General features: G+C 63.4%; 79 protein-coding genes and 4 tRNA genes. 48 read left to right on the plus strand and 35 right to left on the minus strand.

What is annotated here, in order from left to right; genetic code table 11:
• A partial coding sequence (locus tag E4L98_RS07540; protein ID WP_135200952.1) for a TIGR03862 family flavoprotein occupies positions 1-835 on the plus strand: 835 nt, incomplete at its 5' end.
• Here E4L98_RS07540 and E4L98_RS07545 read toward each other — a convergent pair.
• The 5 genes from E4L98_RS07545 to hpnD all read right to left on the minus strand — a co-directional run bounded on the left by E4L98_RS07545 (position 836) and on the right by hpnD (position 4987).
• Complete coding sequence (locus tag E4L98_RS07545; RefSeq protein ID WP_135200953.1) at positions 836-1642, minus strand: head GIN domain-containing protein; 807 nt, start codon at positions 1640-1642, stop codon at positions 836-838. It abuts the gene before it with no gap.
• Positions 1643-1656: 14 nt separating this feature from the next.
• Positions 1657-2451 (minus strand): DUF1700 domain-containing protein, encoded by a 795-nt coding sequence (locus E4L98_RS07550; RefSeq protein WP_135200954.1) that lies wholly within the window; start codon positions 2449-2451, stop codon positions 1657-1659.
• Positions 2452-2474: 23 nt separating this feature from the next.
• A complete protein-coding gene (locus tag E4L98_RS29960; protein WP_167761295.1) occupies positions 2475-2630 on the minus strand; it encodes a hypothetical protein in 156 nt (51 codons plus the stop codon).
• A 112-nt stretch (positions 2631-2742) separates the two neighbouring features.
• Positions 2743-4161, minus strand: coding sequence for a hydroxysqualene dehydroxylase HpnE (hpnE, locus tag E4L98_RS07555; RefSeq protein ID WP_135200955.1), 1419 nt, complete (start codon positions 4159-4161; stop codon positions 2743-2745).
• Positions 4154-4987 (minus strand): presqualene diphosphate synthase HpnD, encoded by an 834-nt coding sequence (gene hpnD, locus E4L98_RS07560; protein ID WP_135200956.1) that lies wholly within the window; start codon positions 4985-4987, stop codon positions 4154-4156. The genes hpnE and hpnD overlap by 8 nt, the downstream gene beginning before the upstream one ends.
• A gap of 147 nt (positions 4988-5134) precedes the next feature.
• On the opposite strand from hpnD, the gene E4L98_RS07565 reads away from it, so the two are divergent.
• Positions 5135-5545: a hypothetical protein gene (locus E4L98_RS07565; protein ID WP_135200957.1), complete on the plus strand. Its 411-nt coding sequence runs from the start codon at positions 5135-5137 to the stop codon at positions 5543-5545.
• On the opposite strand, the gene hpnC is transcribed toward E4L98_RS07565, so the two are convergent.
• Positions 5526-6374, minus strand: coding sequence for a squalene synthase HpnC (gene hpnC, locus E4L98_RS07570; RefSeq protein WP_135200958.1), 849 nt, complete (start codon positions 6372-6374; stop codon positions 5526-5528). The genes E4L98_RS07565 and hpnC overlap by 20 nt on opposite strands.
• 133 nt (positions 6375-6507) lie before the next feature.
• Here hpnC and E4L98_RS07575 point away from each other — a divergent pair, with 133 nt between their 5' ends.
• The 12 genes from E4L98_RS07575 (at position 6508) to E4L98_RS07630 (ending at position 20149) form a co-directional block, all read left to right on the plus strand.
• Positions 6508-7617 carry an efflux RND transporter periplasmic adaptor subunit gene (locus tag E4L98_RS07575; protein ID WP_135200959.1) on the plus strand — a complete coding sequence of 370 codons (1110 nt, stop codon included), beginning with the start codon at positions 6508-6510 and terminating at the stop codon, positions 7615-7617.
• On the plus strand, positions 7614-10700 hold the full coding sequence (locus E4L98_RS07580) for an efflux RND transporter permease subunit (protein ID WP_135200960.1): 3087 nt from the start codon (positions 7614-7616) through the stop codon (positions 10698-10700). Before E4L98_RS07575 ends, E4L98_RS07580 begins: the two co-directional genes overlap by 4 nt.
• A gap of 172 nt (positions 10701-10872) precedes the next feature.
• Positions 10873-10959, plus strand: a tRNA-Leu gene (locus tag E4L98_RS07585).
• 32 nt (positions 10960-10991) lie between these two features.
• Positions 10992-12332 carry a trigger factor gene (tig, locus tag E4L98_RS07590; RefSeq protein ID WP_135200961.1) on the plus strand — a complete coding sequence of 447 codons (1341 nt, stop codon included), beginning with the start codon at positions 10992-10994 and terminating at the stop codon, positions 12330-12332.
• A 75-nt stretch (positions 12333-12407) separates the two neighbouring features.
• Positions 12408-13025, plus strand: a complete 618-nt coding sequence (gene clpP, locus E4L98_RS07595; RefSeq protein WP_371857202.1) for an ATP-dependent Clp endopeptidase proteolytic subunit ClpP — start codon at positions 12408-12410, stop codon at positions 13023-13025.
• Between the two features lie 145 nt (positions 13026-13170).
• Positions 13171-14439, plus strand: coding sequence for an ATP-dependent Clp protease ATP-binding subunit ClpX (gene clpX, locus E4L98_RS07600; protein WP_135200963.1), 1269 nt, complete (start codon positions 13171-13173; stop codon positions 14437-14439).
• Positions 14440-14713: 274 nt separating this feature from the next.
• Complete coding sequence (gene lon / locus E4L98_RS07605) at positions 14714-17125, plus strand: endopeptidase La (RefSeq protein ID WP_135200964.1); 2412 nt, start codon at positions 14714-14716, stop codon at positions 17123-17125.
• A gap of 181 nt (positions 17126-17306) precedes the next feature.
• Positions 17307-17579 (plus strand): non-specific DNA-binding protein Hbs, encoded by a 273-nt coding sequence (gene hbs / locus E4L98_RS07610; RefSeq protein ID WP_135200965.1) that lies wholly within the window; start codon positions 17307-17309, stop codon positions 17577-17579.
• Between the two features lie 53 nt (positions 17580-17632).
• Positions 17633-17708, plus strand: a tRNA-Val gene (locus E4L98_RS07615).
• Positions 17709-17770: 62 nt separating this feature from the next.
• Positions 17771-17847 (plus strand) — tRNA-Asp (locus tag E4L98_RS07620).
• Between the two features lie 30 nt (positions 17848-17877).
• A tRNA-Asp gene (locus tag E4L98_RS07625) sits at positions 17878-17954 on the plus strand.
• Between the two features lie 287 nt (positions 17955-18241).
• Complete coding sequence (locus E4L98_RS07630) at positions 18242-20149, plus strand: SurA N-terminal domain-containing protein (protein ID WP_135200966.1); 1908 nt, start codon at positions 18242-18244, stop codon at positions 20147-20149.
• Positions 20150-20199: 50 nt separating this feature from the next.
• Here the strand turns inward: E4L98_RS07630 and mnmH are convergent, their stop codons facing one another.
• Positions 20200-21261 (minus strand): tRNA 2-selenouridine(34) synthase MnmH, encoded by a 1062-nt coding sequence (gene mnmH, locus E4L98_RS07635; RefSeq protein WP_135200967.1) that lies wholly within the window; start codon positions 21259-21261, stop codon positions 20200-20202.
• Positions 21258-21908, minus strand: a complete 651-nt coding sequence (locus tag E4L98_RS07640; RefSeq protein WP_135200968.1) for an arylesterase — start codon at positions 21906-21908, stop codon at positions 21258-21260. The genes mnmH and E4L98_RS07640 overlap by 4 nt, the downstream gene beginning before the upstream one ends.
• A 73-nt stretch (positions 21909-21981) precedes the next feature.
• Here E4L98_RS07640 and E4L98_RS07645 point away from each other — a divergent pair, with 73 nt between their 5' ends.
• Complete coding sequence (locus E4L98_RS07645) at positions 21982-22659, plus strand: ABC transporter ATP-binding protein (RefSeq protein WP_205746682.1); 678 nt, start codon at positions 21982-21984, stop codon at positions 22657-22659.
• Positions 22660-22750: 91 nt separating this feature from the next.
• Here the strand turns inward: E4L98_RS07645 and E4L98_RS07650 are convergent, their stop codons facing one another.
• Entirely contained in the window at positions 22751-24256 is a 1506-nt protein-coding gene (locus E4L98_RS07650; RefSeq protein WP_135200969.1) for an NAD(P)H-hydrate dehydratase, read from the minus strand.
• 95 nt (positions 24257-24351) lie between these two features.
• Here E4L98_RS07650 and E4L98_RS07655 point away from each other — a divergent pair, with 95 nt between their 5' ends.
• The 4 genes from E4L98_RS07655 to E4L98_RS07665 all read left to right on the plus strand — a co-directional run bounded on the left by E4L98_RS07655 (position 24352) and on the right by E4L98_RS07665 (position 31486).
• On the plus strand, positions 24352-27960 hold the full coding sequence (locus E4L98_RS07655) for a hydantoinase B/oxoprolinase family protein (RefSeq protein WP_135200970.1): 3609 nt from the start codon (positions 24352-24354) through the stop codon (positions 27958-27960).
• A 99-nt stretch (positions 27961-28059) separates the two neighbouring features.
• On the plus strand, positions 28060-28200 hold the full coding sequence (locus tag E4L98_RS29965) for a hypothetical protein (RefSeq protein ID WP_167761296.1): 141 nt from the start codon (positions 28060-28062) through the stop codon (positions 28198-28200).
• A gap of 2 nt (positions 28201-28202) precedes the next feature.
• Positions 28203-29207 (plus strand): TraB/GumN family protein, encoded by a 1005-nt coding sequence (locus tag E4L98_RS07660; protein ID WP_135200971.1) that lies wholly within the window; start codon positions 28203-28205, stop codon positions 29205-29207.
• An 80-nt stretch (positions 29208-29287) separates the two neighbouring features.
• A complete protein-coding gene (locus tag E4L98_RS07665; protein ID WP_135200972.1) occupies positions 29288-31486 on the plus strand; it encodes an OsmC domain/YcaO domain-containing protein in 2199 nt (732 codons plus the stop codon).
• Positions 31487-31492: 6 nt separating this feature from the next.
• Here the strand turns inward: E4L98_RS07665 and E4L98_RS07670 are convergent, their stop codons facing one another.
• Positions 31493-33133 (minus strand): response regulator, encoded by a 1641-nt coding sequence (locus E4L98_RS07670; protein WP_135200973.1) that lies wholly within the window; start codon positions 33131-33133, stop codon positions 31493-31495.
• Positions 33134-33398: 265 nt separating this feature from the next.
• Here E4L98_RS07670 and purL point away from each other — a divergent pair, with 265 nt between their 5' ends.
• Entirely contained in the window at positions 33399-37460 is a 4062-nt protein-coding gene (purL, locus tag E4L98_RS07675) for a phosphoribosylformylglycinamidine synthase (protein ID WP_135200974.1), read from the plus strand.
• Positions 37461-37552: 92 nt separating this feature from the next.
• Here purL and E4L98_RS07680 read toward each other — a convergent pair whose 3' ends face one another.
• The 7 genes from E4L98_RS07680 to E4L98_RS07710 form a co-directional block, all read right to left on the minus strand.
• The gene (locus tag E4L98_RS07680) at positions 37553-38212 is read right to left on the minus strand and encodes a DNA alkylation repair protein (RefSeq protein WP_135200975.1); all 660 of its coding nucleotides are present in this window, start codon (positions 38210-38212) and stop codon (positions 37553-37555) included.
• A gap of 94 nt (positions 38213-38306) precedes the next feature.
• Positions 38307-39083 carry a peptidylprolyl isomerase gene (locus E4L98_RS07685; protein WP_135200976.1) on the minus strand — a complete coding sequence of 259 codons (777 nt, stop codon included), beginning with the start codon at positions 39081-39083 and terminating at the stop codon, positions 38307-38309.
• 93 nt (positions 39084-39176) lie between these two features.
• The gene (locus tag E4L98_RS07690; RefSeq protein WP_135200977.1) at positions 39177-39953 is read right to left on the minus strand and encodes a peptidylprolyl isomerase; all 777 of its coding nucleotides are present in this window, start codon (positions 39951-39953) and stop codon (positions 39177-39179) included.
• A gap of 121 nt (positions 39954-40074) precedes the next feature.
• Positions 40075-40356: a BolA family protein gene (locus E4L98_RS07695; protein WP_135200978.1), complete on the minus strand. Its 282-nt coding sequence runs from the start codon at positions 40354-40356 to the stop codon at positions 40075-40077.
• Positions 40353-40982 (minus strand): septation protein A, encoded by a 630-nt coding sequence (locus tag E4L98_RS07700; protein WP_135200979.1) that lies wholly within the window; start codon positions 40980-40982, stop codon positions 40353-40355. The genes E4L98_RS07695 and E4L98_RS07700 overlap by 4 nt, the downstream gene beginning before the upstream one ends.
• A 6-nt stretch (positions 40983-40988) precedes the next feature.
• A complete protein-coding gene (msrB, locus tag E4L98_RS07705) occupies positions 40989-41390 on the minus strand; it encodes a peptide-methionine (R)-S-oxide reductase MsrB (RefSeq protein WP_135200980.1) in 402 nt (133 codons plus the stop codon).
• Between the two features lie 14 nt (positions 41391-41404).
• A complete protein-coding gene (locus E4L98_RS07710) occupies positions 41405-42928 on the minus strand; it encodes a protein adenylyltransferase SelO (protein ID WP_135200981.1) in 1524 nt (507 codons plus the stop codon).
• A 72-nt stretch (positions 42929-43000) separates the two neighbouring features.
• On the opposite strand from E4L98_RS07710, the gene E4L98_RS07715 reads away from it, so the two are divergent.
• Positions 43001-44647: a 3-(methylthio)propionyl-CoA ligase gene (locus tag E4L98_RS07715; protein WP_135200982.1), complete on the plus strand. Its 1647-nt coding sequence runs from the start codon at positions 43001-43003 to the stop codon at positions 44645-44647.
• A gap of 245 nt (positions 44648-44892) precedes the next feature.
• On the plus strand, positions 44893-46503 hold the full coding sequence (locus E4L98_RS07720; protein ID WP_135200983.1) for a methyl-accepting chemotaxis protein: 1611 nt from the start codon (positions 44893-44895) through the stop codon (positions 46501-46503).
• Positions 46504-46542: 39 nt separating this feature from the next.
• On the opposite strand, the gene E4L98_RS07725 is transcribed toward E4L98_RS07720, so the two are convergent.
• The 7 genes from E4L98_RS07725 to E4L98_RS07755 all read right to left on the minus strand — a co-directional run bounded on the left by E4L98_RS07725 (position 46543) and on the right by E4L98_RS07755 (position 53916).
• A complete protein-coding gene (locus E4L98_RS07725; protein ID WP_229257305.1) occupies positions 46543-47961 on the minus strand; it encodes an MDR family MFS transporter in 1419 nt (472 codons plus the stop codon).
• Complete coding sequence (locus E4L98_RS07730) at positions 47954-48406, minus strand: MarR family winged helix-turn-helix transcriptional regulator (protein ID WP_135200985.1); 453 nt, start codon at positions 48404-48406, stop codon at positions 47954-47956. Before E4L98_RS07730 ends, E4L98_RS07725 begins: the two co-directional genes overlap by 8 nt.
• Before the next feature lie 150 nt (positions 48407-48556).
• Positions 48557-49252: a DUF4197 domain-containing protein gene (locus E4L98_RS07735; RefSeq protein WP_135200986.1), complete on the minus strand. Its 696-nt coding sequence runs from the start codon at positions 49250-49252 to the stop codon at positions 48557-48559.
• Positions 49253-49313: 61 nt separating this feature from the next.
• Positions 49314-50849, minus strand: coding sequence for a chemotaxis protein CheW (locus tag E4L98_RS07740; RefSeq protein WP_135200987.1), 1536 nt, complete (start codon positions 50847-50849; stop codon positions 49314-49316).
• Complete coding sequence (locus E4L98_RS07745; RefSeq protein WP_135200988.1) at positions 50842-51390, minus strand: chemotaxis protein CheD; 549 nt, start codon at positions 51388-51390, stop codon at positions 50842-50844. The genes E4L98_RS07740 and E4L98_RS07745 overlap by 8 nt, the downstream gene beginning before the upstream one ends.
• 10 nt (positions 51391-51400) lie before the next feature.
• The gene (locus E4L98_RS07750; RefSeq protein ID WP_135201023.1) at positions 51401-52216 is read right to left on the minus strand and encodes a CheR family methyltransferase; all 816 of its coding nucleotides are present in this window, start codon (positions 52214-52216) and stop codon (positions 51401-51403) included.
• A 2-nt stretch (positions 52217-52218) separates the two neighbouring features.
• On the minus strand, positions 52219-53916 hold the full coding sequence (locus E4L98_RS07755; RefSeq protein WP_135200989.1) for a methyl-accepting chemotaxis protein: 1698 nt from the start codon (positions 53914-53916) through the stop codon (positions 52219-52221).
• Positions 53917-54226: 310 nt separating this feature from the next.
• Here E4L98_RS07755 and E4L98_RS07760 point away from each other — a divergent pair, with 310 nt between their 5' ends.
• The 3 genes from E4L98_RS07760 (at position 54227) to E4L98_RS07770 (ending at position 58118) form a co-directional block, all read left to right on the plus strand.
• On the plus strand, positions 54227-56311 hold the full coding sequence (locus E4L98_RS07760) for a 3-hydroxyacyl-CoA dehydrogenase NAD-binding domain-containing protein (RefSeq protein ID WP_135200990.1): 2085 nt from the start codon (positions 54227-54229) through the stop codon (positions 56309-56311).
• A 166-nt stretch (positions 56312-56477) separates the two neighbouring features.
• Positions 56478-57128 carry a PEP-CTERM sorting domain-containing protein gene (locus E4L98_RS07765; RefSeq protein ID WP_135200991.1) on the plus strand — a complete coding sequence of 217 codons (651 nt, stop codon included), beginning with the start codon at positions 56478-56480 and terminating at the stop codon, positions 57126-57128.
• Between the two features lie 117 nt (positions 57129-57245).
• Positions 57246-58118, plus strand: a complete 873-nt coding sequence (locus E4L98_RS07770) for a transposase (protein ID WP_135200992.1) — start codon at positions 57246-57248, stop codon at positions 58116-58118.
• Between the two features lie 42 nt (positions 58119-58160).
• Here the strand turns inward: E4L98_RS07770 and E4L98_RS07775 are convergent, their stop codons facing one another.
• Positions 58161-59855: an MFS transporter gene (locus E4L98_RS07775; protein ID WP_135200993.1), complete on the minus strand. Its 1695-nt coding sequence runs from the start codon at positions 59853-59855 to the stop codon at positions 58161-58163.
• A gap of 199 nt (positions 59856-60054) precedes the next feature.
• On the opposite strand from E4L98_RS07775, the gene E4L98_RS07780 reads away from it, so the two are divergent.
• Genes E4L98_RS07780 through E4L98_RS07810 form a run of 7 tightly spaced genes read left to right on the plus strand, consistent with a single transcriptional unit; the run spans position 60055 to position 66577 of the window.
• On the plus strand, positions 60055-61233 hold the full coding sequence (locus E4L98_RS07780) for an acetyl-CoA C-acyltransferase (RefSeq protein ID WP_135200994.1): 1179 nt from the start codon (positions 60055-60057) through the stop codon (positions 61231-61233).
• A 3-nt stretch (positions 61234-61236) separates the two neighbouring features.
• Positions 61237-63078 (plus strand): acyl-CoA dehydrogenase, encoded by a 1842-nt coding sequence (locus E4L98_RS07785; protein ID WP_135200995.1) that lies wholly within the window; start codon positions 61237-61239, stop codon positions 63076-63078.
• A gap of 18 nt (positions 63079-63096) precedes the next feature.
• Positions 63097-63399, plus strand: a complete 303-nt coding sequence (locus tag E4L98_RS07790; RefSeq protein ID WP_135200996.1) for a Dabb family protein — start codon at positions 63097-63099, stop codon at positions 63397-63399.
• A gap of 11 nt (positions 63400-63410) precedes the next feature.
• Positions 63411-64190 carry an SDR family oxidoreductase gene (locus E4L98_RS07795; protein WP_135200997.1) on the plus strand — a complete coding sequence of 260 codons (780 nt, stop codon included), beginning with the start codon at positions 63411-63413 and terminating at the stop codon, positions 64188-64190.
• Positions 64191-64192: 2 nt separating this feature from the next.
• Positions 64193-65191, plus strand: coding sequence for an NADP-dependent oxidoreductase (locus tag E4L98_RS07800; RefSeq protein WP_135201024.1), 999 nt, complete (start codon positions 64193-64195; stop codon positions 65189-65191).
• The gene (locus E4L98_RS07805) at positions 65191-66111 is read left to right on the plus strand and encodes an SDR family oxidoreductase (protein WP_135200998.1); all 921 of its coding nucleotides are present in this window, start codon (positions 65191-65193) and stop codon (positions 66109-66111) included. The genes E4L98_RS07800 and E4L98_RS07805 overlap by 1 nt, the downstream gene beginning before the upstream one ends.
• A gap of 37 nt (positions 66112-66148) precedes the next feature.
• Positions 66149-66577, plus strand: a complete 429-nt coding sequence (locus tag E4L98_RS07810; protein ID WP_135200999.1) for a GNAT family N-acetyltransferase — start codon at positions 66149-66151, stop codon at positions 66575-66577.
• A gap of 4 nt (positions 66578-66581) precedes the next feature.
• On the opposite strand, the gene E4L98_RS07815 is transcribed toward E4L98_RS07810, so the two are convergent.
• Positions 66582-66929: a flagellar protein FlaG gene (locus E4L98_RS07815; RefSeq protein WP_135201000.1), complete on the minus strand. Its 348-nt coding sequence runs from the start codon at positions 66927-66929 to the stop codon at positions 66582-66584.
• 93 nt (positions 66930-67022) lie between these two features.
• Between E4L98_RS07815 and E4L98_RS07820 the strand changes: the two genes are divergently transcribed.
• Positions 67023-68474 carry a pyridoxal phosphate-dependent decarboxylase family protein gene (locus E4L98_RS07820; protein ID WP_229257306.1) on the plus strand — a complete coding sequence of 484 codons (1452 nt, stop codon included), beginning with the start codon at positions 67023-67025 and terminating at the stop codon, positions 68472-68474.
• Entirely contained in the window at positions 68464-69693 is a 1230-nt protein-coding gene (locus tag E4L98_RS07825) for an ATP-grasp domain-containing protein (protein ID WP_135201001.1), read from the plus strand. The genes E4L98_RS07820 and E4L98_RS07825 overlap by 11 nt, the downstream gene beginning before the upstream one ends.
• Here E4L98_RS07825 and E4L98_RS07830 read toward each other — a convergent pair.
• From E4L98_RS07830 to ygfZ, 3 genes are read right to left on the minus strand one after another with little or no spacing between them, the layout of a single operon-like run.
• Positions 69683-70414: an NRDE family protein gene (locus E4L98_RS07830; protein WP_135201002.1), complete on the minus strand. Its 732-nt coding sequence runs from the start codon at positions 70412-70414 to the stop codon at positions 69683-69685. The two genes, E4L98_RS07825 and E4L98_RS07830, sit on opposite strands and share 11 nt — an antisense overlap.
• The gene (locus E4L98_RS07835) at positions 70405-70692 is read right to left on the minus strand and encodes a DUF4936 family protein (protein ID WP_135201003.1); all 288 of its coding nucleotides are present in this window, start codon (positions 70690-70692) and stop codon (positions 70405-70407) included. The genes E4L98_RS07830 and E4L98_RS07835 overlap by 10 nt, the downstream gene beginning before the upstream one ends.
• A gap of 1 nt (position 70693) precedes the next feature.
• Positions 70694-71698 (minus strand): CAF17-like 4Fe-4S cluster assembly/insertion protein YgfZ, encoded by a 1005-nt coding sequence (ygfZ, locus tag E4L98_RS07840; protein WP_135201004.1) that lies wholly within the window; start codon positions 71696-71698, stop codon positions 70694-70696.
• A gap of 135 nt (positions 71699-71833) precedes the next feature.
• On the opposite strand from ygfZ, the gene mltG reads away from it, so the two are divergent.
• The 4 genes from mltG to E4L98_RS07860 are packed head-to-tail and all read left to right on the plus strand — an operon-like array spanning position 71834 to position 74877.
• A complete protein-coding gene (mltG, locus tag E4L98_RS07845; RefSeq protein ID WP_205746680.1) occupies positions 71834-72823 on the plus strand; it encodes an endolytic transglycosylase MltG in 990 nt (329 codons plus the stop codon).
• A 21-nt stretch (positions 72824-72844) separates the two neighbouring features.
• Positions 72845-73459, plus strand: a complete 615-nt coding sequence (gene tmk / locus E4L98_RS07850; protein ID WP_135201005.1) for a dTMP kinase — start codon at positions 72845-72847, stop codon at positions 73457-73459.
• Positions 73449-74483, plus strand: coding sequence for a DNA polymerase III subunit delta' (locus tag E4L98_RS07855; protein WP_135201006.1), 1035 nt, complete (start codon positions 73449-73451; stop codon positions 74481-74483). Before tmk ends, E4L98_RS07855 begins: the two co-directional genes overlap by 11 nt.
• Before the next feature lie 10 nt (positions 74484-74493).
• Positions 74494-74877 carry a PilZ domain-containing protein gene (locus tag E4L98_RS07860; protein WP_205746681.1) on the plus strand — a complete coding sequence of 128 codons (384 nt, stop codon included), beginning with the start codon at positions 74494-74496 and terminating at the stop codon, positions 74875-74877.
• Between the two features lie 9 nt (positions 74878-74886).
• On the opposite strand, the gene E4L98_RS07865 is transcribed toward E4L98_RS07860, so the two are convergent.
• Positions 74887-75417: a DNA-binding protein gene (locus E4L98_RS07865; RefSeq protein WP_135201007.1), complete on the minus strand. Its 531-nt coding sequence runs from the start codon at positions 75415-75417 to the stop codon at positions 74887-74889.
• A 112-nt stretch (positions 75418-75529) separates the two neighbouring features.
• On the opposite strand from E4L98_RS07865, the gene E4L98_RS07870 reads away from it, so the two are divergent.
• Both E4L98_RS07870 and E4L98_RS07875 read left to right on the plus strand, forming a co-directional pair.
• On the plus strand, positions 75530-76309 hold the full coding sequence (locus E4L98_RS07870) for a TatD family hydrolase (protein WP_135201008.1): 780 nt from the start codon (positions 75530-75532) through the stop codon (positions 76307-76309).
• Entirely contained in the window at positions 76306-76965 is a 660-nt protein-coding gene (locus E4L98_RS07875; RefSeq protein ID WP_135201009.1) for an ankyrin repeat domain-containing protein, read from the plus strand. Before E4L98_RS07870 ends, E4L98_RS07875 begins: the two co-directional genes overlap by 4 nt.
• Positions 76966-76982: 17 nt before the next feature.
• Here the strand turns inward: E4L98_RS07875 and E4L98_RS07880 are convergent, their stop codons facing one another.
• Positions 76983-77786 (minus strand): alpha/beta fold hydrolase, encoded by an 804-nt coding sequence (locus E4L98_RS07880; protein ID WP_135201010.1) that lies wholly within the window; start codon positions 77784-77786, stop codon positions 76983-76985.
• 164 nt (positions 77787-77950) lie between these two features.
• Here E4L98_RS07880 and E4L98_RS07885 point away from each other — a divergent pair, with 164 nt between their 5' ends.
• Positions 77951-78865 carry a class I SAM-dependent methyltransferase gene (locus E4L98_RS07885; RefSeq protein WP_135201011.1) on the plus strand — a complete coding sequence of 305 codons (915 nt, stop codon included), beginning with the start codon at positions 77951-77953 and terminating at the stop codon, positions 78863-78865.
• Between the two features lie 213 nt (positions 78866-79078).
• Positions 79079-79276: a hypothetical protein gene (locus tag E4L98_RS07890; protein ID WP_135201012.1), complete on the plus strand. Its 198-nt coding sequence runs from the start codon at positions 79079-79081 to the stop codon at positions 79274-79276.
• Here the strand turns inward: E4L98_RS07890 and E4L98_RS07895 are convergent.
• Positions 79273-80409, minus strand: coding sequence for a phospholipase A (locus tag E4L98_RS07895; RefSeq protein WP_229257307.1), 1137 nt, complete (start codon positions 80407-80409; stop codon positions 79273-79275). The genes E4L98_RS07890 and E4L98_RS07895 overlap by 4 nt on opposite strands.
• Before the next feature lie 156 nt (positions 80410-80565).
• Here E4L98_RS07895 and fusA point away from each other — a divergent pair, with 156 nt between their 5' ends.
• Positions 80566-82671 (plus strand): elongation factor G, encoded by a 2106-nt coding sequence (gene fusA / locus E4L98_RS07900; protein ID WP_135201013.1) that lies wholly within the window; start codon positions 80566-80568, stop codon positions 82669-82671.
• Between the two features lie 24 nt (positions 82672-82695).
• Here the strand turns inward: fusA and E4L98_RS07905 are convergent, their stop codons facing one another.
• Entirely contained in the window at positions 82696-83184 is a 489-nt protein-coding gene (locus E4L98_RS07905; protein ID WP_135201014.1) for a hypothetical protein, read from the minus strand.
• Positions 83185-83240: 56 nt separating this feature from the next.
• Here E4L98_RS07905 and E4L98_RS07910 point away from each other — a divergent pair, with 56 nt between their 5' ends.
• Positions 83241-84479, plus strand: a complete 1239-nt coding sequence (locus E4L98_RS07910; protein ID WP_135201015.1) for a hypothetical protein — start codon at positions 83241-83243, stop codon at positions 84477-84479.
• Here E4L98_RS07910 and E4L98_RS07915 read toward each other — a convergent pair.
• Positions 84469-85530, minus strand: a complete 1062-nt coding sequence (locus E4L98_RS07915; protein WP_135201016.1) for an acyltransferase family protein — start codon at positions 85528-85530, stop codon at positions 84469-84471. The genes E4L98_RS07910 and E4L98_RS07915 overlap by 11 nt on opposite strands.
• A 193-nt stretch (positions 85531-85723) precedes the next feature.
• Between E4L98_RS07915 and E4L98_RS07920 the strand changes: the two genes are divergently transcribed.
• From E4L98_RS07920 to E4L98_RS07930, 3 genes are read left to right on the plus strand one after another with little or no spacing between them, the layout of a single operon-like run.
• Positions 85724-87382: a methyl-accepting chemotaxis protein gene (locus E4L98_RS07920; protein ID WP_135201017.1), complete on the plus strand. Its 1659-nt coding sequence runs from the start codon at positions 85724-85726 to the stop codon at positions 87380-87382.
• Between the two features lies 1 nt (position 87383).
• A complete protein-coding gene (locus E4L98_RS07925) occupies positions 87384-89174 on the plus strand; it encodes a sensor domain-containing phosphodiesterase (RefSeq protein ID WP_135201018.1) in 1791 nt (596 codons plus the stop codon).
• Between the two features lie 28 nt (positions 89175-89202).
• Entirely contained in the window at positions 89203-90579 is a 1377-nt protein-coding gene (locus E4L98_RS07930) for a DUF2799 domain-containing protein (RefSeq protein ID WP_135201019.1), read from the plus strand.
• Here E4L98_RS07930 and E4L98_RS07935 read toward each other — a convergent pair.
• Positions 90576-92750, minus strand: a complete 2175-nt coding sequence (locus tag E4L98_RS07935) for a TonB-dependent receptor (RefSeq protein WP_135201020.1) — start codon at positions 92748-92750, stop codon at positions 90576-90578. The genes E4L98_RS07930 and E4L98_RS07935 overlap by 4 nt on opposite strands.
• Before the next feature lie 111 nt (positions 92751-92861).
• Between E4L98_RS07935 and E4L98_RS07940 the strand changes: the two genes are divergently transcribed.
• The coding region (locus tag E4L98_RS07940; RefSeq protein ID WP_135201021.1) for a PepSY-associated TM helix domain-containing protein at positions 92862-94069 on the plus strand (1208 nt) is incomplete at its 3' end.

Raw genomic sequence — 94069 nt, forward strand, 5'->3', positions numbered from 1 at the left:
GGCCGGTGCGGATGCCGGCGGCGGTTCCCCGTCTGTGCCCGGCGGCGACGCCGTTGAAGTGGCGGTGCGCGCGGACGCGGTGATCCTGGCGCTGGGCGGCGGGAGTTGGGCGCGCCTGGGTTCGGACGGCGCGTGGATGCCGCTGCTGGCCGCGCGCGGTGTGGAGTTGGCGCCATTGGCGCCGTCCAATTGCGGCTTCGACGTCGCCTGGAGCGGACATTTCAGCAGTCGCCACGCCGGCGAACCGCTGATGACGGTGGCCGTGATCGCGCGCGATGCCGATGGCCGGGAGATGCGCAGGCAAGGCCAGTTTGTGGTCACCCAGGGTGGCGTCGAGGGCAGCCTGATTTACGCCTTGTCCGCCGCGCTGCGCGACCAGATCGCGGCCGAAGGCCATGCCACCATCTGGCTCGACCTGATGCCCGACTGGAGCGAACAGCGTGTGCTGGACGAGGTCTCGCGCCCGCGCGGCGCACGTTCCATGTCCAGCCATCTGCAGGGGCGCCTCGGTATCAAGGGTGTGAAAGCGGGGCTGCTGCGCGAGTGCCTGAGCAGGGACCAGTTTGCCGATGAGACGCAGCTGGCGGCCGGCATCAAGCGTCTGCCGGTGCGTCTGCTGCGTCCACGCCCCATCGATGAAGTGATCAGCACCGCCGGTGGTGTGCGCTGGGACGCGCTGCAAGGCAGCATGCTGAAAGCGCTGCCGGGCGTATTCGTGGCGGGAGAAATGGTCGACTGGGAGGCGCCGACCGGCGGCTATCTGCTGACGGCCTGCTTCGCCAGCGGCATCGCCGCCGCGCGCGACGCGCTGGCCTGGCGCGCGGGCCGCGCCTGATTATTCCCAGCTGACCTCACCGGAACCGGTGCGGCTGACGTTGCGCTGGTCCGGGTTGCCCAGCACGCGGATATCGCCGCTGCCGCGCAGGGTCAGATCGGCCGACTGCTTGGCGAAGACATGGCTGGTGCCCGATCCCTTCAGATTCACGGTCACCTTGTCCGCCGCCAGGTGGCGCGCATCGAGGTCGCCGGAACCGGTCAGTTCAGCTTCCAGCGTTTTGCAGCTGCCGGACGCCGACAACTGGCCCGAGCCCACCATCTCCAGTTCCACGTGCTCAGAGCTGCCCGCGTTCAGGGTCAGGTTGCCGCTGCCGTGGGCGCCGGCGCTCAGTTTGCGATAGCGGCCGCTGAAATTCACATTGCCCGAGCCGTGCAGCTGCAGTTCCAGGCGTTCGCCATTAAAGCCGCCGACCTTGGTGTCGCCACTGCTGCTGATCATCAGTTCTTCCAGCGACGGCAGCACCAGCTCCACCTGCAGGCGGTGGCGCGGATTGAGGATCATGCCCTTGGTGCCGATGTGCAGATCGCGGCCGTCCTGGATGGTTTCGATATTGGCCAGCGAGCGCTGTTCGCCGCGCACCTTGAGCGAGGCGGTTGGCCCTTGCATCAGGATCAGGTCGATCGGCCCGCTCAATTCCACCGACGTCGCCATGGCGTCCACCTTGCGCGTTTCGCTGCCCAGCGAGCGGCCGGCCACGCTGGTCGGGCTGCTGCTGCCGTAGGCCTTCAGCATGCTGTAGGTGACGCCGATCAGCGCGAACGCCAGCACCAGCAGTCCCACCCCGATTTTCATCAATGCCCGCATCTATCCACTCCGTTCTAGCGTCCGCGCAACAGCGAGACATTCATTGCCACATAGCGTTTCAGGCCGATCAGCGTGTAGCGCGTCGCCACGATGCTGATCAGGCACAGGCCGATGCCGCCCAGGATCAGCCCCATGCCGATCAGCGACTGCGTGGTGCGCGCGCCGTTGTCGAAATCGGTGGTGATATGCAGGTCGCCGGTGGCCACGGCCTCGGCGCGGTTCAGCAGACGGCCGCTGCGGCTCAGCTCCGGGGCGTCCGTCGCCGGTCCCGGCTGATCATCCTTGTTGACCTGGACGCCCATGCTGTTGATCGAAACGCGCCAGCCTTCGGCGTCCTCGTCGTCGGCCTCGGTGCCGAAGTGGGCGTTGGCGAATTCCATGGCGTGATGCAGCGGGCCTTCCAGCGCCAGTTCGTTCTGGCCCGACAGGCCGCTGGCGGTCAGCGCCACGCCGCCGATGTAAAAGGCGAAGGCCGAAATGTAGACCGCGCCCAGCAGGCAGGCGTACACCATGGCCGGGATCACCATGAACAGGTTGAAGATGGCCAGACCGATGAACGACACCAGCACGCGCGCCAGGTTGACCGGCGTCTTTTTCTGCTCGAAGGCGTTGAGGTGAGCGGTGGCGCGCAACGTCATGGCGATCTTGCGCGGCTCGTCCAGCTCCTGATACACCTCGGCCTCGCTCTTGCCGGCCACCAGGCCGTCGACGAAGCGCTGCTCATAGTAGGCCAGCGTCCTGGCCACCGTTTCCGGCGGCAGACCCTGCATGGCCTGCTTGAGCGCGTCGAGGTATTGCTGCTTGGTCATGATCTTCAGTCCCCAATCTTTCTTCAGTGAAACGACGTCGGCAGGGGGAGGCCGCTCGCCGTGGTGTTGGCCATCGCCATCACGCTGTCCGCCTGCAGCGCGGGATGCACGATCGCTGCGGTCGCGGCCGCCACGAAGGCCAGCAGCACGAGCGTTTTCAGGGTGAGGGAGTGTTTCATTTCCATTCCAATATGTCCTTTTTCCGATGTTGCAACTGTACGCAAGCGGACGCCGGGACGCTATCGGTGTGTGACAGGCTGCAAAAAACGCGGAACAGGCGACTGAAAAGGGCTACTGGACGGTGCTCCTCTTCAACAGGCTGGCAGCGGTCACGCCACTGCGCACCGCCGATTCCAGCGTGGCGGGGTAGTCGCCGGCCGTGTAGTCGCCGGCCAGGACCAGACCGGGCAGGCCGGTGTCGTTGCCCGGACGGACCAGGTCCGGGACGCAGGCATAGGTGGCGCGTTTCTCGGTGATGACCTTGAACCAGCGCGGCCGGCCGAAATCGGGATTCTGGAACACCACCGCCAATTGCACCGCCACCGCCTCGGCCAGCAATTCCTGCGGCTGGGCGGCCACCGGGCCGGAGGCGCTGATCACCACCGCCAGCAGGCCCGCCTGGCGGTCGTCCAGCTGGCCGCGGTCGAACACGAACTGGCCGTACTGATGGTTGTCCGGATCGTCGACCAGGGCGTAAAACGGCAGCGCCAGGCGCATGGCCGCGTCGTATTGCAGGTAGACGGTGGTGATGGCTTCCGGCGCGAACGCGGTCAGGCCGGCGCACACGGCGGCGGTGTCGCGGTCCGGGATGTCGTGCAGCAGCGTGGCGGCCTGGCTGGAACCAGTGGCGACGACCACGCCGCCGAAATACGTGCTCCAGGTGCCGCCCACCGCGCTGCCGCTGATATCGAGCTGCCATACGCGGCCTTCGATGTTGCGGATGGCCTGGACCTTGGCGCCGCTGCGCACCGCGCCGCCACGGGATTCGACATACGCCGCCGCGGCCTGCGGGAGCAGCGCGCTGAGATCGGTGCGCGGCAGCAGCATGTCCGATGCGCGGCGGCGCGCGCCCAGGCTGTCGCGCAGCACGTTGAGGAAGATGCGGGCCGAGGCGCGCTCCGGCGGCGTATTCAATGCGGCCAGGCACAGCGGACGCCACATCAGCTTGATCAGACGCGGGGTCTGGTCGAAGCGCGCCAGCAGTTCGCTGACGCTGCAATCGTGCTGCAGCTGCCAGCCCATCCAGCGCGCCGTGGTGGAAAAGCGTGCCAGACTCAGCTTGTCTTCGGGCAGCAATCCCTGAGCGCGGATCAGCGCCACCGCGAGATGCAGCGGGGCCGGCAACGGCAGTTCCGGGGCGCGAAAATCCATGCCGCCGGTGTTGGGCGGGTAGCGCATCTGCAGCGGCAGCGTGAGCAGGGCCTGGTCCGGATCGATGCCGGTCAGCCGCAGCAGACGCAAAGTTTCGCTGTAAGCGCCGAGCATGATGTGCTGGCCGTTATCGAGATGCTTGCTGCGGTCGGTTTCGACGCGCCGGGCGCGGCCGCCCAGCGTGCGCGCGGCTTCCAGCAGCGTGACCTTGTAACCGGCACGCGCCAGTTCGACCGCCGCCGCGCAACCGGCCCAGCCGGCGCCGATCACGGCAATGTTGCGCGCCGCCTGGCCGGCGTCGCCCTGGCCGCGCTTGTCGGCGGGCGCCCGCTCAGCCACGGACGTAGGTCTTCCACGCCAGCCACAGCTTGCGGATGGGTGTCAGCGAGATGCGGTGCTGCAGCACGTGGTAGCCGTCGGCCTCCACTTCGGTCAGCAGGGTACGGTAGATGGCCGACATCATGAGGCCGGGACGCTGGGCGCGCCGGTCTTCCCTGGGCAGCAGCGCGAATGCTTCGTCGTACACGGTTTGCGCGCGGGCGATCTGGAACGCCATCAGCTTTTCGAACTTGTCGGTGTGCTTGGCGTTGAGGATCTCGGCGGCGGTGACGTTGAACTGCTGCAGCTCGTTGATCGGCAGGTAGATGCGGCCCTTGCGCGCATCTTCGCCGACGTCGCGGATGATGTTGGTCAGCTGGAACGCCAACCCCAGCTTTTCGGCGAACTGCAGGGTCTGCGGATTGGTCACGCCAAAGATGCTGGCCGACAGGATGCCGACCACGCTGGCCACGTGCCAGCAGTATTTGTTGAGCGCGGCGTAATCGAGGTAACGGGTCTGGTTAAGGTCCATTTCCATGCCGTCGATAATGGCCTGCAGGTGTTCTTCCTTGAGGTCGTAGACCTGCAGGTGCGGCGCCAGCGCCTGGGTGACGGGATGGGTCTGCCCGCCGGCGTACATGGCCGAAATCTCCTTGCGCCACCAGGCCAGCTTGATGCGGGCGATGGATTCGTCGGTGCACTCGTCGACGGTGTCATCGACCTCGCGGCAGAAGGCGTACAGGGCGGTGATGGCGCGACGACGTTCCGGCGGCAGGAACAAAAAGCTGTAGTAAAAACTGGAGCCGCTCTGGGCGGTCTTTTGCTGGCAGTAGTCGTCGGGAGACATGAATAAAAAGCAAGGGACTATTCGAAGTCGCTATTCTAGCGGATCGCGCAATAATGTCGGTTCATTATTTGGGTAACCCGTTCGATGTGATGCCAGCCGGGAAGTTTTTAGATACAATATGTTACCTTCAACGGAGTCGCCCCACGTATGTACCCGCAGATCGTCACCGCCTTGTTATTCGTCCCCGTGCTGTGCGGATGTGAGGGCTCGTCGGCGGAAGATGCGGCGCCGATGCGCTCCGCAACCTATTACACCCAGCACTTGCAGGAAGCCCAGCAGGTGGCCAGCCGCTGCCGCGCGATGGACGAGCAGAAACTGCACCAGCTTAACTCCGCCGATTACCAGGAATGGCAGTTTTCCAACGAAGGCATCAATTGCCAGACGGCGATCTCGGTGACCGAGGCGGCGTCGGTGCGCGAACTGGTGCTCAAGCAGAGCAAGCCGGTGCAGGCCGCGCCCAAGGTGGTACCGCCGCCATCGTCCTCGGTGCCGGCGCCGGCCATGCGCACGCGCAATGAGCCGCGTTACAACCCGGCGCTTACGCTCGCCCCGGTTTAAGCAAGCCCCTCATCCGTTTTTTCATGCGCACGGCCGCCCACAGGATGGCCCACCAGTCGCGCCTGGCCAGCTTGGGCCGGTGCAGAAACACATCGTATTCCACTTTTTCGATCGCATCGAGGATGCGCAGGCCGCCTTGCACCACCAGGCGCAACTCGAAGCCGATGCGGCCGGGCAGGCGCAGCGCCAGCGGTGCGCCGCTCAGCATCAGGTCGCGGGCGCGGTCCACCTCGAAGCGCATCAGCGAACGCCAGCGCGCGCGGGCGCTCGGGTGCTCCAGCGCCGCCGGTGATATCGCGTAACGGTTCAAGTCTTCGAGCGGAATGTAAATGCGCTCCTTGTGCAGATCGATCGCCACGTCCTGCAGGAAATTGATGATCTGTAGTGCGCTGCAGATGGCGTCCGAGTCGCGCACATTGTCTTCATCGGCGGCGCCGTACAGGTGCAGCATCATGTAGCCGACCGGGTTGGCCGAGCGGGCACAGTAATCGAGCAGCGCTTCGTAGCTGGCATAGCGGCTGACCGTCACATCCTGCTTGAAGGCGGACAGCAGATCGTACAGCGGCCGCAGCGGCATTTCATATTCCCGCACCACCTGCGCCAGACGCTCGAACATGGGGGCGTGATCGGTCGCGCCCTGGCCGATGCGGTCCAGCGCCGCTTCATAAGCGGTCAGCGCCGTCAGGCGTTGTTCCGGCGTGGCGTCGCCTTCATCGGCCAGATCGTCGGCGCTGCGGGCGAATGCATAGATCGCTTCCACCGCGGGACGTAAGCGTTTTGGTAATAAAATCGATGCGACAGGGAAGTTTTCGTAGTGGTCTACCGGCATAAATTGCTGCGTCAAAATTTAAATGACGCCAAAGTCATTTTTCGTCTTATAATTAATTAACGGAAAGTCATTAATTTCCAACCTGTAATGGTAGTGCCATCCTGACTACAGGGCAAGACTAAAGGATAAGACCGTGGCTGCCTCTCCAAAAATCTCCGTGATTGCGAGCTTGCTGCTTGCCGCCGCACTGGCCGGCTGTTCCAGACCGGCCGAAAAGACCGAAGACATCCGGCCTGTGCGGGTCATCAAACTGGTCGGCAGCGATGTCGATGTCAATGCCGAGTTCTCCGGCGAGGTGCGGGCGCGGGTCGAGTCGCGCCTGGGCTTTCGCGTCGGCGGCAAGATCATCAGCCGCAAGGTGGATGTCGGCACGCTGGTTAGGAAGGGGCAGGTTCTGATGCAGCTGGATCCGCAGGATTTGCAGCTGTCGCAGGCCCAGGCGCTGGCCAATCTGCGCGCAGCCGAGACCAACCGCGACCTGGCCAAGGCCGAGCTGGCGCGCTATCAGGAGCTGCGCTCCAAAAGCTTCGTCAGCCAGACGGTGCTCGATTCCAAGGAATCGACCTATAAGGCGGCGCAGGCCACTGTCGATGCCCAGCAGGCGATGTACCGCGGCCAGTCCAATCAGGCCGCCTATTCCGCGCTGTTGTCCGACACTGACGGGGTGGTGACCTCGGTCGATGCGGAAATTGGCCAGGTGGTGTCGCCGGGCACGCCGGTGGTGCGCGTGGCCAAGTCCGGCGAGAAGGAGATCGTGATCGGCATCCCGGAAGACAAGGTGGATACCTTGCGCCAGGTGCCCGACGTGCAGGTGCGCTTGTGGGCCGATCCCGATCACAGCGTGGCCGGCAGGATCCGCGAGATTTCGCCGGTGGCCGATCCGTCCACCCGCACCTATACGTTCAAGGTGGCGATTCCCGATTCGCTGGCGGAGGCCAAGCTGGGCATGACGGCGGTGGTGCAGTTCGCGTCGCGCACGGCGACGCCGCAGATCAAGGTGCCGCTGACGGCGCTGTTCTATGAGAAATCCGCCAGCTCGGTGTGGGTGGTGGAGAACGGCGTGGTGCGGCTGGTGCCGGTCACTATCGGCGGCGTGGCCGGCAACGACATCATCCTGGCCGGTGGCGTCCAGGCCGGGCAGACGGTGGTGACGGCCGGCGTCAATCTGCTGAAGCCCGGACAGAAGGTGACCATCCTCGGCGACGACCTGGGCATGGCGCCGGCAGCCGGGGCGCAAAAATGAAGGAGGGATTCAACCTCTCGCGCTGGGCGCTCGAACACATCCCGCTGACCCGCTACCTGATCGCGGTGCTGCTGCTGGGCGGCATACTCAGCTACGTCAACCTCGGTCAGGACGAAGATCCGCCGTTCACCTTCCGCATCATGGTGGTGAGCGCGCGCTGGCCCGGCGCCACCGCGTTGCAGATGGCCGAGCAGGTCACCGACAAGATCGAGAAAAAGCTGCAGGAAACCCCGGGTATCGACGAGATTTCGAGCTATTCCAAGCCGGGCGAGACGGTGATCATGCTCAAGTTGCGCGAATCGGTGCCGCCCAAAAGCGTGGCCGATTCCTGGTATCAGGTGCGCAAAAAGGTCGGCGACATCCGCGGCACGCTGCCGGCCGGCGTGTTGGGGCCGGCCTTCAACGACGAGTTCGGCGATACCTACGGCTCCATCTTTGCGCTGTCGGGCGATGGCTTCACTTACGCCGAGATGAAGGATTATGCCGATTTCGTGCGCCAGCAATTGTTGTCGGTACCGGCGGTGTCCAAGGTCGAGCTGCTCGGCGTGCAGGACGAAAAGATCAACATCGAGTTCTCGCACCAGAAGTTCGCCCAGCTCGGGATTCCGATCGAGACCATCGTCAACCAGATCGCCACCCAGAACAATGTGGAATCGACCGGCGTGCTGGTGACGCCGACCGACAATCTGCAAGTGCGCGTGACCGGCGCGCTGAAGACCGTGAAGGATCTGGAAGAACTGGAACTGCGCGCCAACGGCACCACCTTCCGCCTCGGCGACTTCGCCACCATCAAGCGCGGCTACGAAGATCCGCCGGTCACCAAGATGCGCTTCAACGGCAGGGAAGTCATCGGCCTGGGCGTGTCGATGGAAAAGGGCGGCAACATCATCGAGTTGGGCAAGCACATGGAAAAGACCGTGGCCCGGCTCAAGGCCAAGCTGCCGGTGGGGATAGAACTGCATCGGGTGGCCAATCAGCCGGAGGAGGTGACGGCATCGGTCGGTGAATTCGTGCATACGCTGATCGAGGCGGTTCTGATCGTATTGGCGGTCAGCTTCGTTTCGCTGGGGCTGCATGGCAAGCCGCTGCGGCTGGATGTGCGCCCGGGGCTGGTGGTGGCGCTCAGCATCCCGCTGGTGCTGTCGGTGACCTTCCTGTTCATGCGCATGCTGGACGTGGACCTGCACAAGATTTCGCTGGGTGCGCTGATCATCGCGCTGGGCCTGCTGGTGGATGACGCCATCATCGCGGTGGAAATGATGGTGCGCAAGATGGAGGAGGGCATGTCGCGCTTCGACGCCGCCACCTTCGCCTACACCTCGACCGCGATGCCGATGCTGACCGGCACGCTGATCACGGTGACCGGCTTCCTGCCGATCGGCATGGCCAAGTCGGCGGCGGGGGAATACACCTTCTCGCTGTTCTCGGTGAACGCGCTGGCGCTGGTGATTTCGTGGGTGGTGGCGGTGACGTTCACGCCCTATCTCGGTTATGTGCTGCTGAAAGTGCAGCCGCATGCCGCCGGCCACAGTGAGCATGAACTGTTCGACACGCCCGGTTTCCGCAAGTTCCGCGCGCTGGTCGACTGGTGCGTCGAGTTCCGCAAGACCACCATCGTCGCCACGCTGTTGATCTTCGCGGCCGGGGTGTACGGGTTCAACTTTATCGAAAAGCAGTTTTTCCCGGATTCCAGCCGGCCCGAATTGATGGTGGAGCTATGGTCGCCGGAAGGCACGACGTATGCCGCCAACGAGGCGCAGGTGAAGAAATTCGAAGCCTTCATCAGCAAACAGCCGGGCGTGCTGAGCGTGACCAGCTATGTCGGCACCGGCTCGCCGCGTTTCTACCTGCCGCTGGATCAGATTTTCCCGCAGACCAACGTGTCGCAGGTGGTCGTGCTGCCCAGGGACCTGAAGGCGCGTGGCGAGTTGCGGCAGAAGATCGTGGATGTCTTCAAGCGCGATTTCCCCGAGGTGCGCGGGAGGGTCAAGCTGCTGCCGAACGGTCCGCCGGTGCCGTATCCGGTGCAGTTCCGTGTCAGCGGCATCGAGGTGGCCAAGGTGCGCGCGGTGGCCGACCAGGTCAAGGACGTCATGCGCGCCAATCCGAACACGCGCGGCGTCAACGACAACTGGAATGAATCGGTCAAGGTGCTGCGGCTGGATCTGGACCAGGACAAGATGCGAGCGCTCGGCGTGACCTCGCAGACCGTGATGCGGGCGGCGAACACCATTTTGTCCGGCACCGTGATCGGCCAGTTCCGCGAGGGGATACGGCTGATCGACATCCAGCTGCGCCAGCCGCTGGAGGAGCGCGCCACCATCTCGGTGCTGAACGATACCAATATTCCCACCGCCAGCGGCAAGTCGGTGCCGATCAGCCAGATCGCCCGCGCGCATTTCGTCTGGGAGCCGGGCGTGGTCTGGCGCGAAGGGCGCGACTGGGCGATCACGGTGCAGTCGGACGTGGCCGACGATATCCAGGGACCGACCGTGTCGAGCCAGGTCGATGCGCAACTGGGCACGCTGCGCGCGGCGCTGCCGGCCGGCTATGCGATCACGGTCAAGGGCACGGCCTCGGACAGCGGCGAGGCGGAGGCGTCGATCGCCGTCAACCTGCCGGTGGCGATCTTCATCATCCTGACGCTGTTGATGCTGCAGTTGCACAGCTTCTCGCGCGCGCTGCTGGTGTTCCTGACCGGCCCGCTGGGCGTGGCCGGCGCGGCGATGGCCTTGCTGCTGTTCGGCCGGCCGCTGGGCTTCGTGGCCAACCTGGGCATCATCGCGCTGTTCGGCATGATCATCCGTAACTCGGTGATCCTGGTCGACCAGATCGAGCAGGACATCCGGGCCGGTCACGATCCATGGACCGCCATCGTCGAATCGGCGGTGCGGCGCTGCCGCCCGATCATCCTGACCGCCGCGGCGGCGGCGCTGGCCATGATTCCCTTGTCGCGTTCGGTGTTCTGGGGACCGATGGCGGTGGCCATCATGGGCGGCCTGATCCTCGCCACCGCACTGACTCTATTATTCCTGCCGGCCCTGTATGCGGCCTGGTTCCGGGTGAAAAAGCCCATTAAATAAGCAAAAAAGCAGAAAAATAGGGGGAATGTTGGCTACATACTAAAAAAGGTCACATTTCGCCGAAAAACCCGCTAAAATACCGCGCTGAAGTTGAAAGCTCCTGCGTAAAAGAGCGGGAATAGGGCGACCGTTTTCACTTACGAGTCGCCCTTTGCTTTTATGCGAACATGCCGCGAGGATGGCGAAATTGGTAGACGCACCAGGTTTAGGTCCTGACGCCAGCAATGGTGTGGGGGTTCGAGTCCCCCTCCTCGCACCAACTGTACTATTATTTTTTTGGACGAATTTTACATGGCAACTGCAGTCGAAACCTTGGGCAAACTCGAACGTCGTATCACGATCTCCTTCCCGCTGACCGAAGTCCGCACTGAAGTAGAGAAGCGCCTGAAAGTGCAAGCCAAAACGGCTAAGGCACCAGGCTTCCGTCCGGGCAAAGTTCCTCTGAAAATGGTCGCAGCGCAGTACGGTTATCAGATCGAGACCGAAGTGCTGAATGATAAAGTTGGCCGCGCTTTCAACGACGCCGCAAATGAAAACCAGCTGCGCGTGGCTGGTTTCCCGAACATCGAGCCGAAGGCCGAATCGCCAGAAGGCGTGCTGACCTTCGACGCCACCTTCGAAGTCTATCCGGAAGTTGAGATCGGCGACCTGACCAAGGTCGAGATCGAAACCGTGAAGGCCGAAGTGTCGGAAGCCGAAATCGACAAGACCATCGACATCCTGCGCAAACAGCGCGTGCATTTCCACACCAAGGGCGAAGCCGGCGAACACGGCGACGGCGGTGAAGCCGTGGCCGCCAACGGCGACCGCGTGACCGTGGACTTCGTCGGTTCGATCGACGGCGTGGAATTCCCGGGCGGTAAAGCGGAAGACTACGCTTTCGTGCTGGGCGAGGGCCGCATGCTGCCGGAATTCGAAGCCGCCACCGTCGGCCTGAAAGTCGGCGAATCCAAGACCTTCCCGCTGGCCTTCCCCGAGGACTACCATGGCAAGGACGTGGCCGGCAAGACCGCCTCGTTCACCATCACCCTGAAAAAGCTGGAATGGGCGCACCTGCCGGAAGTCGACGCTGAATTCGCCAAGTCGCTGGGCGTGGCCGATGGCGACATCGCCAAGATGCGCGAAGACATCAAGGTCAACCTGGAACGCGAAGTCAACGGCCGCATCAAGGCGCGCAACAAGGAAGCCGTGATGGACGCGCTGGTGGCCAACGCCACCCTGGACATCCCGAAGGCGCTGATCGCCCAGGACACCGAGCGTCTGGCCGAAATGACCCGCCAGGACATGGCCCAGCGCGGCATGAACGTCAAGGACGTGCCATTCCCGCCAGAACTGTTCGCCGAGAAGGCCGAGCGCCGCGTGCGCCTGGGCCTGATCCTGTCGCAACTGGTGGGCGAGAACAAGCTGCAAGCCCAGCCTGAGCAAGTCAAGGCCCAGATCGAAGACTTCGCCCAAAGCTACGAAGACCCGCGCGAAGTGCTGAAGTACTACTACAGCGACCGTCGTCGTCTGGCTGAAGTTGAAGCTCTTGTATTGGAAGAAAACGTCGTTAACTATGTCCTGGGCCTGTCGAAGACTTCGTCCAAGGTTATCGCCTTCGACGAACTGATGGGAAGCAACGCTCAGGCGTAATTCAGTTTGGGCCGGATGATGTATTATTAATACTCCGGCCTACAAGCTGCTTCACAAGGAAATAGAATGACTGGTATGAACCGTAATCCGGCACTGGACACCGAAATGCTCGGTCTGGTGCCGATGGTGGTGGAACAAAGCGGCCGCGGCGAGCGCTCCTACGATATCTACTCGCGCCTGCTGAAGGAACGCATTATCTTCATGGTCGGCCCGGTCAACGACCAGATGGCCAACCTGGTGGTGGCGCAGCTGCTGTTCCTGGAAAGCGAAAATCCGGACAAGGACATCTCGCTGTACATCAACTCGCCCGGCGGTTCGGTCTCGGCCGGCCTGGCGATCTACGACACGATGCAGTTCATCAAGCCGGACGTTTCGACGCTGTGCACCGGCCTGGCGGCGTCGATGGGCGCCTTCCTGCTGGCGGCCGGCGCCAAGGGCAAGCGCTTCTCGCTGCCGAACTCGCGCATCATGATTCACCAGCCGTCGGGCGGTTCGCAGGGCATGGCCTCGGATATCGAAATCCAGGCCAAGGAAATCCTGTACCTGCGCCATCGTCTGAACTCGATCATGGCGGAACGCACCGGCCAGTCGATCGAACAGATCGCCAAAGACACCGATCGCGACCGCTTCATGTCGGCCGAAGAGGCGGTAGAGTATGGCCTGATCGACAAGATGTTGGTCAACCGGGCTTGATGCTTCCCTCGCAGCGTAGCTAGAACAACGCCCGGGCGATTAATCGTCTGGGCGTTTCGTTTTTATTTCGGGTAGCATGTGGTTGTGGACGGGTTTTTTCTCGTCTTCAAAACTTGCCCATTCTGTAACCAAAGAATATTGCCCCATGTCAGACAAAAAATCCTCCAGCGGCGAAAAACTCCTTTACTGCTCGTTCTGCGGCAAAAGCCAGCACGAAGTGAAGAAGCTGATCGCCGGCCCGTCCGTCTTCATCTGCGACGAATGTATTGACCTGTGCAATGACATCATCCGCGACGAGACGTCGGCCATCGAGTCGGTGACGGGCGCCAAATCGGATCTGCCCACCCCGCAGGAAATCAAGGACCTGCTGGACCAGTATGTGATCGGCCAGCAGACGGCCAAGCGCATCCTGTCGGTGGCGGTGTACAACCATTACAAGCGCCTCAAGCACCTGGGCAAGAAGGACGACGTCGAACTGGCCAAGTCCAACATCCTGCTGGTCGGCCCTACCGGCTCCGGCAAAACCCTGCTGGCGCAGACCCTGGCGCGCATGCTCAACGTGCCGTTCGTGATCGCCGACGCCACCACCCTGACCGAAGCCGGCTACGTCGGCGAGGACGTCGAGAACATCATCCAGAAGCTGTTGCAGAGCTGCAACTATGATGTGGAAAAGGCGCAACGCGGCATCGTCTATATCGACGAGATCGACAAGATCTCGCGCAAGTCCGACAACCCGTCGATCACGCGCGACGTCTCGGGCGAGGGCGTGCAGCAGGCGCTGCTGAAACTGATCGAGGGCACCATGGCCTCGGTGCCGCCGCAGGGTGGCCGCAAGCACCCGAACCAGGACTTCGTGCAGATCGACACCACCAACATCATGTTCATCTGTGGCGGCGCGTTCGACGGCCTGGCCAAGGTGATCGAAAACCGTTCGGAAAAATCCGGCATCGGTTTCGGCGCCTCGGTCAAGAGCAAGTCCGAGCGCAACGTCAGCGATGTGCTGATGGAGGCGGAGCCGGAAGACCTGATCAAGTTCGGCCTGATCCCGGAACTGGTGGGCCGTCTGCCGGTCGTGGCCACGCTGGCCGAGTTGACCGAGGAAGCCCTGATCCAGATCCTGGTCGAGCCGAAGAACGCGCTGGTCAAGCAATACGCCAAGCTGCTGGACATGGAAGGCGCCGAGCTGGAAATCCGTCCGGCCGCGCTGCACGCGATCGCCAAGAAGGCACTGGCGCGCAAGACCGGCGCGCGCGGCCTGCGTTCGATCCTCGAACACGCGCTGCTGGACACCATGTATGACCTGCCGAATGAAACCAATGTTACCAAGGTGGTGATCGATGAAAATACCATCACCAGTGGCGCGAAACCTTTGTTGATTTATCAGGAGCAGGCAAAAGCTTCTGGTGAGAATTAAATAACTTGTGCACACTTGCCCCGTGGATATGCGAAATTCGTTTCGCATCTGTGGGCCGAGGCGGTACAATCGGAATCAATAAAAGAAGCAGGCTTCATTCGGAAAGCCACTCGTGACAGCCCGTCGCGCGTGGCTTTTTTATTTGCTGTCTTTTAGAGCACGACTAACTTTGGAAAACGTTCTTTTATTTAAGGAATTATTTCTTGCAGGTCGGTCTTGTGATTTGGCAAAACAGCGCCCACATCATAATCACGCTTACAAATAAGGTTACGCCATGACTACTTCCAAATTAACTGAGCAAACTCAGCTGCCGTTATTGCCACTGCGGGATGTCGTCGTCTTTCCGCATATGGTGATACCGCTGTTCGTAGGGCGCCCGAAATCAATCAAGGCACTGGAAGCCGCTATGGAGCAGGGCAAGAGCATCATGCTTGCCGCACAAAAAGCCGCTGCCAAGGACGAACCTTCCGCCTCCGACATCTACGAGATCGGCTGCGTGGCCAATATCCTGCAAATGCTGAAGCTGCCGGACGGCACCGTCAAGGTGCTGGTCGAAGGCGCCCAGCGTGCACGCATCAACCGTATTACCGACACGCCGACGCACTTCACGGCCGATCTGACGCCGCTCGACTCCGAGCTGGGCGACGATTCGGAAATCGAAGCCATGCGCCGCGCCATCGTTCAGCAGTTCGACCAGTACGTCAAGCTGAACAAAAAGATTCCGCCGGAGATCCTGGCCTCGCTGTCGGGCATCGACGACGCCGGCCGCCTGGCCGATACCGTGGCCGCCCATCTGCCGCTCAAGCTCGAGCAGAAACAAGTGATCCTGGAGATCTTCAGCGTCGCCAAGCGCCTCGAGCATCTGCTCGGCCAGCTGGAAGGCGAGCTCGACATCCTGCAAGTCGAAAAACGCATCCGCGGCCGCGTCAAGCGCCAGATGGAAAAGTCGCAGCGCGAGTACTACCTGAACGAGCAGGTCAAGGCCATCCAGAAAGAGCTGGGCGAGGGCGAGGACGGCGCCGACCTGGACGAGCTGGAGAAGAAGGTCGCGCTGGCCAAGATGCCGAAAGAGGCGTTGGACAAGGCCACCGCCGAGTTGAAAAAGCTGAAGCTGATGTCGCCGATGTCGGCCGAAGCCACCGTGGTGCGCAATTACATCGACACCCTGGTCAGCCTGCCATGGAAGAAAAAGTCCAAGGTCAACAACGACCTGTCCAACGCCGAGAAGGTGCTGGAAGGCGATCACTATGGTCTGGAGAAGGTCAAGGAACGCATCCTGGAGTACCTCGCGGTGCAACAGCGCGTCGACAAGTTGAAAGCGCCGATCCTGTGCTTCGTCGGCCCTCCGGGCGTGGGTAAAACCTCGCTGGGGCAGTCGATCGCCCGCGCCACCAACCGCAAGTTCGTGCGCATGGCGCTCGGCGGCGTGCGTGACGAGGCCGAGATCCGCGGTCACCGCCGTACCTACATCGGCTCGATGCCGGGCAAGGTGCTGCAGTCGCTGGCGAAAGTCGGTGTGCGCAACCCGCTGTTCCTGCTGGACGAGATCGACAAGATGGGCGCGGACTTCCGCGGCGATCCATCGTCGGCGCTGCTGGAGGTACTGGATCCTGAACAGAACCACACCTTCTCCGATCACTACATCGAGGTCGATTTCGACCTGTCCGATGTGATGTTCGTGGCGACCTCGAACTCGTTCAACATCCCGCCGGCGCTGCTGGACCGGATGGAAGTGATCCGCCTGTCGGGTTATACCGAGGATGAAAAGACCAGCATCGCCCAGCGCTATCTGCTGCCGAAACAGATCAAGAACAATGGTCTGAAGGAGGACGAGATCGCCGTCAGCGAAGCCACCATCCGCGACATCGTGCGTTACTACACGCGTGAAGCCGGCGTACGTTCGCTGGAACGCGAAGTGTCGAAGATCTGCCGCAAGGTGGTGAAGATGCTGCTGCTGAAGAAGTCGGAGAAGAAGGTCACGGTCACGCCGAAAAACCTGGACAAGTTCCTGGGCGTGCGCCGCTACGACTTCGGCGTGGCCGAGAAGGAAAACCAGATCGGCCAGGTGGTTGGCCTGGCATGGACCGAGGTGGGCGGCGATCTGCTGACCATCGAAGCGGTGACCATGACCGGCAAGGGCAACGTCATCCGCACCGGTACGCTGGGCGATGTGATGAAGGAATCGATCGAGGCCGCACGCACCGTGGTGCGCAGCCGCGCCAACCGCCTGGGCATCAAGCCCGAGCAGTTCGAGAAGTCCGACATCCATATCCACGTACCGGAAGGCGCGACGCCGAAAGACGGTCCGTCGGCCGGCATCGCGATGACCACCGCCATGGTGTCGGTATTTACCGGCATTCCGGTGCGCGCCGACGTGGCCATGACCGGCGAGATCACGCTGCGCGGCGAAGTGCTGCCGATCGGCGGCCTGAAGGAAAAACTGCTGGCGGCACAGCGCGGCGGCATCAAGACCGTGCTGATTCCCGAGCAGAACGTCAAGGATCTGGCCGACATTCCGGACAATGTCAAAAACAAGCTGGAGATCGTGCCGGTGCGTTGGATCGACAAAGTGCTGGAAATCGCCCTGGAACGCCAGCCTGAACCGCTGGTGGAAACCGCCCCGGTGGAAGCCGTGGCGGCCGCGGCGACCAAGGCGGACGGTCAGTCGGACGTGGTAAAACACTAATTAAATAAGCAGTGCATTGCGAAACAGGCGCCTTTATGGCGCCTGTTTTGTTATTTTTACTTATTTTTCTATAGTGCAGCCTTGACACGACGACGGCCGGGCTTGTTTAATACGGCCTGCATTTTTTTGGTTCCTGTATTCAACAGGAACGCTGATTTAACCTTAGTGACGGGGAATTGCTTTGAATAAGACTGAATTGATCGACCATATCGCCACCACCGCTGATATTTCGAAAGCGGCTGCCGCGCGCGCGCTGGACGCAGTGATCGACGGCGTGACCACCAGCCTGAAAAACAACGACAGCGTGACCCTGGTCGGCTTTGGCACCTTCTCCGTGAGCGAACGCGCCGAGCGCACCGGCCGTAACCCGCGCACCAAAGAAGAAATCGTTATCGAGGCAGCGAAAGTTCCTAAATTTAAAGCTGGTAAAGCTTTGAAAGATGCTGTAAACTAACGGACTTCGGTGAGCGGCACAGGCAATAAAGGCTGTTCACCAAACCGGCAAACGGGCGGTTAGCTCAGTTGGTAGAGCGGAGCCCTTACAAGGCTTAGGTCGGGAGTTCGAGCCTCTCACCGCCCACCAAAGAAACAACGTTTGCCAAACGGTAAGTTTAGTAGTAAAATGCAGCACCTCAATATTCAGCTGGAGCGGTAGTTCAGTTGGTTAGAATACCGGCCTGTCACGCCGGGGGTCGCGGGTTCGAGCCCCGTCCGCTCCGCCAACGAGATATTGAGAGAAGTAGGACCTACCAGGAGCGGTAGTTCAGTTGGTTAGAATACCGGCCTGTCACGCCGGGGGTCGCGGGTTCGAGCCCCGTCCGCTCCGCCAAGAACAAGATACCCCGCAGCTTTTATGAGCTGCGGGGTTTTTCTTTTTCCGCGCCGGTTATTTATTTATCGGTGTTAGCGCATGGGCGATCAATTAAACCGTGACCCAGCTATCAAACTGACAATCGGATGCTTGCTAAGCCACCGGTGCGCCTGTAGAATCGTGCGATACTGATTTTTTCGGCATATTCCGGCTTCACTGTGTTGTGTAAGTCATTGAGTTTTAAAGAGAATTGGCGAACGCGAGTTCGCCTTTTTTGTATGTGGAAGTCTTAACCAACCGAGACCATGTTTGAATTTATTCGTACCCATCAACGCTTGATGCAAATCTTTTTGGCCATCATCATCGTGCCATCGTTTGCGTTTGTCGGTATCGGCAGCTACAAGAGCTTCGGTGACGATGCCGGCACCATCGCCAAGATCGACGGCAAACCGCTGACCCAGCTCGAATTCGATAACGCCGTGCGCACCCAGCTGGATAACTACCGCCAGCAGATGGGCGCCCAGTTCGACCAGAAAATGTTCGACACGCCCGAGTTCAAGCAGAAAGTGCTGGACCAGCTGATCGCCCAGCGCGCCATCGCCGCGGAAGTCATCCACAACAACCTGACCGTCACCGATGCCCAGCTGCAGAAGGCCATCATGGACCTGTTCGGCGGCCCGGCCAACTTCGACATGGAGCGCTACAAGGCGATTCTGGCCGCGCAAGGTCTGCGTCCGGTCGACAACGACGCCCGCATGCGCCGCGACCTGGCCCTGCAGCAGCTGGCCGGCGCCGTCGAAGGCACCGGTTTCGCGCCACGTACCGTCACCGGCAATCTGTCGAACATCGTGGCGCAGGAACGCGAGGTGCAGGAACTGCTGCTGCCGGCGCCGGAATTCGTGCCGCAGGTGAAGCTGACCGATGACATGGTCAAGGCTTACTATGACAAGAACGCCAAGCAGTTCGAGGTGCCGGAACAGGCCAGGATCGAATACGTGGTGTTCAACCAGGACGCCGTCGCCAGCCAGATCAACGTCACCGACGCCGAGGTGGCCGACTACTACGCCAAGAACCAGCAGGCGTTCACCACGCCGGAAACCCGCCGCGCCAGCCACATCCTGATCACCGTCAAGAAAGGCGCCAGCGCGGCCGATACCGCCGCCGCCAAGGCCAAGGCGGAAGCCATCATGGCCGAGCTGCGCAAGAATCCGGCCGACTTCGCCAAGGTCGCCAAGGCCAAGTCGGAAGACCCGGGTTCGGCCGAGCAGGGCGGCGATCTGGGCGTGATCGAAAAAGGCGTGCTGGTGGCGCCGGTCGAAAGCGCGATCGCCAAGCTGAAGCAGGGTGAGATCAGCGATGTGGTGCAGTCCGAATTCGGCTTCCACGTGTTGACCGTGACCGAGCTGAAGCCAGCCGTGGTCAAGCCGCTGGACACCGTCAAGGGCGACGTCGCCGCCGATCTGAAGAAGCAGAAGGCCGCCAAGAAGTATTCGGAAATGGCTGAAACCTTCACCAACACCGTCTACGAGCAGGCCGACAGCCTGAAACCGGTAGCCGACAAGCTGGGCCTGAAGATCGAGACCGCCGCCGGCGTGTCGCGCACGCCGGCGCCGGGCGCCACCGCACCGTACAACAACGCCAAGTTCCTGAGCGCGCTGTTCTCGAACGAATCGATCGCCAACAAGCGCAATACCGAAGCGGTCGAGACCGCGCCGAGCACGCTGGTGGCGGGCCGCATCGTCGAATTCAAACCGGCCGCCAAGCGTCCGCTGGCCGAAGTCGACGCGCAGATCCGCCAGCGCCTGACGATCGAGGAAGCCGGCAAGCTGGCCGCCAAGGCTGGCGAAGAAAAACTGGCCGCGTTCAGGAAATCGGGCGATGCCACCGGCTTCGGCGCCGCCAAGCTGGTGTCGCGCCAGAATCCGCAGGGCGTGAACGGCCTGGCCATGCAAGCCATCATGAAGGCGGACGCCGCCAAGCTGCCGGCCTACGTCGGCGTCGAGCTGCCCGGCGTGGGCTACGGTTTGTACCGCATCGCCAAGGTGCAGCAGCCGGAGAAGCAGGACGAAGCCCAGCGCAAGGCCGAGGCCGAGCAGATCGGCAACATCGTTGCCCAGCAGGAGATGGCACAGTACATCGAGCTGCTGAAGCAAAAGGCCAAGGTGAAAGTCCTGAAGCCGATCAGCAATGTGACCGTGACCGAAGTGAAGTAACCGAGGGCCATAGGCTCCATCAAGAAAGGCCGCTGAGACAGCGGCCTTTTTTATTGTGCCGTCGCGATCAGGTGGCGCGCGGCGGCGGCGAAGCTGGCGTTGTCGATGTCGGGCAAATCCAGGGGCAGCGCGGCGTCGTACTTGACGAAGTTGCGGTCGATCGAGCGCAGATAGGCCGGGTCGTAGTGGCGCAGCAGCAGTTCTTCCACCAGTTGCGGCATGGCGCCGTTGGCGGACATGGCCTGCCAGCGCGCGATCTGCTCGCGGCCGTGCAGCTGGGTCAGGTGCTCGAGCTGGCCGTTCAGCGCGGCCGGACTGTCGACGAAATGCTCGTAATCCTCCATCAGCAGGCGCACGCGGTTGGGCACGGACAGCCCCAGCGCGATGCAGTCCGCGGCGCGCATGCTGTCCATCAGCGCGGCCGGCACGCGCAGATTGCCGACCTTCTTGCTCTCCGATTCCACGAACACCGGACGGGCCGGATCGAAGCGGCGCAGCGCGTCCCAGACCATGGTCTCGAACGCTTTCTGGCTGGGCTGGGGTTGGCTGGGCAGATGGCCCAGCACCGACCCGCGATGCGCCGCCAGCTGTTCCAGGTCCAGCACCTGCGCGCCTTGCGCGGCGAGCACTTCCAGCAGCCGGCTCTTGCCGCTGCCGGTGGTGCCGCAAATGACTTTAAAGCGCAGCTGCGGCGCCCGTTCGAGGTCGGCGTTGACCTGTTGGCGGAAGGCCTTGTAGCCGCCTTCCAGCTGCACCACCGGCCAGCCGATCCTGGCCAGGATATGCGCCATCGAACCGCTGCGGTTGCCGCCGCGCCAGCAGTAGACCAGCGGCCGCCATTCGCGCGGCTGTTCCAGCCACAATGTTTCAATATGCCGCGCGATGTTTTTCGCCACCAGCGCGGCACCCACCTTTTTTGCTTCGAACGACCCGTCCTGTTTGTACATGGTGCCGACGCGGATACGTTGCTCATCATCCAGCACCGGCGCGTTGATGGCGCCGGGCAGATGGTCGAGCGCAAATTCGCCCGGACTGCGGGCGTCGATGATGGCGTCGAAGGAGTCGAGTTGCGATAGCACCTGCTCGATGCCGAGAACTTCCGGATATTTCATTTTGCCTTGATGGTTTTTTGCAGCGTGGGCCAGATATTGGCCAGGATGGTTGGATGGGCTTCCGCCAGCGGATGCAGGCGGTCCGGCTGGAACAGCTGCGGCTTGTCGGCCACGCCCTCCAGCATGAAGGGCACCAGCGGCGCCTTGACGTCCTTGCTGACGGCACCGTACATGGCGTACAGCTTGTCGGCGTAATCGCGGCCGTAGTTGGGCGGGATGCGGATGCCGATCAGCATCACCCTGGCGTCGGCCTTGACCGCAGTGTCGGCGATGGCGCGCAGATTGGCCTGGGCCGCAGCCACGGGCAGGCCGCGCAAGCCATCGTTGGCGCCGAGCTCGACCACCACCACGTCCGGTTTGTACTTGTTCAGCAGGGCCGGCAGACGCGAGCGGCCGCCGCTGGTGGTCTCGCCGCTGACGCTGGCGTTGACCAGCACCGCATCGATGTTATTCTGTCTGAGTTTTTGCTCGGCCAGCGCGACCCAGCCGGTGCCGCGCGCCAGGCCGTATTCGGCCGACAGGCTATCCCCGAGCACAAGCACGGTTTTTGGTGCAGAATAGGCGCTCGCCGCTGCCGCCAGCAGGAGCAGGGCGGCCACTGCTTGACCAGACAGTTTTCCAGATAAACGATATAACAGATTAAGCATGCCAGATTTCCCTAACGCGTCTTCCCATTTCGTGCCGGACGGTCCGGCTTTGGCGCCGTCGCCGGCGGCGGCCATGGCGGCCGGCGCCACGCCGGCCATCGTCGTCAGCGGCCTGGCCAAGCGGGTTGCCGATGCCAGCGGCGAACTGACGATTTTGCACGAGGTGGATTTTACCGTGCAAAAGGCAGAGACGCTGGCGATTGTTGGCGCATCGGGCTCAGGCAAATCGACCCTGCTGGGGCTGCTGGCCGGTCTGGACACCCCGAGCGCCGGCAAAGTCGTGCTCGATGGCGTAGACATTTATGCACTGGACGAAGACGGCCGCGCCGCGTTGCGCAAGGAAAAGCTGGGCTTCGTGTTCCAGTCCTTCCAGCTGCTGGCGCACCTGACGGCGCTGGAAAATGTCATGTTGCCGCTGGAACTGTCGGGCGCCTTCCACGCCCGCGAGCGCGCCGAAGAAATGCTCAAGCGGGTCGGCCTGGGTAGCCGGCTGAAGCACTATCCGAAATATCTGTCGGGCGGCGAGCAGCAGCGGGTGGCGCTGGCGCGCGCCTTCGTGACCGAGCCGCCGCTGCTGTTCGCCGACGAACCGACGGGCAGCCTGGACGCCGCCACCGGCGAATCCGTGATCAAACTCATGTTCGAGCTCAACCGCCAACATGGTTCCACCCTGGTGCTGGTCACCCACGACCAGGCCATGGCCGCGCGCTGCGGCCGCACCATCACCATCGCCGCCGGCCGCCTGGTCTAGATCCGGGGTCAGTTCTGCCAATCGCACACGGCCTCAGCTGTAGCGTCCGCTACAGCTGAGGCCGTGTGCGATTGGCAGAACTGACCCCGGATTAACGTGCGTGGTGCTGGACCATGCGGTTGAGGGCGGTGCGGATGGCGGGGATGAGCTCGGCCGCGGTGAGGCCGATCGGGCCGCGGCCCTCGGCCACCAGCACGTCGGCCGCCATGCCGTGCAGCCAGACGGCCGCCAGCGCCGCTTCCCACCGCGGCCAGCCCTGCGCCAGCAGCGCGCCGCACAGGCCGGACAGGACGTCGCCGGTGCCGGCCGTGGCCAGCGCGGGATTGCCGGTGGTGTTGATGACGATGTTGCCGTCCGGCGCGGCAATCACGGTGCCGGAGCCTTTCAGCACGACGATGGCGTTCAGCCGCGCCGCCAGCGTGCGCGCGGCCGCCAGACGGTCGGACTGCACGCCCTTGATGTCGCTGCCCAGCAGGCGCGCGGCTTCCAGCGGATGCGGGGTCAGCACGGTGGCGGCGGTGCGCGCGGCCAGCGCGGTCTGCAATGACGGTTCGGCCGCCAGCAGGTTCAGGGCGTCGGCGTCGGCCAGCAGCATGCTGCCGCTGGCGATGGCGCTGCCCAGCAGTTCCCGCGCGGCGGCGCCGTCGCCGAGCCCGGGGCCGATGACGAGCGTGGCCTGGTCGAGCTCGTAGTCGCCGGCGAGACGGCACATCAGTTCGGGCTGGCACGGGTCGCACGGCAGCGGCTGGTCTGGAAACAGCACGTAGACGCGGCCGGCGCCGCCGTGCAGCGCCGCGCGCGCCGCCAGGATCGGGGCGCCGGTCATGCCGGGGGCGCCGCCGATCACGGCGACGTTGCCGTAGCTGCCCTTGTGGCTGTTGTGCCGGCGCGCGCGCAGGTGCCGCGCGAAGAATTTGACGTCGTTCAGGTGCAGCGCCGTGGGGCCGTAATGGCCGGCGGCGATGTCCAGCCGGGCGACGTCGACCAGGCCGGCGTAATCGCGACCGTCGCAGGTGTGCAGGCCAGGCTTGTCGCCGATGAAGGTGACGGTGTGGCTGGCGCGAATGGCGACGCCATCGGCACCGACCACGCAACCGCTGTCCGCGTCGAGGCCGCTCGGCACGTCGAGCGCCAGCACGCTGCAGCGCAGCTGGTTGACGGCGTTCACCAGCGCCGCCACCGCGCCGCTGATGGGGCGCTTGAGGCCGATGCCGAACAAGCCGTCGATCACCAGATTCCATTCGGTGCCGCCGAGGCTGATGTCGTCGATCGCGCGGAAGCGGACCTCGCTGCCGCGCGCGCGCTGTAACGCGGCCTCCCGCTCGGCCGAGGCAACGCCGCCCGGCGCCAGGTGGACCAGCGTGACCTGGGCGCCGGTGTACGACAGGTGGGCCGCCGCTTCCAGCGCATCGCCACCGTTGTCGCCGGGGCCGGCCAGCACCAGCACTTTGGCGTGGTTGGTGGAGAAGGGCAGCAGGTCGAGCGCGGCGTTGGCGGCGGCCTGGCCGGCGCGCTGCATCAGCGCCCCCGCCGGCAGCGCGGCCTTGGCGGCGGTGTCGACGGCGCGGATGTCGGCGACGGTGTAGAGTGGATTCATCGTGCCATTTTATCATCTATATTTCTGCGCGGGCGGCTGGTGCGGGGTGTGGTCGGCGCACTACAATAGACGCTTCATAACGCAGCGAGGCACGCATGGATTGGCAATTCTGGATCGACCGTGGTGGTACGTTCACCGATATCGTGGCGCGCGCGCCGGATGGCCGGTTGCGTACCTTGAAGCTGCTGTCGGAGAATCCCGAACATTATGCCGACGCCGCCATCGCCGGCATCCGCCAGTTGATGGGCGTGGCCAAGGGCAAGCCGATTCCGGTGGCGCAGATCGGCGCCGTCAAGATGGGCACCACGGTGGCCACCAACGCGCTGCTGGAGCGCAAGGGCGAACCGACCGCGCTGGCGATCACGCGCGGCTTCCGCGACGCCCTGCGCATCGCTTACCAGAACCGGCCGCGCCTGTTCGACCGCCATATCGTGCTGCCCGAGCTGCTGTACAGCCATGTGATCGAGATCGATGAGCGCATGGGCGCCCATGGCGACACGGTGCACGAACTGGACATGGCCAGCGCGCGCGCCGGTCTGGCCGAGGCATACGACCAGGGTTTGCGCTCGCTGGCGATCGTGTTCATGCACGGCTACCGTTATCACGCGCATGAAACCCGCGTGGCCGACATGGCGCGCGAGATGGGCTACACGCAAGTTTCGGTCTCGCACGAGATCAGCCCGCTGATGAAGCTGGTCGCACGCGGCGACACCACGGTGGTGGACGCCTATCTCTCGCCCATCCTGCGCCGCTATGTCGACCAGGTGGCGGCCGAACTGCCGGGCGTGAACCTGCAATTCATGCAGTCGAACGGCGGACTGACCGACGCGCGCGCTTTCCAGGGCAAGGATTCCATCCTCAGCGGCCCGGCCGGCGGCATTGTCGGCATGGTGCGCGCCAGCAAGCTGGCCGGCTTCGACAAGGTGATCGGCTTCGACATGGGCGGCACCTCCACCGACGTGTCGCATTACTCGGGCGAGTTCGAGCGCGTGTTCGAGACCCAGGTGGCCGGCGTGCGCATGCGCGCGCCGATGATGAGCATCCACACGGTGGCGGCCGGCGGCGGCTCCATCCTGCATTTCGACGGCAGCCGCTACCGCGTCGGCCCGGACAGCGCGGGCGCCAATCCCGGCCCGGCCAGCTATCGCCGCGGCGGTCCGCTGGCGGTCACCGACTGCAACGTCATGCTCGGCAAGATTCAGCCTGAGCATTTCCCGCAGCTGTTCGGCGCCGACGGCAAGCAGCCGCTGGATGCGGCCGCGGTGCGCGAACGCTTCGCTGTCATGGCCGACGAAATCGCGGCCGCCACCGGCAAGACGGTGTTGCCGGAGCAGGTGGCCGAAGGCTTCCTCGACATCGCGGTCGGCAACATGGCGAATGCGATCAAGCAGATTTCGGTGCAGCGTGGCCACGACGTGACCGAATACGCGTTGACCAGCTTCGGCGGCGCCGGCGGCCAGCACGCCTGCCTGGTGGCCGACGCGCTGGGCATGAAGACGGTGTTCGTTCACTCGCTGGCCGGGGTGATGTCGGCCTATGGCATGGGTCTGGCCGACCAGACCGCGATGCGCGAGGCGGCGGTGGAAATCCGCCTCGGCGTGGACAGCCTGGCCGACCTGCGCGCGCGCCTGCACGCGCTGGGCCGCCAGGCACGCGCCGACCTGCACCATCAGCAGGTGGAAGACGCGCGCATCGCGCTGGTCGAACGCGTGCATCTGCGCTACGAGGGCACCGACACGGCGCTGATGGTGCTGTTCGATACGCCCGACAGCATGCAGCAGCAGTTCGAAGCGGCCTACCGCAAGCGCTATTCCTTCCTGATGCCGGCGCGCGCGCTGATCGTCGAGGCGGTGTCGGTGGAAGCCATCGGCCGTTCCGACGCGCCGGCCGAATCGGTGGAGCCGGCCGCGCGCCGCATGTCCAACCTGATGCCGCAGGCGGTGGTGCCGATGTACAGCGGCGGCAAGTGGTGCCAGACCAGCCTGTATCAGCGCTCGGCCACGCGCATCGGCGACATCGTCAAGGGGCCGGCCATCATTGCCGAGGCCAACGCCACCACCATCGTCGAAGCGGGCTGGCAGGCCGAGGTGACCATGCACGATCACCTGGTGCTGCGCCGCGTGGCCGCGCTGCCGGAGCGGCGCGCCATCGGCACCTCGGCCGATCCGGTGATGCTGGAAATCTTCAACAACCTGTTCATGTCGATCGCCGAGCAGATGGGGCTGCGGCTGCAGAACACCGCCTACTCGGTCAACATCAAGGAGCGGCTGGATTTCAGCTGCGCCATCTTCGACGCCGACGGCAACCTGATCGCCAATGCGCCGCACATGCCGGTGCACCTGGGCTCGATGGGCGAGAGCATCAAGACGGTGATGCGCGAGAACGCCGGCAAGATGCGCGCCGGCGATGTGTTCATGCTCAACGATCCCTACAACGGCGGCACCCACTTGCCGGACGTGACCGTGATCACGCCGGTGTTCGATGAGGCCGGCGCGCACATCCTGTTTTACGTCGGCTCGCGCGGCCACCATGCCGATATCGGCGGCACCACGCCGGGGTCGATGCCGCCCGATTCGCGCGTGATCGAGGAAGAGGGCGTGCTGATCAATAATTTCAAGCTGGTCGATGGCGGCCGGTTGCGCGAGGCCGAAACGCGGGCGCTGCTGTCCGCTGCGCGTTATCCGGCGCGCAATCCGGAGCAGAATATGGCCGACCTGCGCGCGCAGATCGCCGCCAACCAGAAAGGCGTCGACGAGTTGCGCAAGATGGTGGCGCACTTCGGGCTGGACGTGGTGCGGGCTTACATGGGCCACGTGCAGGACAATGCCGAGGAGGCGGTGCGGCGTGTGATCAGCGCGCTGAAGGACGGCACGTTCACGCTGCCGCTCGACAATGGCGCACAGATCCGGGTGGCGGTGCGCGTCGATCGCGCGGCACGCAGCGCGCAGATCGATTTCAGCGGCACCTCGGCGCAGCTGGACAACAACTTCAACGCGCCATCGGCGGTGTGCATGGCGGCGGTGCTGTACGTGTTCCGCACGCTGGTCGACGACGAGATTCCGCTGAATGCCGGCTGCCTCAAGCCGCTGAAGGTGATGATTCCTCCCGGCTCGATGCTGAATCCGCACTATCCGGCCTCGGTCGTCTCGGGCAATGTGGAGACGTCGACCTGCATCACCAACGCGCTGTATGGCGCGCTGGGCGTGATGGCGGCGGCGCAGGGCACCATGAACAATTTCACCTTCGGGAATGCCAGGTACCAGTATTACGAAACCATCAGCGGCGGCTCGGGCGCCGGCGACGGCTTCGACGGCACATCGGTGGTGCAGACCAATATGACCAACTCGCGCCTGACCGATCCGGAAATCCTCGAATTCCGCTTCCCGGTGCGTCTGGACAGCTACGAGATCCGGGGCGGCAGCGGCGGCGCGGGGCGCTGGCACGGCGGCAATGGCGGCGTGCGCAAGGTGCGCTTCCTGGAGACCATGACGGCGGCCATCCTGTCCAACAACCGTATCTACGCGCCGTTCGGCATGGCCGGCGGCGCGCCGGGCGCGCTGGGACGCAACCGCGTGCAGCGCGCCGACGGCAGCATCGAACAACTCGGCCACATCGGCAAGACCGAGATGCAGCCGGGCGACGTGTTCATCATCGAAACGCCGGGCGGTGGCGGCTACGGCGTCGCCGGCGAGGGCGCCACGTAGTACCTCGGGTAGCGCCATGCGCTACTCCGGCGTGACGGCTTGTCCTCTGCCGCGCCGTCGGCATACAGTCGGGTTTTCGACAGGCGAGAAGGGGACAAGATGCGCAGCTTACTGAGGATTTTTCAGTCTCGCAATTCGTCGCGCGCCGCGATCGTGTCGGCCTTCCTGCTGTGTGGTTTGTATTTTGCGTCGTGGTACATCATCACCCACTGCCTCAACCTCGGCTGGATCGCCTTTTAACCATGGTCAGACATCTGTTGCCCGCGCTATGCCTGGCGCTTCCCCTGAGCTGCTGGTCGCAAACCGAGGCGCCGATGCCGGCTGCCGCCGCCAGCGAGGCGGCGCCCGAGACCATCCTGCTGGTCGGCCAGCGTCCCGGCCCCGGTTTGTGGAAGGTCAGCAAAGGCGACCACGTGCTGTGGGTGTTCGGCATGTACGCGCCGCTGCCGGAGAAAATGGAGTGGCGCTCGCAGCAGGTGGAAGCCATCGTGGCGCAATCGCAGGAATTCCTGCTGCCGCCCGGCGCGCACGCCAATATCGGTTTCTGGCGCGGGCTGACGCTGCTGCCTGGTCTGATCGGCGTAAAGAAGAATCCCGACGGTGCGACCCTGCGCGATATTTTACCGGCCGACGTCTACGCGCGATGGCAGCCGCTGAAAGCCCGGTATCTTGGCAAGGATGACGGCATCGAGCGCGAACGGCCCATCTTTGCCGCCCAGACCCTGTATCAGGCCGGCTTGAAGCAGGCGGGACTCACCAACAGCGGCGCCGTGCGCGCCAAGGTGGACGCGATCGTCAGGCAGCACAAGGTCAAGACCACCGAGACGGCGATCAAGCTGGATATCGACAACGCTGCCAGGGCGCTCAGCGATTTCAAGAAGTCGGCGCTGGCCGATACCGCCTGTTTCGACAAGACGCTGGCGCGGCTGGAAACCGACATCGAGGCCATGCGCGTGCGCGCCAATGCCTGGGCCAAGGGCGATATCGCGGCCATCCGGCAGCTGAGCTACCCCGATCAGGACAGCGCCTGCGACGATGCCGTCCTCGGCGCCGACTTTGTCAAAAACCAGCCGGGCTGGCAGAACGTGAAACAGCGTGCGCAGGATGCCTGGCTGGCCGCGGCCGAACGCTCCATCGGCAGCAACGACACCAGCTTTGCCATCCTCGGCCTGGCCGAGATCCTGGGCCCGGGCGGTTATCTGACTGCGCTGCAGGCGCGCGGCTACCAGGTCGACAGCCCGGAGTGACGCGAGCGCCAGCCTAGGCGCTACGGCGGAAAGGAACGATAATAGCGGCTGTATCAATTTTGAGCGCTATTGGAATTCTCATGGAAATTAAGGTCAACTTTCTGGACAAGCTGCGTCTGGAAGCCAAGTTCGACGACTTCACGGTGATCGCCGACCAGCCCATCCGCTATAAGGGCGACGGCTCCGCCCCCGGTCCATTCGATTATTTTCTGGCTTCGTCCGCCCTGTGCGCGGCGTACTTCGTCAAGTTGTATTGCAATACCCGCAATATTCCAACCGAGAATATCCGCCTGTCGCAGAATAATATTGTCGATCCTGAAAACCGCTACCAGCAGATTTTCAAGATCCAGGTCGAGCTGCCCGAGGATATTTCCGAGAAGGATCGCCAGGGCATCCTGCGCTCGATCGACCGCTGCACGGTAAAAAAAGTGGTGCAGGCCGGTCCGGAATTCATCATCGAAGAAGTGGCGAATCTGGACGCCGACGCCCAGGCCCTGCTGACCCTGAACCCGGACGCCGACGCGCGCACCTACATCCTCGGCAAGGATCTGCCGCTGGAGCAGACCATCGCCAACATGTCGGGCGTGCTGGCCGACCTGGGCATCAAGATTGAAATCGCCTCGTGGCGCAATATCGTGCCGAACGTGTGGTCGCTGCATATCCGCGATGCGCATTCGCCGATGTGCTTCACCAACGGCAAGGGCGCGAGCAAGGAAAGCGCGCTGGCCTCGGCGCTGGGCGAGTATATCGAGCGCCTGAACAACAACCACTTCTACGCCGGCGTGTTCTGGGGCGAGGACATCGCCAACGCGCCATTCGTGCATTATCCAGACGAGCGCTGGTTCAAGCCGGGCCGCAAGGATGCGTTGCCGCCGGAGATCCTCGACCCGTACTGCCTCGCCATCTACGATCCGGATGGCGAACTGCGCGGTTCCCACCTGTACGACACCAATTCGGGCAACGTCCAGCGCGGTATCTGTTCGCTGCCCTACGTGCGGCAATCGGATGGCGAGACGGTGTATTTCCCGTCCAATCTGGTGGAGAACCTGTACGCCAGCAATGGCATGAGCGCCGGCAATACCTTGGCGGAAGCGCAGGTGCAATGCCTGTCGGAGATTTTCGAACGCGCCGTCAAGCGCGAAATCCTGGAGGGCGAACTGGCGCTGCCGGACGTGCCGCAGGAGGTACTGGCCAAATATCCCGGCATCGTCGCCGGCATCCGCGGCCTGAAGGAGCAGGGCTTTCCGGTACTGGTCAAGGATGCGTCGCTGGGCGGGCAGTATCCGGTGATGTGCGTGACGCTGATGAATCCGCGCACCGGCGGCGTGTTCGCCTCGTTCGGCGCCCATCCGAGCCTGGAAGTGGCGCTGGAGCGCAGCCTGACCGAGCTGCTGCAGGGGCGCAGCTTCGAAGGACTGAACGATCTGCCGCCGCCTACCTTCGTCAGCAACGCCGTCACCGAGCCGAATAACTTCGTCGAACATTTCATCGATTCCAGCGGCATCGTGTCGTGGCGCTTCTTCAGCGCCAGGGCCGATTACGACTTCGTCGAGTGGGACTTCACCGGCCAGGGCGAGAACGCCAACGCCGAGGAAGCCGCCACCCTGTTCGGCATTCTCGCCGACCTGGGCAAGGAAGCCTATGTGGCGGTCTACCAGGACCTGGGCGCCACCGCCTGCCGTATCCTGGTGCCGGGCTATTCGGAAGTGTATCCGGTGGAAGACCTGATCTGGGATAACACCAACAAGGCGCTGCTGTTCCGCCAGGACATCCTGAATCTGCACCGCCTCGACGACGCCGCGCTGGAAGCCCTGCTGGAACGCCTGGAAAACAACGAACTGGACGAATACTCCGACATCGCCACGCTGATCGGCATCGAGTTCGACGAGAACACCGACTGGGGCCAGTTGACGGTGCTGGAACTGAAGCTGCTGATCAACCTCGCCCTGCAGCAGTTTGAAGACGCGCATGAACTGGTGGGCGCCTTCCTCCAGTACAACGACAACACGGTGGAGCGGCGCCTGTTCTATCAGGCCATGGATGCCGCGCTGGAGGTGGAGCTGGCGGACGATCTGGACATGGAAGATTACGAGGTCAATTTCCGCCGCATGTTTGGCGACGCGCGCATGGACGCGGTACTGGGTTCGCTGAACGGCAGCGTGCGTTTCCACGGCCTGACGCCCACCAGCATGCAGCTCGAAGGGCTGGACCGCCATCATCGCCTGATCGACAGCTACCGCAAGCTGCATACGGCGCGCGCCAGGGCGGCTGCGCGCTGACCCGCTTCAGGCCGTCGCGGAGATGCCGTACTTGCGCTGGGTGTGATGGTAGTGCGCGGTCAGCGCTTCCAGCGACGGATGGCCGGGATCGATGCGGCGCATGCGCTCCAGCAGGAACTGGCATTGCTCGGCCAGCGGCGCCTCCCAGCCCAGGTCGTCCAGCTGCTTGAGCATGGCCGACGCCGCGGCCGGCAACAGCGCCATGTTGGCCGGCGCCTTGCGCAGGCCGGCGTTCAGCGTGTCCACCGCCGCGCGCAGGTCGCCATGGGTGCGTTGCTCGGCCGCGTGGGCGAGCAGTTCGTCCACCTGCACCCTGATCTGCTCGCCCATGCCTTGCGCCAGATCGTGGCGGCCGGCCTTCTCGAACACTTCCACCGCTTCGTCCATGGAGACGCCGCTGTCGGTGTCGTTCATCAGGTTCAGCATCAGGTCCGACGCCTGCTGGTCCAGCTTCACCGCCAGGCAGCTGTGCACCAGGCTGATTTTCAGCCCGGTCGACAGGCCGCGCGTGGCGGCGATGGTATTGACGGCCGAGGTCAGCTCTGTAGCGGCGGCGGTCATGTTGCCGTTCAGTTCCTGCACCATGCCGGAGGCGATGGCGCGACAGGCGTCCACGTTCGGCCCGCTGCGCAGCGAACGTTCCATGTCGCGGATGACGCCGCTGGCCTGGTTGGCGTCGCCTTTCTTCACCAGCGTGCGCACCAGGCGTACGTGGTCTTCCGGGTCGCGGAATTCGGAATATCTGGCCTTGGCCACCACCTGTTTAAACGCCTTCTCGGCGGCGCCGACGTCGCCGGTTTCAAACGCCACTTCGCCCAAATGGCGCAGGCGGCGCACCATGTGCGGCGAAATCGCCACCGCGTCTTCCAGCACCTTCTTGGCTGCTTCGTACTGGCCCTGGGCCTGCAGCGTGCGCGCCAGCAGGTCGTAGGCGGCCATGAAGCGGTTGTTCTGCGCCAGCAGCAGGTCCAGCGCTTCCTGCGCCTCCGGGTACTTTTGCAGGCCGAAGCGGCAGCGCGCCAGGCCCAGATGTGCCCATGCGATGGGCCGCGTCATGAGGATCCACTGGTAGACCATCTCGGCCTCGGCCAGCTCCTGTTGGTCGAACAGCAGTTCGGCGCGCAGGCGGGCGAAGTCGATGGCGTAGCGCGGCGTGCGTTCTTCCAGCGCCTTGCATTCGGCGATGGCCTTGCGCACATTGCCCATTTCGATCAGATGGTACACCGGCAGGAACACGTCGCGCCGTTCGACCGCGCGGCGGATGCGCTGGAGCAGGGCGTCGACGGTGAACGGCTTGAGCACGTAATCGGTCGGCGTCAGTTCGGCGGCGCCGATCACCTTGCCGTAGTCGCCCTCCGAGGTGATCATGATGAAGATGGTCCACGGCGAAATCAGTTTATGGTGCCGCAGGTCTTCCAGCAGTTGCTGGCCATCCTGGCCATTGTTGTCGCCGCTGCCGTTGCCAAGGTCGTACTCGCACAAAATGATGTCGAACGGCTTCTTGGTCAGCTGGCGGATGGCCGTGCCCGAGCTGACCGCATAATCGATCTTGCTGATTGACGACTGGCTGAGCATGTTGTGCAGGTTGCCGCGCATGCCCGGGTTGGGGTCGACGATCAGCACCGACAAGTCGCTATATTCTGCCATTGTTACGCTTCCACGCTAAGATTTGCTCAGCATACTCCAAGGCAAATGAAAATACCGTTTTTTGCCCGTGGCAGAGGGCGTTTGTGGGGTAAACTGGCCGAAAATGTTGCTTCTGAGGCAGCTTTTGCTTGTCGTTACCACTATATGACGGGACTGATAGCGGGTATAATGCGCGCAAAGGAAAATCCGCAAGACCGAATTCATAGCATCTCGTGCCTCATTCCCCTTTAAACCGCAGCCTAGCTGCATCAACCATCTCCCAACCATGCTGATTCTGCCGGGCTCCAATGCCCTGTCCGCATTCCGCAGCCAACGCCTGTTGAACCAACTGCAAGCTGTGCTGCCATCGGTTGCCGCCGTCCAGGCGCGCTATGTCCACTTTGTCGAGGCTGCCCAGCCGCTGTCCGCCGATGACACCAGCCGCCTGCAAGGCTTGCTGACCTACGGCGAGCCTGCGCACGCCGACAATACCGAAGGCGTGGCCGAAGAGTTCTTCGTCATCCCGCGTTTCGGCACCATCTCGCCGTGGGCGTCGAAGGCCACCGACATCGTGCACAACTGCGGCATGGGCCACATCAAGCGCGTCGAGCGTGGCGTGGCATACCGCATCAACCTGAAGACCGGCATTCTGGGCACGTCGATCGGCGGCGCCAAGAAGCTGAGCGAGGAAGAAGTGCAGGCTGTCGTCGCGCTGCTGCACGACCGCATGACCGAATCGGTGCTGCGCTCGGCCGACGAAGCTGCCGGCCTGTTCCGCGAACTGGAGGCCCGTCCGCTGGAAAGCGTGGACGTGATCGGCAGCGGCAAGGCCGCGCTGGACAAGGCGAATACCGACCTCGGCCTGGCCATGTCGGAAGATGAGATCGAATACCTGGACAACGCCTTCACCAAGGCCGGCCGCAACCCGACCGACGTCGAACTGATGATGTTCGCCCAGGCCAATTCCGAGCACTGCCGCCACAAGATCTTCAACGCCGACTGGACCATCGACGGCGTGGCGCAGCCGAAGTCGCTGTTCGGCATGATCAAGAATACCCACATCCTGCAGCCCAAGGGTACCGTGGTCGCCTACAGCGACAACTCGTCCATCATGGAAGGCGCGGAAGTGATGCGTTTCTTCCCGCAGTCGGGCAGCCAGGAATACGCGCCGACCACCGAACTGACCCATACCCTGATGAAGGTGGAAACCCACAACCACCCGACCGCGATTTCGCCGTTCCCGGGCGCCTCCACTGGCGCCGGCGGTGAAATCCGCGACGAGGGCGCGACCGGCCGCGGCGCAAAGCCGAAAGCCGGCCTGACCGGCTTCACCGTCTCCAACCTGCTGCTGCCGGGCGCCGTGCGCGCCTGGGAGAGCGACGCGGTGGTGACCGCACCGGCGGCCGAATACCGCGACAGCGGCACGCCGTACGGCAAGCCGGAACGCATCGCCTCGCCGCTGCAGATCATGATCGACGGCCCGCTGGGCGGCGCCGCGTTCAGCAACGAATTCGGCCGTCCGGTGCTGGGCGGTTACTTCCGCACCTACGAGCAGAACATCGGCAAGCAGTTCGCTGGCGCGCATGACACCGTGTTCGGCTACCACAAGCCGATCATGATTGCCGGCGGTATCGGCAACATCTCGGCGCAGCATACGCACAAGAATGACATCCCCGTCGGCAGCCTGCTGGTGCAGCTGGGCGGACCCGGAATGCGCATCGGCATGGGCGGTTCGGCCGCCTCGTCGATGGCGACCGGCACCAATACCGCCGACCTGGACTTCGACTCGGTCCAGCGCGGCAATCCGGAAATGGAACGCCGTGCGCAGGAAGTGATCAACGGCTGCTGGCAGCTGGGGCCGAAGAACCCGATCATTTCCATCCACGATGTGGGCGCCGGCGGCTTGTCCAACGCCTTCCCGGAAATCACCAACGACGCCAAGCGCGGCGCGATCTTCGATCTGCGCAAGATTCCGCTGGAAGAAAGCGGCATGGCGCCGAAGGAAATCTGGTCCAACGAATCGCAGGAACGTTATGTGCTGGCGATCGCGCCGGAAGACCTGCCGGTATTCCAGGCCATCTGCGAACGCGAGCGCAGCCCGTTCGCCGTGGTCGGCACCGCCACGGAAGAACGCCAGCTGAAACTGATCGACCGCGATTTGGGCAACGAGCCGGTCGACATGCCGATGGAAGTCCTGCTGGGCAAGCCGCCAAAAATGCAGCGCGACGTGCACCATGTGCAGAACGACTTCCCGGCCATCGACCTGACCGGCGTCGACCTGGAAGAAGCCGCGCAGCGCGTGCTGCTGCTGCCGACCGTGGGCGACAAATCGTTCCTGATCACCATCGGCGACCGCACCGTGGGCGGCATGTCCGTGCGCGACCAGATGGTCGGTCCGTGGCAGGTGCCGGTGGCCGATTGCGCCGTCACCGCCATGAGCTTCGAAGGCTACAAGGGCGAGGCGATGGCCATGGGCGAACGCACGCCGGTGGCCGTGATCGACGCCGCCGCCTCGGGCCGCATGGCCGTGGCGGAAGCCATCACCAACCTGGCCGCCGCGCCGATCGCGGACATCTCCGACATCAAGCTGTCGGCCAACTGGATGGCCGCCTGCGGCCAGCCGGGCCAGGACGCGGCGCTGTACGACACCGTCAAGGCGGTCGGCATGGAACTGTGTCCGGCGCTGGGCATCAGCATCCCGGTGGGCAAGGATTCGCTGTCCATGCGCACAACATGGAAAGAAAGCGGGAAAGATGGCGATGTCGCCAAGGCTGTGCTGTCGCCGGTCTCGCTGATCGTCTCCTCGTTCGCACCGGTGTACGACGTGCGCAAGGCGCTGACGCCGCAGCTGCGCACCGACCTGGGCGATACTGCGCTGATCCTGATCGACCTGGGCCGCGGCAAGAACCGCATGGGCGCCTCGGCGCTGGCGCAAGTCATGGGCCAGCTGGGCAACAGCGTGCCGGACGTCGACAATCCGGAAGACCTGAAAGCCTTCTTCGCCGCCATCCAGCAACTGAACAAGGATGGCAAGCTGCTGGCCTACCATGACCGTTCGGACGGCGGCCTGTACGGCACGCTGACCGAGATGGCGTTTGCCGGCCGCGCCGGCCTGTCGGTCAACCTCGACATCCTGACGCTGGAAGACGGCCACGGCGCCGACCAGGGCGACGCCAAGAACTGGGCCACCCAGATCGGCGAGCGCCGCAACGACCAGACCCTGCGCGCGTTGTTTTCGGAAGAACTGGGCGCCGTGATCCAGGTGCGCGCCGACGAAAAATCGGCCGTGATGGACGTGCTGCGCTCGTTCAACCTGGGCGCTTGCAGCCACATCATCGGCAAGCTGAACGACCGTGGCGTGATCGAATTCACCCGCGACGCCAAGGTCATCTATCAGCAGCCGCGCTCGGCGCTGCACCGTTTGTGGAGCGAAACCAGCTGGCGCATCGCCCGCCTGCGTGACAACCCGGCCTGCGCCGACGCCGAATACGACCGTCTGCTGGACGAACAGGACCCGGGCATCACGCCGAAAGTCACGTTCGACCTGAGCGAGAATGTCGCTGCGCCGTTCCTGGCCACCGGCGTGCGTCCGCGTGTCGCCATCCTGCGCGAGCAGGGCGTCAACTCGCACATCGAGACCGCCTACGTGATGCACCAGGCCGGCTTCACCGCCGTCGATGTCCACATGAGCGACCTGATCGCCGGCCGCGCCAGGCTGGACGACTTCCAGGGTGTGATCGCCGTGGGCGGCTTCTCGTACGGCGACGTGCTGGGCGCGGGCGAAGGCTGGGCCAAGACCATCCTGTTCAACAACGCCCTGTCCGACCAGTTCGCCAAATTCTTCGCCCGCCAGGACACCTTCGGCCTTGGCGTGTGCAACGGCTGCCAGATGATGAGCAACCTGAAACCGCTGATTCCGGGCGCGCAGGCGTGGCCGAAGTTCACCACCAACAAATCGGAGAAATTCGAGGCGCGCTTCTCGATGGTGGAAGTGCTGGACTCGCCGTCGATCTTCTTCCAGGGCATGGCCGGCACCCAGACGCCGATCGCCATCGCTCACGGCGAAGGCTATGCCGACTTCACGCAGACCGGCAACATCGGCGAAGCGATTGCCGCCATGCGCTTCATCGACAACCGTGGCGCCGCAACCGAAGTGTATCCGTACAACCCGAACGGCTCGCCACAAGGGTTGACCGCGGTGACCACGCCGGACGGCCGCTTCACCGTCATGATGCCGCACGCCGAGCGCGTCTTCCGCACGGTGCAACACTCGTGGGCGCCGGACGCCTGGCCCGAAGAATCGCCTTGGATGCGCATGTTCCGCAACGCCCGTAAATTCATCGGCTAAATAAGCCGAGCTCATCAGTCGGGGTCAGAGCCGACATTCGGACATTGGATAGCAAGCGATCCAATGTCCGAATGTCGGCTCTGACCCCGAATTCATAGGTGTTTGTTTGCTTCGCGGTAGGTGAGCGGTGCGAGGCGGGTTTTATTATGCAGCGTGAATGCGCGTATCGTTTCCGGTGCGTGGCGAGCGTAATCTCTTAATGCCCAGCCGATCGCTTTTTGAATAAAGAATTCTTTTTCGTGTGCGCAGTACAGTGCATAGGCGAATAATCGCTGCTCGTCGGTTTTATCGCGCCAGCCTAACTGATGCAGGATGGCAATGCGGCGGACCCACATATTCTCGTGTTTTAATGCGTCGTCCATGAACTCGTGGTCATGCCTTAAAACATCGCCGATAATGCCGGCCAAGGCATCGACGGTATCCCACCATGATTTATCTTGCGCCAGCACCAGCAGGGCGGCAATATCGGCAGGCTTTAATTCTTTCCAATGCAATGCCAATAAATCCAGCGCGATATATTGATATTCGCGTTCCGGTAAGCGCCAGAGCTCACGCGCGTATTCAAGTAATCGCTGTGCGCCGATACCTTTGAATGTTTTCAGCAGCGGCTTGGCGGCGGCGCGCCGCTGCGGTGTACCGATGCCAAGATAATCGAACTGGTTGCGCATGTAGGCGCGCATGCCCGCTGCGCGCCCGGGGTCCGTCAATGGGGCGAGCAGGGCGTTCAGTTCGGCAAGAAAGGCTGGCTTCATGCTGGTTTCTGGCTTGTTTGGACTGGTTTCTGGCATACGCGGGACATAAAAAAAGCGCCTGCTGACAGGCGCTTCTCTCTGGCAGTGGTCCTGATTACTGGACTTTGGCCTTCTTGGTCAGTTCTTCGCGGTAGGCGACGATCTTGCGCTGTTGCAGCACTTCAGCGATCTGGCCCTTGACTTCGTCCATCGACGGCAGTTTGGTTGGACGCGATTCTTCCAGCTTGATCACGTGGTAGCCGAATTCGGTTTTTACCGGAGTCTGGGTGATTTCACCGTTTTTCAGGGCCACCATGGCATCGGCGAAAGGCTTCACCAGTTTGCCAGGGGTCATCCAGCCGAGGTCGCCGCCATTATTGGCCGAACCGTCCTTCGATACCTTGGCCAGTTCTTCGAATTTACCGCCGGCTTTCAGTTTGGCGATAATATCCTTGGCTTCCTGTTCGGTGGCCACCAGAATATGACGCGAGTGATATTCGGTCGGGCCGACAGAGGCTTTATATTTGTCGTATTCCGCCTTGATTTCAGCGTCCGACACCGGATTCTTTTTCACATAATCAGCCAGCATGGCGTTGATGATAATGCTTTGACGGGCATTGTCGATCGCGGCGGTGACTTCCGGCTTTTTGCCATAACCCTGTTTATCCGCTTCCTGCAGCAATACTTCGCGGCCGATCAATTCTTTCTTGACCATTTCGCGCAGCTGCGGCGAATCAGGTTGCTGGCCTTGGGCAACAACTTGCTTGACCATCTGGTCGACCTTGGAGGCAGGAATCGCCTTGCCATTCACGGTCGCGGCGTTTTGAGCAAATGCAGGGGCTGCCGCAACGGCGATCATTGCTAACAACAGGCGGGCTGGCTTCAACATCATTGTTTAAATCCTATATAAAAAAGCGTACAAGGGACGCATGATACCAACGCTGAATCAAAAACGGCGCCCCGCAGGGCGCCGCCTTTCATAACATTACTGCACTTTTGCCTTCTTGACCAGTTCTTCTTGGTAGGCCTGCAGTTTTTTCTGGGTCAGCGATTCCGCCACTTGCGGCTTCACTTCTTCCAGGGTCGGCAGCTTGGCCGGACGGATGTCGTCGACCTTGATCACGTGGAAGCCGTTCGGGGTCTGCACCGGCTTTTCGGTCACCTGGCCTTTTTGCAGCGAGGTGAACGCCTGCGCGAACACTGGCGGGAAGGCCGATGGCGATGCCCAGTCCAGATCGCCGCCGTTGGCAGCCGAACCGGTGTCCTTCGATTGCTTGGCCAGGTCTTCGAACTTGGCGCCGCCCTTGATCTTGGCGATCACGTCGTTGGCTTCAGCTTCGGTGCCCAGCAGGATGTGGCGCACATGGTATTCCTTGTCGCCAGCCTGGGCGACGAAACGGTCGTATTCCGCCTTGATGTCGGCGTCCGAAACCGGGTTCTTCTTGACGTAGTCGGCGATCAGGGCGTTGACGATGATGGCCTGACGGGCGTTCTCGAGCGCGGTCTTGACGTCGGCGTTCTTGCCGTAACCTTGCTTTTCCGCTTCCTGCATCATCACTTCGCGGCCGATCAGATCTTTCTTGATCAGTTCGCGCAGCTGCGGCGAATCCGGCTGCTGGCCTTGAGCGACGACTTGCTTGACGATGGCATCCACGCGCGAGGTCGGGATCGCCTTGCCGTTAACCACGGCAACGTTTTGCGCAAAAGCTGGTACTGCGACAACGAGGAGTGCAATCAGCAACTTGGCTGGCTTGAAGGTCATTATTAATTCCTGTAAAGGGAAAGTTTTAGCGAAATTGCCTGGAGGAGGAGTGCGGACTGTTTGAGGTCTTTATCGTTAATTATGAAAGCCGACAGCGGCCACTCCACCGCCAAGCGCTACATCATACTTCGGACGGAGCCAATGCGGTAATGGCCAATGCATGAATTTCTTTATGCATCATATCGTGCACGGAATCATACACGAGTCGATGTCTTGTGACGAGTTTAAGACCTTCGAAATGTAACGAAACAATTCTGACATTGTAGTGCCCGCCGCCGGAGGCCGCGCCGGCGTGACCGGCGTGGGCGGCGGAGTCGTCTTCCAGCACCAGTTCCTGCGGCTGCAACGTGTCTTCAAAGCGCGCGCGCATGCGCTCCAGGCGGGTATCTTGAATCTGGTTCATGCCTGGTCCTTGATGTGGCGCGACAAATAAATCGTTTGCGCAACGATAAACACAAACATGATGCCGGTCGAGCCGAATGCCTTAAAGCTGACCCAGGCGTCGGTATTCCCTTTAAACAGTACAAACGCCAGATACCAGTTCAGCGCGCCCATAAAGGCAAAGAAAATCACCCACACCATATTCAAACGGCCCCAGATCGGCTCCGGCAGGTCGATGATTTCCTGCATGGATTTGCGCATCAGGTTTTTTTTGAACAGCAGATCGCTGAACAGCAATACCGCCGCAAACAGCCAGTACACGATACTGAGCTTCCATTTGATGAAATCTTCATCGTGCAGGTAAATCGTCAAGCCGCCGAAGACCACGAACATGGCCAGCGACACCCACAGCACCCCGTCGACCTTGCGCCCGCGCAGCTTGATCCAGGCAATCTGCGCCATCGTGGCCAGGATACCGACCAGCGTGGCGATCACGATGGGCGACTGTTCCGCGGTCACCGAGCCGCCGGAAATCATGCCGCTCATGTGGGTGTTGATGAAGTGCTGGGCGGCGTCGGCGTTCCAGCCGGCCAGCTTGTAGGACGCGAAGAACAGCAGTACCGGGATCAGGTCGAACAGAAATTTCATGGTGGTTTATTGGTCTTGTGAGTCGAATCGCAGCGAAGCCGAGTTGATGCAATAGCGCAGGCCGGTCGGCGGGGGGCCGTCCGGGAACACGTGGCCCAGGTGGGCATCGCACACGGCGCAGATGATCTCCGTACGCAGCATACCATGCGAACGGTCGACTTTTTCGATCACGTTGGCCGGATCGATCGGTTCGAAATAGCTCGGCCAGCCGCAGCCCGAATCGAACTTGGCGTCGGAGCGGAACAGCGGCGTATTGCAGCACACGCAGGTGTAGACGCCGGCTTCGTGGTGATCCCAGAATTTGCCGGTGAAGGCGCGTTCGGTGGCGGCGTGGCGGGTGACTTGGTATTCCATCGGGTCCAATTGGGCGCGCCATTCGGCGTCGGATTTCGCAACTTTATTGCTCATGGCTTAATACTTTCTTAAGAAGAACAGCTAACTTCCAGATGGCTTGCCCAGTCGGGCGGCAAGGCGGCGTACTGCTCGTGCTCGGGCTGTTCGTCGTAGGGGCGCTGCAATACCTTCAGCAGGCGCTCCACCTCGGAAAAGTCCTTGTTTTGCGCTTTCTCGATGGCGACTTGGGCCAGATAGTTACGCAGCACATATTTGGGGTTGACATTGTTCATTGCAACTTGACGCGCCGCATCGTCGCTGTGTTCGGCGCGCAGGCGCGTGCGGTAGCGCTCGGCCCAGGCGTCAAACGCCGGACGGTCGATGAACAGGTCGCGCAAGGGCTGGTCGCCGCCGGCGTCGGCCGCGTGCAAGCCGCTCAGGCGGCGGAAAAACTGGGTGAAATCGACGCCCGGCAAAATGGCGAACAGATCGTCGAACAGCGCGCGGTCGGCGTCGAACTGCTCGTCCAGCATGGCCAGACCCAGCTTGGCATGCAAGAGTTCATCCATCCTGGCGGCGAATTCGGGCTGGTAGACGTCCAGCGCCGCCTGCGTCGCCTCGACTTCGCCGATCAGCGGCAGCAGCGCCTGCGCCAGCGCGTAGCAGTTCCAGTGGCCGATCTGCGGCTGGTTGGCGTAGGAGTAGCGGCCCTGCTGATCGGTGTGATTGCAGATGTGGTTGGCGTCGAAGGCTTCCATGAAGCCGTAAGGGCCATAATCGAGCGTCAGGCCCAGGATCGACATGTTATCGGTGTTCATCACGCCGTGCATGAAGCCGACCGCCTGCCATTGGGCGATCATGTGCGCGGTGCGGCGCGTGACTTCTTCTATCAGGGCGGCGTAAGGATTGTCGGCCGCGCGCAACGCCGGATAAAACCGGTCGATGACGTAGTCGGCCAGGATCTTGAGCTCATCGTTTTTCTTGCGGTAGAACCAGTGCTCGAACGAGCCGAAACGCACGAAGGAGGGCGCCATGCGCACCACCACCGCCGAGGTCTCGATGGTTTCGCGCACCACGCCCTGGTCCGAGCCGGCGACCGACAGCGCGCGCGAGGTCGGAATGCCCAGCGCATGCATGGCTTCCGAGCACAGGAATTCACGGATCGACGAGCGCAGCACGGCACGGCCGTCGCCCATGCGCGAGTAGGGCGTCAGGCCCGCGCCTTTCCATTGCAGTTCCAATGGGCCGGCGGCGGTGGCGACATCGCCGAACAGAATGGCGCGGCCGTCGCCCAGCTGGCCGGCCCAGACGCCGAATTGGTGGCCCGAATACACGGCGGCCAGCGGCTGCGCCCGCTCCGGCGCGGCGTTGGCGATCAGGATATCGAGGCTGGCGGCGACCTGGTCCGGCGTCAGTCCGATCAGCTCGGCTGCCGGGGCGCTGACCGCCACCAGATAGGGCGCGGGCAGCGGCGTCGGCATCAGCCGGGTATAAAAAGCAGGCGGCAGGGACGCGAAGGAATTGTCCAGCGGCAGTTTGGCGGCAGTAATGATGTGATCCTCAGAGTAGTTCAGGCGGATTTTACCGCAGGCGCGGGTGCTGCATCGCAGCATCGAAATCCATTGACGCTGCGGCTGCCGGCCACCCACACTGGTTGATATAGAAACATTGCTTCAGGAGACAATATGTACCCTCAAAGTCCGCTCATGGGCCAGATGATGGATCAGCCCCTGCTGATTTCCGGCATCCTCGAATTCGCCGCCCGCCATTACGCCAACAGCGAGATCGTCTCGCAGCGCGTCGAAGGCGACCTGCACCGTTACACTTTCCGCGACTGCGCCGCGCGCGTGCGGCAGCTGGCCAACGTGTTGCAGGCGCTGGGTGTGCGCATGGGCGAGCGCGTCGCCACGCTGGCCTGGAACGGCTATCGTCATCTGGAAGCCTACTATGCCGTGTCCGGCAGCGGCGCCGTGCTGCACACGATTAACCCGCGCCTCCATCCCGAGCAGCTGGCCTACATCTGCAACCATGCGGAAGACCAGTATCTGCTGTTCGATTTCTGCTTCCTGCCGCTGATCGAAGCCATCGCGCCGCACTGCAAGTCGGTCAAGGGCTGGATACTGCTGGGCGCGGCCGATCGCATGCCGGCGGACAGCAAGATCGCCAACCTGCTGTGTTACGAAGACCTGCTGGCCGCGCAGCCGACGGAATATGCGTGGCCGGTATTCGATGAAAACTTGGCCGCCACACTGTGTTACACATCGGGCACCACCGGCAATCCGAAAGGCGCGCTGTACTCGCACCGCTCGACCGTGCTGCATGCCTACGCCTCGGCCCTGCCCAACGTGCTGAACGTGTCGTCGCGCGACGTGGTGATGCCGGTCGTGCCGATGTTCCACGTCAATGCCTGGGGTTTGCCATACTCGGTACCGCTGTCGGGGGCGAAAATGGTGTTCCCCGGCGCTGCGCTGGACGGCAAATCGGTGTACGAGCTGATGGAAAAAGAGCGGGTGAGTTTCTCGGCCGGCGTGCCGACCGTCTGGCTGGGCCTGATCAACTACGCCAAGCAGCACGGTCTGAAGTTCTCGACCTTCCGCCGCACCGTGATCGGTGGTTCGGCCTGTCCGCCGGCCATGATGAATACGCTGATCGACGACTTCGAGGTGGAAGTGATCCACGGCTGGGGCATGACCGAAATGTCGCCGCTCGGCACCACCGGCGGCCTGCTGGCCAGGCACCTGGAGCTGCCGAAGCAGGAACAGCGCAAGATCCTGCAGAAGCAGGGCCATGCCATCTACGGCGTCGACATGAAGATCGTCGACGAGCTGGGACGGGAACTGCCGTGGGATGGCGTCAGTGCCGGCGATTTGCTGGTGCGCGGCCCGTGGATCATCAAGCGCTACTTCAGGGACGAGGGCGGCGACGTGCTGCAGGACGGCTGGTTCCCGACCGGCGATGTGGCCACCATCGACGCGGACGGCTTCATGCAGATCACCGACCGCGCCAAGGATGTGATCAAGTCGGGCGGCGAGTGGATCGGCACGATCGACCTGGAAAACATCGCCATGTCGCATCCGGCGGTGATGCAGGCGGCCTGCATCGGCGTGTTCCACCCCAAGTGGGACGAGCGGCCGCTGCTGGTGGTGGTGCCCCGTCCCGGCCAGACGCTGACGCGCGAGGAGCTGCTGGCCCATTTCGATGGCAAGGTGGCGAAATGGTGGCTGCCCGACGACGTGGTGTTCGCCGACGCGCTGCCCGTCGGCGGCACCGGCAAGATCCAGAAAAACCGGCTGCGCGAACAATACCGCGACTACCGCCTGCCCACCGCCTGACCCCGCGCTCCCGGCGCTCCCGGCGCCGCAGCCCCGCCGTCTGGCGGGGCTGTTTGATTTTAGCTATCGATAATCAATTACTTCACAAATAAATTTATTTGCATTCAGCAACTATTCGCGTATGATGTTGCTCTGCAGCATCAATTGGCCATCCGGCCGTCCAGGCGCGTCCTCCCAGCCGATCCAGGCTGCGGCGATAGTCTTATCCGTAACGCTCCCGGTCCACCAACAGAACGAGAACTTCCATGTTTAAGAACATATCTATCCGCACGCGGCTGATCGCCACCATGTCGTTATTGGGCGCACTCATCCTGGGCATCGGCGGCGTCGGCATCTACGGCGTCGGCACGGTCAACCACGCGTTGAAGGATGTCTATTCGAACCAGCTGGCGTCAGCGATCATGCTGGGCGAATCCAAGAACTTCCTCAGCCGCGCGCGCTTCACCATCGACCGCGGCGTGTTCCATCCCGATGCCGCCGATCTGGAAAAGACCCTGAGCCGTGCCGACGACTTCATCGCCAGCGCCGACAAGTCCTGGCAACGCTATCTGGCGCTGCCGATGGCTGACGATGAAAAAGCGCTGGCGCGGGAGCTGGACGCCAGCCGCGCCGCGTATGTCGGCGCGCTGCGGGCGCTGATGAGTGCGCTGCGCGACAAGGACGCCGAGCGCATCGAAGCGCTGTCGATGAAAAAGCTGACCGCGCAATATGGCGGTTTTGACGCGGCCGTCAACAAGCTGGAAGATTACCAGATGCATGTGGCCGAAGAGCACTATAACGACAGCCAGTCGTTCTTCCTCAGCTTCCGCAACGGATTCATCCTCGCTATCCTGGCCGGCGCGGCGCTGATCGCGTTTTCCAGCATCCGTCTGCTGACGGCCATCCTGCGTCCGCTGCGGCATGCGCTGGGCCACTTCGATCAGATTGCCTCGGGTAATCTGGCCAACCACATCCTGCCCGAACGCGACGATGAAATGGGCAGCCTGATGAAGGGCCTGAGCAGGATGCAGGACCAGATGTCGAATACCGTCAGCACCATCCGCAGCGGCAGCACGGCGATTGCCACCGCCAGCGCGGAAATCGCCTCGGGCAATCTGGACTTGTCGCGCCGCACCGAAAACCAGGCGGCGGCGCTGGAAGAGACCGCCTCCTCGCTGGAAGAACTGACCTCCACCGTACGTCAGAACGCCGACAACGCCCGCCAGGCCAATCAGCTGGCGCTGAGCGCGCAGGACGTGGCCGGGCGTGGCGGCCAGCTGGTATCGCAGGTGGTCGATACCATGGGCACCATCAACAGCTCGTCGCGCAAGATTGCCGACATCACCGGCGTGATCGATGGCATCGCGTTCCAGACCAATATCCTGGCACTGAACGCGGCGGTGGAAGCCGCGCGCGCCGGCGAGCAGGGCCGCGGATTCGCCGTGGTGGCGACCGAGGTGCGCAATCTGGCGCAGCGCTCGGCCGCCGCGGCCAAGGAAATCAAGGAACTGATCACGGCCTCGGTGGAGCACGTCGACGCCGGCACCGCGCTGGTCGACAAGGCCGGCGCCACCATGGACGAGATCGTCAGCAGCGTGGAGCGCGTCACCAGCATCATGTCCGACATCATGATCGCCGGCGAGGAGCAGAGTGAAGGCATCAACCAGATCAATCACGCCATCGTCGCGATGGACGAAGTGACCCAGCAGAACGCGGCCCTGGTCGAAGAGGCGGCTGCCGCCGCCAATGCGATGCAGGAACAGGCCGTCCAGCTGGAAGACATGGTCGCCACCTTCAAGCTGGACGCGCAGGCCGCGCGTCCAGGCGCCGTCGGCCGTGCGGCCCTGCGCCGCCCGGCACTGGCCCTGGCCCGGTAACCGGGTCAGCACGCCGGCGCGGCGGAGGGCGACGGCGCGCTATTTTCTCGCGCCCACGTGCACGGCCAGCGGCAGTTCCGGCAACCAGAACAGCATCAATAGCCCCAGCCCCACCAGCACGGTGCCGGCGCCGAAGATGGTCGCGATCGCATGGCGGTACAGCGCGGCATTGGCCGTCTGACCGTGCAGCTGCTGCGCCAGGATCGCGCCCGAGCCGGTCACACCGATCAGGCCGCCCAGCGAACGGAAGAAGCCCAGCATGGCGGTGCCGACGCCGCGCCGCATGGCGGGCAGGGCGTTCTGCACCGCCATCGTCATGTTGGGCATCACCAGGCCCAGCCCCATGCCCAGCACGAAGATGGCCGGCTCCAGCACGCCATAGCCGGCCCGCGCGGCAATGCCCCAGGCCAGCGCGCCGAACGACAGGGTGGCCAGCGCCAGCCCGACGATCTGCGCCGGTTTGTACCGTCCGTGCGACTTCATCAGCACCCGGCCGTTGAAGCTGGAGGACAGCACCAATCCCACCATCATCGGCATCGTCAGCAGGCCCGAGCTGGCCGGACTGGCGCCCATCACCATCTGGAACAGCAGCGGGAAGAACACGCTGGAACCCATCATGCCGACAAACGTCAGCGCCAGCACCACACTGGCGACGTTGAACACGCGGTTGTCGAACAGATCGGGCGGCAGCACCGGCTCCGGCGCGCGGCGTACATGCCACAGCAACGCGACGGTCAGTGCGATGGCGAGCGCGGCCAGGTAGCGCACCTGGGCGCCGTCCCACGGCCACTCCGTGCCGCCCAGCGCCAGCACCAGCAGGGCCGTCGTGACGGCGCCGGTCAGCAGCAGCGAGCCGAGATAATCGATCTTGTGCGCGCGGTGCGGACGGTCGTCAAGCATGTGCTTGCTGATGACATACAGCGCCACGGCGCCGACCGGCAGATTGATATAGAAGATCGAATGCCAGCCCAGCGCATCGGTCATCAGCCCGCCCAGCACCGGGCCCAGCACGGAAGTCAGCGCATAGACCGCCGCGATGCTGCCCTGACGCTTGCCGCGTTCGGCCGGCGGCACCAGGTCGCCGATCACGATCTGCGCCAGCGGCATGAACCCGCCGGCGCCCAGGCCCTGGACGGCGCGGAAGGCGATCAGCTCGAACATGTTCTGCGCCAGCCCGCACAGGACCGAGCCGAGCAGGAACAGCATGATGGCCGCGTACAGCAGCGGTTTGCGGCCGTACTGGTCGCTGAGCTTGCCATACAGCGGCATGGTGGCGGTGGAGGCCAGGACATAGGCCGTCACCACCCACGACAAATGCGCCAGGCCGCCCAGCTCGGACACGATGCGCGGCAGCGCGGTCGAGACGATGCTCTGGTCGAGCGCCGCGAGGCCAATCATGATCACCAGGCCGAGGTAGATTTTGCGGATCTGCGCCGCGCTGGCGGGGGAATCAGTCATCGTCATTGCCGATCTCATGTAGATAAACCAGGGCATTGCGCAAGGCTTGCGCGCCTTCTGGCGGGAGTTGCGCCAGCTTGCGGGCCAGCCAGTCGCGGCGGCGGGCGCGGATGGCTTCCAGCACTGCCGTGCCGTGATCGGTGAGCAGCAAGCCGCTGCGGCGGCGGTCGTCCGGATCGGGCGCGTCGCGCCGCACCAGGTTCAACGCTTCCAGCGCCTTGACATGGCCGCTCATGGTCGGCCCGCGCAGCTTCTCCTGCCGCGCCAGCTCGGCCACGCCGATGCCCGGCTGAACGCTGATGGATGACAGCAGCAGCTTCTGCTGCAGGGTCAGGCCGGAAGGGTCGTTGTCGCTCTCCTGCCGTATGCGCCGGAACGCATGGTGCAGTGCCAGCCGCAATTCATCGGCCAGTTGGACCGCGTGTTGAGCGATATCGGTGGGCATAAATAAATATAGGTAGGCTACCTACCTATATTAATGCAATCTCTGCGGGCGCGCAACTCCGGGGGTCAGTTCTGCCAATCGCACACGGGCTCTACCGTAGCGGCCGCTACGGTAGAGCCCGTGTGCGATTGGCAGAACTGACCCCGAATGTTAGTTCTTGAGCGCGCCGAAGACTTTGCCGATCAGTTTGCTGCCGGTACCGATCGGGTCGGCGCGGATGGCTTTTTCTTCTTCGGCGATCATGGTGTATAGCCCGTCCAGCGCGCGCTGCGTGACGTAGCCTTCGACTGTGGCTTGTTCCTTCGGTATCACGCCCATCTTCGGCGCCAGGCCCATGACGGTGTTGTACTTGCCGGCCAGGCCGGAGCGGTCGGTGACTTTCTTGACCACGGGCAGGAACTGCAGCGCCAGCTTGTCCTGGGTTTTGGTGCGGAAGAAGTCGGTGACCGAGGTGTCGCCCCCGGTCAGGATGTTTTTGGCGTCGCTGATGGTCATCGACTTGACGGCGTCGATCAGCAGCGGCTTGGCCATCGGGACCGCGGCTTCGGCCGCATGGTTCATCTGCACCACCAGCTCGTCCAGCTGCTGGCCTTTGCCCGTCATTTTGAGGATCGGACGCACCTGCTCGAGGATCTTGGGCAGCGGGATGCGCACCTTGTCGTTGTTGAGGAAGCCGCCGTCGGCGCCGAGCTTGGCGACCGCCTGGTTCGAGCCGGTCTCCAGCGCGGCTTTCAGGCCGCCGGCAGCGTCTGCATTGCTCAGGTCGGAAAGGGAAATCGCCCAGGTGCTGGCGGCCAGCAGGCTCAACGGAATCAGCAGGGCGAGAAAACGGCGGCGGGGCAGCATAGCTATCTCCAGTGACAAAACCGGCGCTGGCCGGAATGGCGCCACTTTACCCCAGCCGCGCCTACGCCGCCAGTGCGGGCATCTCTTTGGCCAGCCGTTCGATCAGGCGGTCGCATTCGAACACGCTCAGCGTCTTGTGCTCGTCGCCCTCGCCGATGTCGATCACATCGTCCATTTCCGCGCGCGGATCGCCTTTGACATTGACGTTGCGCATCATCTTCGGTGCGCCGAAGCGGCGGTTGTCGTTGATGGTCATGATGTTTTCCACCGCGTCCACCATCAGGCCGAAGCATTCATCGCCGCGGTCCACCACCAGGATCTTGGACTGGCTGGTGTCCTCCAGCGGCGGCATGCCATACAGGCTGCGCAGGTCGATCACGCTGACCATCTGCTGGCGCAGGTTCAGCATGCCGCGCATGAAAGCGGGCAGGCCCGGCGGTCGCGTGATGTCGCCGACGCCGAGGTCGATGATCTCGCGCACCTGCTTGATTTCGACCGCATAGCTGTTTTCCAGGGCGAAGGTGATGTAGACCTTGCGCTGGCCGCGCTGCTTTTCCCGCAGTTCGATCTTGGCGGCGGCCGCATCGTCCTTGGGATACAGGTTGGCGTGGCCGGCGCGCATGTCCTTGATCTCGCTGCTGGAGAAGATCTGGTGGTGATCGAGCAGGAACACGTCGCCCAGCTCCGGCTTGGACAGGCAGCCCGCGAACATGCCCGCGCGCGCCTTGCTCAGCAACGGTATCGGCATCACCTCCTCGCTGTAGTAATTGATGATGTTGTCGACCGAGTCGACCAGGAAGCCGATGGTGGCGTCGTCGATGCGCGCGACGATCACGCGCTGGTCGGGACTGAAATCACGCCCGGCTTCGGCCGCCGTGCGCGGCGCCGACACATTCAGCAGCGTGGCGAAATCCACCACCGCCACCGGACTGCCGCGGAAATTGATGCGCCCCAGGCACAGCGAGCTGTTGAGCACGGAGGTCTGCAGCTCCGGCACCCGGATGATTTCCTGAATCGCGCCCATCTCGAACGCAAACGAGGAGGCGCCGACGCGGAAGCTCACGCATTGCCGCCGCTCGCCCTGCAGACGCCGCACCGCCTGCTTGCCGGCGCTCTGCAGCGCCAGCACCTGCGGCACGTTTTCGATCCGTACCAGCGCGTCCGGATCGAGCACCTGCACCAGCCGGGTGCCGTGATCGAGCAGAATGGTGCCGGCCACCACGCCGCGCTTTTCGCCGTCGGCGTAGCTCAGCGTGCTGCGCTGCTCGGGGCGCACGCGCAAAATCTCGCCGGTGGCGTCGAACAGCATGCCCACCAGCACGCCCTGGTAATCGAGGATGGCGATCTTGTCGCTGGGCCGGGCGGCGCGTGCCTCGGGATTGAACACGCGGCCCAGATTCACCATCGGCACCACCGTGCCGCGCAGGGTGAACATGCCTTCGAGGAATTTGGGCGACAGCGGGACCGCCGTCACCTTGTCGGGAAAGTTGACCACTTCGCGGAAGCAGCTGGCGGGCAGGGCGAATTCGTCCTCGCCCAGCAGGAAGGATCCGAATAATTCCGTGAACGGCGTGGCTGCGGCGGTGCTGTCAGGCATAGGCGGCTCCGGCGACGATTTCCTGCACCGCGTAGCTGCAGGTGTTGCAGTCGATGGTCAGCGTGCGGCCGCACTTGCCGCCGACGCGGCAATAGCTGACGTTCAAGCCATAACGGCGCAGCAGGCGGCGCGCGGCGTCGGCGTTCTGCTGGCCGATCTGCAGCCGGCTGGAGCAGGCGTTCAGCATGGTGGCGCCGCCGGCGACCACCACTTCGATGTCGGCAAAATCCGCTTCGGTCGCGCCCATCAGGCGCAGCATGTTGGGAATCGCCTGGTTGACGTAGCGGGCGCCCAGATCGTTGCCAGCCTCGCCGCACTCCGGCAGCAGGCAATGCGCCAGCGCGCAGCGGCCGCGCTTTTTCCAGATGAAGCCGATGCCGACGCAGGAACCCAGCAGCGCCTGCAGCTGATCGCCGCGCGTGCCGACCCGGACCTGGGCCATGCCCACCTGCAGCGGGGCGCGCGCGGCGAGCGCGTTGTCGTCGAGGATGGCCCAATTGATCGGGGCCGGTTGATTATGGGTATTGAACCTCGCTTGCATGGGACACCGCCTATTCCATTCGATAAATCATTGGTCGTTCGAGCTGGTAGGCGGTGTCTCGGCCGGAGATCGATTCGGATTCGCCCAGGATCATCCTGGAGTGGGGCGCCATGCTCAGGCGGGCCTGGTCGAGTATCTTCTGCTGGTGTTCCGGATCGAAGTAGATCAGGACATTGCGCAGGAAGACCAGGTCGAACTGCCTGGACGGCTTCAGCGGAGTCAGCAAATTATGTTGGGCCAGCTCCACGTTCTTCTTCAGTGCATCCACCACCCGCAGGCCATGGGCGCTGGGACGGAAGTATTTTTTGACCCAGTCCGGATGCGTGGACTGGATGCGTTCGAGCGAGCGGCCGCTGTACTGGCCGTCGCGCGCCTGCGCCAGGATCTGGCGCGAAATATCGGTGGCGAAAATCTGGTACCCGAAGCCCGGGTGCGTCTGCTGGAACTCTTCGCACAGCATGGCCATCGAATACAGTTCCTCGCCGCTGGAGGCCGCCGCCGACCAGATTTTCAACCGTTTGCCGGGGTGGTCCTGGAACCACTGCGGCAGAAATTCCTGCTCGATGTAATCCCACACCTGCTGGGTGCGGAAGAACAGGGTGTCGTTGGTGGTGACCAGATCGATAAAGTGCGGCACCTCGGCCCGGTCTTTTTCCACCATGTCCAGGTAAGCCTGGTAGCTGTCCAGCTTGAGCGCCTGCACGCGCGGGCGCAATCGACGCTCGAGCAGCACGCTCTTTCGTTCGGTCATCGCGATGCCGGTGTGCTTGCGCACCAGCGCAAGCAGCGCGCTCAGCGTCGCGGGGCTGAAGCCGGCGGCATCCATGCTCACACCGAGAAGCCGGCCACAGTTTTATTCAGGTCGCCAGCACGCTGGTTCAAGCCTTCGGTCGAGCGGGCGATGCTGTCGCAGGCGGCAGCCGATTTCTCGGCTTCCTCGGCGATGTATTGCACCGCGGTGCTGACTTCGCGCGCCGTCAGCAACTGCTCGTTGGTGGCTTTCGAAATATCGGAAATCGCCAGCGTGGTCTTGACCACGCCCGCCAGGATCTTGTCGAAGGCATCACTGGCCTGGCGCGAAATCTCGCTGCCGGCCGAAACGCGCTTGACCGACTCGTTGATCAGCTTGGAAATCTCCTTGGTGGCCTGCGACGAGCGCTCGGCCAGCTTGCGCACCTCGTCCGCCACCACCGAGAAGCCCAGGCCGTGCTCGCCCGCGCGCGCCGCTTCGATCGCCGCGTTGAAGGCCAGCATATTGGTCTGGTTGGCGATGTCGCTGATCACCTTGACGATTTCGCCGATGTCTTCCGACGAGCGGTTGATCAGGTCCATGGCTTCGATCGACTTGGCCACCGCCTTGGCGCCGGCTTCGGCTTCCTGGTGGGTGGACTTGGCCATGGTGTCGGCGTCGGAGGTGTTGCCGGCGATGGTGTTGATCGAGCTGGTCAGGCCGTCGATCGAGGCGTTCATCTGTTCCACGGTCGCGCCCAGCGCCTGGGTGCCGACCGCCACCGCGTTGGAGCGCTCGGCGATGGTGGTGGAAGCGTCGGCCAGACCGCTGGCGGACATCACGACGTTGCTGATCACCTTGCGCAGGTCGGAAATCATCTTGCTGATGCCCTCGGCCAGCTGATCCAGCGGTTCTTCGCCCTCGACGGTGATGCTGCTGGTCAGGTCGCCGTTGGCGGCGCGCTCGACCGACTCCAGCAGGCGGGCGATTTTCTCGCTGTCGGCCTTGGCCTTGGATGCCACCGATTCCTCCAGTTCCACCTGGGCGGTAATATCGGTTGCGTATTTGACTATTTTGTATGGCTGGCCATTCAAATCCAGGATGGGATTATAAGTGGCCTGGATCCATATGGTTTTTTTGTTATTTCCTATTCTTTTATAACGACCGCTGTCAAATTCGCCACGATTTAATTTTTGCCAGAAGCGTTTATATTCGGCGCTGGCGGCGAATTCCGGCTCGACAAACATCCGGTGATGCTCGCCTTTAATGTCGTCGAGATAATAACCCATGACATCGAGGAAATTATCGTTGGCGGTCAGCACGTGACCCTGCATGTCGAACTCGATCACCGCCTGGGCCTTGCTGATGGCGCTGACCTTGCCTTCATACTCGGCATTGCGCAGCTTGCCGTTGGTGATGTCGGTGGCGAACTTGATAATCTTGTAGGGCTTGCCGTCGGCATCCATCACCGGATTATAGGAGGCATTGATCCAGACTTCGCGGCCATCCCTGGTCAGCCGCTTGAATTCGCCCTGCTGGAACTGGCCCGCGGCCAGATCGGCCCAGAATTGCTTGTACACCGGCGAGGCGGCGTACTCGGCTTCGCAAAACATCGCGTGGTGGCGGCCCTGCACGTCGGCCAGCGTGTAGCCCAGCACCTGCAGGAAGTTTTCGTTGGCGTGCAATATCTTGCCTTCGAGATCGAATTCGATCACGGCCTGGACGCGGTTCAGCGCCGCGTGAATGGCCTGAAGCTCGACGTCCTGGGTCTGGATTACCTGGCTGGGTGCGTTCATAAATATGTCCCTGTCCTATACAATTTAAATGCCTGTGACAATTCGTGAGAATTAAGCTGATATTCGGGGGCGGGGAATATATCGGTTCGATTAATTATTTCCCGTATTTAAGTCTGAAGCAAGCTGAGCAATAAAGAATCACCGGCAAGTGTACTCCGCGCACGACACACCGGCGCACGTTTCTCTTCATTGCTAAGTTCGGTCGCGCCAACCAAAAGTCCCGCGGTTCCCGCTAAAAAAATAACACGATCGTTCTTTTTATGCGGTATAGTGAACAAGTTGCCCATTCAACCAACAATAAGGAAGAGACATGACAGCTGAATATCAAGTGCACGGTGCGGTGGCCGTCATCACGCTGAATAATCCGCCGGTGAACGGCATGGGCCTGGAGACGCGCACCGCAGCGGTGAAGGGCATTCAGCGGGCGCTGGCCGACGACGCCGTCAAGGCGATCGTCATCACCGGCGCCGGTAAAGCCTTCTCGGGCGGCGCCGACATCAAGGAATTCAACACGCCCAAGGCGCTGACCGAGCCCAGCCTGCACACCCTGATCGCCACCGCCGAAAGCGCCACCAAGCCGGTGGTCGCGGCCATCCACAGCGTCTGCATGGGCGGCGGGCTGGAATTGTCGCTGGGCTGCCATTACCGCGTCGCCATGCCGGGCGCGCAGATCGCACTGCCGGAGGTGAAGCTGGGCTTGCTGCCGGGGGCCGGCGGCACGCAGCGGCTGCCGCGCGTGCTGGGGCTGGAGCCGGCCTTGAACATGATCGTGTCCGGCACGCCGGTGCCGTCGGAACAGCTGCCGGCGCTGTTCGACGAGATTTATGCGGCCGATGTTGATCTGCTGCAATCCGCGGTGGCGTTCGCCGAAAAAATCGCCGACGTCCGGCCGCTGCCGAAGGTACGCGAGCGTAAGGTCGACTACCCGAATCACGAAGCCTTCCTGCAATTCTCGCGCAACACCGTCAAAGCCATGGCCGGCCCGTTCCCGGCGCCGCTGGAGTGTGTCGAAACCGTGGCCGCCTCGGTCACCATGAAATTCGAGGACGGTCTGAAGTTCGAGCGCGAACGTTTCCTGCACCTGATCCAGACCACCGAATCGAAGGCGCTGCGTCACGCCTTCTTTGCCGAGCGCATGGCCAGCAAGGTGCCGGATGTGCCGGCCGACACGCCGGTGCGCACCATCCAGCGCGCGGCCATCGTCGGTGCCGGCACCATGGGCGGCGGCATCGCCATGAACTTCCTGAATGCCGGCATTCCCGTGACGCTGCTGGAAACGCGGCAGGAGGCGCTGGACAAGGGCATCGCCACCATCCGCAAGAACTATGAAAACACCGTCAAGAAGGGCAAGCTGACGGCCGAGAAGCTGGAACAGCGCATGGGCCTGCTGAACAGCACGCTGGCCTATGAGGACATTGCCGGGGCCGACATCGTGGTGGAAGCGGTATTCGAAGACATGGGCGTGAAAGAGGCGGTGTTCCGCAAGCTCGATGAGGTGATGAAGCCGGGCGCCATCCTGGCCACCAACACCTCGACGCTGGACGTCGATCAGATTGCCGCCTTCACCGGGCGTCCGCAGGACGTGATCGGCACCCACTTCTTCTCTCCGGCCAACGTCATGAAGCTGCTGGAAATCGTGCGCGGCAGCCAGACCGGCAAGGACGTGCTGGCCACCGCGCTGGCGCTGTCCAGGAAATTGAAGAAGACCGGCGTGGTATCCGGCGTCTGCGACGGCTTCATCGGCAACCGCATGATCGAGCAGTACAGCCGCCAGGCCGGCTTCCTGCTGGAAGAGGGCGCGTTGCCGGAGCAGGTGGACAAGGCGGCGGAGAAGTTCGGCTTTGCCATGGGACCGTTCCGCATGGGCGACCTGGCCGGCAACGACATCGGCTGGGCCATTCGCAAGCGCCGCTATGTGGAAAAGCCGGAAATCAGCTATTCCAGAACCGCCGACCTGCTGTGCGAGATGGGCCGCTACGGCCAGAAGACCGGCGCCGGCTGGTACGACTACAAGCCGGGCGACCGCACCGCCTATCCGAATGCGCAAGTCAACGCCATGATTGTCCAGCACTCGGCCGACCTGGGCATCGGCCGCCGCAAGATCAGCGATAAGGAAATCGTCGAACGGTTGGTGTATGCGCTGGTCAACGAGGGCGCGCTGATCCTGGAAGAGGGCGTTGCCCTGCGTGCGTCGGACATCGACATGGTCTACCTGACCGGCTACGGCTTCCCGCTGTATCGCGGCGGCCCGATGTTCTACGCCGACACGGTGGGCCTGCCGAACGTGCTGGCGGCCATCCACCAATACGCGCGCGGCCACCATGGCGAAGCCTGGCAGCCGGCGCCGCTGCTGGTGAAACTGGCCGAGGCAAACCTGGGCTTTAACAGCAAGTAAGCGATGTAGTGAAATGCTCACATTCCATAAAGAAATATTAATGGCCTGTGAGCATTTTTATTGAAACGGGCTTATAATTCCTGACAACAGCATTCGTAAGCTCTGCGCCCCAAAAAATGGTGCGAGTTGCAGTATTCAGCGACCCCATCCACTTTTCGAGGCTCTTATGAAACGTACCCTTCTTGCTGCCGCATTGGCAGCCACGGCCGTCGGCTCGGCGAACGCAGCCGCCATCAGCGGTTTGAAAAACACCGGCACCGGCGCCGCCGGCACGCCGGACAGCAACTACCACCTGAGCGCGGCCAGCAGCGACACCGCCATCAGCGCCACGGTGCCGACCATCACCATCGACAACCAGTGGCCGATCAATCTATGGCTGGCGAACAGCGACACGTCGAAATGGATCACGCCGACGGCCAGCCAATCGCAAAGTTTCGACGCCTGGAGCGCCGGCACCTACACCTACACCCTGAACTTCGACCTGAGCGGCTACAACGCCGCCACGGCCGCGTTCACCGGCCGCCTGGCGGCCGACAACTCGGTGGTGGTCAAGCTGAACAACCAGGTCATCAGCAGTGCCAGCGGCTTCACCGACTGGAGTGCCTTCAGCGCCAACAGCGGCTTCGTCAGCGGCATCAACCAGCTGGATTTCGTGGTCAGCAACTGGGCACAAAACGGCGGCAACCCGACCGGCCTGCGGGTGGAATTCCTGAGCTCCGGCATCGCCGCCGCCGTCCCGGAACCGGAAACCTACGCCATGCTGCTAAGCGGCCTGGCAATCCTCGGTTACGCCGCCCGCCGCCGCAAGCGCGCCTGACCTTAATCCGGGGTCAGTTCTGCCAATCGCACACGGACACGGCCGTAGCGGGGCGCAGTATGCGGTTTTCTGATCTGGATCAGATGAAGGCGTGATGGTTGAGATAGGGTAGGCTCCATGAGCCGCCCATTACGTCTTGAATTTCCTGGTTGCCTGTACCACGTCACCGCACGTGGCGACAGGCAGCAGGCTATTTTTCGTAGCGATACCGATCGCCTGCACTGGTTGGAGCTGCTGGAGAACACCTGCGCTCGGTTCAATTTCACCGTGTACAGTTTCTGCCAGATGGGCAACCATTATCATATCCTGCTGGAAACCGGCGAGGCCAACTTGTCGAGAGGCATGCGTCAACTAAATGGCACTTATTCCCAGTACTTCAATCGTCGATACCGGCTTGTCGGTCATGTTTTCCAGGGACGCTACAGCGCGATTCTGGTCCAAAAGGAAGCCCATCTGCGCGAACTGGCCCGCTATGTCGTGCTGAATCCGGTGCGCGCGGGGCTGGTCAAGCGTCCAGAGGATTGGGCCTGGAGCAGCTATCGCCTCACGGTGCAGGACGATCAGCCGCCTGTCTGGCTGAATGCTGCGTGGATGCTGGCGCAGTTCGGAAGTACTCGCCGCGAGGCGATCCTGGCTTACCAACGATTTGTCGCGAACGGCATGACCGCCGAAAGTCCGATCAAACATGCACGCCACAAGTTGCTGCTCGGCGATGATAGCTTCATCAACCGATACCAGCAGCCGCAATTGCTGAACGAAGTCACCAAAGAGCATCGTCGCGCGCTGGCGCTTCCACTAGCACAATACCAGGCGAGCTTCCCTGACCGTGATATGGCGATGGCGCAGGCTTACTTTTCCACTGCGTACACGATGAGCCAGATTGCCGGACACTTCGGCGTGTCATATCGCACGGTCAGCCGTATCGTCCAGCGCGTGGAAGCACAGCTAAAGCACAGCTCGTGTGCGATTGGCAGAACTGACCCCAGATGAAAAAAGCCGCCCGCAGGCGGCTTGGGATGGATCGAACCGGCTTCAGTCGTGCGCGTAGATGTTGTTGTCCTTGGTTTCGCGGATGAACAGGGTGCCGATCACAACGGTGATCAGGGCCACGATGATCGGGTACCACAGGCCGTAGTAGATGTCGCCCTTGAACGCCACCAGCGCGAATGAAATCGTCGGCAGCAGGCCGCCAAACCAGCCGTTGCCGATGTGGTAGGGCAGCGACATGGAGGTGTAGCGTATGCGGGTCGGGAACATTTCCACCAGCATGGCGGCAATCGGGCCGTACACCATGGTCACGTACAGCACCAGCACGAACAGGATCAGCACCACCATCGGTTTGTTGATCTGCGTGTCGTCCGCCTTGGCGGGATAGCCTGCGGCCTTGATGGCGCCACCGACTTCTTTTTTCAGCGCCGCCTCGGCATCCTTGCTGGCTTTGTCGAAGTTGAGGCCGTCCGGCGTCATGGTGGCGTTGAACGAGGTGATTTCCTTTTCGCCGACCTTGATTTTGGCCACGCTGCCGGCCGGCGCGTCCTGCTTGGTGTAGGCCACCGAGGCGTTGGACAGCATGCCGGTGGCGATGTCGCAGGACGAGGGGAACTTGGTGGTACCGGTCGGGTTGAACTGGAAGTGGCAGGTGGTCGGATCGGCCATCACCACCACCGGCGAGTTTTTCAGCGCGCTTTCCAGCGCCGGGTTGGCGTAGTGGGTCAGGGCGCCGAACAGCGGGAAGTAGGTGGCCGCGGCGATCACGCAGCCGCCCAGGATGATGTATTTGCGGCCGATCTTGTCCGACAGCGAGCCGAAGAAGATGAAGAACGGCGTCGCCAGCGCCAGCCCCAGCGCCACCAGGATATTGGCGGTGGCGCCATCGACCTTCAGCACCTGGGTCATGAAGAACAGCGCGTAGAACTGGCCGGTGTACCACACCACCGCCTGGCCCATGGTCAGGCCGATCAGCGCCAGGATGACGATCTTCAGGTTGCCCCATTGGCCGAACGCTTCGCTCAGCGGCGCTTTCGAGGTCTTGCCTTCGGCCTTCATCTTGGCAAACGCCGGCGATTCGTTCATCGACAGGCGGATCCATACCGAAATGCCCAGCAGCAGCACGGAAACCAGGAAGGGCACGCGCCAGCCCCAGGCGTTAAAGGCTTCCTCGCCGATCGCGGTGCGGGTGCCCAGGATCACCAGCAGCGACAGGAACAGGCCCAGCGTCGCAGTGGTCTGGATCCAGGAGGTGAACGCGCCGCGCTTGCCGTGCGGCGCATGTTCGGCCACGTAGGTCGCGGCGCCACCGTACTCGCCGCCCAGCGCCAGGCCCTGCAGCAGACGCAGGCCGACCAGCACGATGGGCGCGGCGATGCCGATGGCCGCATAGCCGGGCAACAGGCCGACAATGAAGGTGGAGCCGCCCATGATCAGGATGGTGATCAGGAAGGTGTATTTACGGCCGATCATGTCGCCCAGCCGGCCGAACACCAGCGCGCCGAACGGCCGCACGATGAAGCCCGCGGCGAACGCCAGCAGCGCGAAGATGAAACTGGTGGTCGGATCGCCGATGAAGAATTGCTTGGCGATGATAGGCGCCAGCGAACCGTACAGATAGAAGTCGTACCACTCGAACACGGTGCCCAGCGATGACGCAAAGATCACTTTGCGTTCCTCGGCGGTGATCCCCGCTGCTTTGGACCCACGCAGATCAGCGGTACCCGATGATGTTGCCATGATGTGTCTCCTTTGATTTTATAAGGACTTATCCCCGGCTGAGATAGTTAAAACTCCGTCAGCTTGAACCCAGTGTGGACGCCGAAACTTACGTCATGCTTGCACCAAACTTACGCGAAACTTACACCATGATTTGCGAACGACCGTGCAGAAAATGTGCTATTCTGGGTTGATCAAAACACATACTCAGGAGACTTTCATGACTGATGCCGTCATCGTTTCGACCGCCCGTACCGGTCTGGCCAAATCGTGGAAAGGCGCGTTCAACATGACGCATGGCGCCACCATGGGCGGTCACGCGCTGCAGGCAGCGATCGGGCGCGCCGGCATCGAGGCGGGCGAGGTGGAAGACGTGCTGGTCGGCTGTGCCTTCCCCGAAGGCGCCACCGGCGGCAACATCGCGCGCCAGATCGCGCTCCGGGCCGGCTGTCCGGTGAGCACCGCGGGCATGACCATCAACCGCTTCTGTTCCTCGGGCCTGCAAACGATCGCCACCGCGGCCCAGCGCATCATTGCCGGCGAAGGCGATATTTATGCCGCCGGCGGCGTCGAATCGATCTCCTGCGTGCAGCAGGAAATGAACACGCACATGTATAAGGAGCTGTGGCTGAAGGAACACAAGCCGGCGCTTTACTGGCCGATGCTGCAGACCGCCGAAACGGTGGCGCAGCGCTACAACATCAGCCGCGAACGCCAGGACGAATATGGCGTCCGCAGCCAGCAACGCGCCGCCGCGGCACAGGCCGCAGGACTGTTCGACGCCGAGATCGTGCCGATGACCACGGTGATGGGCGTGGCCGACAAGGCATCCGGCCGCCTGTTGTCGCGCGAGGTGACCATCGCGGCCGATGAAGGCATCCGCGCCGACACCACGTACGAAGGCGTGGCCAGGATCCGTACCGCGATCCCGGGCGGCGTGATCACCGCCGGCAACGCCAGCCAGTTCTCGGACGGCGCCGCCATGACCATCGTGATGAACGCGCGGACCGCCGCCGCCAAAGGGTTGCAGCCGCTTGGTATTTTCCGCGCCTTCGCCGTGGCTGGCTGCGAGCCGGATGAAATGGGCATCGGCCCCGTCTTTGCCGTGCCAAAGCTGCTGAAGAAGGCGGGACTGAAGGTAGACGACATCGGCCTGTGGGAATTGAATGAAGCGTTTGCCGTGCAGGTGCTGTATTGCGCCGACCAGCTGGGCATTCCGATGGATCGTCTGAACGTGAACGGCGGCGCAATCGCGGTCGGCCATCCGTACGGCGTCTCGGGCGCGCGCCTGACCGGCCATGCGCTGCTCGAAGGCAAGCGGCGTGGCGTGCAATATGTGGTGGTCACCATGTGCATCGGTGGCGGCCAGGGAGCGGCGGGCCTGTTCGAAGTGGTGTAAGCGATGGACTCGACCATCCTGTCGCGCCGCGACCTCAACTTCCTGCTCTACGAATGGCTGGACGCGGAAGCACTGACCCGCCGCGTCCGTTTTCAGGACCACAACCGCGAAACCTTCGACGCCGCCATCGACACGGCCGAACGGCTGGCCACCGAACTGTTCGCGCCGCACAACAAGAAAAGCGACAGCAACGAGCCGCATGTGGTGGACGGCAAGGTGCAAATCATCCCCGAGGTGAAAGCCGCGCTGCAGGCCTTTTCGGCGGCTGGCCTGATGGCGGCCGGCCAGGACTTCGAACGCGGCGGCATGCAGCTGCCGGTATTGCTGGAAAAAGTGCTGGCAGCCTATTTCACGGCCGCCAATGTGGCTACCTCGGCCTATACCTTCCTCACCATGAGCAACGCCAACACCTTGCTCAAGACCGGCTCGCCGGAACAGATCGCGCGCTTCGTCGATCCGATGCTGGAAGGGCGTTTTTTTGGCACCATGTGCTTGTCCGAGCCGCAGGCCGGGTCCAGCCTGTCCGACATCACCACGCGCGCGGTGCCGGATGGCGATCGGCAATACCGCATCCGCGGCAACAAGATGTGGATTTCGGCCGGCGAGCACGAACTGTCGGAAAACATCATCCACCTGGTGCTGGCCAAGATCCCCGGCGCCGATGGCAAGCTGGTGCCGGGCGTGAAGGGGATCTCGCTGTTCATCGTGCCAAAATTCCTGGTCAACGACGACGGCACGCTGGGCGCGCGCAACGATGTCGCGCTGGCCGGCCTGAATCACAAGATGGGCAACCGCGGCACCACCAACTGTCTGCTGAATTTCGGCGAGAACGGCGGCGCCATCGGTTATCTGGTCGGCAGGCCCGGTCAAGGCCTGGCCAACATGTTCCACATGATGAACGAAGCGCGCATCGGCGTCGGCATGGGCGCGGCGGTGCTCGGTTACACCGCTTATCTGCACGCGCTCGATTACGCCCGTAACCGCCTGCAGGGCCGGCATCCGGCGCAGAAAGACCCGGCGCAACCGCAACTGGCCATCATCGAGCACACCGACGTGCGGCGCATGCTGCTGGCGCAGAAAGCCTACGTGGAAGGCGCGCTCGGCCTGGTGCTGTACAGCGCGCGCCTGGTCGACGAGCAGCACACGGCGGAAACGCCGGAAGCGCGCGAGCACGCCGCCCGCCTGCTCGATTTCCTGACCCCGATCACCAAATCCTGGCCCTCGCAATGGTGCGTGGAGGCCAACAGTCTGGCCATCCAGGTACACGGCGGCTACGGTTACACGCGCGATTACAACGTCGAGCAGTTTTACCGCGACAACCGCCTGAATGCGATCCACGAAGGCACGCACGGGATCCATGGCCTGGACCTGCTGGGCCGCAAGGTGACGCTGCAGGATGGCGCCTTGTTCCGCGCATTTGGCGGCGAGATACGCAAAACTGTGCGCAAAGTGCGCGGCAGCGTCGCGCTGCCCGATGGCGCGCCGCCGGCGTGGGCCGAGATCGGCAAGGAACTGCGCGCGCATGCGGACGCGCTGGAGCAGTCCTGGCAGGCGCTGGAGCAAGTGACGCAGAAGCTGTATGCTGTCGGCGATTTGAACAAGACGCTGGCCAACGCCAGCACCTATCTGGAAGCGACCGGGCACATCGTGGTGGCCTGGATCTGGCTGCAGCAGGCGCTGGTGGCCGCGGCGGCGCTCGATGACGCCGATGCGGATTTTTATCGCGGCAAGCTGCAAGCCTGCCGCTATTTCTTCCACTGGGAGCTGCCCAAGGTCGGTCCGCAGCTGGCGCTGCTGGCCAGCATAGACACCACCACGCTCGAGATGCGCGATGCGTGGTTTTAACCGAAGAAAGAGAACGACATGCTGAAACACATCGTGATGTGGAAACTGAAGGAACACGCCGAGGGCGCCGACCGCGCCGCCAACGCCGCCAAGCTGAAGCAGATGCTGGAGTCGTGCGCCGATCTGGTTCCCGGCATCCTGAAGTTCGAAGTGGCGCTGGCGCAGCCCGGCCTGGAAGCCACTTACGACATCATCCTGTATTCGGAATTCACCGACAAGGCGGCGCTGGATGCCTATCAGGTGCATCCGGACCACGTGGCGATCAAGCCGTTCTTCGGCGCCGTGCGCGAAGAGCGCCAATGCATGGACTACGAAATCTGAGGAGCACGCCTATGCGGACCACGCAAGAACTGTTTTCATTGGCCGGCAAGACCGCGCTGGTCACCGGCGGCTCGCGCGGGCTGGGGCTGCAGATGGCCATGGCGCTGGGCGAACAGGGCGCCAAACTGGTCATCTCGGCCCGCAAGCAGGCGGACCTCGATGACGCCGTCGCACAACTGGCGCAGCATGGCATCAGCGCCCACGCCATCGCCGCCGACCTGTCGCAGGACGAACAGGCCGCCGCGCTGGTCGATGGCGCCATCGCCCACCTGGGCCACATCGACATCCTGATCAACAACGCCGGCGCCAGCTGGGGCGCGCCGGCCGAGGACCACCCGATCGATGCCTGGGACAAGGTCATGGACCTGAACATCCGCAGTATCTTCGTGGTGTCGCAGCTGGTCGGCAAGCGCTCGATGATAGGGCGCAAATACGGCCGCATCATCAACATCGCCTCCATCGCCGGCCTGGCCGGCAACCCGCCCGGCACCATGACCACGCTGGCCTACAACACCTCCAAAGGCGCACTGGTCAATTTCACGCGCACCTTGGCGGGCGAATGGGGCCGCTACGGCATCACCGTCAACGCGCTGGCGCCGGGCTTTTTCCCGTCGAAGATGACCAGGGGCCTGCTGGCGCAGATGGGCGACGAGCTGACCAGCCACGCGCCGCTGCACCGTCTCGGCGACGACGAAGACCTGAAGGGCGCCGCCGTGCTGTTCGCCTCCGATGCGGGCAAGCACATCACCGGCCAGATCCTGGCGGTGGACGGAGGCGTGTCGGCAGTATGAGCATCGCGGAGACTTACCAGCGCATCGTGCTGGCCTCGCGCCCACGCGGCGCCGTGACGGCGGACAACTTCCGTCTCGAATCGGTGCCGGTGCCGGCGCTTGAAGAGGGCCAGGTGCTGATTCGCAATCATTACCTGTCGCTCGATCCCTACATGCGCGGCCGCATGAGCGCGGCCAAGAGCTACGCCAGCTCGCAGCAGCTCGATGCAACCATGATAGGCGGCACGGTCGGCGAGGTGGTCGCTTCGCGCCATCGGTCCTGGCAGCCGGGTGACCAGGTGAATGGCATGCTGGGTTGGGCCGAGATGGGCGTGTCCGATGGCGCAGGCCTGCGCAAGCTCGATACCGCGCGCATCCCGCTGCCCGCCTTCCTCGGTGCGGTCGGCATGCCGGGCATGGCGGCCTGGTACGGCCTCAACAGGATCATGCAGGCCAGGGCCGGCGAGACGGTGGTGGTGTCGGCGGCCAGCGGCGCGGTGGGCAGCGTGGCCGGTCAGCTGGCGCGGCTGCGCGGCTGCCGCGTGGTCGGCATCGCCGGCGGTGAGGAAAAATGCGATTACGTGGTCAAGGCCTTGGGGTTCGACGCCTGCATCGACTACAAGGCCGGCAGGCTGGAGGCCGACCTGGCCGACGCCACGCCGGATGGCGTCGACGCGATTTTTGAAAATGTCGGCGGCGCCTGCCTGGATGCGGCATTGGCGCGCACCAATGCCTTCGCACGCGTGGCGCTGTGCGGGCTGATCGCCGGCTACGGCGGCGCCGCGGTGCCGATCAACAATGCGCGCCTGCTGCTGATCAACCGTCTGACCATCAGCGGCTTCATCATTACGGAACATATGGACTGCTGGCCGCAGGGCCTGCGGGAACTCGGTGCGCTGGTGGCGGACGGTCGCATCACTTACCGCGAGTCGGTAACGGAAGGCCTGGCCTCCGCGCCAGAGGCGTTCATGGGCCTGCTGCAAGGGCGTAATTTCGGCAAACAACTAGTGAAGCTCATCTGATGAAAACATTCCGGGACAAGGTCGCCGTCATCACCGGCGGTGCAAGTGGTTTGGGACGCCAGTTCGCCAACGTCGCCGCGCGCGAGGGCATGCGGCTGGTGCTGGCCGATGTGCAGCAGGATGCGCTGGAGCAGGCGCTGACCGAGCTGAAGGCGCAGGGCGCCAGCGTCATCGGCCGGCTGTGCGACGTGCGCAAGGCGGAGCAGGTGCAGGCGCTGGCCGACGCCGCGGTGGCCGAGTTCGGCGTGGTCCACCTGGTGTTCAACAACGCCGGCGTCGGCTCGGGCGGCCTGATCTGGGAAAGCAGCGAGGCCGACTGGGACTGGGTGATGGGCGTGAACGTGTATGGTGTGATCCACGGCGTGCGCATCTTCACCCGGCTGATGCTGGAGGCGGCCCGGCGCGATCCGGCGTACCAAGGCCATATCGTCAACACAGCCTCGATGGCCGGGCTGGTGACGGCGCCGGCGCTGGGCGTCTACAATGTCTCCAAGCACGCGGTGGTGGCGCTGACCGAGACGCTGTACCAGGACCTGCAACTGGTGGGCGCGCCCATCGGCGCCTCGGTGCTGTGCCCGTACTTTGTGCCGACCGGCATCAACCAGTCGCACCGCAACCGTCCCGACGAGGTGCGCATGACCGAGCGGCCGACGGCCAGTCAGCTGGCGGCGCAGTGGATGACCGACAAGGCCGTCACTTCCGGCAAGATCTCGGCGCAGGACGTGGCCGAGCTGACTTTCAGGGCGATTGCCGAAAACCGCTTCTACATTTATTCGCATCCGGAGGCGCTGGCCGGTGTGCGCGAGCGCATGGAACACATCGTCGACGGCGCCAATCCGGCCGACCCCTACGCCACCACGCCGCAGCTGAAAGAAGCGCTGCGGGCCAAAATCAACAGCCCTTCCAAGCCGCCCGCCTGACGTGCGACAATCGTGCTTTGGTCAACAGGAAATCGCGATGAGCAAGTACGAAATAAAATTGGGCGACTGGGGTACGCTGAGCGCAGATGCCAAGCTGATCCGGTTTGAAGTCTTCGTCGAGGAGCAGGGCGTTCCGGCCGAGCTGGAAATGGATGCCATGGATGCGCTGTGTCTGCACGCCGTCGCTTACGATGCGGAAGGCATGCCGGTCGGCACCGGCCGTCTGCTGCCGGATGGTCACATCGGCCGCATGGCGGTGCGCAAGATCGCGCGTGGCAGCGGCATCGGCGGCGAACTGCTGCAGGCGCTGATGGCGCAGGCGCGCACGCGCGGCGACAAGCTGGTGGCGTTGAGCGCGCAAACCCATGCCGCGCCGTTTTATCAGCGCCATGGTTTCGATATTGAAGGCGAGGAATTCTTCGAAGCCGGCATTCCGCACATCAACATGCAGCGCAGCTTCGATTAAGCGTTCAGACCTTGCTGTCGATAAGCAGCCCCTGCTTGGTCAGGCGTTTGCCGATTTCCAGGGATTGCTCTGAGGGAAATTGTTGCAGGACTTTGTCGGTTTCTGTATCGATCACCTTGATGACGGACAGGCCGCTGTCCTCGTCGATGCTGAAACGGACCGAATTATTATCCTCAAGGAAACGATTGATCGCATCGACAGACTGTTTTAACTCAGTTTTACTTGGTACTTTGGTGGCAGCGTCGTCTTTACCGGCGACAATAGACTTTGCGGTGGACGTAGCGCGCGCCGCAGCCACCAGGGCGGCGGTGGCGGGTGGCAATTCCAGACGGTTGATGCTGCTCGTATCCATAATCAGTGGTTTTCCTTCCGTTCCGGGGAGCGACCATGGATGGATTGCCCCGTTACTGGTGATAACGGCAGGTCTGCAGAAAAATTGAGCCCAATGTCAAAGAAAACGCTAGAAAATTTCACCGCCTCGCTGGACCCCGAGGATTGGCAGCAATTCCGCAGCCAGGGCCACCGCATGCTGGACGACATGATCGACTATCTCCAGCACATCCGCGAGCGTCCGGTCTGGCAGCCGATCCCTGACGCCGAACGCGCGGTCTTCCGCGGCGGCCTGCCGGCGCGGGGCAGCGACTTGCCGGAAGTGCACCGGCAGTTCATGGACCACATTCTGCCTTACGCGATCGGCAACGCCCATCCCGGCTTTTTCGGCTGGGTGCACGGCGGCGGCACGCCGGTGGGCATGCTGGCCGAGATGCTGGCCGCCGGCCTGAACGCCAATCTGGGCGGCCGCGACCACATTCCGGTGGAAGTCGAGCGCCAGGTGGTGCGCTGGATGGCCGAACTGTTCCAGTTTCCGCCCACGGCCAGCGGCTTGTTCGTCACCGGCACTTCGATGGCCAACATGCTGGCGCTGCTGGTGGCGCGCTACCGCGCCCTTGGCGGCGCGGTGCGCAGCCATGGCGTGACCGGCCAGCCGCAACTGGTGGCTTACACCTCGGCCGGCGCCCATGGCTGCATCGCCCAGGCCATGGATCTCGCCGGGCTGGGCAGCGCGCATTTGCGCAAGATCCCGATGAATGCCGCTTTCCAGATGGATACCGCCGCGCTGGAAGCCGCCATCACGGCCGACCGCGAGGCCGGCCTGCTGCCGTTCTTTGTGGCCGCCACGGTGGGCACGGTGGACGTGGGCGCGGTCGATGACTTGCCGGTGGTGGCCGCCATCGCCGAGCGCAACGGCGTCTGGTTCCATGTCGATGGCGCCTACGGCGCGCTGGCCATGCTGTCCCCGCAGCTGCGTCCGCAGCTGGATGGCATCGAACTGGCCGATTCCATCGCCTGCGACTTTCACAAATGGGGCCAGGTGCCCTACGACGCCGGTTTCGTGCTGGTGCGCGATGGCGATCTGCACCTGGAAACCTTCGCCACGCCGGCCAGCTATCTGCGCCGCGACACGCGCGGCATGGCGGCCAATTCACCGTGGCCGTGTGACTTCGGCCCGGACCTGTCGCGCGGCTTCCGCGCGCTGAAGACCTGGTTCACGTTCCAGGTGTTCGGCGCCGAGCGCATCGGTCAGGCGATTTATCAGACCTGTCTGCTGGCGCGTTATCTGGCCGAGCGCGTGAGCGCCGAGCCGGAACTCGAGCTGCTGGCGCCGGTCGCGCTCAACATCGTCTGCTTCCGCTACCGCCGCGGGCACGATGGCGACGCGCTCAACGCCGCGCTGGTGGCCGATCTGCAGGAATCGGGCGTGGCCGCGCCCTCGCTGACGACGGTGCGCGGCCAGCTGGCGATCCGCGTCGCCGTCGTCAATCACCGCAGCCGTCAGCAGGACATCGACGCGCTGCTGGCAACCTTGCTCAAGTTACGGAGACAGCATGACCTTTGATGCAATCGGACAGCACAACGCGCCGCTGATCGGCGTCGCCCCGCTGATGCGCCGGGCGTTCGCCGGCGAAGATCTGACCGGGCTGGGCCAGACCTTGCTGCAGCGCGCGCAGACCTGGCCCAACGACGCCCACGCCTACATGGATTTTTCCACCGTGCTGCAACTGACCGGAAACCGCGCCGACGCGCTGGCGGTGCAGGCGGAAGCCATCACGCTGCGCCAGCATTACACGCTGCCGGCCAGGCAGCCGGGTCCGGGCCTGACGCTGCTGGTGCTGATGGGGCCGGGCGATTTGATGTCCAACACGCCGGTGGAATTCCTGGTCGAGGACAGCGACGTCACGCTGGAACTGCTGTATCTGCGCGCCGATGAGGATTTTCCGGAGCAGGTGCCGGAGCATGACGTAATGCTGGTGGCGGTGGCCGAATCGGAAGCCAATCAGCCGTTGCTGGCGCGCCTGACCGAATATGTCAGCGACTGGCCGCGCCCGGTCATCAACCGGCCCGAGCACATCCGCGTGCTGTCGCGTGACGGCGTGTGCGCCGCCTTGCGCGGCCTGGCCGGGGTGGAAATGCCGGTCTCGGTGCGCACCGACCGCGGCGTCCTGAACCGGATCGCGGCTGGCCTGCAGACGGTGGAGGCGCTGCTCGGCGACGGCGGCTTTCCCATCATTGTCCGTCCGCTCGGATCGCACGCCGGCACCAATCTGGAGAAGGTCGATACGCCGGAAGCGCTGGGCATCTACCTGCAAACGGTGGAAGGCCTGCAGTTCTACATCTCGCGCTTTGTCGATTACCGCAGCGCGGACGGGCTGTTCCGCAAATACCGCGTGGCGCTGATCGAAGGCGTGCCGTACATCTGCCACTTCGCCATCTCGCAGCGCTGGATGATTCACTATCTGAACGCCGGCATGACCGAAAGCGCCGACAAGCGCGCCGAGGAAGCAGCCTGCATGGCCGGCTTCGACCAGGGCTTCGCCTTGCGCCATCAGGCCGCGTTGCGGGCGATCGATCAGCGCATGCAACTGCCTTACCTCGGCATCGACTGCGCGGAAATGCCCAACGGCGACCTGCTGATCTTCGAGGCGGACAATGCCATGATCGTCCACGGCATGGACCCGGTCGACATGTTCCCCTACAAGCAGCCGGCGATGCGCAAGGTGTTCGACGCTTTCCGCGCGCTGCTCGAACGCGCCGCCGGCCGCGGCATCAATGGATGACCAGCTCGTGCAAGGTCGCGCGGGCGTCGGCGTACAGCTTGACCACGGTGGACGTGCGGGTGCCGTAGCCCGGGCTTTCGATGCGCACCGCCGACAGCGTGCGTTCCAGTTCCAGCGGCACACCGGTTTCCGGCAGGCGCTGGTCCGGCGCCTGCGCGGTGTCGGACAGCATCTCGAAGAACGCCTCATCGGGCGCGCCCAGGCATAGCAGGCTGGAAAACTGCGCCTTGGTTTTCAGCACCTTGGGCCAGGGCGCGTCCAGCAGCGCGTTCGACAGCCCGTAGACGCCGGGCGCCAGCGGCTGGCCGTTGCGCGGATCGGCGTCGCCCTTGTTGGAATACCAGATCAGGGTATCGCGGTCGCCCAGCACCAGGTTGAAGCCGTTGTAAGCGTCGGCCCCGGCGCGGATGGCGTCGACGTATTGCCGCGCCGTCATGCTGCCGGCCAGGTAGTCCGCTACCAGCTGGCCGCGCGAGGGCGCATCGTCCTTGTGGTCGGCCGGATTGCGGATGTTGGTGATGGCGGCAAAGCGCGGCGCCGCGCCCTGCGTGATGCCCATCCAGCTGCCGCCGGCCTGCAAATCGCGGCCGGCGTAAATCTGCGGATGGTCGAGCCAGGGGCCGGCCGGCGCGGTGGCGCGCTGGTAGAACTCGTCGCGGTTGGCGGCGGCGATCAGCGGCGCCGCGGGCACCACTTGCCAGGCGAAGACGATCAGGCACATGGGACCACATCCATGAACACTTCGGTATGGCGCAGGCCGGCGATCCAGGCCAACAGGCCGGCGTCGGCCACCGCGCTGTCGAGCAGCGCCGCAAAGCCCGCCGGCGTGGCGGAATACACTTCCATCCACGTCTGCAGGCCGCCCTTGCTGTCCGGCCGGCGTTTCAGCTGGCCCGCGACGCCGTGACGCCGCGCCAGATCAGCCTGCATGGCCGCGGCCGCCGCCTGCAAGGAGGCCGCATCGGCGTCCTTGACTTGATAATAGACGTAGAGATCCATGCTAGAGGTCGAGCGGTTCCAGCACGTAAGGCATGGCGAGGAAGGTCAGCGCCACGCCGTCGGCCGAGCCGAGGCGCACCGAGCCGGCTTCGATCGCGGCCAACTTCATCTCGACCAGCGCATCGACGCCGCCATTACCGTTGGGGGCGGCGTTGACGATCATGCCGCAGGGCTGCTCGGGGTCGGCGGTGGCGAACACTTCCATGCCGGCGGCGGCGCTGGCGTCGGGGATGCTGACCAGGGTGGTGCGGCGCTTGAGCTTGCCAAGGTACTGGCTGCGGGCGACGATTTCCTGGCCCGGGTAGCAGCCCTTCTTGAAGTTGACGCCGCCCAGCAGCTCATAATTGACCATTTGCGGCACGAATTGTTCCTGGGTAGCCTTGCCGACCACCGGCACGCCGGCGTGGATTTCCGACAGATGCCAGGCAGCATTGTCGCCGACGTTGAGCTTGTCCGCCAGCACCGGGGTCACGGTCTCGGCGGTCGCGGCCGACATCAGCCACTGGTAGCGCGGCGCGCCGAAAGCGTCGGCCACGCGGATCAGCGTGCCCAGCGGGTGATCGAGCTTGCCGAACGGCGCGGCGGGCAGGGCGTCGAACCAGGTCTGCAGAACGGCCTCGGCCATGCCGCCGCCCAGGCCCAGCACCACCGCGTTTTGCGGCAGCCCGGTGGCGTCGCTGAGCTTGGTCTTGGCGCGCAACACGAACATCGACAGGCGCTTCTGCACCGCCGGCAGGATCTCGCGCGGCAGTTGCAGCAAGATCGTGCCGGCGCTGCGCCACATCAGGAACGAGGCCAGCATGCGCCCCTTGGCCGAGCAATACGCCGCCAGGCGCGCGTCGCTTTCGCCGAGGTGCTCGACGTCATTGGTCAGCTGGGTGTGCAGGAATTGGGCCGATTCTTCGCCGTCCAGCGCGATCAGCCCCAGGTCGGTGATCGGGGCGACGTAACCGACCGCCAGTTGGGCGGCGCTGAGCGCCTGGGCTTGTTCATTCAAAGAAAGCATAATTTCCAGTTATTTGACGGTGAAAGCATTATCATTACGGGCTCATTATAGTGATGTCGCGCAGAACGCGTCGGCGGCCGCGCAAAACGCGGTGCTGGCATACTGTGCGACCCGACCCACGATACGGCTTCAACAATGGCATTTATCAAAAAAATAATTGGTCTGTTTCTTTTGCTGGCCATCGCCGGCGGCGCGTATTTTGCGTACTGGGCGCGCACCCCGGTGATTCCCGCCGATGCCGAGGCGATCGAATTCACCATCACGCCGGGCAGCGGCGCCCACGCGGCCGGCCAGCAGATCGCCGAAGCCGGCGTGCCGATCCAGCCCATCCTGTTCAATCTGCTGGCGCGCATGACCGGCAAGAGCGGCAAGCTGAAAGCCGGCGCCTACGAGATGAAACCGGGCTACACGCCGCTGCGCCTGATCGAGCAGCTGGTGCGCGGCGAATTCGCGCAGGAACAGCTGACCATCATCGAAGGCTGGACCTTCCGCCAGATGCGGGCGGCCATCGCCGCGCACAAGGGGCTCAAGCATGACACCATCGCCCTGTCCGATAGCGAGGTGATGAACGCCATCGCCTCCGAGTACAAGCAGCCGGAAGGCCTGTTTTTCCCCGACACCTATCTGTTCGCCAAGGGCGCCAGCGACTTGCAGATTTATAAGCAGGCCCACGCCATGATGCTGACCCGCCTGGCGGAGGCCTGGGACAAGCGCGACCCGGCGCTGCCGTACAAGAGTCCGTACGAGGCGCTGACCATGGCCTCCATCGTGGAAAAGGAAACCGGCCAGAAGTCGGAGCGGTCGATGATCGCCGGCGTGTTCGTCAACCGGCTGAAGATCGGCATGCTGCTGCAGACCGATCCGACCGTGATCTACGGCATGGGCAGCCGCTACGACGGCAAGATCCGCAAAAAGGATCTGGAGACCGACACGCCGTACAATACCTATACCCGCGCCGGCCTGCCGCCAACGCCGATCGCCTTGCCGGGCGTGCAATCGCTGACGGCGGCGCTGGCGCCGGCCAAGACCGCGGCGCTGTACTTCGTTTCGAAGGGCAACGGCACCAGTCAATTCTCCGACAACCTGAACGATCACAATCGGGCAGTCAATCAGTATCAACGATAAAGCATCAACGATAACCACTACATGGGTAAATTCATCACGTTTGAAGGCATCGATGGCGCCGGCAAGTCCACGCACATCGCCTTCGTCAGCGACTACATCAAGGCGCGCGGTGTCGAGCTGGTCAGCTCGCGCGAGCCGGGCGGCACGCCGCTGGGCGAAAAACTGCGCGACCTGGTGCTGCACGAGACCATGCATCTGGAAACCGAGGCGCTGCTGATGTTCGCCAGCCGCCGCGAACATATCGCCCAGGTGATCGCGCCGGCGCTGGAACGCGGCGCCTGGGTGATCTCCGACCGCTTCACCGATGCCAGTTTCGCCTACCAGGGCGGCGGCCGCGGCATGAGCGTGGCCAAGCTGGAGGCGCTGGAACAATGGGTGCATCCGGCGCTGCAACCGGACCTGACCCTGCTGTTCGACGTGCCGCTGGAAGTGGCGCGCGCGCGGCTGGACGCCACCCGCGAGCTGGACAAGTTCGAGCAGGAAAAAGCCGACTTCTTTGCCGCCACCCGCGCCGAATACCTGCGCCGGGCGGCGCAGTTCCCGCAGCGTTTCCGCGTCATCGATTCGACGCGGAGCATCGCTGACATCCAGCTGCGGCTGGCCGCCATCCTCGACGGGTTTTTCGATGAGCAATAGCATTTATCCTTGGCAGGAAGCGGCTTGGCAGCATTTGCAGACGCTGCGCCAGCGCATGCCGCACGCCATCCTGTTCCATGGCGCGGCCGGCATCGGCAAGGCCGATTTCATCGAGCAATTCGCCCAGGGCCTGCTGTGCGAGGCGGTGCTGCCGGACGGCCACGCCTGCGGCCAGTGTGCGTCGTGCGGCTGGTTCTCGCAGCAGAACCACCCCGATTACCGCCGCGTGCGCCCGGAGGCCATGGAAGACGAGCCGGCCGCCGAGGGCGACGAAGGCACGGACGGCGAAGCCAAAAAGGCCGCCAAGTCGAGGGCGCCATCGAAGGAAATCAAGATCGAGCAGATCCGCGGCCTGGCGGATTTCATGAACATCTCGACCCACCGCCAGGGCTTGCGCGTGGTGGTGCTGTATCCGGCCGAGGCGCTGAACATGCCCGCGTCCAACGCGCTGCTGAAGACGCTGGAAGAACCGCCGCCGGGGACCGTGTTCCTGCTGTCGTCCAACAGCCTGGACCGGTTGCTGCCGACCATTCTGTCGCGCTGCCGCAAGTTCGCCATGCCGATGCCGAGCCACGCGGAAGCGCTGGCCTGGCTGAAGGAACAGGGCGTGGCGGACGCCGACAGCTGGCTGCGCGAGCAGGGCGGCGCGCCGCTGGCGGCGCTGGCGCAGGCCGAGAACGGCAGCCGCGAGGACCTGGAGATCCTGCTGCAGCTGCTGGCCCATCCGAGCGTCGAAAGCGCCCTGAAAGTGGCCGACAAATTGCAGAAAGTGCCGTTGAGCGGACCGGTGTCCTGGATGCAGCGCTGGCTTTATGATGTGTTTTCCTACAAACTGGCAGGAAACATCCGGTATTATCCTCGTTACCAGAAAGAGTTGGCCAGCCTGGCGGGCAAGATCCACGTCAACCGTCTGCTGGCTGCGATCAAGGCGGCGAATGAGCGGCGCGCGACGGCCGACCATCCGCTGTCGCCCAAGCTGTTCCTGGAGGATATGCTGCTTGAGTACGCCAACTGCTGCGCCTGAAAGGTAAGGAATGTCCGCTGCCAGCCCACGCGACCCGAACACCGTGCCGATGACGCCACGGCCGACGGTATTGTCGCTGGCGATCAAGGAGAAAGCGGCGCTGTACGCCGCCTACATGCCGTTCCTGAAAAACGGCGGCATGTTCGTCCCGACGCAGAAGCCGTACAAGCTGGGCGACGAGATCTATCTGATCCTGGCGCTGATGGATGATCCCAACAAATACCCGATCGCCGGCAAGGTGGCCTGGATAACGCCGCCCGGCGCCCACAACAACAAGGCGCAGGGCGTGGGCGTGCATTTCCCGGACGACGAGAGCGGCCAGCGGGCCCGTCTGCGGATAGAAGAAATTCTCGGCGCCGCGCTGCGCTCCTCGCGCGCCACCCACACCCTGTGAAATTCGGGGTCAGGAGCGCAGGGTGATCTGGATCGCGCCGTCGACGCCGAACACGGCCGAGCGGCCGCCGGACAGGATCACATTGAAGGGCGAATCGTCGTTGCGTCCGCCGCGTGTGCCCAGCAGCAGATCGCTGAAGTTGCCGAAGCCGGTATCGGCTTCGCCGTCGGCCGCCGCGCCTTGCAGCGCCGCCAGCTTGGCTTCCAGCCAGGCGACCGTGTTGCGTAACGCCGCCAGTTCCTCATCCTTTTCCTGCAGCGCCAGCTCGTAGCTGCGGATGCGCTGGTCGGCGCCGGCATGCAGCTTGTCGGCCAGTTGCTCGACCAGCGCTTGCAGCGTGCGCGCCGTGTCCTCGCGCTTGAGACCGTCCGCCTGGCTGTCTTCCTCCGCCAGTTCCTTCAGATACTTGTGGATGGTCGACTTCGAGCCGGTATTGCCCAGGGCCAGGCGCACCGCATCCACCGACGGATAGCGTCCCTCGGCCAGCAACTGGTCGCGGCTGGTTCTGACTTGTGATTTCGTTAATCCGGTTCGTGCCATCGTTACCTCAAGAGCTAGCTGGTCCCGGTTCAAATCGGGATGGGTGACGCAGACATTGTAATGCCCTTGGACTGCAACAGCCAGCGTGTGGCGGATAGGTTACAATCGCGCCATGTATATCGACTCTCATTGCCACATCAATTTCCCCGAGCTGGCTGCCCGCATGCCGGACATCCTGGCCCAGATGGAACACAACAAGGTGACGCACGCGCTGTGCGTGTCGGTCGACCTGCCGGATTTCCCGCAAGTGCTGGCGCTGGCGCACCAGTATCCGAACATCTACGCCTCGGTAGGCGTGCATCCGGACTACGAAGACACGCCCGAGCCGTCGGTGGAACAGCTGGTGCGGCTGGCCGACGATGCCAAGATCATCGCCATCGGCGAGACCGGCCTCGACTACTTCCGGCTGGAGGGCGATCTGGAATGGCAGCGCGAGCGCTTCCGCACCCATATCAAGGCCTCGCGCATCACGCGCAAGCCGCTGATCATCCATACCCGCAACGCCGGCGAAGACACCATCCGCATCATGCGCGAAGAGGGCGCCGGCACCGAGGCGGGTGGCGTGGCCGGCGTGATGCACTGCTTTACCGAGTCGCTGGAAGTGGCCAGGGCGGCGATCGAGATGGGCTTTTATATCTCGTTCTCCGGCATCGTCACCTTCAAGAGCGCCAAAGAACTGCAGGCGGTGGCGCTGGAGCTGCCGCTGGAACGCATCCTGATCGAGACCGATTCGCCCTACCTGGCACCGGTGCCGTATCGCGGCAAGACCAATGAGCCCGGCTTCGTGGCGCACGTGGGCGAGTTCATCGCCAAGCTCAAGGGTGTGCCGGTGGCAGAGGTGGCGGCGCACACCACGGCCAACTTCCGCAAGCTGTTCAACGTCGCCGCATGATGCGCCGGCGCTTGCTGCTGTTGTCGCTGGCCGCGTTGGGCGTGCCGGCGCTGGCGTTCGAGCAGAGCGATGACGAGGTCGAGTTCTTCCGCGCCGTGCAGCTGGACGGCGTCGGCCGCGTAAAGGCCATGCTGGCCAAGGGCGTGAGCCCGAACGCGCGCGACGCCAACGGCGAGACCGGCCTGATCGTCGCCATGCGTTACGAAGCGCTGAACGTCGCGCGGCTGTTGATGGACCAGCGCGCTATCGACATCGAAGCCAAGGCGCCCAACGGCAATACGGCGCTGATGATGGCTGCCTTCCGCAAGAACAAGGACGCCGTGCTGGACATGCTGAAGCGCGGCGCGCAAGTCAACCAGAAAGGCTGGACGGCATTACATTACGCCGCCGCGGCCGGCAGTGTGGAAATTACCACCCTCCTGCTGGACAAATACGCCTACATCGACGCCGAGTCGCCATCCGGCATGACCCCGCTGATGATCGCCGCCCGCGAGGGCCAGGAGGACGTGGTGCAGCTGTTGCTCGAGCAGGGCGCCGATGCCACGCTGAAAGACGGCGGCTTCCACCTCACCGCCGCCGAATTCGCCCTCAAGGCGGACAAACCCTGGATCGCCAAGACCATCAACACCTTCCTCGCAAGCAAGAAATCACGCTAGTCATGTCGCCACGGCGATCAGTGTGCCAGCGCCGCCAGGTAGTCGTTGATGATGTCGGCGCTGGCCGAGGGCGAGCTCAGGTGCGGGCAGTGGCCGATGTTGTCGATCGTCGCCAACTGGCTGTTGGCCAGGTTGCGGTGCAGGTAGTCGCCGACCTCGCGCGGGGCGATCATGTCGTCGCTGCATTGCAGGATCAGCGCGGGCACGGTCGACCTGGCCAGGTCCGCGCGGTGGTCGGAGGTGAACGTCACCCGCGCGAAATGGCGCGCGATCTCCGGATCGTTGCGCTCGAAGCGCGACAGCAGTTCCTGCGACAGCACCGGCTGGGTCGGCGCGCCCATGATGACCGGCGCCATGCGCTTGATCCAGCTGTCGTAATCGAGTTCCATCAGCTGGAGCAGGCCGTCGATGTCTTCCGGATTGTAGCCGCCGATGTAATCGCCGTCGTTGAGGTAGCACGGCGACGGTCCGACCATGACCTGGGCGGCGAACTTATCGGGCGACACGATGGACGCCAGCATGCCTATCATGGCGCTGACGGAATGGCCGACGAAAATCACCGGCGATCTGGCGTACAGGTCGATCACATCCAGCACATCCTCGGCGTGGCCGTGCAGGGTGCCGTATTTGTCGCGGTCGTAGGCGCCGAGGTCGGAATTGCCGCTGCCCACCAGATCCATCAGCACCACCCGGTAGCGGCTGGCAAACGAGGGATAGATAAAGCGCCACATCTCCTGGTCGCAGCCATAGCCGTGGACAAACATGATGGTGGCCGGACCGTCGCCGGCGCAATGGACGTTGTTACGATGGTGAACAGACATGGATGCTCCGTTGCTGAGTTGCCGCTAGTATAAACGCAACAGTGTCTTTTGGTTATGGGCATGGTGATAGCCGGCGAATTGGCGGCGTTTTGCTGTCCAGTTCGCCAGATGGGCAGGGCGGCAACTTGACGATAATGTCCGTACGGAACCAACCGAGGATCACCATGCTGAACGAACGCGAGATTGAAAGCTGCTACCTGGGACAATTCATCCCGGTCCACTACCACCACAACATGCTGATGGACCAGAACCGCATGCACGGTTTCAAGTCGGCCATCGACTATGCGGTCAAGCCGGGTGCGCGCGTGCTGGAGCTGGGCGGCGGCACCGGCGTGCTGTCATGGTTCGCGGCGGCCAAGGCGTCCAAGGTGTATTGCGTGGAGTTTAACCCGGATATGGTAAGGGAGGCGCGCAAGTTCCTGGCGGTGAATCCGCATGGCGACAAGGTCGAGGTGGTCCACGCCGACGCGTTCGAATATCTGCCGCCGGAACCGGTGGACGTGGTGATCTGCGAGATGATCCATGTCGGCATGCTGCGCGAGAAGCAGGTCGAAGTGATCGAATCGTTCAAGCGGCGCTATGCCGAGCGCTTCGGCGGTCCGCTGCCGGTGTTCCTGCCGGAAGCGGTGATCATGGCGGTGCAGCCGTTGCATCAGGAATACGATTTCGAAGGCTTTTATGCGCCTATCGTACAGTTCCAGGAAAATACCGTGATTTATCCCGGGACGGTCGAGATGGCCCGGCCCGCCGTGTACAGCATCATCGACTTCAACCAGCCCAACGAGCTGGCTTACGCCTGGCAAGGCAAATTCGTGGTCGAAAAAAATGGCAGCATCAATGCCATGCGTTTCGTCACCAAGAACATCCTGGCGGTGGTGCAGGAACGCTCCACCACCATCGACTGGCTCAACCATTATATGGCGCTGCCGCTGGCGACGCCGGTGCAGGTGCGCGAGGGCGACGTGGTGCAGGTGAGCTTCCAGTACCGCGCCGGCGGCTCCATCCCGTCGCTGCAGGCGGCGCTGAAGGCCGAAGTGCTGTACGAAGCCGCGCTGCAACCGATCCCTGCCTGCGCCTGAAGGAAGCGGGGACAGACCACGCTTTTGCAATGTTCTAAAAACGTGGTCTGTCCCCGGTTATCACGCGGATCCGCCAGCACGAACTCCGTTCGTCCCCGAAAAGCGGCGTTTGATCGCCGTTATCTGCAGTTGATCGCACGGGAATTGCCCGTCGTACGCCGCTCCATTAGAGTCCCAGTATAGACAAGAATTCAACGCAATCGGGAGCGTCCTATGCTGGGTTTCATTATTTGGCTGTGCTTGCTGTTCCTGTGCTGGCCGCTGGCCTTGCTGGCGCTGGTGCTCTACCCACTGCTCTGGCTGATCACCTTGCCGTTCCGCCTGATCGGCATCGGCGTCGAAGGGGTGTTCGAGCTGCTGCGCGCCATCGTCATGCTGCCGGCGCGCATCCTCGGCGGTTCGCCGCGTTAGAAATCGACCAGGAAGCCGGCACCCACCGACTTCTGCGAATAATTGTAGTCGATCAGGCTCTGGCCGTAGCCGCTGAAGGCTTGCACATAGCCCTTCAGGTTGGCCGCGACCGGGAAGGCCCAGCCGAACTGCACCATGCCATGCCGCGTGCTGAAGTTGCGGCGCGCCGTCATCGACAGCTCGTGGCCGTTGAAGCGATAGGTGGCGCGCAGGTCGCCGTGGCCCATGTAATCGGTGATGTCGATGTTGTCGTTGTCCGAGCGCGCGTTGTCGAGCCGCTTCCACAGGCGCACGGCGACGCCGAGCTTGCCGGCTTCCGCCCCCATTTCCGCGTAAATCCGGTTCCAGCTACGCGACAGCGTCGAGGTCTGGCCGTTCGACTGGTGGTTCAGCGCCAGCGTCAGGTAGCGCACGTCCACCGGCCCCAGCTTCAGTGCCAGCGGCGTGGTCAGCATCAGCTCGGGCTGGTAGTTGGTTTCCCGGAACGGGCTGGACGCGGCGCGGTTATAGGCTTGCCAGAAGCTGTTCTGGGTGTAGCCGAACCACAGGTCCACCGGCGAACTCAGCAACTGCTCGATCATCTTCATCTTGAAGCTGAGCTGATACGTCAGCTCCACGTGCTTGGATTTCAGCCCGGCCGGCGTAAAGTCCTTAAAAGGCGCATCATTGGAACTGGTGCTGTAATTCGCCAGTAGCAAATAGGTGTCATGATGCGGCCGGAAATTGAACACGCCGCGCTTGGACGAACGGTCCAGTTCCCATTCCTGCACCATGCGCGAGACGGTGTCTTCCGGCGGAATGGTGGTCAAGGCCGCGACTTTCGGCGACACTTGCGGTTCCGGCGGCGGCGCGGCCGGCTGGGTACGGGCCGGTTCGCTGGCGGCGACCGCGGTCTCGGGCAATTTGGCGTCCTTGCCGGCCGACAGCGGCGCCACGGCATTGTCGCCGGCGGCCTGGACGGCAGGCGCGTTCTTGGCCAGGGCGTCGTAGCAAGCCAGACGGGCGCTGGCGTCGCCGAGCAGGGCGCAGCGCTCCAGGCGGTTTTCGAGATCGGTGGCCTGAACCTGCGCTAAAGCCAGAGCCGGCGCCATGCCGAAGGAGAGGAAGAGAGTAGTTTTTGTTCGCACACGCATGCAGATTGTCCGAGTGAGAGGTAAGCTTGTGATTTTGTTACAGATTACATTAACTGCCAGTAATCATGTCGCACGCTAAGAGGGCTTGAATTTGGCAACTACTGCCACACCTAAGCATTCCATTACGTGTACATGCACACATCGAGGAGATTCGAGATGACCCGCAAGACCCCCATCGAGCGCTATCGCAACATCGGTATCAGCGCCCACATCGACGCCGGCAAAACCACCACCACGGAGCGCATCCTGTTTTATACCGGTGTGAACCACAAGATCGGCGAAGTCCACAATGGCGCCGCCACCATGGACTGGATGGAGCAGGAACAGGAACGCGGGATCACCATCACCTCGGCGGCGACCACGGCTTTCTGGAAAGGCATGGCCGGCAACTTCCCCGAGCATCGCATCAACATCATCGACACGCCCGGCCACGTCGACTTCACCATCGAGGTCGAGCGTTCCATGCGCGTGCTGGATGGCGCCGTGATGGTGTATGACGCCGTCGGCGGCGTGCAGCCGCAGTCGGAAACCGTCTGGCGCCAGGCCAACAAGTACCACGTGCCGCGCATCGCCTTCATCAACAAGATGGACCGCGTGGGCGCCGACTTCTTCCGCGTGCGCGAGCAGATCGCCAACCGCCTGAAGGGTGTGGCTGTGCCGATCCAGGTGCCGCTCGGCGCCGAAGACAACTTCCACGGCGTGATCGACCTGGTCAAGATGCGCGCGATCAACTGGGACGACGAGACGCTGGGCGTCAAGTTCACCTATGAGGACATTCCGGCCGATCTGCAAAAAGTGGCCGCCGAATGGCGCGAAAAAATGGTCGAGGCGGCCGCCGAAGCCACGCCCGAGCTGCTGGAAAAATACCTGGAAGGCGGCGAGCTGAGCGAGGACGAAATCAAGACCGGCCTGCGTCTGCGCACCATCCGCAACGAAATCGTGCCGATGCTGGCCGGCAGCGCCTTCAAAAACCGCGGCGTGCAGGCCATGCTGGATGCGGTGATCGAATACCTGCCGTCGCCGGTGGACGTGCCGGCGATCGCCGGTACCGACGAGGACGACCAGCCGATCGAGCGCCACCCGAACGACACCGACCCGTTCTCGGCGCTGGCGTTCAAGATCATGACCGACCCGTTCGTCGGCCAGCTGACCTTCTTCCGCGTGTACTCGGGCGTGGTGAACTCGGGCGACACCGTGTACAACCCGACCAAGTCGCAGAAGGAGCGCCTGGGCCGCATCCTGCAGATGCACGCCAACGAGCGTAAGGAGATCAAGGAAGTGTACGCCGGCGACATCGCCGCGGCCGTGGGCCTGAAAGGCGTCACCACCGGCGACACCCTGAGCTCGCCCGAGCACGTGATCGTGCTGGAAAAGATGGTCTTCCCCGAGCCGGTGATTTCGCAGGCGGTGGAGCCGAAAACCAAGGCCGACCAGGAAAAAATGGGCATCGCCCTGAACCGGCTGGCGCAGGAAGACCCATCGTTCCGCGTGCACACCGACGAGGAATCGGGCCAGACCATCATGTCCGGCATGGGCGAGCTGCACCTGGAAATCCTGGTCGACCGCATGAAGCGCGAATTCGGCGTCGAAGCGACCGTGGGCAAGCCGCAGGTGGCGTACCGCGAAACCATCACCAAATCGGCCACCGATGTCGAGGGCAAGTTCGTCAAACAATCGGGCGGCCGCGGGCAGTATGGCCACGTGGTGCTGACGCTGGAGCCGAGCGAGCCGGGCAAAGGCTATGAATTCGTCGACGCCATCAAGGGCGGCGTGGTGCCGCGCGAATACATCCCGGCGGTCGACAAAGGCATCCAGGAAACGCTGCGCGCGGGCGTGCTGGCCGGTTATCCGGTGGTCGACGTCAAGGCCACGCTGACCTTCGGCTCGTACCACGACGTCGACTCGAACGAGAATGCCTTCCGCATGGCCGGCTCGATGGCGTTCAAGGACGGCATGAAGCGCGCGTCGCCCGTACTGCTGGAACCGATGATGACGGTGGAAGTGGAGACGCCGGAAGAGTTCATGGGCAACGCCATGGGCGACCTGACGGCGCGGCGCGGCATGGTGCAGGGCATGGACGAAATCCCTGGCGGCGGCGGCAAGATCATCCGCGCGCTGGTGCCGCTGGCCGAGATGTTCGGCTACTCCACCACCTTGCGTTCGCTGACCCAGGGTCGCGCGACCTACACCATGGAGTTCAAGCACTACGCTGAAGTGCCGAAGCACATCCTGGACCAGATCGCAGTCGCCAAAGCGAAGTAAGCAGTCGGCTCTGAGCCCGACCCTCTAGAACGCTTTCAGTTTCAGCTGGAGGGAGATGCCGCCGTACAGGCGGTCCTTGTAGCTCGGGATGATGGCGACGTTGACGCCGACCCGCTCATATTCGTAGCTGAGGGTCGGGATGGCGGCGGGGAACCAGCCGCCATTGCGCATCTTGGGGTAGCCGTCGAAGCCGCCCACCACCGCGCCGACCCGTACCGGCCCGATCTTCCACGGCTGGTAATACACGCCCGCGTAATTCGAATACGCGCGGTCGCTGTTGTAGAAACGCCCCACCGTGGCCGACGCCACCGTCGAAAAACGCCACTCCGCACCCAGTCCCCAGTTGCTGCCATTCAGGTCCTTGTCGCGCTGGAAGTGCCAGGTGTAGAAGCCACCATTCAGCCACACTTCTTTCAGCGGCGCCGATTCGATGGTCTCGAAGGTGTCGGCCATGGCCGCGCCAGAACAGCAGGCCAGCAGCGCCAGGCCGGCAATACGCGCACGTTTGATCATCCGAAAAGCTTTCATCGTGGTTGAGACGATGGATTATAGCCGTGTATGATGCCTGAATGAAATCAAGTCAGAACAAGAAGCGCGCCGGGCTGCTGGCGCTGGTATGCGCGGCGGGAACGGTTCAAGCGGTGGAGTGGCGCGGCCTGCTCGACCTGCGCGCCAGCGATGCCGACGCCAGTGCCGCCATCACCAGCAGCGGTATGTCCAAGTCGCGTTACGACGCCGGTTCGCCAACCCTGAGCATAGGCCAGGCCGTGCTGCACGGCGACGCCGATCTGACCGACACCATCAGCGCCAGCCTGGAACTCGGCGCCGACCAGCAGCACCGCGGCCGCACGGTCGATGTGCGCGAAGCTTGGCTGGCCTGGAGCCCGCTGCCGGCCGGCGCCTGGAAAACACGGGTCAAGGCCGGTTTCTTCTTCCCGCCCAGCAGTGTCGAAATCGATTACGACGCGGTCGGCTGGGTGCCGAAACATACCATTTCCGCGTCCGCCATTAACAGCTGGATCGGCGAGGAGTTGCGCACCAACGGCGTGGAATGGAGCGCGCGCCGCCTCGGCCGCCATGCCGGCGCGCCGTATGACGTGGGGGTGGTGCTGGGCGCTTTCACCGGCAACGATCCCACCGGCACCTTGCTGGCCTGGCGCGGCTGGTCGATCACGGACCGCATCGGTGGCCGCAACGATGCCTTGCTGCTGCCCGATATTCCGAGCTATGGCCCCACCGGCACCATTTCGCGTCAGAGCCGCACCATTCATCCGTTCCGCGAAATCGACGGACGTCTGGGCTACTATGCGGGCGCCAATCTGAATTTCGGGTCGGCGCTGGAATTGGCCGCGCTGCATTACGATAACCGCGCGGATCCCTGGGTGGTCAAGGATGGCCAGTACGGCTGGCGCACGCGCTTCGATCATGTCAGCGCCGTGTGGCGGCCGCAGGGGGAGTGGGAGCTGGCCATGCAGGCGATGCGCGGCGATACGCTGATGGGCTGGAATGCGGTCGCGCTGGATTTCCAGTCCTGGTATCTGCTGGCCAGCCATCCGCTCGGACCGGGCACCGCCGCGTTGCGCTACGATCGTTTCCGCACCACGGAGCATGACAACCTGCCCGGTGATCCGAACAATGAAACCGGCCACGGCGTGGCGCTGGCCTACGAGTTGCCGCTGACCGACAGCTGGTCGCTGATGAGCGAGGCGCTGTTCGTGCGCAGCGACCGCGCCGCGCGCGTGCTGATCGACGAAGCGCCGCTGCAGAACGAGCGCAGTCTGACGGTGTCGCTGCGGCTTAAATGGTGACGCGCCAGCCGCGTTTATCGGCGTAGACCATGACCAGCCAGAACACGGCGGTGAAGGCGGCCGCAAACGCCGCCGAGGCGAATTCCGGCCCGAACCTGGGCGCCAGCGGCGCGAACACATTGCGATACAACGGGCCGAAAACGCCGCTATAAGCCAGCAGGCAGGTGGCCAGCCACGCGCCGCCGTAGGTCGCAATCGCATTCACCCCCATCGCCCGGCCCAGCGCCGGCCAGCCGCGCACGTCGATCAGCTGGTAAGCCAGCGCGATCGCCAGCATGCCGAAGCCGCCGGTCCACAGGACAAACGACGATGTCCACAACTGCTTGTTGAGCGGGAAGGCCAGCGACCACAGGCCGCCAACTGCCATCGCCAGCGCGCCGCCGGTCGCCAGCGTGCCGATGCGGCCTGCGCGCAGCCAGGCGCCCGCGCGCAGGCCGAGCAACACCGTGCCGAGCGCGGGCAGGGTGCTGAGCAAACCTTCCGGCTCGTGCGCCAGGCCGGTGGCGGGGTCGTACTGGTAGGACAGGCTGCCGATCAGCGCCGTGTCGACGCGGTCGGCCAGGTTCAGGTGCGGCTCGAGCGGTCCGCCGCCGGCCAGCAGTGCCCAGTAGCCCAGCAGGATTGCCGTCAGCGCCGTCCACTGCGCCCGCGCGGAGCGCAGGTAGATCGCCAGCAGGCCGGCCAGCGTGAAGCAGATGCCGGTGCGCTGCAGCACGCCGAGCAGGCGGAATCCGTGCGCGTCGAGCGTCAGCATGGAGACGATGTTCAACGCCACGCCGAGCAGGAAGATCCGCAGTCCGCGCAAAAGCACATTGCGCGCCAATTGGCCGCGCGGCGCGGCCGGCGCTTCGATCTGCCTGCCCAGTGCCAGCTGGATCGAGACGCCGACAATCAGCATGAACACCGGGAAAATGAAGTCGGCCGGGGTGCAGCCGTGCCATTCGGCGTGCTCCAGCCAAGGATAGATGTGCGACCAGTCGCCGGCGTCATTCACCAGCAGCATGGCCGCCACGGTCAGGCCGCGGACGGCGTCGATGGATTGTATGCGCATCTTGCAACACTACCATGCCATCCCTCGTTAGGGAGGTGATTTCCCTCCCTATCGGTAGTAAAGTCTCAAATATTTGCCTAAGAGATATTTCCAATAGGAAATGACTATGAATGTTATTTGCGATATAAATTTTCGCTCAGGCAATTTCTCCCATATCATGGCGGTTATCTCGTGTGCGATCTAAGGAATAAGCATGGACACCAATAAAAATGAAATCAGCGTCGCTACCCGTCTGTTCGCCGGCTTCGGCATCATCCTGCTGATGATGCTGATCCTGTCGGCGATCAGCGTGTTCAAGGTCAACGCCATCGATAACAGCCTGCAGCACATCAGCGACGTGAACAACGTCAAACAGCGCTACGCGATCAATTTCCGCGGCAGCGTGCACGACCGCGCCATCGCGCTGCGCGACGTCACGCTGGTCGGCGATGGCGAGATCTCCAGCGTCACCAGCCTGATCGACAAGCTGGACGGCGATTACCAGAAATCGGCGGCGCCGATGGATGGCCTGTTCAGTGATGCCAAGGCCAAGATCACCAGCGAGGAGCGCGAGTGGCTGTCGAAGATCAAGCAGAGCGAGGCGCGCACCACGCCGCTGATCAGGAAGATCATCGACGCGCGCCGCGCCGGCGACATCGACGGCGCGCGCAAGATGATGCTGGAGCAGGCCAAGCCGGCCTTCGTCGACTGGCTGGCCAGCATCAACGGCTTCATCGACCAGGAAGAGAAGATGACCGAGGCCGAATCGGACATCGCCCGCCAGGGGGCGCACAACTTCCAGTCGCTGGCGCTGCTGGCGGTGGCCATCGCGGTGGCGATCGGCGTGGTGGTCGCATGGCGCGTCACGCACTACCTGCTGGGCGCCCTGGGCGCGGAACCGGCCGAGGTCAAGGCGCTGGCCAATGCCGTCGACCGCGGCGAGCTGTATCACGAGGTCGAACTGCGCAACAGCGACAAGGATTCCATCATGTCGGTGCTGGTGAAGATGAGCCGCAACCTGCGCACCACCGTCACCGAAGTGCATGAAGCGGCGGTCGCCGTCGGCAGCATCAGCGAGCAGATCTCGGAGCAGAACCAGCACCTCTCCGGCCGCACCGAAGACCAGGCCAGCTCGCTGGAGGAAACCGCGTCGGCGATGGAAGAACTGACCGCCACCGTCAAGCAGAACGCCGAAAGCGCCCGCGAAGCCAACACCTTGGCGCAGAATGCCTCCGACATCGCCAGCAAGGGCGGCGAGATCGTCGGCCAGGTGGTGAATACCATGAATTCCATCGATGAATCCTCGCGCAAGATCGAGGAAATCATCAGCGTCATCGACGGTATCGCTTTCCAGACCAATATCCTGGCGCTGAACGCGGCGGTGGAAGCGGCGCGCGCCGGTGAGCAGGGCCGTGGCTTTGCGGTGGTGGCCACCGAGGTGCGCAATCTGGCGCAGCGCAGCTCCAACGCGGCGCGCGAAGTGAAGGCGCTGATCGATGAATCGGTGGCCAAGATCCACGACGGCACCCGGTTGGTGGAACACGCCGGCAGCACCATGCACGATATCGTGCTGAGCGTGAAGCAGGTGAGCGACATGGTGGAAGCCATCACCACCGCCAGCGACGAGCAGCGTCAGGGCATCGAGGAAGTCAACCGCGCCATCTCGCAGATGGACCAGGTGACGCAGCAGAATGCCGCGCTGGTCGAGCATGCGGCGGGCGAGGTGGAAACTCTGCAGGAACAGGCCGCGCTGCTGAACCACGCTGTCGGCGTATTCAAGATCCAGCGCGACGGCTGGAGCGCGGCGCCGGCGCGTGCCGCCGCAAGCGCGGCATCGGGCCGCGGCATGCTGCCAGCACCGGCCGGAGCGTAACATGCAGCAGATGTTGCTCAAGAATTCAGAGCCCGAGCGTCTGGAGGCCCTGCATCAACTGGGCATCCTGAACACCAACACCAGCGAGTACTTCGACACCATCACGCGGTTGACGATGGATATGTACAAGGTGGGCGGGTCGTATATCTCGCTGCTGGACAGCGACCGCCAGTGGCTGAAATCGACGGTGGGCTTCTGCCCGCCGAACACGGAGCGCGACCAGACCTTCTGCAACTACACCATCCAGCAAGCCAGCGTGCTGGTGGTGGAAGACACGCTGCTCGATGCACGCTTTGTAAGCAACCCGATGGTGACGGGGCCGCAGGCGGTGCGTTTCTATGCCGGCGCGCCGCTGATCACGCCGGAAGGCTATGCCATCGGCGCGCTGTGCATCATCGATCAGCAGCCGCGCAGCCTGAATGAGGCGGAGCGCGAGCAGTTGGCCAGTCTGGCGGCGCTGGTGATGTCGCACATCACGCTGGGCCGTGCGGTCGGCCACGTCGATTCGGTCAGCGGCCTGCCGAACAAGTATCAGCTGTTCGAGGATCTGACCACGCAGGCGCGCGACAACAAGGGGCAATACCGCGTGCTGGCCACTGTCGACATGCCGGATGCGGCCAAGGGCTTCGAAATCATCCGCGTGCTGGGCGCGCCCATGTACGATGAATTGATCCGCGAAGTATCGGCGCGGCTGACCCGCTTGTTCGAGGGCAGGGCGGCCGTGTACCACCTGACCGACGGCCGTTTCTCGGTGCTGTCGCAGGACGAGAACACGGCGGACTTTGTGCGCTATCTGCATGGCCTGGAGCCGGAACTGCAGGCGCCGTTCAACAGCCTGAATATTCCGATGGTGCTGCAGACCATAGGCGGCATCGTCGAATTCGACCTGTGCGCGAATTCGGCCAAGGACGCGCCGCGCAAGGCCGCGGCGGCGATCAATCAGGCGCTGCGCCAGCAGCAGCGCTGGAGCCATTACAGCAACACGGAAGATGAAAAGCAGAAGCGCGCCTTCCGTCTGCTGAACGATGTCCGCCATGGCATCGCCAATGGCCACTTCGAGCTGGTGTATCAGCCCAAGCATGAGCTGATCAGCGGCGCCTGCAGTTCGGCCGAGGCGCTGTTGCGCTGGAATCATTCGGAGCTGGGACCGGTGTCGCCGGCGGAGTTCATCCCGCTGATCGAGAAGACCGCGCTGATCGGCCCATTGACCCACTGGGTGATCCGCACGGCGATCCAACAGCTGGGCGCATGGCACGCGGAGGGCAACCGCATCAAGGTGGCGATCAATCTGTCGGCCTACAATTTCGAGGAGCCGGACATCGTCGAGCGCCTGGCCGCAACCTGTCGCGAGTTCGGCGTCGATCCGCGTTACGTGGAAATCGAATGCACCGAGGGCGTGTGGATGGAAAGCGTCGCCATCCTGAAGGCGCTGCAGGGCATACGCGATCTGGGCATGAGTCTGGCGCTGGACGATTTCGGCACCGGCTACAGCAACTTCGCCTATCTGCAGAAGGTGCCGGCCACGGTGGTCAAGGTCGATCAGTCGCTGATCCGCAACGTGCACACCAACCCGCGCGACCAGCGTATCGTGCGCTCGCTGATCGGCCTCGCGCGCGAACTCGATTACCAGGTGGTAGCGGAAGGTGTGGAGACCGAGCAGTCGCTGCACATGATACGCGACTGGGGCTGCGACATCGCCCAGGGCTACCACTTCGCCAAACCCTTGAGCGCGGACGCCTTCCTGGCGCACGCGGTGCAGTACCGGGACAGCCACGTCGCCATCGCCGCATGAAGCCAGTTGCATAGCTTATAATCGGGCGATGCACACGTCACTTCGCCTGATTCCCCTAATGCTGCTGCTGGCCGGATGCGGCGCGTCCAACCAGCAGCTGATCTCCGCCTGCAAAAGCGGCGACTGGAGCGCCATCGGCCGCGACGATGGCGTGAAGGGCGAGCCGGCCAACTACGCCGAACGCAAGGATTTCTGCATCGACCACGCCGACAAACCGGCAGCGGCCGATGCTGCCGCGCGCTATCAGGCCGGCTGGTCGCAGGGGAACTGGGACATGTGGCATGGTATCGGCAGCGTCGACGGCGTGGAAGGCCGGCTTCAGCGCTACGAGGCGCTGGCGTCCACGCAGGCCATGCGCGAGCACAAGACGCCGGGCAACCAGCCGGCCTATGACGCCGGCTGGACCGAAGGGAATTCGCGTCACTGGGAAAACGTCGGCAAGGATGAAGGCACTGCGGGTTTGCCGTCCACGCAAAAGGAGGCCAACCGCGACAAGGCCGCCGCCATGCAGTTGCGCTTCGACGCGCAGGCTTACAGCAATGGCTGGCGCGCTGGCAACCGAACCTTCTGGTCGGACGCCGGCATGAGCGATGCGCGCAATGGCTTGCCGGACGCCGAGTTCCGCAACCGCGCCGCGGCGGCGCGCCGGGCCGGTGTCGATGTCCAGGAGGAGACCTACCGCGCCGCCTGGAACGCGGAGATCGTCAACTATTGGCGGAATCTGGGCACGCAGGACGCCACCAGCGGCAAGGACTTTGCCGCGCGCAGCCGCGAGGCGAAACAGAAAGGCTTGAAGATTCACGAGCCGGAATACCGCCAGGCCTGGGAGACGCGGCTGGCCGATCACTGGCGCCAGGCCGGCGCGGACGATGGTTACGGCAAGCCGTTCATGCTGGAGCAGCGTATCGCCAACGCGGGGCGCGACGGCGTGTTCGTGCTGGCCTCCACCCGCGAACTGTACACGCGCGCCTGGGAGGAGCAGAACGCGCGTTACTGTCAGCCGGAGAACTCCTTCGAGCGGGGACGCGGCAACGCCGGCATGGCGGTGGAAGTGTGTCGCCCCGAACTACGCAATCAGATGAAACATGCGTATGTCAGCGGACAGGATTATGCCGTCGCCGAGGTGAAATATCGTCAGGCGGTGGAGGAAGCCAACGACCTGGCCAACCGCGTGCGCGATGCACGCAATCGCCTGTCGCGAGTGGAGCGCGAGATCCGCGCCAGTCGGGAAGCGAAGGACCGTCCCGTCAATGACGAAACGGCCAGGCAGGACAAGCGCCGCGAGCAGGATCGTCGTGAACTGAGCGACCACCTGCAGCGCCTGGAGCGGCAGCTCGATGACGCCCGGCGCTGGGCCGAGCGTCACGATCTGCAGATGCAGCGTCTGCGCCGCGAGATTTATTAGAAGCCCACGGTCGCCGACACCGAAACGGTGCGTGGCGCGCCCAGCACCAGGTAGCCCGAGCCAGGGTAGCCGCCGGCCGAAGCCCAGTAGCTCTTGTCGGTCAGGTTGTCGATGCGCGCGCGGAAGGTGACGTTGCGGTCGAGGATGCGGGTGGCGTAGCTGGCGCCGACATCCAGACGGGTCCACGATGGCAATTCCTGCGTGTTGGCGCCATCGGCATACTGCTTGGAGGTGTACACGGTGCGCGCATTCAGGTTCAGGCCATGCACGCCCGGCACATCCCATTCGGCGCCGAGGTTGAGCTGCGTATCCGGCACGCCGATCACGTCCTTGCCCTGATTCAGACCGCCGGCGGTGACGCGCTGTTTCGCATCCAGCAGGGTCAGACCGCCCAGCAGGCGCAGGCCGCGCAGCGGCACGCCGTACACGGTCATCTCCAGGCCCTGGTTGCGCTGTTCGCCGAACACGCCGAAGATGCGATCCTTGATGAAGGCCGATGGCTGGTCGGTGCGGAACAGCGCGGCGGTCGCGCCCAGCGTGCCGTGCTCGTATTTGACGCCGACTTCCTTCTGCTTCGACACGTAAGGATCGAACACCTGGCCGATGTTGGTGACTTCGCCGGCGGCGGTTGGACCTTGCTGCAGCGCTTCGATGTAGTTCGCATACAGCGACACGCCTTTCACCGGCTTGTAGACAACACCTGCTACCGGGGTGACTTTGCTCTGATCATAGTGCGACTGGGTAACGCCGGTGTTGTAGTCGTAGCTGTCCGACTTGATGGTCTGGTGGCGCGCGCCGACAGTCAGCAGCAGCTTATCGTTCAGCATGGACAGCGTATCGGCCAGCGCGTAACTGGACAGGATGGTCTTCGAGGTCAGGTGCGGATCGCTCAGTACACCGCCGACGAAGAAATCGGGCGTCGGCGCCGCCACGTCGATCGGGCGATAGATGTTGGTGGCCAGGCCGCCGAAAGTGCTGAAGGCATAAGCGTTTTTCGACTCCGACCAGAACGAGGAGGCGGTGGCGCTGATCGAGTGGCCGATGCTACCGGTGCGCAGCTTGGTGCGCACGCCGATTTCGCCGGTGCGGATGTTGTCGTGGCGGGTGTTGTCGAAGCGGTAGGCGTTGGCGCTGCCGTCCACCGCGGTCACGGTCGGTTCCGACAGGCTGTTGTTCTCGTCGCCGCTGCGGGTGCCGAAAGCGGCCCAGGCCACGCTGTCCTGATTGATGTCGTATTCGCCGCGCACGGTGCCGAAGGTGTCGCGCTCGTTCGAGTGGGTCCAGTTCTGGGCCCAGCTCTTGTCGCTGTCCGGCGCCGATGGCAGCGGAATGCCGCCGGCCACGGTCACACTTGGACGCGGAGATGTCAGCTTGTGATCCTGATAGCCGACATCGGCCGACAGGCGGAAGTCGCGCGCCTGGAAGTCCAGGCCGACCGATGCCACGGTCAGTTCGCGGTGCTCGCGATCGACGCCGGTGTCGCCGTCGCGGCGCGCGACGTTGACGCGGATGCCGGTGTTGCCGTCGGCGCCGAAGCGGCGGCCGATATCGGCGGCGACGTAACCCTGGCCGCCGGTTTCCACGCCGAGCGTGACTTCGGTCAGCGGATTATTCGATGCGCGTTTCGGCAGCAGGTTGATCGATCCGCCGATGCCGCCGCCGCCCGGCGCGGCGCCGTTCAGGAAAGAGTTCGCGCCGCGGAAGACTTCCACGCGCTCCAGCAGCTCCGACGCCACGAACTGGCGCGGCAGAATGCCATACAGGCCGTTGTAGGCCATGTCGTCCGAATTGACGGCGAAGCCGCGGATCACATACAGCTCCTGGAAGTTGCCGAAGCCGCGCGCCACGCGCACGCCGGGATCGTTCTGCAGCACGTCCGCCACGCTGCGCGCCTGCTGGTCCTGGATCAGGGCGGAGGTGAAGTTCAGCGTGTTGAACGGGGTGTCCATCATGTCGACGTTACCCAGCAGGCCGACGCGGCCACCGCGCGCGATCTGGCCGCCGGCGAAGTCGCGGGTCAGTCCATCGGCCGACGCGTCGGCGGAATGGCTGACGACCACGGTTTGTACCTTCTCGTCGGCGCTGCCGGTCGCGCTTTGGGCGGCGGCGGCGCCCGCAACCAGCAGTGTGGCCAGGGCTAACGGGGTACGTTTCAATTTCGGATTCTGCATGATATTTTTATTAAGTAAATGAGATTGATTCTCAATTATACTGCATGGCTATTAAATGAGAGTGATTTGCATTATCATTGTGGCTTCAGTAATGTCACCGCGATTTCAAAAATGACACCAAGCAACGTCCGCCGCTGGGCATGGATACATAAGTGGAGCAGCCTGGTCTGCACCGTCTTCATGCTGCTGCTGTGCGTTACCGGCCTGCCGCTGATTTATCACCATGAGATCGACCACTTGCTGGGTAACGCCATCGAGGCGCCGGAACTGCCGGCCGGCACCCCCAAGGCCAGCCTGGATGACGTCATCGCGGCCGGCAAGACGCTGTACCCGAACAAGATCGCCATGTATCTGTCGCAGGAGCCGGACGACACCAGCATGTGGTTCCTGACCATGGGCGACAATCCGACCGATGAGAAATTCAAATCCATCGCCATCGACGCGCGCACCGCCAAGGTGCTGGGCGAGCCGAGCTTCGAAGGTAGCTTTCTGGGCGTGATGTTCCATTTGCACGTGGACCTGTACGCCGGGTTATGGGGCAAGCTGTTCCTCGGTTTCATGGGCCTGCTGCTGGTGATCGCGATCATCTCGGGTGTGGTGTTGTACGCGCCATTCATGCGCAAGCTGGAATTCGGCGAGGTGCGGCGCGAGCGCGGTCCGCGCGTCAAATGGCTGGACCTGCACAATATGCTGGGCATCGTCACGCTGACCTGGGCGCTGGTGGTGGGCGCCACCGGCATGATCAATACCTGGGCCGATCTGCTGCTGAAGTACTGGCAGTACACCGAGATGGCGCAAATGGTGGCGCCGTACAAGGGCATGCCGCCGCCGAAGCAACTGGGCTCGATGCAGCAATCGCTGGAGCACGCGGTGGCGCGCGAGCCGGGCATGAAGATCGGCTTCGTCGCCTTCCCCGGCACGCCGTTCACCAGCGAGCATCACTACGGGATTTTCATGCGCGGTGATACGGCGCTGACCTCGCGTTTGTACAAGCCGGTGCTGATCGATGCACAGACCACCGAGATCACCGACAGCCGCGAGCTGCCCTGGTATCTGACCGGTTTGCTGATTTCGCAGCCGCTGCACTTCGGCGACTACGGCGGCGCGTGGATGCAGTTCCTGTGGGCGGCGCTCGATGTGATCACCATCTTCGTGCTGGGCAGCGGCCTGTATCTGTGGCTGAAGCGGGGCGCGCCCGCGCCCGCGCGCCCCGCGGGGGAGGGAGAAGAAATGGGGGGGCCGGTGGTGGCGGCGCGGGGCCCCGCAGGCGCAGCCCCCGGAGCGGGCCCGGCCTGCGGAAGTGGGGGGCGCCCCACCCA

The organism is Duganella callida (genome assembly GCF_004614165.1).
Lineage (GTDB): Bacteria > Pseudomonadota > Gammaproteobacteria > Burkholderiales > Burkholderiaceae_D > Rugamonas > Rugamonas callida.

What these genes read in the sequence shown, in the direction of transcription:
- E4L98_RS07830 (WP_135201002.1), bottom strand. Translation starts at nt 70,414, where the DNA reads ATGTGCCTGATCGTCTTCGCCTGGCAAGTGGTGCCCGCGGCGCCGCTG.
- E4L98_RS07725 (WP_229257305.1), bottom strand. Translation starts at nt 47,961, where the DNA reads ATGACTGATTCCCCCGCCAGCGCGGCGCAGATCCGCAAAATCTACCTC.
- E4L98_RS07885 (WP_135201011.1), top strand. Translation starts at nt 77,951, where the DNA reads ATGCTGAACGAACGCGAGATTGAAAGCTGCTACCTGGGACAATTCATC.
- E4L98_RS07895 (WP_229257307.1), bottom strand. Translation starts at nt 80,409, where the DNA reads ATGCGTGTGCGAACAAAAACTACTCTCTTCCTCTCCTTCGGCATGGCG.
- purL (WP_135200974.1), top strand. Translation starts at nt 33,399, where the DNA reads ATGCTGATTCTGCCGGGCTCCAATGCCCTGTCCGCATTCCGCAGCCAA.
- E4L98_RS07630 (WP_135200966.1), top strand. Translation starts at nt 18,242, where the DNA reads ATGTTTGAATTTATTCGTACCCATCAACGCTTGATGCAAATCTTTTTG.
- hpnD (WP_135200956.1), bottom strand. Translation starts at nt 4,987, where the DNA reads ATGTCTCCCGACGACTACTGCCAGCAAAAGACCGCCCAGAGCGGCTCC.
- E4L98_RS07910 (WP_135201015.1), top strand. Translation starts at nt 83,241, where the DNA reads ATGAAATCAAGTCAGAACAAGAAGCGCGCCGGGCTGCTGGCGCTGGTA.
- E4L98_RS07860 (WP_205746681.1), top strand. Translation starts at nt 74,494, where the DNA reads ATGTCCGCTGCCAGCCCACGCGACCCGAACACCGTGCCGATGACGCCA.
- E4L98_RS07730 (WP_135200985.1), bottom strand. Translation starts at nt 48,406, where the DNA reads ATGCCCACCGATATCGCTCAACACGCGGTCCAACTGGCCGATGAATTG.
- hpnC (WP_135200958.1), bottom strand. Translation starts at nt 6,374, where the DNA reads ATGCCGGTAGACCACTACGAAAACTTCCCTGTCGCATCGATTTTATTA.
- E4L98_RS07905 (WP_135201014.1), bottom strand. Translation starts at nt 83,184, where the DNA reads ATGATCAAACGTGCGCGTATTGCCGGCCTGGCGCTGCTGGCCTGCTGT.
- E4L98_RS07930 (WP_135201019.1), top strand. Translation starts at nt 89,203, where the DNA reads ATGCACACGTCACTTCGCCTGATTCCCCTAATGCTGCTGCTGGCCGGA.
- mltG (WP_205746680.1), top strand. Translation starts at nt 71,834, where the DNA reads ATGGCATTTATCAAAAAAATAATTGGTCTGTTTCTTTTGCTGGCCATC.
- E4L98_RS07545 (WP_135200953.1), bottom strand. Translation starts at nt 1,642, where the DNA reads ATGCGGGCATTGATGAAAATCGGGGTGGGACTGCTGGTGCTGGCGTTC.
- E4L98_RS07695 (WP_135200978.1), bottom strand. Translation starts at nt 40,356, where the DNA reads ATGAACCAGATTCAAGATACCCGCCTGGAGCGCATGCGCGCGCGCTTT.
- E4L98_RS07820 (WP_229257306.1), top strand. Translation starts at nt 67,023, where the DNA reads ATGTCAAAGAAAACGCTAGAAAATTTCACCGCCTCGCTGGACCCCGAG.
- E4L98_RS07785 (WP_135200995.1), top strand. Translation starts at nt 61,237, where the DNA reads ATGGACTCGACCATCCTGTCGCGCCGCGACCTCAACTTCCTGCTCTAC.
- E4L98_RS29960 (WP_167761295.1), bottom strand. Translation starts at nt 2,630, where the DNA reads ATGAAACACTCCCTCACCCTGAAAACGCTCGTGCTGCTGGCCTTCGTG.
- E4L98_RS07665 (WP_135200972.1), top strand. Translation starts at nt 29,288, where the DNA reads ATGGAAATTAAGGTCAACTTTCTGGACAAGCTGCGTCTGGAAGCCAAG.
- E4L98_RS07815 (WP_135201000.1), bottom strand. Translation starts at nt 66,929, where the DNA reads ATGGATACGAGCAGCATCAACCGTCTGGAATTGCCACCCGCCACCGCC.
- E4L98_RS07715 (WP_135200982.1), top strand. Translation starts at nt 43,001, where the DNA reads ATGTACCCTCAAAGTCCGCTCATGGGCCAGATGATGGATCAGCCCCTG.
- E4L98_RS07750 (WP_135201023.1), bottom strand. Translation starts at nt 52,216, where the DNA reads ATGGATGCCGCCGGCTTCAGCCCCGCGACGCTGAGCGCGCTGCTTGCG.
- E4L98_RS07835 (WP_135201003.1), bottom strand. Translation starts at nt 70,692, where the DNA reads ATGGATCTCTACGTCTATTATCAAGTCAAGGACGCCGATGCGGCCTCC.
- E4L98_RS07745 (WP_135200988.1), bottom strand. Translation starts at nt 51,390, where the DNA reads ATGCAAGCGAGGTTCAATACCCATAATCAACCGGCCCCGATCAATTGG.
- E4L98_RS07700 (WP_135200979.1), bottom strand. Translation starts at nt 40,982, where the DNA reads ATGAAATTTCTGTTCGACCTGATCCCGGTACTGCTGTTCTTCGCGTCC.
- E4L98_RS07865 (WP_135201007.1), bottom strand. Translation starts at nt 75,417, where the DNA reads ATGGCACGAACCGGATTAACGAAATCACAAGTCAGAACCAGCCGCGAC.
- mnmH (WP_135200967.1), bottom strand. Translation starts at nt 21,261, where the DNA reads ATGAAATATCCGGAAGTTCTCGGCATCGAGCAGGTGCTATCGCAACTC.
- E4L98_RS07925 (WP_135201018.1), top strand. Translation starts at nt 87,384, where the DNA reads ATGCAGCAGATGTTGCTCAAGAATTCAGAGCCCGAGCGTCTGGAGGCC.
- E4L98_RS07760 (WP_135200990.1), top strand. Translation starts at nt 54,227, where the DNA reads ATGACAGCTGAATATCAAGTGCACGGTGCGGTGGCCGTCATCACGCTG.
- E4L98_RS07650 (WP_135200969.1), bottom strand. Translation starts at nt 24,256, where the DNA reads ATGAATCCACTCTACACCGTCGCCGACATCCGCGCCGTCGACACCGCC.
- E4L98_RS07915 (WP_135201016.1), bottom strand. Translation starts at nt 85,530, where the DNA reads ATGCGCATACAATCCATCGACGCCGTCCGCGGCCTGACCGTGGCGGCC.
- clpX (WP_135200963.1), top strand. Translation starts at nt 13,171, where the DNA reads ATGTCAGACAAAAAATCCTCCAGCGGCGAAAAACTCCTTTACTGCTCG.
- E4L98_RS07810 (WP_135200999.1), top strand. Translation starts at nt 66,149, where the DNA reads ATGAGCAAGTACGAAATAAAATTGGGCGACTGGGGTACGCTGAGCGCA.
- E4L98_RS07770 (WP_135200992.1), top strand. Translation starts at nt 57,246, where the DNA reads ATGAGCCGCCCATTACGTCTTGAATTTCCTGGTTGCCTGTACCACGTC.
- lon (WP_135200964.1), top strand. Translation starts at nt 14,714, where the DNA reads ATGACTACTTCCAAATTAACTGAGCAAACTCAGCTGCCGTTATTGCCA.
- ygfZ (WP_135201004.1), bottom strand. Translation starts at nt 71,698, where the DNA reads ATGCTTTCTTTGAATGAACAAGCCCAGGCGCTCAGCGCCGCCCAACTG.
- fusA (WP_135201013.1), top strand. Translation starts at nt 80,566, where the DNA reads ATGACCCGCAAGACCCCCATCGAGCGCTATCGCAACATCGGTATCAGC.
- E4L98_RS29965 (WP_167761296.1), top strand. Translation starts at nt 28,060, where the DNA reads ATGCGCAGCTTACTGAGGATTTTTCAGTCTCGCAATTCGTCGCGCGCC.
- E4L98_RS07740 (WP_135200987.1), bottom strand. Translation starts at nt 50,849, where the DNA reads ATGCCTGACAGCACCGCCGCAGCCACGCCGTTCACGGAATTATTCGGA.
- E4L98_RS07780 (WP_135200994.1), top strand. Translation starts at nt 60,055, where the DNA reads ATGACTGATGCCGTCATCGTTTCGACCGCCCGTACCGGTCTGGCCAAA.
- tmk (WP_135201005.1), top strand. Translation starts at nt 72,845, where the DNA reads ATGGGTAAATTCATCACGTTTGAAGGCATCGATGGCGCCGGCAAGTCC.
- E4L98_RS07660 (WP_135200971.1), top strand. Translation starts at nt 28,203, where the DNA reads ATGGTCAGACATCTGTTGCCCGCGCTATGCCTGGCGCTTCCCCTGAGC.
- E4L98_RS07890 (WP_135201012.1), top strand. Translation starts at nt 79,079, where the DNA reads ATGCTGGGTTTCATTATTTGGCTGTGCTTGCTGTTCCTGTGCTGGCCG.
- clpP (WP_371857202.1), top strand. Translation starts at nt 12,408, where the DNA reads ATGAACCGTAATCCGGCACTGGACACCGAAATGCTCGGTCTGGTGCCG.
- E4L98_RS07655 (WP_135200970.1), top strand. Translation starts at nt 24,352, where the DNA reads ATGGATTGGCAATTCTGGATCGACCGTGGTGGTACGTTCACCGATATC.
- E4L98_RS07685 (WP_135200976.1), bottom strand. Translation starts at nt 39,083, where the DNA reads ATGATGTTGAAGCCAGCCCGCCTGTTGTTAGCAATGATCGCCGTTGCG.
- E4L98_RS07875 (WP_135201009.1), top strand. Translation starts at nt 76,306, where the DNA reads ATGATGCGCCGGCGCTTGCTGCTGTTGTCGCTGGCCGCGTTGGGCGTG.
- E4L98_RS07710 (WP_135200981.1), bottom strand. Translation starts at nt 42,928, where the DNA reads ATGCTGCGATGCAGCACCCGCGCCTGCGGTAAAATCCGCCTGAACTAC.
- E4L98_RS07790 (WP_135200996.1), top strand. Translation starts at nt 63,097, where the DNA reads ATGCTGAAACACATCGTGATGTGGAAACTGAAGGAACACGCCGAGGGC.
- E4L98_RS07935 (WP_135201020.1), bottom strand. Translation starts at nt 92,750, where the DNA reads ATGCAGAATCCGAAATTGAAACGTACCCCGTTAGCCCTGGCCACACTG.
- msrB (WP_135200980.1), bottom strand. Translation starts at nt 41,390, where the DNA reads ATGAGCAATAAAGTTGCGAAATCCGACGCCGAATGGCGCGCCCAATTG.
- E4L98_RS07670 (WP_135200973.1), bottom strand. Translation starts at nt 33,133, where the DNA reads ATGGCAGAATATAGCGACTTGTCGGTGCTGATCGTCGACCCCAACCCG.
- E4L98_RS07870 (WP_135201008.1), top strand. Translation starts at nt 75,530, where the DNA reads ATGTATATCGACTCTCATTGCCACATCAATTTCCCCGAGCTGGCTGCC.
- E4L98_RS07795 (WP_135200997.1), top strand. Translation starts at nt 63,411, where the DNA reads ATGCGGACCACGCAAGAACTGTTTTCATTGGCCGGCAAGACCGCGCTG.
- E4L98_RS07825 (WP_135201001.1), top strand. Translation starts at nt 68,464, where the DNA reads ATGACCTTTGATGCAATCGGACAGCACAACGCGCCGCTGATCGGCGTC.
- E4L98_RS07680 (WP_135200975.1), bottom strand. Translation starts at nt 38,212, where the DNA reads ATGAAGCCAGCCTTTCTTGCCGAACTGAACGCCCTGCTCGCCCCATTG.
- E4L98_RS07755 (WP_135200989.1), bottom strand. Translation starts at nt 53,916, where the DNA reads ATGAACGCACCCAGCCAGGTAATCCAGACCCAGGACGTCGAGCTTCAG.
- E4L98_RS07735 (WP_135200986.1), bottom strand. Translation starts at nt 49,252, where the DNA reads ATGCTGCCCCGCCGCCGTTTTCTCGCCCTGCTGATTCCGTTGAGCCTG.
- tig (WP_135200961.1), top strand. Translation starts at nt 10,992, where the DNA reads ATGGCAACTGCAGTCGAAACCTTGGGCAAACTCGAACGTCGTATCACG.
- E4L98_RS07720 (WP_135200983.1), top strand. Translation starts at nt 44,893, where the DNA reads ATGTTTAAGAACATATCTATCCGCACGCGGCTGATCGCCACCATGTCG.
- E4L98_RS07920 (WP_135201017.1), top strand. Translation starts at nt 85,724, where the DNA reads ATGGACACCAATAAAAATGAAATCAGCGTCGCTACCCGTCTGTTCGCC.
- E4L98_RS07775 (WP_135200993.1), bottom strand. Translation starts at nt 59,855, where the DNA reads ATGGCAACATCATCGGGTACCGCTGATCTGCGTGGGTCCAAAGCAGCG.
- E4L98_RS07565 (WP_135200957.1), top strand. Translation starts at nt 5,135, where the DNA reads ATGTACCCGCAGATCGTCACCGCCTTGTTATTCGTCCCCGTGCTGTGC.
- E4L98_RS07765 (WP_135200991.1), top strand. Translation starts at nt 56,478, where the DNA reads ATGAAACGTACCCTTCTTGCTGCCGCATTGGCAGCCACGGCCGTCGGC.
- E4L98_RS07805 (WP_135200998.1), top strand. Translation starts at nt 65,191, where the DNA reads ATGAAAACATTCCGGGACAAGGTCGCCGTCATCACCGGCGGTGCAAGT.
- E4L98_RS07645 (WP_205746682.1), top strand. Translation starts at nt 21,982, where the DNA reads ATGGCGGCCGGCGCCACGCCGGCCATCGTCGTCAGCGGCCTGGCCAAG.
- E4L98_RS07855 (WP_135201006.1), top strand. Translation starts at nt 73,449, where the DNA reads ATGAGCAATAGCATTTATCCTTGGCAGGAAGCGGCTTGGCAGCATTTG.
- E4L98_RS07880 (WP_135201010.1), bottom strand. Translation starts at nt 77,786, where the DNA reads ATGTCTGTTCACCATCGTAACAACGTCCATTGCGCCGGCGACGGTCCG.
- E4L98_RS07640 (WP_135200968.1), bottom strand. Translation starts at nt 21,908, where the DNA reads ATGCTTAATCTGTTATATCGTTTATCTGGAAAACTGTCTGGTCAAGCA.
- E4L98_RS07550 (WP_135200954.1), bottom strand. Translation starts at nt 2,451, where the DNA reads ATGACCAAGCAGCAATACCTCGACGCGCTCAAGCAGGCCATGCAGGGT.
- E4L98_RS07580 (WP_135200960.1), top strand. Translation starts at nt 7,614, where the DNA reads ATGAAGGAGGGATTCAACCTCTCGCGCTGGGCGCTCGAACACATCCCG.
- E4L98_RS07690 (WP_135200977.1), bottom strand. Translation starts at nt 39,953, where the DNA reads ATGACCTTCAAGCCAGCCAAGTTGCTGATTGCACTCCTCGTTGTCGCA.